Source organism: Streptomyces yatensis, from assembly GCF_018069625.1.
In the GTDB taxonomy this organism is placed as follows: Bacteria; Actinomycetota; Actinomycetes; order Streptomycetales; family Streptomycetaceae; genus Streptomyces; species Streptomyces yatensis.
The window spans coordinates 6,293,686-6,405,232 of the sequence record NZ_CP072941.1 but is presented as its reverse complement, the minus strand read 5'-3'; the positions used below and the strand labels follow the sequence as shown (position 1 = coordinate 6,405,232).

Annotated in this window: 109 protein-coding genes, 3 tRNA genes and 2 pseudogenes (1 of these 114 cut by a window edge); 37 read left to right on the top strand and 77 right to left on the bottom strand. The window is 71.2% G+C overall.

The features are described 5' to 3' along the window. The 3 genes from J8403_RS26995 to J8403_RS26985 form a co-directional block, all read right to left on the bottom strand. Window positions 1-232: the 5' end (the start) of a GlxA family transcriptional regulator gene (locus tag J8403_RS26995; RefSeq protein ID WP_211125427.1), read on the bottom strand. Its footprint begins 719 nt before the window's first position; the window shows 232 of its 951 coding nt (coding positions 1-232); its start codon is at window positions 230-232; its stop codon lies beyond the left edge, outside the window. Window positions 233-326: 94 nt separating this feature from the next. Beyond that, entirely contained in the window at window positions 327-1,562 is a 1,236-nt protein-coding gene (locus J8403_RS26990) for an FAD-dependent monooxygenase (protein ID WP_211125426.1), read from the bottom strand. A gap of 287 nt (window positions 1,563-1,849) precedes the next feature. Next, window positions 1,850-2,674: an AfsR/SARP family transcriptional regulator gene (locus tag J8403_RS26985; RefSeq protein ID WP_037953152.1), complete on the bottom strand. Its 825-nt coding sequence runs from the start codon at window positions 2,672-2,674 to the stop codon at window positions 1,850-1,852. Between the two features lie 181 nt (window positions 2,675-2,855). Between J8403_RS26985 and J8403_RS26980 the strand changes: the two genes are divergently transcribed. From J8403_RS26980 to J8403_RS26970, 3 genes are all read left to right on the top strand, one after another. After that, window positions 2,856-3,122 carry a hypothetical protein gene (locus tag J8403_RS26980; protein WP_211125425.1) on the top strand — a complete coding sequence of 89 codons (267 nt, stop codon included), beginning with the start codon at window positions 2,856-2,858 and terminating at the stop codon, window positions 3,120-3,122. Between the two features lie 7 nt (window positions 3,123-3,129). Beyond that, complete coding sequence (locus J8403_RS26975; protein WP_211125424.1) at window positions 3,130-5,538, top strand: TOMM precursor leader peptide-binding protein; 2,409 nt, start codon at window positions 3,130-3,132, stop codon at window positions 5,536-5,538. A 138-nt stretch (window positions 5,539-5,676) separates the two neighbouring features. After that, entirely contained in the window at window positions 5,677-6,960 is a 1,284-nt protein-coding gene (locus J8403_RS26970) for a sensor histidine kinase (RefSeq protein WP_246586006.1), read from the top strand. Window positions 6,961-6,970: 10 nt separating this feature from the next. Here J8403_RS26970 and J8403_RS26965 read toward each other — a convergent pair whose 3' ends face one another. The 3 genes from J8403_RS26965 to J8403_RS26955 all read right to left on the bottom strand — a co-directional run bounded on the left by J8403_RS26965 (window position 6,971) and on the right by J8403_RS26955 (window position 10,818). After that, a complete protein-coding gene (locus tag J8403_RS26965) occupies window positions 6,971-7,576 on the bottom strand; it encodes a response regulator transcription factor (protein ID WP_211125422.1) in 606 nt (201 codons plus the stop codon). Window positions 7,577-7,719: 143 nt separating this feature from the next. Continuing rightward, complete coding sequence (locus J8403_RS26960; RefSeq protein WP_211125421.1) at window positions 7,720-9,363, bottom strand: AMP-binding protein; 1,644 nt, start codon at window positions 9,361-9,363, stop codon at window positions 7,720-7,722. A gap of 189 nt (window positions 9,364-9,552) precedes the next feature. Beyond that, window positions 9,553-10,818, bottom strand: a complete 1,266-nt coding sequence (locus J8403_RS26955) for a M6 family metalloprotease domain-containing protein (RefSeq protein WP_211125420.1) — start codon at window positions 10,816-10,818, stop codon at window positions 9,553-9,555. A 318-nt stretch (window positions 10,819-11,136) separates the two neighbouring features. Between J8403_RS26955 and J8403_RS26950 the strand changes: the two genes are divergently transcribed. Beyond that, window positions 11,137-13,089 (top strand): putative bifunctional diguanylate cyclase/phosphodiesterase, encoded by a 1,953-nt coding sequence (locus J8403_RS26950; RefSeq protein ID WP_211125419.1) that lies wholly within the window; start codon window positions 11,137-11,139, stop codon window positions 13,087-13,089. A gap of 107 nt (window positions 13,090-13,196) precedes the next feature. Here the strand turns inward: J8403_RS26950 and J8403_RS26945 are convergent, their stop codons facing one another. From J8403_RS26945 to J8403_RS26920, 6 genes are all read right to left on the bottom strand, one after another. Next, window positions 13,197-14,324 carry an LLM class flavin-dependent oxidoreductase gene (locus tag J8403_RS26945; protein WP_211125418.1) on the bottom strand — a complete coding sequence of 376 codons (1,128 nt, stop codon included), beginning with the start codon at window positions 14,322-14,324 and terminating at the stop codon, window positions 13,197-13,199. 225 nt (window positions 14,325-14,549) lie between these two features. After that, window positions 14,550-16,424 carry a phospholipase C gene (locus J8403_RS26940; RefSeq protein WP_211125417.1) on the bottom strand — a complete coding sequence of 625 codons (1,875 nt, stop codon included), beginning with the start codon at window positions 16,422-16,424 and terminating at the stop codon, window positions 14,550-14,552. A gap of 156 nt (window positions 16,425-16,580) precedes the next feature. Next, the gene (gene efeB, locus J8403_RS26935) at window positions 16,581-17,801 is read right to left on the bottom strand and encodes an iron uptake transporter deferrochelatase/peroxidase subunit (RefSeq protein WP_211125416.1); all 1,221 of its coding nucleotides are present in this window, start codon (window positions 17,799-17,801) and stop codon (window positions 16,581-16,583) included. Then, a complete protein-coding gene (locus J8403_RS26930; RefSeq protein ID WP_211125415.1) occupies window positions 17,798-19,045 on the bottom strand; it encodes an EfeM/EfeO family lipoprotein in 1,248 nt (415 codons plus the stop codon). The genes efeB and J8403_RS26930 overlap by 4 nt, the downstream gene beginning before the upstream one ends. A gap of 138 nt (window positions 19,046-19,183) precedes the next feature. Continuing rightward, window positions 19,184-19,939: a maleate cis-trans isomerase family protein gene (locus tag J8403_RS26925; RefSeq protein ID WP_211125414.1), complete on the bottom strand. Its 756-nt coding sequence runs from the start codon at window positions 19,937-19,939 to the stop codon at window positions 19,184-19,186. Window positions 19,940-20,162: 223 nt separating this feature from the next. Continuing rightward, window positions 20,163-21,149, bottom strand: a complete 987-nt coding sequence (locus tag J8403_RS26920; RefSeq protein ID WP_211125413.1) for a maleate cis-trans isomerase family protein — start codon at window positions 21,147-21,149, stop codon at window positions 20,163-20,165. Window positions 21,150-21,357: 208 nt separating this feature from the next. Here J8403_RS26920 and J8403_RS26915 point away from each other — a divergent pair, with 208 nt between their 5' ends. Together J8403_RS26915 and J8403_RS26910 are read left to right on the top strand one after the other, a co-directional pair. Beyond that, window positions 21,358-22,305: a D-2-hydroxyacid dehydrogenase gene (locus J8403_RS26915; protein WP_211125412.1), complete on the top strand. Its 948-nt coding sequence runs from the start codon at window positions 21,358-21,360 to the stop codon at window positions 22,303-22,305. A gap of 25 nt (window positions 22,306-22,330) precedes the next feature. Next, a complete protein-coding gene (locus J8403_RS26910; RefSeq protein ID WP_211125411.1) occupies window positions 22,331-23,746 on the top strand; it encodes an amidase in 1,416 nt (471 codons plus the stop codon). 412 nt (window positions 23,747-24,158) lie between these two features. Here the strand turns inward: J8403_RS26910 and J8403_RS26905 are convergent, their stop codons facing one another. Continuing rightward, window positions 24,159-24,668 (bottom strand): DUF3830 family protein, encoded by a 510-nt coding sequence (locus J8403_RS26905; protein ID WP_211125410.1) that lies wholly within the window; start codon window positions 24,666-24,668, stop codon window positions 24,159-24,161. 121 nt (window positions 24,669-24,789) lie between these two features. On the opposite strand from J8403_RS26905, the gene ehuB reads away from it, so the two are divergent. The 6 genes from ehuB to J8403_RS26875 all read left to right on the top strand — a co-directional run bounded on the left by ehuB (window position 24,790) and on the right by J8403_RS26875 (window position 29,046). Next, the gene (ehuB, locus tag J8403_RS26900; protein ID WP_211125409.1) at window positions 24,790-25,713 is read left to right on the top strand and encodes an ectoine/hydroxyectoine ABC transporter substrate-binding protein EhuB; all 924 of its coding nucleotides are present in this window, start codon (window positions 24,790-24,792) and stop codon (window positions 25,711-25,713) included. Next, on the top strand, window positions 25,710-26,459 hold the full coding sequence (ehuC, locus tag J8403_RS26895) for an ectoine/hydroxyectoine ABC transporter permease subunit EhuC (protein ID WP_211125408.1): 750 nt from the start codon (window positions 25,710-25,712) through the stop codon (window positions 26,457-26,459). Before ehuB ends, ehuC begins: the two co-directional genes overlap by 4 nt. Then, window positions 26,456-27,106 (top strand): ectoine/hydroxyectoine ABC transporter permease subunit EhuD, encoded by a 651-nt coding sequence (gene ehuD / locus J8403_RS26890; protein WP_137965930.1) that lies wholly within the window; start codon window positions 26,456-26,458, stop codon window positions 27,104-27,106. The genes ehuC and ehuD overlap by 4 nt, the downstream gene beginning before the upstream one ends. Window positions 27,107-27,128: 22 nt before the next feature. Further along, complete coding sequence (gene ehuA / locus J8403_RS26885; protein ID WP_059142026.1) at window positions 27,129-27,899, top strand: ectoine/hydroxyectoine ABC transporter ATP-binding protein EhuA; 771 nt, start codon at window positions 27,129-27,131, stop codon at window positions 27,897-27,899. 212 nt (window positions 27,900-28,111) lie between these two features. Beyond that, window positions 28,112-28,873, top strand: coding sequence for an IclR family transcriptional regulator domain-containing protein (locus tag J8403_RS26880; RefSeq protein ID WP_211125407.1), 762 nt, complete (start codon window positions 28,112-28,114; stop codon window positions 28,871-28,873). A gap of 99 nt (window positions 28,874-28,972) precedes the next feature. Further along, window positions 28,973-29,046: transfer RNA gene (locus tag J8403_RS26875), tRNA-Lys, on the top strand. Window positions 29,047-29,092: 46 nt separating this feature from the next. On the opposite strand, the gene J8403_RS26870 is transcribed toward J8403_RS26875, so the two are convergent. The 3 genes from J8403_RS26870 to J8403_RS26860 are packed head-to-tail and all read right to left on the bottom strand — an operon-like array spanning window position 29,093 to window position 31,055. After that, window positions 29,093-29,311, bottom strand: a complete 219-nt coding sequence (locus J8403_RS26870; protein WP_211125406.1) for a DUF2277 domain-containing protein — start codon at window positions 29,309-29,311, stop codon at window positions 29,093-29,095. A gap of 47 nt (window positions 29,312-29,358) precedes the next feature. Continuing rightward, entirely contained in the window at window positions 29,359-30,213 is an 855-nt protein-coding gene (locus J8403_RS26865; protein WP_211125405.1) for an alpha/beta fold hydrolase, read from the bottom strand. Window positions 30,214-30,236: 23 nt separating this feature from the next. Continuing rightward, window positions 30,237-31,055: a 4'-phosphopantetheinyl transferase family protein gene (locus J8403_RS26860; RefSeq protein WP_211125404.1), complete on the bottom strand. Its 819-nt coding sequence runs from the start codon at window positions 31,053-31,055 to the stop codon at window positions 30,237-30,239. A 276-nt stretch (window positions 31,056-31,331) separates the two neighbouring features. Between J8403_RS26860 and J8403_RS26855 the strand changes: the two genes are divergently transcribed. Then, the gene (locus J8403_RS26855) at window positions 31,332-32,243 is read left to right on the top strand and encodes an alpha/beta hydrolase (protein ID WP_211125403.1); all 912 of its coding nucleotides are present in this window, start codon (window positions 31,332-31,334) and stop codon (window positions 32,241-32,243) included. A 69-nt stretch (window positions 32,244-32,312) separates the two neighbouring features. Here J8403_RS26855 and J8403_RS26850 read toward each other — a convergent pair whose 3' ends face one another. From J8403_RS26850 to J8403_RS26750, 21 genes and pseudogenes are all read right to left on the bottom strand, one after another. After that, entirely contained in the window at window positions 32,313-34,067 is a 1,755-nt protein-coding gene (locus tag J8403_RS26850; protein ID WP_211125402.1) for an acetyl/propionyl/methylcrotonyl-CoA carboxylase subunit alpha, read from the bottom strand. 55 nt (window positions 34,068-34,122) lie between these two features. After that, window positions 34,123-35,052, bottom strand: coding sequence for an alpha/beta hydrolase (locus J8403_RS26845; RefSeq protein WP_211125401.1), 930 nt, complete (start codon window positions 35,050-35,052; stop codon window positions 34,123-34,125). A gap of 183 nt (window positions 35,053-35,235) precedes the next feature. Next, on the bottom strand, window positions 35,236-36,033 hold the full coding sequence (locus J8403_RS26840) for a 2-hydroxychromene-2-carboxylate isomerase (protein ID WP_211125400.1): 798 nt from the start codon (window positions 36,031-36,033) through the stop codon (window positions 35,236-35,238). Between the two features lie 54 nt (window positions 36,034-36,087). Then, window positions 36,088-36,873: a 3-oxoacyl-ACP reductase FabG gene (fabG, locus tag J8403_RS26835; protein ID WP_211125399.1), complete on the bottom strand. Its 786-nt coding sequence runs from the start codon at window positions 36,871-36,873 to the stop codon at window positions 36,088-36,090. A gap of 33 nt (window positions 36,874-36,906) precedes the next feature. Then, window positions 36,907-37,473 (bottom strand): 3-hydroxyacyl-ACP dehydratase FabZ family protein, encoded by a 567-nt coding sequence (locus tag J8403_RS26830; protein ID WP_211125398.1) that lies wholly within the window; start codon window positions 37,471-37,473, stop codon window positions 36,907-36,909. Further along, entirely contained in the window at window positions 37,470-37,931 is a 462-nt protein-coding gene (locus J8403_RS26825; protein ID WP_211125397.1) for an ApeI family dehydratase, read from the bottom strand. Before J8403_RS26825 ends, J8403_RS26830 begins: the two co-directional genes overlap by 4 nt. A gap of 1 nt (window position 37,932) precedes the next feature. Further along, the gene (locus J8403_RS26820) at window positions 37,933-38,187 is read right to left on the bottom strand and encodes an acyl carrier protein (protein ID WP_211125396.1); all 255 of its coding nucleotides are present in this window, start codon (window positions 38,185-38,187) and stop codon (window positions 37,933-37,935) included. A gap of 34 nt (window positions 38,188-38,221) precedes the next feature. Next, window positions 38,222-39,274 (bottom strand): ACP S-malonyltransferase, encoded by a 1,053-nt coding sequence (locus J8403_RS26815; protein WP_211125395.1) that lies wholly within the window; start codon window positions 39,272-39,274, stop codon window positions 38,222-38,224. 38 nt (window positions 39,275-39,312) lie between these two features. Continuing rightward, the gene (locus J8403_RS26810) at window positions 39,313-40,509 is read right to left on the bottom strand and encodes a beta-ketoacyl synthase N-terminal-like domain-containing protein (RefSeq protein ID WP_211125394.1); all 1,197 of its coding nucleotides are present in this window, start codon (window positions 40,507-40,509) and stop codon (window positions 39,313-39,315) included. Between the two features lie 50 nt (window positions 40,510-40,559). Further along, on the bottom strand, window positions 40,560-40,955 hold the full coding sequence (locus J8403_RS26805; RefSeq protein WP_211125393.1) for a hypothetical protein: 396 nt from the start codon (window positions 40,953-40,955) through the stop codon (window positions 40,560-40,562). 3 nt (window positions 40,956-40,958) lie between these two features. Beyond that, window positions 40,959-41,366: a DsrE family protein gene (locus J8403_RS26800; RefSeq protein WP_086710683.1), complete on the bottom strand. Its 408-nt coding sequence runs from the start codon at window positions 41,364-41,366 to the stop codon at window positions 40,959-40,961. Beyond that, window positions 41,366-41,692: a hypothetical protein gene (locus tag J8403_RS26795; protein WP_211125392.1), complete on the bottom strand. Its 327-nt coding sequence runs from the start codon at window positions 41,690-41,692 to the stop codon at window positions 41,366-41,368. The genes J8403_RS26800 and J8403_RS26795 overlap by 1 nt, the downstream gene beginning before the upstream one ends. Then, on the bottom strand, window positions 41,689-42,480 hold the full coding sequence (locus J8403_RS26790; RefSeq protein ID WP_211125391.1) for an SDR family oxidoreductase: 792 nt from the start codon (window positions 42,478-42,480) through the stop codon (window positions 41,689-41,691). Before J8403_RS26790 ends, J8403_RS26795 begins: the two co-directional genes overlap by 4 nt. A 25-nt stretch (window positions 42,481-42,505) precedes the next feature. Then, window positions 42,506-43,624: a beta-ketoacyl synthase N-terminal-like domain-containing protein gene (locus J8403_RS26785; protein ID WP_211125390.1), complete on the bottom strand. Its 1,119-nt coding sequence runs from the start codon at window positions 43,622-43,624 to the stop codon at window positions 42,506-42,508. Next, window positions 43,621-44,892 (bottom strand): beta-ketoacyl-[acyl-carrier-protein] synthase family protein, encoded by a 1,272-nt coding sequence (locus tag J8403_RS26780; protein ID WP_211125389.1) that lies wholly within the window; start codon window positions 44,890-44,892, stop codon window positions 43,621-43,623. Before J8403_RS26780 ends, J8403_RS26785 begins: the two co-directional genes overlap by 4 nt. Next, complete coding sequence (locus J8403_RS26775; RefSeq protein WP_211128443.1) at window positions 44,892-45,884, bottom strand: acyl-CoA thioesterase family protein; 993 nt, start codon at window positions 45,882-45,884, stop codon at window positions 44,892-44,894. The genes J8403_RS26780 and J8403_RS26775 overlap by 1 nt, the downstream gene beginning before the upstream one ends. Window positions 45,885-46,730: 846 nt before the next feature. After that, window positions 46,731-47,222: pseudogene (locus J8403_RS43805) on the bottom strand (beta-ketoacyl synthase N-terminal-like domain-containing protein); the annotation flags it as partial. Then, the gene (locus J8403_RS26765) at window positions 47,219-48,364 is read right to left on the bottom strand and encodes a beta-ketoacyl synthase N-terminal-like domain-containing protein (protein WP_211125388.1); all 1,146 of its coding nucleotides are present in this window, start codon (window positions 48,362-48,364) and stop codon (window positions 47,219-47,221) included. The pseudogene J8403_RS43805 and the gene J8403_RS26765, both read right to left, overlap by 4 nt. Further along, the gene (locus tag J8403_RS26760) at window positions 48,361-49,602 is read right to left on the bottom strand and encodes a beta-ketoacyl-[acyl-carrier-protein] synthase family protein (protein WP_211125387.1); all 1,242 of its coding nucleotides are present in this window, start codon (window positions 49,600-49,602) and stop codon (window positions 48,361-48,363) included. The genes J8403_RS26765 and J8403_RS26760 overlap by 4 nt, the downstream gene beginning before the upstream one ends. Window positions 49,603-49,640: 38 nt before the next feature. Next, entirely contained in the window at window positions 49,641-49,892 is a 252-nt protein-coding gene (locus tag J8403_RS26755) for an acyl carrier protein (RefSeq protein ID WP_211125386.1), read from the bottom strand. A 286-nt stretch (window positions 49,893-50,178) separates the two neighbouring features. Continuing rightward, window positions 50,179-50,928, bottom strand: coding sequence for a helix-turn-helix transcriptional regulator (locus J8403_RS26750; protein WP_211125385.1), 750 nt, complete (start codon window positions 50,926-50,928; stop codon window positions 50,179-50,181). 345 nt (window positions 50,929-51,273) lie between these two features. On the opposite strand from J8403_RS26750, the gene J8403_RS26745 reads away from it, so the two are divergent. The 4 genes from J8403_RS26745 (at window position 51,274) to J8403_RS26730 (ending at window position 56,174) form a co-directional block, all read left to right on the top strand. After that, window positions 51,274-52,839 (top strand): MFS transporter, encoded by a 1,566-nt coding sequence (locus tag J8403_RS26745; protein WP_211125384.1) that lies wholly within the window; start codon window positions 51,274-51,276, stop codon window positions 52,837-52,839. A gap of 75 nt (window positions 52,840-52,914) precedes the next feature. After that, the gene (locus J8403_RS26740; protein WP_211125383.1) at window positions 52,915-53,931 is read left to right on the top strand and encodes a zinc-dependent alcohol dehydrogenase; all 1,017 of its coding nucleotides are present in this window, start codon (window positions 52,915-52,917) and stop codon (window positions 53,929-53,931) included. Between the two features lie 69 nt (window positions 53,932-54,000). Further along, a complete protein-coding gene (locus J8403_RS26735) occupies window positions 54,001-54,783 on the top strand; it encodes an LLM class F420-dependent oxidoreductase (RefSeq protein WP_211125382.1) in 783 nt (260 codons plus the stop codon). Then, entirely contained in the window at window positions 54,780-56,174 is a 1,395-nt protein-coding gene (locus J8403_RS26730; RefSeq protein ID WP_211125381.1) for an MFS transporter, read from the top strand. Before J8403_RS26735 ends, J8403_RS26730 begins: the two co-directional genes overlap by 4 nt. Window positions 56,175-56,204: 30 nt before the next feature. On the opposite strand, the gene J8403_RS26725 is transcribed toward J8403_RS26730, so the two are convergent. The 6 genes from J8403_RS26725 to J8403_RS26700 all read right to left on the bottom strand — a co-directional run bounded on the left by J8403_RS26725 (window position 56,205) and on the right by J8403_RS26700 (window position 61,320). Then, window positions 56,205-57,206: an ABC transporter substrate-binding protein gene (locus J8403_RS26725; RefSeq protein ID WP_237512618.1), complete on the bottom strand. Its 1,002-nt coding sequence runs from the start codon at window positions 57,204-57,206 to the stop codon at window positions 56,205-56,207. A 74-nt stretch (window positions 57,207-57,280) separates the two neighbouring features. Beyond that, entirely contained in the window at window positions 57,281-57,844 is a 564-nt protein-coding gene (locus J8403_RS43800) for an ABC transporter permease (protein ID WP_237299897.1), read from the bottom strand. A 488-nt stretch (window positions 57,845-58,332) separates the two neighbouring features. Then, window positions 58,333-59,238, bottom strand: a complete 906-nt coding sequence (locus J8403_RS26715) for a helix-turn-helix transcriptional regulator (RefSeq protein WP_211125378.1) — start codon at window positions 59,236-59,238, stop codon at window positions 58,333-58,335. A 53-nt stretch (window positions 59,239-59,291) separates the two neighbouring features. After that, on the bottom strand, window positions 59,292-60,095 hold the full coding sequence (locus J8403_RS26710) for a helix-turn-helix transcriptional regulator (RefSeq protein ID WP_246586004.1): 804 nt from the start codon (window positions 60,093-60,095) through the stop codon (window positions 59,292-59,294). 384 nt (window positions 60,096-60,479) lie between these two features. Beyond that, window positions 60,480-60,869 (bottom strand): hypothetical protein, encoded by a 390-nt coding sequence (locus J8403_RS26705; RefSeq protein ID WP_211125376.1) that lies wholly within the window; start codon window positions 60,867-60,869, stop codon window positions 60,480-60,482. 49 nt (window positions 60,870-60,918) lie between these two features. After that, on the bottom strand, window positions 60,919-61,320 hold the full coding sequence (locus J8403_RS26700; RefSeq protein ID WP_211125375.1) for an ATP-binding protein: 402 nt from the start codon (window positions 61,318-61,320) through the stop codon (window positions 60,919-60,921). 154 nt (window positions 61,321-61,474) lie between these two features. Between J8403_RS26700 and J8403_RS26695 the strand changes: the two genes are divergently transcribed. Then, window positions 61,475-62,359 carry a helix-turn-helix domain-containing protein gene (locus J8403_RS26695; protein WP_211125374.1) on the top strand — a complete coding sequence of 295 codons (885 nt, stop codon included), beginning with the start codon at window positions 61,475-61,477 and terminating at the stop codon, window positions 62,357-62,359. Between the two features lie 17 nt (window positions 62,360-62,376). Further along, window positions 62,377-62,586, top strand: a complete 210-nt coding sequence (locus J8403_RS26690) for a DUF397 domain-containing protein (protein WP_211125373.1) — start codon at window positions 62,377-62,379, stop codon at window positions 62,584-62,586. 73 nt (window positions 62,587-62,659) lie between these two features. Here J8403_RS26690 and J8403_RS26685 read toward each other — a convergent pair whose 3' ends face one another. Beyond that, on the bottom strand, window positions 62,660-63,253 hold the full coding sequence (locus tag J8403_RS26685) for a lytic polysaccharide monooxygenase auxiliary activity family 9 protein (protein WP_211125372.1): 594 nt from the start codon (window positions 63,251-63,253) through the stop codon (window positions 62,660-62,662). A gap of 173 nt (window positions 63,254-63,426) precedes the next feature. Here J8403_RS26685 and J8403_RS26680 point away from each other — a divergent pair. From J8403_RS26680 to J8403_RS26660, 5 genes are all read left to right on the top strand, one after another. Then, window positions 63,427-63,500: transfer RNA gene (locus J8403_RS26680), tRNA-Lys, on the top strand. 412 nt (window positions 63,501-63,912) lie between these two features. Further along, window positions 63,913-64,440: a hypothetical protein gene (locus tag J8403_RS26675; protein WP_211125371.1), complete on the top strand. Its 528-nt coding sequence runs from the start codon at window positions 63,913-63,915 to the stop codon at window positions 64,438-64,440. A 30-nt stretch (window positions 64,441-64,470) separates the two neighbouring features. After that, complete coding sequence (locus tag J8403_RS26670; protein ID WP_211125370.1) at window positions 64,471-66,714, top strand: glycoside hydrolase domain-containing protein; 2,244 nt, start codon at window positions 64,471-64,473, stop codon at window positions 66,712-66,714. Next, a complete protein-coding gene (locus J8403_RS26665; RefSeq protein WP_211125369.1) occupies window positions 66,711-67,220 on the top strand; it encodes a hypothetical protein in 510 nt (169 codons plus the stop codon). Before J8403_RS26670 ends, J8403_RS26665 begins: the two co-directional genes overlap by 4 nt. Next, on the top strand, window positions 67,221-67,997 hold the full coding sequence (locus J8403_RS26660; protein WP_211125368.1) for a hypothetical protein: 777 nt from the start codon (window positions 67,221-67,223) through the stop codon (window positions 67,995-67,997). A 134-nt stretch (window positions 67,998-68,131) separates the two neighbouring features. On the opposite strand, the gene J8403_RS26655 is transcribed toward J8403_RS26660, so the two are convergent. Continuing rightward, on the bottom strand, window positions 68,132-68,722 hold the full coding sequence (locus J8403_RS26655; RefSeq protein ID WP_211125367.1) for a choice-of-anchor C family protein: 591 nt from the start codon (window positions 68,720-68,722) through the stop codon (window positions 68,132-68,134). 741 nt (window positions 68,723-69,463) lie between these two features. Here J8403_RS26655 and J8403_RS26650 point away from each other — a divergent pair. Continuing rightward, window positions 69,464-70,144 carry a FadR/GntR family transcriptional regulator gene (locus J8403_RS26650; protein ID WP_211125366.1) on the top strand — a complete coding sequence of 227 codons (681 nt, stop codon included), beginning with the start codon at window positions 69,464-69,466 and terminating at the stop codon, window positions 70,142-70,144. Window positions 70,145-70,282: 138 nt separating this feature from the next. Here J8403_RS26650 and J8403_RS26645 read toward each other — a convergent pair whose 3' ends face one another. From J8403_RS26645 to J8403_RS43795, 3 genes are read right to left on the bottom strand one after another with little or no spacing between them, the layout of a single operon-like run. Further along, on the bottom strand, window positions 70,283-70,969 hold the full coding sequence (locus J8403_RS26645) for a response regulator (RefSeq protein WP_211125365.1): 687 nt from the start codon (window positions 70,967-70,969) through the stop codon (window positions 70,283-70,285). Further along, entirely contained in the window at window positions 70,966-72,204 is a 1,239-nt protein-coding gene (locus tag J8403_RS26640) for a sensor histidine kinase (RefSeq protein WP_211125364.1), read from the bottom strand. Before J8403_RS26640 ends, J8403_RS26645 begins: the two co-directional genes overlap by 4 nt. A 23-nt stretch (window positions 72,205-72,227) precedes the next feature. Further along, on the bottom strand, window positions 72,228-72,962 hold the full coding sequence (locus tag J8403_RS43795; RefSeq protein WP_246586003.1) for a hypothetical protein: 735 nt from the start codon (window positions 72,960-72,962) through the stop codon (window positions 72,228-72,230). 493 nt (window positions 72,963-73,455) lie between these two features. Between J8403_RS43795 and J8403_RS26630 the strand changes: the two genes are divergently transcribed. Further along, window positions 73,456-75,294, top strand: a complete 1,839-nt coding sequence (locus J8403_RS26630; protein WP_211125363.1) for a glycosyltransferase family 2 protein — start codon at window positions 73,456-73,458, stop codon at window positions 75,292-75,294. Window positions 75,295-75,297: 3 nt separating this feature from the next. Beyond that, entirely contained in the window at window positions 75,298-77,253 is a 1,956-nt protein-coding gene (gene glxA / locus J8403_RS26625; protein WP_211125362.1) for a radical copper oxidase GlxA, read from the top strand. An 18-nt stretch (window positions 77,254-77,271) separates the two neighbouring features. Here glxA and J8403_RS26620 read toward each other — a convergent pair whose 3' ends face one another. The 4 genes from J8403_RS26620 to J8403_RS26605 form a co-directional block, all read right to left on the bottom strand. Further along, a complete protein-coding gene (locus tag J8403_RS26620) occupies window positions 77,272-78,360 on the bottom strand; it encodes a glycoside hydrolase family 6 protein (protein ID WP_246586002.1) in 1,089 nt (362 codons plus the stop codon). 361 nt (window positions 78,361-78,721) lie between these two features. Beyond that, entirely contained in the window at window positions 78,722-79,450 is a 729-nt protein-coding gene (locus J8403_RS26615; protein ID WP_211125361.1) for a class F sortase, read from the bottom strand. 5 nt (window positions 79,451-79,455) lie between these two features. Then, window positions 79,456-80,031 (bottom strand): hypothetical protein, encoded by a 576-nt coding sequence (locus tag J8403_RS26610; protein WP_211125360.1) that lies wholly within the window; start codon window positions 80,029-80,031, stop codon window positions 79,456-79,458. A 178-nt stretch (window positions 80,032-80,209) separates the two neighbouring features. Continuing rightward, a complete protein-coding gene (locus tag J8403_RS26605; RefSeq protein ID WP_093462138.1) occupies window positions 80,210-80,992 on the bottom strand; it encodes an HAD-IIA family hydrolase in 783 nt (260 codons plus the stop codon). Window positions 80,993-81,203: 211 nt separating this feature from the next. Between J8403_RS26605 and J8403_RS26600 the strand changes: the two genes are divergently transcribed. After that, window positions 81,204-81,392: an antitoxin gene (locus J8403_RS26600; RefSeq protein WP_211125359.1), complete on the top strand. Its 189-nt coding sequence runs from the start codon at window positions 81,204-81,206 to the stop codon at window positions 81,390-81,392. A gap of 33 nt (window positions 81,393-81,425) precedes the next feature. On the opposite strand, the gene J8403_RS26595 is transcribed toward J8403_RS26600, so the two are convergent. Next, a complete protein-coding gene (locus J8403_RS26595) occupies window positions 81,426-83,021 on the bottom strand; it encodes a hypothetical protein (RefSeq protein WP_211125358.1) in 1,596 nt (531 codons plus the stop codon). A 116-nt stretch (window positions 83,022-83,137) separates the two neighbouring features. Next, a complete protein-coding gene (locus J8403_RS26590) occupies window positions 83,138-84,355 on the bottom strand; it encodes an ROK family transcriptional regulator (RefSeq protein ID WP_211128440.1) in 1,218 nt (405 codons plus the stop codon). Between the two features lie 68 nt (window positions 84,356-84,423). Between J8403_RS26590 and J8403_RS26585 the strand changes: the two genes are divergently transcribed. Continuing rightward, entirely contained in the window at window positions 84,424-85,524 is a 1,101-nt protein-coding gene (locus J8403_RS26585) for a Gfo/Idh/MocA family protein (RefSeq protein ID WP_211125357.1), read from the top strand. Then, window positions 85,521-85,997, top strand: a complete 477-nt coding sequence (locus J8403_RS26580; RefSeq protein ID WP_211125356.1) for a heme-degrading domain-containing protein — start codon at window positions 85,521-85,523, stop codon at window positions 85,995-85,997. Before J8403_RS26585 ends, J8403_RS26580 begins: the two co-directional genes overlap by 4 nt. A gap of 116 nt (window positions 85,998-86,113) precedes the next feature. On the opposite strand, the gene J8403_RS26575 is transcribed toward J8403_RS26580, so the two are convergent. The 5 genes from J8403_RS26575 to J8403_RS26555 all read right to left on the bottom strand — a co-directional run bounded on the left by J8403_RS26575 (window position 86,114) and on the right by J8403_RS26555 (window position 90,454). Beyond that, window positions 86,114-86,980: a fumarylacetoacetate hydrolase family protein gene (locus J8403_RS26575; protein ID WP_211125355.1), complete on the bottom strand. Its 867-nt coding sequence runs from the start codon at window positions 86,978-86,980 to the stop codon at window positions 86,114-86,116. Between the two features lie 184 nt (window positions 86,981-87,164). Beyond that, entirely contained in the window at window positions 87,165-87,827 is a 663-nt protein-coding gene (locus tag J8403_RS26570) for a YidC/Oxa1 family membrane protein insertase (RefSeq protein ID WP_211125354.1), read from the bottom strand. A 121-nt stretch (window positions 87,828-87,948) separates the two neighbouring features. After that, entirely contained in the window at window positions 87,949-88,269 is a 321-nt protein-coding gene (locus tag J8403_RS26565) for a DUF6412 domain-containing protein (protein ID WP_388593263.1), read from the bottom strand. Between the two features lie 48 nt (window positions 88,270-88,317). Beyond that, window positions 88,318-89,082 (bottom strand): class E sortase, encoded by a 765-nt coding sequence (locus J8403_RS26560; protein ID WP_211125353.1) that lies wholly within the window; start codon window positions 89,080-89,082, stop codon window positions 88,318-88,320. A gap of 49 nt (window positions 89,083-89,131) precedes the next feature. Beyond that, a complete protein-coding gene (locus J8403_RS26555) occupies window positions 89,132-90,454 on the bottom strand; it encodes a DUF445 domain-containing protein (protein WP_246586001.1) in 1,323 nt (440 codons plus the stop codon). Between the two features lie 277 nt (window positions 90,455-90,731). On the opposite strand from J8403_RS26555, the gene J8403_RS26550 reads away from it, so the two are divergent. Next, the gene (locus tag J8403_RS26550) at window positions 90,732-92,039 is read left to right on the top strand and encodes an SGNH/GDSL hydrolase family protein (protein ID WP_211125351.1); all 1,308 of its coding nucleotides are present in this window, start codon (window positions 90,732-90,734) and stop codon (window positions 92,037-92,039) included. A gap of 99 nt (window positions 92,040-92,138) precedes the next feature. Here the strand turns inward: J8403_RS26550 and J8403_RS26545 are convergent, their stop codons facing one another. The 4 genes from J8403_RS26545 to J8403_RS26530 form a co-directional block, all read right to left on the bottom strand. Further along, complete coding sequence (locus J8403_RS26545) at window positions 92,139-92,942, bottom strand: DUF1707 SHOCT-like domain-containing protein (RefSeq protein ID WP_246586000.1); 804 nt, start codon at window positions 92,940-92,942, stop codon at window positions 92,139-92,141. A 124-nt stretch (window positions 92,943-93,066) separates the two neighbouring features. Then, window positions 93,067-94,038 (bottom strand): ABC transporter ATP-binding protein, encoded by a 972-nt coding sequence (locus tag J8403_RS26540; protein ID WP_211125350.1) that lies wholly within the window; start codon window positions 94,036-94,038, stop codon window positions 93,067-93,069. A 25-nt stretch (window positions 94,039-94,063) separates the two neighbouring features. Next, window positions 94,064-94,828, bottom strand: a complete 765-nt coding sequence (locus J8403_RS26535; protein WP_246586377.1) for an ABC transporter permease — start codon at window positions 94,826-94,828, stop codon at window positions 94,064-94,066. Window positions 94,829-94,874: 46 nt separating this feature from the next. After that, complete coding sequence (locus J8403_RS26530) at window positions 94,875-95,675, bottom strand: ABC transporter permease (protein WP_211125348.1); 801 nt, start codon at window positions 95,673-95,675, stop codon at window positions 94,875-94,877. A 279-nt stretch (window positions 95,676-95,954) separates the two neighbouring features. On the opposite strand from J8403_RS26530, the gene J8403_RS26525 reads away from it, so the two are divergent. Continuing rightward, the gene (locus J8403_RS26525; RefSeq protein ID WP_211125347.1) at window positions 95,955-98,306 is read left to right on the top strand and encodes a transglycosylase domain-containing protein; all 2,352 of its coding nucleotides are present in this window, start codon (window positions 95,955-95,957) and stop codon (window positions 98,304-98,306) included. Window positions 98,307-98,417: 111 nt separating this feature from the next. Here J8403_RS26525 and J8403_RS26520 read toward each other — a convergent pair whose 3' ends face one another. Together J8403_RS26520 and J8403_RS26515 are read right to left on the bottom strand one after the other, a co-directional pair. Further along, the gene (locus tag J8403_RS26520; protein WP_052393151.1) at window positions 98,418-98,720 is read right to left on the bottom strand and encodes a GroES family chaperonin; all 303 of its coding nucleotides are present in this window, start codon (window positions 98,718-98,720) and stop codon (window positions 98,418-98,420) included. Window positions 98,721-98,844: 124 nt separating this feature from the next. Further along, entirely contained in the window at window positions 98,845-99,207 is a 363-nt protein-coding gene (locus J8403_RS26515) for a DUF3618 domain-containing protein (RefSeq protein ID WP_211125346.1), read from the bottom strand. A gap of 138 nt (window positions 99,208-99,345) precedes the next feature. On the opposite strand from J8403_RS26515, the gene bcp reads away from it, so the two are divergent. Further along, window positions 99,346-99,813 carry a thioredoxin-dependent thiol peroxidase gene (bcp, locus tag J8403_RS26510; protein WP_211125345.1) on the top strand — a complete coding sequence of 156 codons (468 nt, stop codon included), beginning with the start codon at window positions 99,346-99,348 and terminating at the stop codon, window positions 99,811-99,813. 77 nt (window positions 99,814-99,890) lie between these two features. Continuing rightward, a tRNA-Leu gene (locus J8403_RS26505) sits at window positions 99,891-99,974 on the top strand. 63 nt (window positions 99,975-100,037) lie between these two features. On the opposite strand, the gene rdgB is transcribed toward J8403_RS26505, so the two are convergent. From rdgB to J8403_RS26485, 4 genes and pseudogenes are all read right to left on the bottom strand, one after another. Continuing rightward, window positions 100,038-100,673: an RdgB/HAM1 family non-canonical purine NTP pyrophosphatase gene (gene rdgB / locus J8403_RS26500; RefSeq protein ID WP_211125344.1), complete on the bottom strand. Its 636-nt coding sequence runs from the start codon at window positions 100,671-100,673 to the stop codon at window positions 100,038-100,040. 23 nt (window positions 100,674-100,696) lie between these two features. Beyond that, window positions 100,697-101,092 carry a hypothetical protein gene (locus J8403_RS26495; protein WP_211125343.1) on the bottom strand — a complete coding sequence of 132 codons (396 nt, stop codon included), beginning with the start codon at window positions 101,090-101,092 and terminating at the stop codon, window positions 100,697-100,699. 79 nt (window positions 101,093-101,171) lie between these two features. Then, window positions 101,172-101,903, bottom strand: a complete 732-nt coding sequence (gene rph, locus J8403_RS26490) for a ribonuclease PH (protein ID WP_211125342.1) — start codon at window positions 101,901-101,903, stop codon at window positions 101,172-101,174. Window positions 101,904-102,035: 132 nt separating this feature from the next. Further along, window positions 102,036-102,284: pseudogene (locus J8403_RS26485) on the bottom strand (PTS sugar transporter subunit IIB); the annotation flags it as partial. Between the two features lie 206 nt (window positions 102,285-102,490). On the opposite strand from J8403_RS26485, the gene J8403_RS26480 reads away from it, so the two are divergent. Beyond that, window positions 102,491-103,723 carry a PTS transporter subunit EIIC gene (locus tag J8403_RS26480; RefSeq protein ID WP_211125341.1) on the top strand — a complete coding sequence of 411 codons (1,233 nt, stop codon included), beginning with the start codon at window positions 102,491-102,493 and terminating at the stop codon, window positions 103,721-103,723. A gap of 70 nt (window positions 103,724-103,793) precedes the next feature. Here J8403_RS26480 and J8403_RS26475 read toward each other — a convergent pair whose 3' ends face one another. From J8403_RS26475 to clpS, 8 genes are all read right to left on the bottom strand, one after another. Then, window positions 103,794-104,546: an MBL fold metallo-hydrolase gene (locus tag J8403_RS26475; protein WP_014061044.1), complete on the bottom strand. Its 753-nt coding sequence runs from the start codon at window positions 104,544-104,546 to the stop codon at window positions 103,794-103,796. Window positions 104,547-104,736: 190 nt separating this feature from the next. Next, window positions 104,737-105,687, bottom strand: coding sequence for a PLP-dependent cysteine synthase family protein (locus J8403_RS26470; protein ID WP_211125340.1), 951 nt, complete (start codon window positions 105,685-105,687; stop codon window positions 104,737-104,739). Next, window positions 105,687-105,965: a MoaD/ThiS family protein gene (locus J8403_RS26465; RefSeq protein WP_211125339.1), complete on the bottom strand. Its 279-nt coding sequence runs from the start codon at window positions 105,963-105,965 to the stop codon at window positions 105,687-105,689. The genes J8403_RS26470 and J8403_RS26465 overlap by 1 nt, the downstream gene beginning before the upstream one ends. A gap of 93 nt (window positions 105,966-106,058) precedes the next feature. Further along, entirely contained in the window at window positions 106,059-106,175 is a 117-nt protein-coding gene (locus tag J8403_RS44605) for a putative leader peptide (RefSeq protein WP_014061047.1), read from the bottom strand. Window positions 106,176-106,266: 91 nt separating this feature from the next. After that, entirely contained in the window at window positions 106,267-106,692 is a 426-nt protein-coding gene (locus tag J8403_RS26460; RefSeq protein WP_211125338.1) for a M67 family metallopeptidase, read from the bottom strand. Window positions 106,693-106,772: 80 nt separating this feature from the next. Next, a complete protein-coding gene (locus J8403_RS26455) occupies window positions 106,773-108,188 on the bottom strand; it encodes an amino acid permease (protein ID WP_211125337.1) in 1,416 nt (471 codons plus the stop codon). A gap of 212 nt (window positions 108,189-108,400) precedes the next feature. Beyond that, window positions 108,401-109,012, bottom strand: a complete 612-nt coding sequence (locus J8403_RS26450; protein WP_211125336.1) for a DUF2017 domain-containing protein — start codon at window positions 109,010-109,012, stop codon at window positions 108,401-108,403. After that, the gene (gene clpS / locus J8403_RS26445) at window positions 109,012-109,323 is read right to left on the bottom strand and encodes an ATP-dependent Clp protease adapter ClpS (protein WP_211125335.1); all 312 of its coding nucleotides are present in this window, start codon (window positions 109,321-109,323) and stop codon (window positions 109,012-109,014) included. The genes J8403_RS26450 and clpS overlap by 1 nt, the downstream gene beginning before the upstream one ends. A gap of 83 nt (window positions 109,324-109,406) precedes the next feature. Between clpS and J8403_RS26440 the strand changes: the two genes are divergently transcribed. Both J8403_RS26440 and J8403_RS26435 read left to right on the top strand, forming a co-directional pair. Further along, window positions 109,407-110,741 carry a nicotinate phosphoribosyltransferase gene (locus J8403_RS26440; RefSeq protein WP_211125334.1) on the top strand — a complete coding sequence of 445 codons (1,335 nt, stop codon included), beginning with the start codon at window positions 109,407-109,409 and terminating at the stop codon, window positions 110,739-110,741. A 71-nt stretch (window positions 110,742-110,812) separates the two neighbouring features. Next, a complete protein-coding gene (locus tag J8403_RS26435) occupies window positions 110,813-111,397 on the top strand; it encodes a nicotinamidase (protein ID WP_211125333.1) in 585 nt (194 codons plus the stop codon). Window positions 111,398-111,547 lie beyond the last annotated feature (150 nt).

The window sequence follows — 111,547 nt, the reverse complement described above, 5'->3', positions numbered from 1 at the left end:
GGGCGTCGCCGCGGCCGGGCACGACGATCGTGTCGGCCTCGGCGAGCGCCTCGAGCCCGTACGGGGCCTGGAGGGCGAACACCCCGGCGTCGACGCTGGGGGCGGGGCCGCAGACCCGGACCCGGTAGGGCTCCCGGCCGTCGGGCAGCCGGGTGCGGCTGAACACCTCGATCGGGGTGGCCAGATCAAAGGGGACCACCTGGTCCAGCGCCAGGATCACGACAGTGTGCATGGCCTCAACCTAGGCGGTGCGGCATGGAGGGTCGAAGTCGGGGTGGCGAGAAGTGGGCGCAGAGGTGGTTTCCGGCCATCGCGCTCCGGGGGTGTCATATCCGGCCGCACACTCCGGCGTCGGCGATGCGGATCGACGGGTTGCCGTAGGCCATGCGCCGCAGGATCTTGCGATAGAGCGGCGTACGACGCAGCGCCCGCGCGATTCGGGGGCGCACCCGGGTGGTGAAGGCGCCCTGCGAGAGGATCGCCCGGCTCTGCAGGGTCTGCATCCGCATCACCGCCGCGATATCGGGCCCTCGGCGCCGCTCGAACTCCGCCAGCCGCTCGGCGCTGGTGTCGCCCTCGGCCAGGGCGCGGGCCAGCAGGGGGTGCAGCACCACCGCGTCCTGCACCGCGAGGTTGATGCCCTGGGCGCCGATCGGGCTGTGGGTGTGGGCGGCGTCGCCGATCAGCACCAGCCCATCGGCGACCCAGCGCTCGGCGCGTGCCGAGAAGACCTCGAGCGCGCCGAGGTCGGCCGGGGTGCGGAGCTGATCGCGGATCAGCGTGGCGTACCCCGGCACGGCGCGCTCCAGGCGCTCCTTGACGTGGTCGAGGCCGAGGGCGGCGAGATGGCCGTGGCTCCGCTGCGGCAGGGTCCAGCCGATCTGGATCCGGTTCGGCCAGGAGCCGTAGACCAGCACCGGGCCGCCGCCGGTGCGGAACACCCGCACATCGCGGAGCGGCGGCTCTTCGCGGGGCGCGATGAGCGTGCACCACAGCACGTCCTGGGCGAACGCGTCGGCGCGGCCCGCCCCGATGCCCGCCAGCCGCCGGATCCGCGAGAACCGGCCGTCCGCGCCGACGACGACCCGGGCCCGTACGGCGCAGCGGCCCGGCGGCCCCTCGGCGACGACCCCGGCGATCCGCCGCTCGCGCCACAGCAGGGCCCCGGCCCGTCGTCCGGGCAGATAACGGAAGCCGGGCGAGCGGCGGCAGCGGGCGAGGAGCTCATCGAGCAGATGGGGGCGCGGGACGCTCAACAGGTGGTCGTACGGGGCCGCGAGCAGCCGGTAGTCGGCCTCCAGCAGCACTCGCTCGCCCTCGATCACCAGGAATCGGTCGTGCTCATGGGCGCCTCGGGCGCGGGCGCCGGCGAGCACATCCAGCGCGTCCAGCAGCGCCATCGCGCCGGGTTGGAGGATTTCGCCGCGGAACACGCGCTGATGTGCGCGGGCGCACTCCACCACGGTCACCCGGGCCCCCGACCGCAGCATCAGCAGCGCCAGCACCAGACCGGCCGGGCCGCCGCCGACGACGCACACATCGGTGTCGATCTCGCGCGTCATCGCGCCTCCTGCTGGTCGAGCTCCAGGGCATGGGCATCGGGCGCCTGTGACCTCCCCTGGACGCACTACGGCTCCGCTTGCCCGCGCGGGGGGATCGGGCAGCGGAGCCGTAGCAAGCCCGGCTGAAGGGCGGCGCCGGGCGTTCTTGGGGGGATGGTTCGCCGGACGGGGACGGCTGGTCGGGGAACTTACGGGGCTCCGGACGAGGGGCGGTGTCGGGGCTGTGGGGCTATCGGCTGTGGGGCTGTGGACTGTTGGCTGTTTGCTGCTGGCTATTGGCTGTTGGTCTACGCGGCGAACAGGTCGAGCACCGGGCGGCGCCAGTGACCGTCCAGGTCCAGATCGAGCGCCGGGTCGGAGGCGAGCACCGCCTGCTGGAGCTTCTGCAGCCGCGGCGACGGCTCCAGCCCGAGGTCCTCGACCAGTCTGGCGCGCAGCCCCTGGTAGACCTCCAGCGCCTGCCAGGGGCGGCCCGCGCGGTAGAGCGCGGCCATGCACTGGGCGTGCAACCCCTCGTGCAGCGGATGGCGGGCGGTCAGCTCGGTGAGCTCCGTGAGCAGCTCGGCATGGCGGCCCAGCCGCAGATCGGCCTCGATACGGCGCTCCAGGACGCCGAGCCGGCTCTCCTCCAGACGGGCCAGCTCGATCTCCAGGACCGGCCCGACCTTCACATCCACCAGCGCCGGGCCACGCCAGACGGCCAGCGCCTCGCGCAGCAGCAGGGACGCCTGGACATCGTCGCCGGCGTCCAGCGCGTCCCGCCCCGCGGCCACCAGCCGGTCGTACTCATGGATGTCCACCGCGCCCGGCTGCGCCTCCAGCACATATCCGCCGTAGCGCGTGGCGAGGACGTCCTTGGAAGCCTGCGGGGCCTGCGGGCCATAGGCCGCGGCCAGCCTGCGGCGCAACTGCAGGATGTAGGTCTGCAAAGTGGTGAGCGCGCTGCGCGGCATCTGCGTGCCCCAGATTTCCTCCATAAGAGTGGGCACCGGCAGCATCTGGTTGGCGTAGACGGAAAGCAGTGCAAGGATCTGGCGCGGCTTGCCCGCGCTGGGCACGATCGACTGACCGCACGCCTCGACGCTCAGCGGCCCCAACACCTTGATGTCCATGGTCGTGTACCTCCGTCAACGGTCCGTCAAGTGCCTCCTGGCCGCGCGGCCTGCCACCGAGGCATTTAAGAGCCTCGCTTGTGGGCGACCTGTGCGGCCAGTGCTGGAGTAACGAGCTCGATATGAGTTCCAGAGCGCCGCACCATGACAAATTCACACCCTGGCGATGAGAGAGTCCGCGATGACCGATACGCCCGTCCCCCATGAGTCCACGAGCCCCGCCGTCCTGGCTCATTCCGCCGAGAACACCGAGGTCACCCGGGTCACCGGGGTCGTCGAGATCGCCGAGCGCGCCAGGGTCGCCCAGCGCGCCGGGGCCGCCGGGACCGCCGCCGAGGCCGTTCAGCCGCCCGCCGAGGACGACGACCTGGTCATCGAGGACCTCTCCGACGCCGCCTGGCCCCTCGGCGCGCCCGCCATCTGCATCTGCACCGTCGGCGCCGAATGACCGGCCGATGACCGGCGAACTGGGCTTCACACCACATCTGCGGGTCGAGCCGGTGCCGGGCGAGGCCGTGTATCTGGTCTCCGAGCACGGGGTCACGGCGCTGCACGGACGGGCCATCGCCGCGCTCGCGCCGCTGCTCGACGGGTCGCGGGACCTCGCCCACATCCTCACCGAGGCCGCCGCGCCCGCCGGCGCCGCGGGTCCGCCCGGCGCGGTCCCGGCCGGGCAGGCCGAGCGCGTGATCGCCCGCCTCCGCGCGGCCGGGCTGGTCTCCGAGCGGGACCACGCCTGGACCCCCGAGGAGGCGTACTGGGAGCTGGCCGGGCTGCACACCGCGGGCGGCTCCGCCCCGGCCCCCGGACCCCCGCCGTCCCGCCCCGCCGTGGCCCCGCTGGTCCTCGGCTCGGCCGACCCGGGCGAGGTGGTCGGGGCGCTGCGGGCCGCGGGGCTGAGGATCGCGGACCTGAGGACCGTGGACGGGAAGGCGGCGCAAGGCGAGGCGGCGGGTGGCGAGGCGGTGAACGGCAAGACGGCGGACGGCGATCCGACGGCTTCCGGGGCCACTAGCCCTCGGCGAGAGATATGTCAAATCGCTCCCCGTCAACATGGCGACGCAGAACTCACCCTTGTGGCGTGCGATGACTACCTCGATCCGCGGCTCGCCGCCGTGGACGCCGCCCACCGCGCCGCCGGCCGTCGCTGGCTGCCCGTCAAACCGGTGGGCACCCAGGCGTGGCTGGGCCCGTTCCTCGGCGCCCCCGACGACCCGTGCTGGGTCTGTCTGGCCGACCGGCTGTGGCGCGGACGGCAGGCCGAGGCGTATCTCCAGCACCGGCTGGGCCGCCCCGGACCGGTGCCGCGCCCACCCGCCTCACTGCCCGCGAGCCGCGCCGCCGCGCTCCAGCTCGCCGCCCTGGAGGCCGCCAAGTGGCTGGCCGGGCACCGGCATCCGGGTCAGCGGGAGCTGCGCACCCTGGACAGCCTCACCGCCACCGTGGACCGCCATCCGCTCTCCCGCCGCCCGCAGTGCGCCGGCTGCGGCGATCCGGCGCTGGTCGCGGCCCGGATACGGGCGCCCCTGGCGCTGCCGTCGCCACGGGAGCCGCTGGCCGAACCCGGCACCGACACCTCCCCGCGCCGGATCATGGAGCGCTACGGACATCTGGTGGACCCGGTCACCGGGCTGGTCACCGAGATCCGGCGCGATCCGCGCGGCCCCGCCGTCCTCAACTGCTTCCACGCCCGCCACCCTTCGTACGCGGGAGCGGGTCCCCACAGCGGCCTGGACTCCGTAAGGGCCGGGCTGCGGGCTGCCGCCCACGGTAAGGGCCGCACCGCCGAACAGGCACGGGCGAGCGCGCTGTGCGAGGCCCTGGAGCACTACAGCGGCCATTTCCAGGGGGACGAGCCACGGCAGCGCGCCCGCTACCGCGATCTGCACCCGGACGACGCGGTGCACCCGGACACCGTCCAGCTCTTCGACCCGCGCCAGTTCCGCGACCCCGCCCTGCCCGCGCGCCACCGGATCCACGATCCGTTCGACGAGGACGCGGAGCTGGACTGGACCCCGGTGTGGTCGCTCACCGCCGAACGCCACCGGCTGCTGCCCACCGCGCTGCTGTACTACGGCGCCCCGCAGCCCCCGGGCCGCCGCTGCTGCCGGGCGGACTCCAACGGCGCGGCGGCGGGCGGCACACTGGCCGACGCCGTCGTACGGGGCTTCCTGGAGCTGGTGGAGCGGGACGCGGTCGCCCTGTGGTGGTACAACCGCACCCGGCAGCCCGCCGTGGCCCTGGACGCCTTCGACGACCCGTGGCCGGCCGAAGTGCGCGCCGTACACCGGGGGTTGCGGCGCGAGGTGTGGGCCCTGGACCTCACCACGGACTTCGGCATCCCGGTGGTCGCCGCGCTCTCCCGGCGCCTGGACAAGCCCGCCGAGGACATCACCCTCGGTTTCGGTGCCCACTTCGACCGGCACACCGCGCTGTGCCACGCCCTCGCCGAGCTGAACCAGATGCTCCCGGCGGTGGTCGAGGCCCGCGCCGACGGCGGGGGCTACGGCACCGCCGAGCCCGAGGCGCTGCGCTGGTTCCGTACCGCGACCCCGGCCGACCACCCGTATCTGACGCCCGATCCGGCCGCCGCCGTACCGCCCCGGGCGATATCCGGCCCCCCGGAGGGCGGCGCCCTGGCCGCCGTGAGGGAGGTGGTGCGGCGGCGCGGGATGGAGTTGCTGGTGCTGGACCAGACCCGGCCGGATGTGGGGCTGCCGGTGGCCAAGGTGCTGGTGCCCGGAATGCGCCCGCACTGGGCCCGGTTCGCACCCGGCCGGCTCTTCGACGTCCCGGTCGCGCTCGGACGGCTGCCGGGGCCCACGCCCTACGCGGATCTCAACCCGATTCCGTTTTTCCTGTGATCCCCCGTGATAACGCGTAACTCTGCGTACACCATGAGCCTTCCACGTGGCCTCTCCACCCCGAGTAAAGATCGGATACTCTCGGGCAAGCCACCCAATCCGGCCCGACCATCCGGAGGACGAGTGCAGGGGAGCCTCTTGCCCGACGATGCCGGGAACCACCCACCGCGCCACCACGACAATCTGGCGCCGCGCCTGGCCGTCGTCATCACGGTCCTGGTGCTGGTGGGCTACTTCGCCGTGGCCGTCACCTATGTGGTCGACGGCAATCGTTCGGGCAGGACGATCGACGCGGCGATGCTCGGGCTGGCGCTGCTGCCGATGACCATGCTGCTCTGCCTCCAGATGCTGCACTCCTTCCCCGGTCTCGCGCCCCGGCTCAGCGGCGCACGGCGCCGGACGCTGGCGCTCCAGGCGGTGCTGACCTTCGCCCCCTTCGCGGTCTTCAAACACGCCTGGCTGGGCATGCCGGGTTTTCTGGCCGGCTCCTCGCTGCTGGTGCTGGCACCGGCGCTGGCGTGGCCCGCGTTCGCGGCCATCCTGCTGTGCACGGATGTGCTGCTGTTCCAGGTGGGCTTCGGCTGGGGCCAGGTCGCGTACACCTCGGTTTCCACCGCGCTGACCGGGCTGGTGGTCTTCGGGCTCTCGCGGCTGTCCGGGCTGGTCTCCGAGGTGTCCCGGTCCCGGGCGGAGCTGGCCCGGCTGGCGGTAGCCCAGGAGCGGCTGCGGTTCTCCCGGGATGTGCACGATCTGCTCGGGTACAGCCTGTCCACGATCACCCTCAAATGCGAGCTGGTGCACCGGCTGGTGCCCCGCCAGAACTCCCGGGCCCAGCAGGAGCTTTCGGAGATCCTGCAGACCTCCCGTCAGGCCCTCGCCGACGTACGGGCCGTGGCCAGCGGCTACCGCAAGATGTCGCTGTCGGCGGAGTCGGCGACGGCCCGCTCGATGCTGGCCGCGGCGGGCATCAGCACCACCTCCGAGATCGACTGCGGACCGCTGCCGGAGCTGGTGGACACGGTGCTGGCGAGCGTCTTGCGCGAGGGACTGACCAATGTGCTGCGCCACAGCAAGGCCGACCACTGCGCGATCGAGGCGCGGCGCAGCGGACGCCAGGTGTGGCTGACCCTGGTCAACGACGGGGTCGGCCGGCCGTCCACGATCCTGCGCACCGACAGCACGGACGGCGGCAGCGGAATCGGCAACCTCCGGGTCCGGGTGGAGAACCTCGGCGGGCGGCTGCGCGCGGGCGTGCGGTCGGACGGCTGGTTCGAGTTACGGGCGGAGCTGGATGTGTCCGTGGACGCGCCGCCGCGGAGCGGCCGGGAGCGCCGTTCGAAGGACGCGAAGGACTCCAGGGAATCCAAGGACTCCAAGGACTCGAAGGAGGAGTACGGCCCGGGGCCGACCGTGACGGCGTGAGGGTGTGCTCCTACAGCCAGCCCGCCTCGCGGGCGATCCGGATGGCGTCGACGCGGTTGCGGGCGTCCAGCTTGGTCACGGCGGACGTCAGGTAGTTGCGCACCGTGCCCACCGACAGAAACAGCTTGGCCGCGATCTGCGCGGACTCCTCCCCCTTCGCGGCGAACCGCAGGACCTCCAGCTCACGCGGGGTCAGCGGCTGCGGACCGTCGTCCAGGGCGGCCAGCGCCAGCTGCGGATCGATCACCCGCTCGCCCCGGGCGACGGCGCGGATGGCGTCGCTCAGCTTGTCCGGGCTGCTGTCCTTGAGCAGAAAGCCGGAGACATGGGCGGCCAGCGCCCGGCGCAGATTTCCGGGGCGGCCGAGGCTGGTGAGCATCATGGTGCGGCATTCGGGAACGGCGGTGCTCAACTCGGCCGCGGCGGTGAGCCCGTCCATACCCGGCAGATCGATGTCGAGGACGGCGACATCCGGGCGGAGTTCACGGGCGCGCGGCAGGATATCGGCGCCGCTGGAGAATTCGGCCACCACCTCGATGTCCGGTTCGAATTCCAGCAGGGCGACCAGGGCCTTGCGCAACATATGCATGTCTTCCGCGATCAGCACCCTGACCATCCCGCCCCCTGCCTTCCCCGCCCCGTTATCCCCCGCATGCCGATTATTCCCCCACCCTCCCGGGCTCTTCCATGGATTCGCGGGCAAATGCGCCCGTCGAACACATATCTCGTCGCGCGCGAGCGCGACCGTGCGCCCCCTTGTCATGCCGCACCACCCCGGCAGGGCTCACCCACCTCCGGCCCGAACTCGGCGTGCAGGGCCCGCACTTCACCCCGCAAGTAGCGCTCGCGCAGCAGGGCGCGCCGCACCTTGGCGGCTCCCGCCCCGCGCACGGTGCCGGGGCGTACCAGCAGCAGCGCGCCGGTCACGACACCGAACTCCTCCGCGATCAGGGCGCGGATCCGCGCCGCCAGCCGGGGCAGCCCGGTGCGCGTCCCGCCCGCCGTACGGACGACCTCCTGGACGACCACCAGCGCCCCCGCACCGGGCCCCGCGCAGAACACCCGGGCCGACCCCAGCGCCCGCGCGCAGCGCAGCAGTTCGCGCTCCACGTCCTGTGGATGCAGGGTGTGGCCGTCCACCAGGAGGGCGTCACGGAGCCGGCCGGTCATCCGGAGCTGGCCGTTCACCGTAAGGCCGAGATCGCCGGTGCGCAGAAAGCCGCCCGGCCCCTCGGCGACGCGGGCGGCGAACAGCGGCGCGGTGTCCGGCGGACCGCCCCAGTGGCCGGTGGCGACGGCGGGGCCGCGCACCCAGATCTCCCCCGGCGCCCCGTCCGGCAGCCGGCGCCCGGTCAGCGGGTCCACGACGGCGAAGTCCGCGCCCGGCACCGGTGCGCGCCCCGTGGCCAGCGCCACCGGGGACCCCTCGGCCGGGACGTATCCGGCCACCAGGGCGCCCGGGCGCAGCCCCAGGGGCGCGCAGCGGTGGGGGAAGGCGGCCATGGTCCCGGCCGAGACGGGCTCCCCGGCGTTCAGCGCGGTCCGCCAGCGGGAGAGGTCGAGCCCGGCCGGTGGCTCGTCGCCGAGGAGGGCGGCGCAGCGGGCGTGGAGGATGTCGGGCGCGACGGTTTCGGTGATGCCGTGGCGGCTGATGGCCCGCAGCCAGCCGAGCGGATCGGTGCGGAACGGCTCCGCCGGAAGCGTCACGGCGGTGGCGCCCAGCCACAGCGGATGCAGCACCTGCCCGATCAGCCCGGGGGTGTGGCGGCGGGGCAGCCAGCCGCCGATCCGGGAGTGGCGGTCGGTGCCGAGCGTCCGCCGCAGTCCCGCCATGGCCGCCGTAAGGCTGCCATGGGTGAGCAGGGCACCACGTGGGGCGGTGGCGGGCCCGGAGTCGTAGGCGAGCAGCGCGAGGCTGTCGCCGGTGGTGCGGACGGGTTGCCGGGGCGCGCCGTCGTACCCGTCGCGGCGGAGTCCGTCGACGGCGAGGCAGGTCAGACCGGCGCGGCCGACCCGGGAGAGCCTGCGGGAGGTCTCGGTGGCGTGGGCGGTCTCGGTGAGGACGAGGTCCACGGCGGCGTCACGGACGATCGAGGCGGTGCGCTCGGCATCGGTCCGGGAGGCGGACGGCGCGGCGACGGGCACCGCGACGGCGCCCGCGTACAGACAGCCGAGCAGCGCCACCGCGGCGTGCGGACCGGGGTCCATGGCGAGCAGCACCCGGCGGCCTGCCGCGTCCCGGGCGCGCAGCCAGGCGGCCACGGCGTCGGCGCGGGCGTCGAGCGCGGCGTAGGACACGCGGTGTTCGGTGCCGTCGTCGGCGGGGTGGGCGAGCGCCGTACCGTCGGCGCACCGGAGGGCGCGTTCCTTCAGGGCCTCGGCCAGATTCGCGTGTCGCGGCATTCTCAACTCCCGGGCGCCCGACGTCGAAAAGGGGCCCACAGTCTCGAAGCGGCACCTCGAAGCCGACTTGATCACCGGTTATGCACGCGCCCCGGCCATCGGCGCGGCTCCGTCAGCCGCCCGACCTGGTCATCCGCGCGGCGTCGTCAGCGGGCCGAGGAGTGGTGGAAGACCGGCGCGGCACCGTCATCACCGCGCCCGGCGGTTGACCCGGACGGTCCAGCCCCCGTCGGCGGTGCGGCCGGCCACCGTGATCCGTACGGCGTCCTCCTTGACCGACAGGCTGTCGCCGACGCCGAGCGGTGCGTCGGCGAGTTCGGGGTAGACCGACTCGTTCCAGCAGGCGGAGGTGGCCGGGTGGCCGTCCAGCACCTGGACGGGGCCGTCGCCCGACGCCTTGTCGTTGTGGACGCGGTAGACCAGTACGCCCTCGGTGCAGGTGCCCGCGTCGTTGCCGCGGCCGCCGCGCGCCTCGATGGCCAGCGCCGTGGTGGGTCCGGTGCGGACGACGACCAGCCGGGTGCGGGTGTCGGCGCCGGGTCTGCCCCGCCCCATGGGGGCGGCGAGCGGCTGGAGGGTGTAGCGGCGCGGACCGATGGCGCGGTCGCAGGCCACCTGGCGCGCGCCGAGCCAGCCCAGCTTCCACTTGTGCCAGCCGAACGGATCGGGTGCCATGCCGAACTGGCTTCCCATCAGGTCCCAGTCGCCGACGTAGGTGTCCCATTCGGCGCTGGCGTCGGTGTCCTTCGGCCGGTGGTAGAGGTCGGGCAGGTCGAAGACATGGCCGGTCTCATGGGCCAGGACATTGCGGTCCGGCGGATGGTGTTCGAAAACGGTCACCAGACGGCGCAGATCAACACCGTCGGCGCGCAGCGGCTTTTCGAAGTTGACCACTTTCGTCGCGTCGGCGTCCACACCGGGGGCATCGGGGTCGGCGACCAGATAGACGAGGTCATAGCGGCCGAAATCGAGGTGCGGATCGGCGGACGCGATGGCGTCGCGCAGATACGCGGCCCGCCGCTTGGCGTTCCAGTCGCGCTGTATGGCGTACGCGGTGGAGCGCTGGGGCATGGTGAGCCAGCGCCGCAGCGGATGCACCCGCAGCGCGAACTTCCCGTAGGACGCCCGCTTGAAGAAGTCGGGGGTCGCCGGGACATGGTCGGCGGCCAGCCGGGCCGGCGTTACTCTGGGCTTGGCGTCCGGGAACGACAGGAAGACCATCGCCGCGTCCAGCCGGCGCACCGGGCGCGGGTAGCGGGAGTTCCAGGTGTCCAGGCCCTCCGAGTGGTGGGCGTCGGTACGTTCCAGGTCACAGGGTCCGCCGGGGCCGGCCGCGACAGCGGGGCCCGCCACCACGGTGGTCGCGATGAGCGCGCTCAACGAGGTCAGCAGGGCCCCGGTCCGACGCAGCCGAGGCTGCCGGTGCACCCCCTCGGGTACCTGAGGACGCACCATGTCGACCTCCCGGGCGTAGTCCGAACACCCACTCCACCCTGAGGTGAATTGGCGGGGTACGCCCTGTTGGGATGGGCTGGTCGAGTGAAGAGGCCGCGATCCGGGTACGTAACAGACGGTCACAATCGGTCAGAGCGGCTGTTGGCCCGCGCAGAGTCGAACAGATACGACCAAACACATTGTCAAGGCGGCGGTGAGCGCGATGACGTCGAGGAAACGCCCGGAGTACGAGCCCCTATGATCGGCACATGTCCAGCGGGGAATCCCCCTTCAGGCAGGAAATTACGGTCTGCCCGGCACCCGGTGTGAGACAACAAGATGCGTACGAACAACCTGGACACAACGAACGCCACGCGGGAGCGAGCGGTGAGCGGAATCCCTGACGGGCAGGGCCGCGCCCTGGGCGCGACGCTGCCGACGATCACAGAGCGTGATGCTGCCCCCAGCGTCCTCCCTGTTGCGGAGGACGCCGGCGCACCTCGCCCGGCCATCGACGCGCCGTCGCCCCCGGGCGCGCCCCCAGCGCCCGGGGCGCCCTCGGCGTCAGGCGCGCCCCCGGGCGCCGGCCCGGCCCCGGGCCCCGCGCCCGGCGACTACCGCGCCGCCTTCAATGTGGCGCGCCTCGCCATGGCCGTCGTCGACCGCGAGGGCAGAGTGCGTGACGCCAACCCCGCGCTCGGCGCCCTGCTGGGCACCGATCCGGCCGTACTGACCACCCGCAGCGCGGCGGATCTGGCCAATCTGCGCGAGGATCCGCGCACCTGGAAGGAGTACCGGGACGTCCTGGGCGGCCGTCTCGCCCGGCTGCGCCGCACCCGGCGGCTGCTGCGCGCCGACGGCCATGCCCTGTGGGCCGAGATCACCATCGAGCCCGCGCCGGACAGCTGCAGCCTGCTGCTGTCGATGGCCGACATCAGCGACCAGCGGGATCTCCAGGGGCGGCTGCGCCATCTGCAGATGCACGATCCGGTCACCCGGCTGCCCAACCGGAGCCTGTTCTTCGAGCGGATGACCTCGGCGCTGGAGGCGGCCACCTACGACCACGGGGGCACCGGCCGGATCGGGCTCTGCTATCTCGACCTGGACGGTTTCAAGGCGGTCAACGACACCCTCGGCCACCGGGTCGGTGACCGGCTGCTCGGCGCGGTCGCCCAGCGGCTCACCGAATGCGCCGCGCCCGGCGGCCATCTGGTGGCGCGGCTCGGCGGGGACGAGTTCGCCCTGCTGGTCCGCAACTCCACCGGCACCGAGCAGCTGTGCGACCTCGCCCGGTCGCTGCTGGCCGCCCTGCAGGAACCGTTCGACGTGGGCGGTCAGCGGCTGTCGGTGTCGGCGAGCATCGGCGTGGTGGAGCGGCCCGCGGCCGGCACCCACACCACCTGGCTGATGCAGGCCGCGGACACCACGCTGTACTGGGCGAAGGAGGACGGCAAGGCGCGCTGGACGCTCTTCGACCCGGAGCGCAACGCCCATCGGATGACCCGGCAGGCGCTGTCCAGCACTCTGCGCCCGGCGGTCGAGCGCGAGGAGTTCGTGCTCGACTACCAGCCGCTGGTGGGGCTGGGCGACGGGGTCGTCCGGGGGGTGGAGGCGCTGGTGCGCTGGGACCATCCGCAGTTCGGGCGGCTGTCGCCGAACCGGTTCATCCCGCTGGCCGAGGAGAACGGCGCGATCGTGCCGCTGGGCCGATGGGTGCTGCGCACCGCCTGCCGCCAGGCCCGCGCCTGGCAGCTGGCCAATCCGACCCATCCGCTGGTGGTCAGCGTCAATGTGGCGGTCCGCCAGGTGTGGGACTCCGACCTGGTCGCCGATGTCGGCACGATCCTGGCGGAGACCGGGCTGCCGCCGCATCTGCTGCAGCTGGAGCTGACCGAGTCGGCGGTGATGGGGTCGACGGGGCGTCCGCTGCAGGCGCTGCAGCGGCTCAGCGACATGGGGGTGCCCATCGCGATCGACGACTTCGGGACGGGCTACTCCAACCTCGCCTATCTCAGCCGGCTGCCGGTCTCCACGCTCAAGCTGGACGGCTCGTTCGTCCAGGGGTTCCGGGCCGAGGAGCATCCGAATCCGGCCGACGAGACCATCGTCGAGGCGCTGGTGCAGCTCGCGCACCGGCTGGGCCTGACCGTGACGGCCGAATGCGTGGAGAGCGCCGAGCAGGCGGAGCGGCTGAGGCGAATCGGCTGCGATACCGGACAGGGGTGGTTCTACTCCCGTCCGGTGCCGCCGGACCGCATACAGACGATGATCACCTGCCCGGCGTCCGGGTAGGGCTACGTCGGTCAGGGCTGGGCCGGGCCGGTGAGGGCTGCGCCGGTGAGGGCCCGATGAGGGCTGGGCCGGTGAGGGCCGGGTCGTGAGGACTGGGCCGATGAGGGCTACGCCTCCGTCTGCGCCGTCGGGAGATCGTAGGCATCCGCGATCAGCTCGTACGAGCGCAGACGGGCCTCACGGCCGTGCGCATTGGCCGTGATCTTGATTTCGTCCACTCCGGTGCGCTTGATCAGCCCGTCGAGCCCCTCGCGGACCTGGTCCGGGGTGCCGTACTCGACGTTGGCGAGCCAGCTGTTGATGAAGTCGCGCTCGATCTCGTTGAACTCGTACGCCTCGGCCTCCTCGGGCGTCGGCACCAGGCCGGGGCGTCCGGTGCGCAGCCGGATCATGGCCAGGGCGCCGGTGAGCACCTGCCGGTGGGCCTCCTTCTCGTCCTCGGCGGCGAAGGCCGAGACGCCGATCGAGGCGTACGGCCGGTCCAGCGCGGCGGACGGCCGGAAGGTCTCGCGGTAGAGATCGAGCGCGGGGACCGTATTGGCCGCGGAGAAGTGGTGGGCGAAGGAGAACGGCAGGCCGAGCATCCCGGCGAGCCGGGCGCTGAATCCGCTGGAGCCCAGCAGCCAGATCGAGGGCCGGTCGGCGGACTGGACCCCGCCGGGCACGGTGCCCTGCACCGGCCCCGGCACCGCGTGGATACGGGCGTAGCGGTGGCCGTCGGGGAAGTCGTCGTCGAGGAAGCGGGTCAGCTCGGCGAGCTGCTGGGGGAAGTCGTCGGCGCCCTCGCGCAGCCGGTCGGTGCGGCGCAGGGCGGCGGCCGTGGCCCCGTCGGTGCCGAGCGCGCGGCCGAGGCCGAGGTCCACCCGGCCGGGGGCGAGCGCCTCCAGGGTGCCGAACTGCTCGGCGATGACCAGCGGGGCGTGGTTGGGGAGCATCACTCCGCCGGAGCCCAGCCGGATCCGCTCGGTGTGCGCGGCGAGGTGGGCGAGGATCACCGCCGGGGAGGTGCTGGCGACTCCGGGCATCGAGTGGTGCTCGGCCACCCAGAAGCGGTGGAAGCCCCGGCGCTCGGTGAGCCGGGCGAGCTCGGTGGTGGTCCGCAGCGCCTCGGCGGCCGTCACCCCGCTGCCGACGGTCGCCAGGTCCAGCACCGACAGGGGCACCGGTGCGCTGCCGAGGGCCCGGGCCCGGATGGGGTCCTGCTGGTCGTCTCGCCGGTCCTGCTCATCGGCCACGGTGGCCCGCCTCCCTGGTCGCACTGCGGTGCGCGTACGTCGGTCTCGGTACGCCTCTACGTCTACCGCCCGCATTCAACCGGAGAAAGGCTCCGCTTTATTCCCCGCCGCTGTTTCCCCACCCCGGCCGCTCCGCCCCACGCCAAACGGCCGGGTCCGCCGCCACCTGGGGAGGAGGTGTGGCGGCGGACCCGACGGCGGTGTGCCGTGCGCGCGCGGACGGGCCTAGCCCGCGGTCCGCACGGTGCGGCGACGGTGGAGGGCCAGCGCCGTACCGGCGCCGCCGAGCACCAGCACACCCGCCGCGAGGCCGATGGGCAGGGCGACGGAGGTGCCCCGGCCGTCGGCGAGACGCCGGGTGGTCAGCGCGTTGGGGGCCGCCGCGTTCACGATCGGGGCGTGGGCGGCCAGTGCGGTGGTCGTGTAGTGACCGGCCTTGTGCACCGACGCGACCGAACCGTCGGACTTCAGCAGCACCTGGGTGTTGTTGGGGTGGCGGAAGTCGAACAGCCCGGAGAGGGAGTTCGCCCGGCTGTCGAAGGAGGCGTCACCGATCCGGCCGGTGTGCCAGTTGTCCTCGATGAAGCGGGTGATCGACGTCTGCTCGGTCTGGGTGTGGTCGACCTTGTTGGCCTTGCTGAAGGGGGAGATCACCAGCAGCGGCTGCCGGGGGCCGGGGCCGCAGCGGTCCTGGTAGCCGGCGGCGGGCTCGGGGCCGGACTGGCAGGCGGGGCTGTCGGTGGCCTTGCCGTTGGAGCCGGCGGTCTTGTCCTTCGACCCGTTGAGCGGCTTGGCGTAGGCGTGGTCGTACCAGCCGTCGCTGTCGTCGTACGCGACGACGACCGCGGTGTCCTTCCACTGCGGCGACTTCTGGATCGCGTTGATCTGCTTGACCAGGAAGTGCTGCTCGTCGATCGGGTCGGAGTAGGCGGCGTGGCCGTCCTGGTACTCGGCGGCCTTCAGGAAGCTGACGGCCGGCAGATGGCCCGTCTTGAGCGCCGCGTCGAAGTCGGTGAGGTCGTAGTTGTGGTTGGCCTGACCGCTCCGGCCGATCTCCCGCACGTTCTTCGGCGGGAGGTGATGCGGGTTGGCCGTGGACTTGTAGTACTGGAACGGGGCGTGGTGGGGGCTGTAGTCCACCGACTCGGCGCCGCCGACGTTCTTATGGGTGGTGCCGGAGCACTTGGCGTAGTGGTCCTGCTCGCCGTTCCAGGCGGTGCTGGGGCGGAAGCCGCCCTGGAACCAGCCCCAGGTCACCCCCTTGGCGTTGAGCAGATCGCCGAGGTTCCGGCCCTGCATGCGGGCCAGGGCGTTCGCGCTGGTGTGGTCCTTGTTGGAGCAGTCGTCGAAGGCGGGATCCGGGTCATTGATCACCGTGCCGACGCCCTTGGCATCCGGCGAGGCCACCGTGTACGCGTCCGGCTTGTCGGTCTGCCGGGGGTCCTCGGTGGAGGACTTGGGGTCGGTGGAGATCACGCCGTGGGTCTGGCCCGAGACCAGTTCCAGCGCCCCGGGGGTGGAGGGGCCGTAGGCCGAGCTGAAGGAACGGTCGCTCATCGCGTAGTGCTGGGCGTAGTTCCACAGGCCGGTGACGGTGTTGCCGTCGTAGTAGTCCATCACCAGGCCGGGCTCGCCGAACAGCCCGGTGCACTTGCTGACCTCGGTGTTCTCCACGAACTTATCGGCCTTGCCGCCATTGGCCGCGTACTGCTCGGGTCCGTAGGAGTGGTTCTGGTCGCAGGTCATGGCCTGGTCACTGGCCAGCCGCTTGGGCTTGTAGAGATTGGGGTTCTTCTTCAGCAGCCCGGCGTGCGCCAGGGTGTCGATGTTCTTGGGCGTGTGCTTGGAGGGCGTGAACTTCGTGCCGTCCGTGTTCGCCGCCTTCGGGTACGTGCCGAAGTAGTGGTCGAACGAGATGTTCTCGTCGAAGATCACCACCACATGCTTCACCGGGGTCGCGGTGTCGCCGCCCTTCGAGGGCGCGGCCCATGCGGGGGCCACCCCGCCCACGGTCGCCAGGGCCGCGGCGCCGGCCAGGGCACCCCAGCGCGCTACCCGGCCACGCCGTCGGCCGCCTTCGGATCCTGCCGTGCCGCCCATCCCATGCCTCCACATGTTTCGCGATTCACGCCTGCGCCTGATCCTGTGCCGCGGGCAGGACTCTCCGATGGAATCCATGGAGGCGGCCGAGTGAATAGAGGGTCAGGAGAATCCAAGGAACTCTTGAGATGTTCTTGACCGGATGGTGGGGCGGTGTCAGGACAGAAGGGTCCGTCCCAGCCAGTCGGAGCGGTCCTTCACACCGGGAAGCGCGAAGAAATAGCCGCCGCCGAAGGGGGTGATGTAGTCCACCAGCGGCTCCCCCGCCAGACGCTTCTGCACGGTTTCGAACTGGCGCGCGAGATCCTGCTGATAGCAGCAGAACAGCAGCCCCATGTCCAAGTTGCCGTTGGCGTCCATGCCCCGGTCGTAGTTGTAGGCACGGCGGAGTATGCGCTGGTCCTCGGTCCGGGCGGTGCGCGGATTGGCCATCCGTATATGGCTGTCCAGCGGAATGATGTCGCCCTTGGGGTCCTGTGCGTAGCGCGGGGTGTCGAACTCGTGCTGACCGTCCAGCGGGGCGCCCGAGTCCCGGTTGCGGCCGAGCATGCGCTCCTGCTCGCTGATCGAGACCCGGTCCCAGAACTCCACCAGCATCCGGATCAGCCGGACCACCTGATAGCTGCCGCCGGCTGCCCAGGCCGGCTCCCCGGAGTGGGCGCCCACCCACACCAGACGGTCCATCGCACGGGCGTCATCGGTGTCCGGATTGGCGGTGCCGTCCTTGAACCCCATGTGGTTGCGCGGGGTGCCGGACGGGCGCGGCGGGCTGACGAAGCCGTCGACGCGCCAGCGGATCTGCAGCGCGCCCCGGGTGTGGCGGGCGATGTCGCGCAGCGCGTGCAGCACCGCGTCCGTGCTGTCGGCGCACAGCTGGAGGCTCAGATCGCCGTGGCACCAGTCGGGGTCGAGATCGTCGTCGGGGAAGGACCGCATCGCGGTGAGCCGCCGGGGCTTGCGGTCCCGCAGCCCGTACCGCTCGTCGAAGAGCGAGGCGCCCACGCCGACCGTGGCGGTCAGCCGGTCGGCGGCCACCTGGGGGCCCAGGGTGCCGGAGTCGGCGGGCGGCGCGGTGATCCCGACCGGGTCGGGGGTGCCTCCGGTGGTGAGGAAGCGGCACCGCTCGGTGAGCGTACGGAAGGCGTCGGCCAGCTCCTCGCGCCCCTCGGCCATGGTGTCGAAGGCGATGAGCGCGGTGGCCCGCTGGGGCGGGGTGAGGATGCCGGCCTGATGGGTGCCGTGGAAGGGGACGTGGGTGGGCTTCTTCTCCCGCTCCTCCTCGTTCGCGGCCGCCGTGCCCCCGGCCACGCCCGCCACCGCGCCGACCGTACCGGCGGCCGCGCCCAGCAGAAAGCCCCTGCGCAGCACCTCGCTCACCGGGTCCTCCGCACATCCATCAGCGCCGCCACCTGCGCCAGCCGCTCCACCAGCGCCCCCGCGTCCGCGTTGAGCCGCTGGTGGCCGGTGCGGCTCAGCCGGTCCAGCGGGGTCCAGCGGTCCCCGTGGTGCGAGCGCTCCAGGGTCCGCTCGGTGCGGTCGAGGTCGCTCTTCAGCTCGGGCAGCCACGGGGCACGGGGCTTGAGCAGCGGCTCCAGCCGGGTCAGCACGGCCCGGGTGCCGTCGAGGTTGGCCCGCGCGGTGGCCAGGTTGGTGCCGCTGCCGTAGTCGGTGCGGCCGGTCAGCTCGAACTGCACGGTGTTCTCCATGATTTCGTGCGCCCGCAGGCCCAGGTCGGCCGGGTCCATCCGTTCCTGCGGCCAGTCGTCCCGCAGCCCCCGGACATCCTTGACCAGCCGGTCGGCGACCGGGCGCAGGGAGCTCGCGGACTGGCCGTGCCACAGGCCGTACTCGAGGCGGTGGAATCCGGTGAAGTCCGGGTCCTGGACCCCGCCGGACAACCCCGCCGTGGTGCCGTTGATGGCCCCGTCGGCATCGCCGAAGGCACCATAGGCGGCGCCCATCCGCTCGTACACCAGATGGGCGGGCAGCCAGGCCGCACGGGCCGTGGCCAGATCACCGCAGCGGATGGCCGAGCGCAGCGCGTCCGTGCGCCGCACCAGCTCGTCCATCCGGCTCGTCACCCACTTCTGGTAGGCGATGGTGGGCGGGATCAGATCCTGCTGGCCGACCGGAACCGCGGCCGGTCCACCGCCCCGCGCCGGTCCGGGGACGGTGATGGTGGGTCCGGTGACGGCGTCCGCGTCATCGGGCAGGCAGACGAAGGCGTAGGAGCCGCCGCCGAGCGTGACGCTCAGCGGTCTGCTGGTGCCGGGGCCCAGGCCCTCCACCTCTCCGTAGACCGCGCCGTTCGCCGGATCGGTGAGATAGACCTCGGCCGGTCTGCTGGAGGTGTTCCGCAGCTCGAAGACCTGCTTGCCACGGGTGGGGTCGGTCCAGCCACGGCCGCAGCCGCCCTCGGACACCTCGACGGAGGTGTGCCGAAGCCCGTCCGATGCCTTCGCGGGCGCGCTTCCGCTCGTGGAGGGGTTCGCACCAGGGCCGTCCGAGGAGTCCCCGCCGACCGCCAGCACGCCGATTCCGACCGCCGTGGCCACTGTCACCGCACCGGCGACCAGCAGATAACGTGCCGGCGGGACCGGGGAGAGATGTTGGCGACGCACGGCTGCATGCTAGGCGCAGTCCGATAAGCGGAATGCCCCGATGGCGAAAGAGCGACATGGAATTCCGCCGGGGTTCAGCTCCCCGTCACCGCCTCTCGGCCACCGTGCCGCGCCCCTGCGCGGCCGGACCAGCCGCCGCTATCCGCCGCTCCGGGCGAAGAGCGTGCCCAGCCGGTCATGGACCGGATCGCGGCCCAGCAGCCGCAGCCCCTCCCAGACCGTGACCTGGTTGGCCGTGAGCACCGGCTTGCCCAGCTCCGCCTCCAGATCCGGAATCCAGGCGGCGGTGTGCAGGGCGGTGTCGGGAAGGAGCACCGCCTGGGCCTCGGAGTGGTCCCCGGCGCGGGCCAGCTCCAGCACCTCTTCCCGGCCCCAGGTGCCGACCTCCGCGGCCGTGATGATCCCGCTGCCGCGCATCGAGACCACCTCGGCGCCCGCCGCCTTCAAAAATGCCCTGAAGTAGTCGGCGACATCCTCCGGATAGGTGGCGGCGATGGCCACCCGCTCGGCGCCGAGCGCCTGCACCGCGTGGGCGAAGGCGAAGGAGGTGCTGGAGGCGGGCAATCCGGCCGTCTCGCCCAGCTCGCGCACCTGCTCATGGGCGCCCTCCCAGCCGAAGACGAAGCTGGCGCTGGTGCAGGCCCAGACCACGGCCCGGGCACCGCGCTCGGCCAGCTCGGCGACCCCGGCCGCGAGGCGGGCCGCGGACCCCATCTCCAGCAGGGCGTCCACCCGGTGGGCGTCCTCCCCGATGTCGGTATGGACCAGGGGGAGCCGGACATCGCCGCTGTCGCCGCCGAGCATGCCTTCCAGGCGGGGGTATTCGTCCTCGGCGGAGTATCCGGGGTAGAGAAAGCCGACCGTGTCCGGGGCCGGGCGCGTCGAGTCCACCATGACTGCCTCCTTACTGGCGGCCCCCGCGAGCGCCGCCCCCTGCACTGCTCTTACTTCTCCTACACCGCGCAGGCCCGGCGGGTTCCCACCCGCCGGACAACTCCCCTCGCGCAGGTGACGGGCCCGCCTCCGCACCGGCGACGGACCTGCCCGCCACACCGGCGACAGACCTGCCGGCCGCACCAGCGACAGACCTGCCCGCCACACCGGCGACGATCGGCCGTCACAACGGCGACGGGCCGCCCGAATCATCGAGGTAGGGGCCCTCGCCGAGGCCGGTTCCAAAACCCGGGTCGAGCCCGTCGGCCGGATCGCCGTCCAGCCCGGGCGACGCCGCCCCGGCCAGCGCCGCCTCCGGCTCGTCCACCGCGGCCTCGACCGCCTCCACGGCCTCGATCACCGATTCGACGACGGGGTCCGTCACCGGGAGCGGGCGGCTCATCGGCGACACCGACATCCCCGCCGGACCGGATCGGGCGGCCGGGTCCATCAGCGCCTGGTACGGCCCGACGGCCTCGGCGCCGATCGCCCGCAGCGCCGCCCACATGGTGACCTGGTTGGCGGACAGCACGGGCATCCGCAGCTCCGCCTCCAGCTGCGGAATCACGTCGTAGGTCGGCAGATTGGTGCAGCTGATGAAGAGCGCGTCGGTCGCTCCGACCACCGCCTGCCGGGCCATGTCGACCACGTCGCGGTACGGCACCTTCCAGATGTGCCGGGTCAGGCCGAGGTACGCCCGTCCGGTGACGGTCATGCCGCCCTCGGCGAGATACTCCTCGAGCGAGTCGGTGACCGACCGGGTGTACGGCGTCACCACCGCGATCCGCCGGGCGCCGATCTCCCGCAGCGCCTCCAGCAGTGCGCCCGAGGTGGTCAGCGACGGGATCTCACCCGCCTGGGACATGGCCGCGCACATCGCGCGCTCACCGGCCACGCCGCCGACGAAGCTGCCCGAGGTGCAGGCGTACGCCACCACTTCCGGTGCGACGGCCGCCAGCGCCTGCACGGCGTCGTGCAAGGTCTCGTGTTCGCTCACGAGCCGGGCCAGGTCGAGGCTGACCTCGACGGGTACGAACGGGGTACGGGTGAGGTGCAGGGAGACCTCGTCGGGTACCCAGCGCCATAGTTCACGATCGAGTGCGAAGTCGAACGGTGCCACCACACCCACGCCGCGCTGCGGCTGTGGGCCACCCAGAAAAGAGACGTCCAAAGCGAGCCCCAATACGGAACGGAGGGACTGGACCATTGGCCAGAGGTTGCGATGGAGAGGGACCGGCCTACTGCCGGGGACGCCGGGACAGATGCCGTTGTTGACGACGGTAGTTTCCGCTGCCTAGCGTGGTCAATCCTCAAACTGAGGCGCCTGCCCCCTCCTTCTTCAGGCAAACCCATCCACGTTTCGAAACGGTTTCCCGCCTATGTCCGAAAGCACAGTTGTCGTCTTCGGCGACCAGCCGCCGGTCCGCCTGGACCGGGTGGCCGACCGGGCGAAGGTACTTGTCTGCGACGAGAATTCGCTCCCCCAGGCGCTCCCCGCCGCGGATGTGCTCCTGGTCTGGGACTTCACCTCCGACGCGGTCCGCGACGCCTGGCCCGGCGAGGGCCCCCGGCCGGCCTGGGTCCATACCGCGAGCGCGGGGGTCGACCGGCTGCTCTGCCCCGAACTCATCACCTCCGACACGGTGTTGACCAATGCCCGAGGGGTCTTCGAGCAGCCGATCGCCGAGTATGTGGCCGGCCTGGTGATCTCCATGGCCAAGGACTTCCACGGCACCTGGGAGCTGCAGCGGCAGCGCCGCTGGCAGCACCGGGAGACGATGCGGCTGGCCGGGACGCGCGCCGTGGTCGTGGGCGCGGGCCCCATCGGCCGGGCGATCGACTCCACCCTGGCCTCGCTCGGCGTGGTGGTCGACCTGGTCGGCCGCACCGCGCGGCCGGGCGTGCGCGGCGGCGACGAGCTGCCCGAGCTGCTTCCCTCGGCCGACTGGGTGGTGTGCGCGGCGCCGCTCACCGACGCCACCCGCGGCATGTTCGACCGGACGATCTTCGACCGGATGAAGTCCACCGCCCGGTTCATCAACGTCGGCCGCGGCCCCCTGGTCGTCGAGAAGGACCTTACGGCGGCCCTGGTGGCCCGGCGGATCGGCGGCGCGGCCCTGGATGTCTTCGAACACGAGCCGCTGACCTCGGACGATCCCCTGTGGGACGTCCCGGGGCTGTTCATCTCGCCCCATATGAGCGGCGACACGGTCGGGTGGCGCGACCATCTGGCCGAGCAGTTCCAGGACAACTACGAGCGCTGGTGCGCGGGCGAGCCACTGCTCAACATCGTCGACAAACGCCTCGGGTACGTACCGGTGGACTGATCGCAGGACCTGAACGGAGAGCCGGATGACGGACATTCACAACCTGACAGCCGTTCAACTCATCGAGCGCTATGCCTCCGGCGAGCTCTCCCCGGTCGAGGCGACCCGTGCCGTCCTCCACCGGATCGAGCAGATACAGCCGGAGGTGAACGCCTTCAGCCGGGTGGACGCCGAGGGCGCGCTGCGGCAGGCGGAGGAGTCCGCCGAGCGGTGGCGGCGCGGGGCCCCCGCGGGGCTGGTGGACGGCGTTCCGGTGTCGGTGAAGGACATCCTGCTGCTGCGTGGCGCGCCCACGCTGCGCGGTTCGCGGACCGTACGGCCCGAGGGCCAGGCGTGGGACGAGGACGCGCCCTCGGTGGCGCGGCTGCGCGAGCACGGCGCGGTGTTCGTGGGAAAGACCACGACCCCGGAGTTCGGCTGGAAGGGTGTCACCGACAGTCCGGTCTACGGGGTCACCGGCAATCCGTACGACCCCCAGCGGACCGCGGGCGGCTCCAGTGGCGGCAGCGCGGCCGCGGTCGCGCTGGGCGCGGGTCCGCTGAGCCTGGGGACGGACGGCGGGGGTTCGGTCCGTATCCCGGCGTCCTTCTGCGGCATCTTCGCGTTGAAACCCACCTATGGGCGGGTTCCGCTCTATCCGGCGAGCGCGTTCGGCACCCTGGCCCATGTGGGGCCGATGACCCGGGACGCGGCGGACGCGGCGCTGCTGATGGATGTGATCTCCGGTCCGGACTGGCGCGACTGGTCCCAGCTGGCGCCCTCCGGGGGCGGCTTCCAGGAGGCGCTCGCCTCCGGCGGGGGCGGGGTGGACGGGCTGCGGGTGGCCTACAGCCCCTCGCTCGGCGGTGCGGCCGTGGTCGACCCGGAGGTGGCCGCGTCGGTGCGGCGGGCGGTGGATCTGCTGGCGGAGCTGGGCGCCGTGGTCGAGGAGATCGACCCGGGGTTCGAGGATCCGGTGGAGGCGTTCCACACGCTGTGGTTCAGCGGCGCGGCCCGGGTGGTGCAGCCGCTGGGCGCGGAGGCCTGGGAGCTGCTGGATCCGGGGCTGCGCGAGATCTGCGCCCAGGGGGCGTCGTACAGCGCGCTGGACTATCTGGCGGCCGTGGATGTGCGGATGGCCCTCGGCCATGCGATGGGGCGGTTCCACTCCGCGTACGACCTGCTGGTCACCCCGACGCTGCCGATCACCGCGTTCGAGGCGGGGGTCGAGGTGCCCAAGGGCTCGGAGCACACCCGGTGGACGGGCTGGACGCCGTTCACCTACCCGTTCAACCTGACCCAGCAGCCCGCGGCTTCGGTGCCGTGCGGCCTGAGTGGGGCGGGTCTGCCGATCGGGGTGCAACTGGTGGGCGCGCGCCACGCGGACGCGCTGGTGCTGCGGGCGGCGCACGCGCTGTTCGAGGCCGGGCTGGCGGACGGGGTGCGACCCGCGGCTGCCTGAGGCGACCTGGGCGCCTGACACGGGCGGCCGGGCCCGGGGCGCAGCCGCCCCGGGCCGGGTCCGTGCGCTACGCCGGGCGCAGGCGGCCGAGGACCGCCGCCCGGCGAACGCTGAAGCTCTCCGACCGGCGGAAGCCGAGGGCCGCCGCCCGGCGGAAACCAACGGCCCCCGCCCGGCGGGCCCCACCGGGCGGAAGCCAAGGGCCCCTGCCCGGCGGGAACCGAGGTCTACGCCCGGCGGAAACCAACGGCCCCACCGGGCGACAGCCAACGGCCCCCGCCCGGCGAACGCCAAGGCCCCCGCCCCGCGGACGCCAAGGCCCCCGCCCCGCGGACGCCAAGGCCCCCGCCCGGCGAACGCCAAGGCCCCCGCCCCGCGGAAGCCGAGAGCTACGCCCGGCGAACGCCGAGGGCTACGCCCGGCGGAAGCTGAGGGTCTCCCCCAGCGCCCCGGCGCGCCACAGGTCCTGGCAGGCGTCGGCCATCCGGTCGAGGCCGTCGACCACCGAGCCCCAGACGATCCCGGGCACCCAGCCCGCGTCGCCGTTGATCAGCAGGTTGTTCCGCTCGTAGAAGAGCGCCAGATCGACGACCTGCCGTCGTCCCTGGTGCTTGGCGTCGGTCTCGTATCCGTACGACTTGGTCCCGAGCTGGGTGTCCGTGAAGGTGAAGTAACACAGGTCACCGGGGATCGGGGTGATCGTCGGGTTCTCCAGGGGCGGCTCCTCGGGCGCGAAGGGGGGCAGTAGCGCATAGATCTCATTGCGCGCGTACTTCGCGTGATATACGTCACCCCCCAGCGGCAGTGCGTTCCACACCGCCTCGCAGGTGATCGGCGCACGCTCGTCAAGGAGCTTGGCCGTGCAGCTCACCCCACGCTTCTCGAGCGAGACCTCGATGAACCGGTCGGCTCGGTCAACCATCGACTTTCCTCCAGGTCGCTTCGGAACCAGTCCTGCCGTAGGGGGCCTACCCAGGCATCGGCTGTATCAAGGGCCGGAAACAGCCTGCATACATTTGCCGGAGTCGGGTAGCCGCGCGCCCATGGCTCCACCACGTGAGAAAGACACCGATAGCAGAGAAATAGCGAAAATGGGACCCAGCCGCCGCTCTCTTCTCGCCGGCGGCGCGGCCCTGGGTCTGCTGGGCGCGGTCGGCTGCAGCCGGGTGTCCGGCTCCGGCGCCAAGGACGGGGGCAATCTGCTGGAGCGGCTGCGGTCGCAGGGCACGGTCCGACTGGGAATAGCGGGGGAGATCCCATTCGGCTATATCGACAAAAACGGCGAGTTCACCGGCGAGGCGCCGGAGATCGCGAAGATCATCTTCAAGCGGCTGGGAGTGCCCAAGGTCCAGCCGGTGCCGACCGAGTTCGGCTCGCTCATCCCCGGCCTTCGCTCGCAGCAGTTCGACGTGGTCTCGGCGGGGATGTACATCAATCCCGACCGCTGCGCCCAGGTGATCTTCTCCGACCCCGACTACCGCATGCGTGACGCGTTCATCGTGCGCAAGGGGAATCCCAAGAACATCCACAATTACCAGGACATCGTCAAACAGAAGGCCAAAATGGCTACTGGCACCGCATATGCCCAGATCGGGTACGCGGAGGCCGTCGGGATCAAGCAGAGCGACATGCTGATCCTCCCCGACCAGCTCGCCGGGCTGCTGGCCGTGGAACAGGGCCGGGCCGATGTCTTCGCGGGCACGACCGTGACCGTCCACAACGTGGTGAAGCAGCGGAACAGCCGACAGGCCGAGGCCACCGAGCCGTTCCAGGCCTACGTCGACGGCAAACCGGACATCGGCGCCGGCGGTTTCGCCTTCCGGCCGGAGGAGACCAAGCTCCGGGACGCCTTCAATGTCGAGTTGCACAAGATGAAGAAGAGCGGCGAGCTGTTGCGCATCGTGCGGCCCTTTGGCTTCACCAAGGAAGAGATGACCGATCTGACCGCCAAGGAGCTGTGCTCATGACGGCCGGACTGTGGGAAAACTGGCTTCTTCCGGGCGTCTGGATCACCATCCAGCTGACCCTGTTCAGCGCGGTCTTCGCGGCCGTCGTGGCGTTCGGCATCGGGATCGCGCGCACCTCACGGCTGTGGATCGTCCGCTTTCTGACCGGCTTCTATGTGGAGATCTTCCGCGGCACCTCGGCCCTGGTGCTGATGTTCTGGCTGTTCTTCGTGATGCCGCTGGCCTTCGGGTACCAACTGGTGTCGATGTGGGCGGCGGTGCTGGCGCTGGGCCTCACCTACGGGGCGTACGGCTCGGAGATCGTGCGCGGCGCGATCGCCTCGGTGGCCCCGGCGCAGCGTGAGGCGGCCATCGCGCTCAGCTTCACCCCCGCACAGCGGATGCGCCGGGTGATCCTGCCGCAGGCGATCCCGGAGATGATCCCGCCCTTCAACAATCTGCTGATCGAGCTGTTGAAGGCGACCGCCCTGGTCTCCGCGGTGAGCGTCGCCGACATCACCTTCGCCGCCCAGCTCTCGCGGCTGGCGACCGGCGACAGCCTGGAGATCTACGCGATCATCCTGGTCCTCTACTTCGTGTTGGCCTTCGTCCTCACCCGGCTGATGCGGCTGCTGGAGCGGCGCGCCAAGGCGGGCATCGGCCAGGCTCCGGTGAAGTCCGACAAGGGCCCGCTGGTCACCCGGAAGCTGTCCGCGCGCCAGGAGTCCGAGCAGTCGTCCAACATCATCACGGGAGGTGCCCAGTGACCTGGAACTGGGATGTGGCCAAGGACTTCCTCCCCGAGCTGGGCCGCGGACTGCTGATCACCCTGGAGGCGACCGCGCTGGGCTCGATCCTGGCGTTCGCGCTCGGCCTGGTGTGGGCGATGGCCTTCCGCTCGCCGACCCGCTTTGTGCGTTGGCCGGTGGCCGCGGTCGTGGAGTTCATCCGCAACACCCCGCTGCTGGTGCAGCTGTTCTTCTTCTACTACGTGCTGCCGACCTGGGACATCAAGTTCTCGGCGCTCACCACCGGCGTGATCGCGCTCGGCCTGCACTACTCGACGTACACCGCCGAGGTCTACCGGGCCGGTATCGACGGTGTGCCCAAGGGGCAGTGGGAGGCGGCGACCGCGCTCAGCCTCTCCCGCGGCCGTACCTGGACCGCGGTGATCCTGCCGCAGGCCATCCGCCGGGTGGTGCCCGCCCTGGGCAACTACGTCATCGCGATGCTGAAGGACTCCCCGATGCTCGCGCTGATCGGCGTCGTCGACATGCTGCAGAAGGCGCGCGCCGAAGGCGCGTCGTCCTTCCAGTACATCGAGCCCTACACGATGGTCGGCATCGCCTTCATCGTCATCGCCTATCCGGCTTCCCTTCTGATGCGAGCCCTGGAGCGTCGTCTTGGCCACTGAAACCGACCACACGAATCCTGCCGTGGACGGCAGTGAACTGATCCGCTTCGACCAGGTGACCAAGCGCTTCGGCAGCAATACGGTCCTGGACAACCTCGACTTCTCGGTGTCCTCCGGCAAGCACGTCACCCTGATCGGCCCCTCGGGATCGGGCAAGACCACGATCCTGCGGCTGCTGATGACGCTGATCAAGCCGGACGAGGGCACGATCAAGGTCGACGGCGACTACCTCACCCATGAGGACAGAGGCGGCTCGCTGGTCCCGGCGGGCGAGAAGCACACCCGTGAGGTGCGCAAGAAGATCGGGATGGTCTTTCAGCAGTTCAACCTCTTCCCCAATATGCGGGTGCTGCGGAACATCACCGAGGCCCCGGTGCATGTGCTCGGCCTGAGCAAGGACGAGGCCGAGACCCGCGCCCGGGAGCTGCTCGACCTGGTCGGGCTCGGCGACAAGTGCGACGCGTACCCGACGCAGCTCTCCGGCGGGCAGCAGCAGCGGGTGGCGATCGCCCGGGCGCTGGCGATGCGGCCGCAGGTGATGCTGCTGGACGAGGTCACCTCGGCGCTGGACCCGGAGCTGGTGGCCGGGGTGCTGGATGTGCTGCGCGACATCGCTCATACGACGGACATCACCATGCTGTGCGTGACGCATGAGATGAACTTCGCCCGGGACATCTCCGACGATGTGCTGATGTTCGACGCGGGCCGGGTGATCGAGTCCGGGCCGCCGGAGAAGATCTTCACCGAGCCGGAGCACGAGCGGACGAGGGAGTTCCTGAGCGCGGTTCTCTAGATCATCCGCCGCCTGCCAGGTAGATCACCCGGCCCCTGTCGGCACTGCCCCCGCGACCCATCCGCGGGGGCATGCCTATGTCATATGCCATGGATATACGCCCCGGCTGGCCGGGGTGCGGCGGCTCGGCAATATCCTCAACAGCCGATCCGGATAAGCCCCTTGGCGGTTATCGTGATACAAAGCCACGCCAACCTGCGAGGGGGGAAATCGTGGCGCTCAGGCCCGAGCCGACCGCACCGTTCCACTCGGTGCAGCACGCCCTCCGGATCCTGGAGGTCGTCGCCAAACACTCGTCCGGCGTCAGCGACATCATGATCGCCCGGGAGACCCGGCTGCCGGCCCACCAGCTCGCCGATCTGCTGCTGATGCTGCGCCGCGAGGGCTATGTGGAGCAGATCGCCGACGGCGCCTATGTCGGCGGGATCTCCCTGGCCCTGCTGGGCTCCGCAGGCCCCGGCCGCGGCCACGCCGTCCAGGACAAGCTCCAGAGCTCCCTGACCGCACTGCGCGACTCGGTGGGCGCGGCGGTCTACCTCAGCCGCTATGTGGACGGCGAAATCAAGATCACGCAGTATGCGGACGGCCCGCGGACGCCCAAGGTCAACGAGTGGGTGGACTTCCGCTCCGCCGCCCATGCCATGGCGCTCGGCAAATGCCTGCTCACCCAGCTCGACCACGACAGCCGCCGCGATCACCTCTCCCGCCACAAGACGGTGCGGCTCACCTCCCGGACCACCACCAACGAGAAGGTGCTGTTCCGCAAGCTGGACAGCCAGCCCGCCACCGTCCCCGTCCTTGACCTGCAGGAATACGCGATCGGCACGGTCTGTGCGGCGGTTCCGGTCAGCGCAGGCCGCTCGGTGGGCTGTCTGGCCCTCTCCCTCCCCCTGGCCCATGCCCACCGGCTGCGCCAGGCCGCCGACGCCCTCAACCGTGAGGCGGCCCCGATGCTGCTCTCCCTCTCGATCTGAGCTCGGAGGGCTCCGGCCGCCCGGAGGGCTCCGCTATGCCCTGGCGAGCGGTGGTCAAAACCACCCTCCCGGACCAGGTAGTATTTACTTCGTCAGCAGGCGCCGCTAGCTCAGTTGGTTAGAGCAGCTGACTCTTAATCAGCGGGTCCGGGGTTCGAGTCCCTGGCGGCGCACAACTGATCAAGCGAATGGCCCGGGTGCTCAAGAGCCTCGGGCCATTCAGCGTGCGGCCCCGCCCCGCACCTCGAGCGAGTCCAGCAGCTCGCCCGTGGCGGCGGCGATCGCCTCCACGGCCTTGTCGAACGCCTCCGCGTTATGCGCGGCCGGCCGGCGGAAGCCGGAGATCTTGCGGACGTACTGCAGCGCCGCGGCGCGCATATCGTCGTCGGTGACCGCTTCGGCGTACGGCGGGCGGAGTGTCTTGATGGATCTGCACATACTGACGACGGTACGCCGGGGGTCCGACAGTCCCCAGCCCGTAATCCCTAGGCCGTGGCCGCGCCGCCCAGGATGAACGCGCGGATCAGCTCGGCCAGCGGCCCCGGCTGGTCCTCGGGGATCAGGGTGTAGCTGTCGGGGATCTCCACCAGGCTGCCGTGGGGCAGCAGACCGGCCAGCCGCAGACCGTGCTCGGGGGGCATGACGCGGTCCTCGGAGGCCCAGGCCACCAGGGCGGGGCGGTCGAAGGTGCGCAGCGCGTCGGCCCAGCGGAGCAGCTCGTCCACCGGTGGCACCCCGAGAACGTACTTCCGCAGGTCACGGCGGATCTCCGGGGAGGTCCACAGCGGCTGGAACCAGGCGTCCATCACCTTCCGGTCCACCGGGCGCTTGGTCATCCACCCCCAGGTGATCGGAAGCCGCCGCAGGGGCTCTATCTTCAGCAGCTTGAAGGCCACGTTGAGCCCGCCCGGCAGCTTCGCGGCCAGCACCAGGTTCCGGCCGGGCAGCCCGGGCGGGAAGTTCTCGAACGCCTCGCAGGAGGTGATCACCAGGCGGCCGATGCGCTGGGCGCGGCCGTCGGCGATCAGCGCCTGGGCACCGCCCCAGTCGTTCATGGCCAGCGTGACGTCCGTAAGGTCGAGCCGTTCCAGGAACTCGGCGACCAGCCGGGCCACCCCGAGCACCGACAGATCCGCGTCGGGCCGCATCGCACGGCGGTGTCCGCCCAGCGGGAGGGTGGGGACGACACAGCGGATGCCGGGGCCCAGCGCGGCGACCACATCGCGCCACAGCGAGCCGTTCATGGCGACCCCGTGCAACAGGACCGCGACGGGCCCCTCGCCTCCCGTGTCCTCGTACTCGACCGTGCCTGCCGAGAGTTCCACCTCGAGATGCGGCATGGCGCCGACTGTACCCGGGACGATCAGCCCAGGGGCAGACCGGCCACGGTCACCACCGGCCGCGCCGGGCCACCGCTCGCGGCCTCGTCCCGTACGGCGATCGCCGCGTGGTAGCCGGGCGGTGCCTCGATGTCGGCGAAGGCCCAGCCGCCGGGGCCGGACGGCGCGTCGGCGGGGGCCAGCCCCTCGGCGAGACCCACATGGTGGGCGCTGATCCCGCCCGGCAGCCCGGTGCCGATCCCCTTGAGGTACGCCTCCTTACGGACCCAGCAGCCCAGGAACGCCTCCGCCCGCAGCTCCTCCGGAAGCGCGTCGATCGCCGCCCGCTCCTGCGGGTGCAGCTGCCCGATCAGCCCCGTCAGCCGGGTCCCGGTGCGCTCGGGGTCCCGCTCCTCGACATCGGCGCCCACGGGCACCCCGGCGACGGCGCACAGGGCGGCGTCCCCGGAGTGGGAGAGGGAGAAGTGCAGCGAGTCCTCGCCCGCCAGGGCCGGGCGGCCGTGCGGCTTGTCGCAGTCCGGCATTCCGCAGGTCTCCCGGACGAACTCGACCGCGCCCGGGGCGATGCCGAGATAGCCCCCGAGCAGCGTCCGCAGCCCCACGTGGGAGGTCACATAGCGCTCGCGCAGCAGGTCGGTCCGCAGCCTCCCCGCGCGCTCCCGCTCCCGCTCGTCCAGCACGGACTCCGCGACGGCGGTGGCAGCGGCGGCATGGGGCGGTATCCGCAGCAGCCATACGGCCACCTCGCCGGGGCCGGGACGGCTCCCCGGAGTGGGCAGGGCGCCGACCGGGGCCCATCGCCGGGGTTCTTGTGCGGGCTGAACCGGGCTGGTGAAGGACACTGTTCGCTTCCCCCGTGCTATCGGCCGATGATGCGCTCGCTGTGGACGTACCGACGGTACAGCGGCGCGCGCGGCACGCCGTGGGCACCCCACCGTCCGCACGCGCCGCCGCGACCCGTTCCCGCGCCCCCAACGCCCTTGCCGCGCGGCGGCGTTGCCGATCGCGGACCCCCGGTGACTTCGGCCACGTTCGCCTCCCGGCCGACGCGGTCACCTGCCCGTCCGCACTACGATCGCGCACGTCCGGGCACGAGCGGTGATAGGGGTTTGACGACCATGGCGACGGGATTCCTGGCCAAGGCGGCCTCGGCGGTGACCCTCCCGGTGGCACCGTTGTACGGCGCCTTCCTCTCGTACATGATCTACCACCCGCCCCGCAGGCCGCATCACAAGAAGCCCGCCGACCTGGGGCTGACCAGCACGGATGTCAACGTTCCGCTGAACGGTCAGCAGGGGCGCGGACTGCATGTCTGGCTCATCCCCGGCGACACCGAGCGTGTCGTGGTCCTCGGACACGGCCTGGGGCTGAGCAAGTCCGCGAGCCTGGCGCAGGCGCGGCTGCTCAGCGAGGCCGGCTATACGGTCGCGATGTTCGACCACCGCAACCACGGTAAGAGCGTCGCGGACCGGGCGGGCTGGGGCATGAGCGACCGTCACACCGACGATGTGGTCGCCGTGGTGCGGCACATGCGGTCGATGGACGAGTACGCCACGGCGCGCATCGCGATCTACGGCTTCTCCATCTCGACCTTCCCCTCCTTCTACATGCTCAAGAGGGAGGACTGCCCGGTCGACGCGGTGATCTTCGACAGCGGTCCGGCGCTGGAGCTGGCCCCGCTGTTCCGGAACTTCGTCGCGGCCGGCGGCGTGCCGATCCCCGGCCCGCTGGGCGCCGGGCCCTCCCGCGCGGTCGTGGAGACGGTCGCCTCGTCGGCCGCGGTGGCGATGCTGCGGGTGCAGTGGCCGCCGCCGCTCGGGGGCGCGTACGAGCGCACCCCGATGCTCTTTCTGGCCGGTGATCTCGACACCATGATCCCCGCGTCCGGGGTGCGGGCGCTGGCCGAGCGCTATCCGCTGGCCGAGGTGCACACCCTGCCGGACACCGAACATCTGCAGGGGATCAAGACCCAGCCGGAGATGTACGCGGAGACGGTCCTGGGCTTCCTGGAGCGGACGCTCAAGGACTGACCTCACATTGCCGGTCCTTGAACGGCGGGCCCCGCTCGGAGCCCGCCGTAAGGGTGTCATCGCGGCGGGTCAGTCCTTGAGTTCGCAGATCACGGCGCCCGCGCTGACCGAGGCGCCGACGTTCGCGTTCAGGCTCTTGACGATGCCGCCGCGGTGGGCGTTGAGGGGCTGTTCCATCTTCATGGCCTCCAGGACGACGATGAGGTCGCCCTCGGCCACGGTGTCGCCCTCATTGACGGCGACCTTGACGATGGTGCCCTGCATCGGGGAGGCCAGGGCGTCGCCGGAGGCGGCGGAGCCGGACTTCTTGACCGCCTTGCGCTTCGGCTTCTTGGTCCCCGCGACCTCCCCGGGCGACACCGCCAGGCCGAGGACTGCCGGAAGCGAGATCTCCAGCCGCTTGCCGCCGACCTCGACCACGACGGTCTCCCGGGCGGTGGGCTCGTCGACCTCGTCCATCCCGGTCGGGGCGAAGGGGGCGATGGTGTTGTTGAACTCGGTCTCGATCCAGCGGGTGTGGATCGTGAACGGCTCGCTGGTGAACGCCGGGTCCACCACCACGGCCTGGTGGAACGGGATCGCGGTGGCCATGCCCTCGACCTGGAACTCCGCCAGGGCACGGGCGGCGCGCTGGAGGGCCTGGGTGCGGGTGGCGCCGGTGACGATCAGTTTGGCCAGCAGCGAGTCCCACGCCGGGCCGATGACGCTGCCCGACTCCACGCCCGCGTCCAGCCGGACACCGGGGCCGGCGGGCGGGACGAAGGAGGTCACGGTGCCGGGGGCGGGCAGGAAGTTACGGCCCGGGTCCTCACCATTGATCCGGAACTCGAACGAGTGCCCCCGCATCGGCGGATCGTCGTACCCCAGCTTCTCCCCGTCCGCGATGCGGAACATCTCGCGGACCAGGTCGATGCCGGTGACCTCCTCGGTGACCGGGTGCTCCACCTGGAGACGGGTGTTGACCTCCAGGAACGAGATCGTGCCGTCGTTGCCCACGAGGAACTCGACGGTACCGGCGCCCACATAGCCGGCTTCCTTGAGGATGGCCTTGGAGGCGGCGTAGAGCTGGTCGTTCTGCTCCGGGGTCAGGAACGGGGCCGGGGCCTCTTCGACGAGCTTTTGGTGGCGGCGCTGGAGGGAGCAGTCACGGGTGGAGACGACCACGACGTTGCCGTGGGTGTCGGCCAGGCACTGGGTCTCCACGTGGCGGGGCTTGTCGAGGTAGCGCTCGACGAAGCACTCCCCGCGGCCGAACGCCGCCACGGCCTCGCGGACCGCGGAGTCGTAGAGCTCGGGGACTTCCTCCATGGTGCGGGCGACCTTCAGGCCGCGGCCGCCGCCGCCGAAGGCGGCCTTGATGGCGATCGGCAGGCCGTGCTCTTCGGCGAAGGCCACGACCTCCTCCGCGCCGGAGACCGGGTCGGGGGTGCCGGCGACCAGGGGGGCGCCGGCGCGCTGGGCGATGTGGCGGGCGGCGACCTTGTCGCCCAGGTCGCGGATGGCGTGCGGCGGGGGGCCGATCCAGGTCAGGCCCGCGTCGAGGACGGCCTGGGCGAATTCGGCGTTCTCGGAGAGGAATCCGTAGCCGGGGTGGACGGCGTCGGCGCCGGATTCGGCGGCCGCGGCCAGGACCTTGGCCTGGTCGAGATAGCTGGCCGCCGGGGTGTCACCGCCCAGCGCATAGGCTTCATCGGCCGCGCGCACATGACATGCGTCCCGGTCCGGATCGGCGTAGACGGCTACGCTCGCGATCCCGGCATCCCGGCAGGCACGGGCAACACGGACAGCGATCTCGCCACGGTTGGCGATGAGCACCTTTTGCATGCTCTCTCTTCCCTCTTCCCGAAAAGTTCCGTCCCGGGAGGGACGGTCAAGGTTGCTACCCCAGGGCCCGCTCAAGGAAATCCAGCACCACGCTCGCGTAGCCTTCAGGATCGGTCTCCAGCCCGAGCAGATGCTCGGCTCCCGGCAGGACGTGCGTCTCGGCCTGGGCATAGCGCTCGGCCAGCGCGTCCACCGAGGAAGGCGGCACGATCGCATCGTGCTCGCCCGACATGAACAACAGGGGGATCTTGGCGAACTTGCCCGTCGCGGGCGGGGGCCACTGGGCCCGGAGCATGGCCGGGCCCACCGCGCACAGCGTCCGCGCCACCACCGAACGGGCCGGCTCGCCCTTCAGCACGGCGGGCAGCGGCAGCGCCTCGGCCTCCAGGAACTTGCGCAGCAGCGGCGGGACGTCGTGCCCCGGCCCGCTGTCGCACACCAGCGCGTCAAGTTCGAACCCGTCGTGCGTCAGCGCCCACATGGACGAGAAGCACGAGAACGAGAAGCCGTAGAAGGCTATCCGCGCCGTGCCGTACCCCCGCCGGCCGCGCAGATGGGACACCACGGCGGTGACATCGCTCGCGAACCGGTCGCCCAGCCCGAACAGCGCCCAGTCGTCGCTGCTGGCCCCGTGGTTGCGGTGGTCGAACAGACAGACGGTGTACCCGGCGTCGTGCAGGAACTTGGCGTGGCGCAGGCTGTGGTCCTTCGCCGTGGCCATGCTGTGCCCGAGCACCACCACCTTCTCCGGGGACGCCGGGCACAGCCAGGTGTCCAGGTGCTTGCGCGCCGCGAAGGGCACCTTCAGCTCCGTGCAGGGCAGCCCGTGGTCCCGTGGGTGCTCCCGCTGTTCCCGGCGCCGCGGATGGAAGGCCAGATACGCCAGCGAGGCCCCGTACAGCGGGGCGATCGGCAGGGCCGCGGCCGAGAGGGCGCGGGCTCCCAGGGAGGGGGAGCGCGCCGACGTCTGGCGTGGCTCGGGCATCTGCGTCCTCCAGGAGGGGGAGTGTCCGTCGGCGGTCAGGGCGTTCTCGTCTCGGTCGCGGCGGGCGGTGGACGGGGCGGTCGGGACGGGCAGTTGGACGGGCGGTCGAACGGGCAGTTGGACGGGCGGTCGGACGGGCAGTTGGACGGGCGACAACGTGTGAACGAGCGGGCGGGCGAAGAGTCAGCCACAGCCTCCGGCATGGCCCGGATCGGCCGACCGGGCGGCGGCGAAGTCGGTGTCCGACGGCACGGCGGCGGGCGTGTCCCGGGAGCGGGGCCCGGACCGGTCACCGGAGCCCGGGCGCGGCCCGGAGCCGGAGCGGACCGCGTCGACGAAGGCCGGCAGCCGGTCCACGCCCCAGAACTTGTCATAGCCATGGGTGAAGAACGGCACGCCGAACGCCCCGGCGTCGCTGAGCGCGAGCAGGGCCTGGAGTCCCCGGCCGCCGCGCAGCTCCTCGTCATCGGCGGCCGCCGCCGCCCGGTCGGCCGGAAGCCCCAGCTCACCGGCGATGGCCGCGATGGTCGTACGGTCGCAGATGTCGCGGCCCTCCTGCCAGCGCGCCCGGTAGACGCGCTCGATGTAGGCGGGGCCGAGCCCCGCGTCCAGCGCCAGGAAGTACGGCAGATGCGGCACCTCCCAGACCGGGTCGAGATCCACCGGCCAGTGGACCGCGAGGCCGCGGTCGGTCGTCAGCCGGCGCACATCCTGGAGGATATAGAGATGCTTCTCCCGGGACATCGCCGTATACGGAAAGTGATGGCGTTGTTCGGCCATACGGCGCTCACCATCCGCGTCCGGCTCCCACCACGGGTGCCATTCCACCGCCTGTGCGACATCCGGATAGCGGTCCATCAGATCACGGTAGGCGATCCAGCTGTACGGGCTGCGGAAATTGAAATAGAAGCGCGGTACTTTGCTGCGCTTGGCTGCCACGTCCGTACCCCCTCGCTCGTCCGTCTCGTGCGTGACGCTCATGGAGCGGCCCTCAGCCGGCGACCACCGTTCGAACAAAGGTGCCGACGGCGCCCGTCAGAGGACGATGCCGCCGTCGACCTGGAACACCGCTCCGGTCACATACTCCGCTCCGACCAGGTACGCGACCATGTCGGCGACCTCCTCCGGACGGCCGAAGCGGCGCAGCGGGATGCTCTGCTCCGCCTCCTTGCGCACCCGGTCGGAAAGCTCCGCCGTCATATCGGTCTCGACGAAGCCGGGCGCCACCACATTGGCCCGTATGCCATACCGTCCGACCTCCTTGGCGAGCGACTTGGTGAAGCCGATGATCCCCGCTTTGGACGCCGCGTAATTGCTCTGGGTCGCATTGCCGTGGACCCCGGCGACCGACGAGATGTTGATGACGCATCCGGACTTGCGTTTCATCATTCCGAACACCACGGAACGGCACAGGTGATAGGTGCCGTCCAGGTTGACCTCCAGAACGTCCCGCCACTCCTCGTCCTTCATCAGCAGCAGCGGATTGTCCCGGGTGATCCCCGCGCTGGTGACCGCGACATCGACCGGGCCGAGCGACTCCTCGGCGAAGGCGACCAGTTCGCGCACCGCGCCCGCGTCGCGGACGTCCGTCTGCCGGCCGATCACCCGCCCGCCGCCGTGCCGCGCCGCCTCCTCCTCCAGCTCACGGGCGGCATCGGGGCTGGAGTGATGGCAGAACGCCACGTCGAAGCCGTCCCGGGCCAGCCGCAGCACGGTGGACCGGCCGATGCCGCGGGAGCCGCCGGAGACCAGCGCGACGCGCGGCGTCGGCTCGTTGTCACCGGATGCGCGGCCCGTGTCGTCGGATATTCGGTCGGACATACGGTGAGGTCCTTCTCCCGGAGGTGATGTCGGTCAGAGGGGGTCGGGCACAGGGGGGTCGGGCACGGGCGGCGCGGCCGCCGGCGGGGCGGTCACGGGCGGGGCGGTCACGGGCGGGGCGGTCACGGGCGGGGCCTCCAGGTCGGAGGCCGGGCGCATGGTCATCGTCAGCCGCCCGATGGTGAGGACGGTCTCCTTCCCGACCAGGCTCTCGCCCTCGAAGACGAAGGTCTCGCCGACCTGGCGGGCCAATCGCACATGATGCTCCACCACATCGCCCGGCACCACCGGGCGGTGGAACTCGGCGTCGGTGATCCCGCCGAGCAGCATCGCCTTGCCCTTGCGTACATCGGGGTTGGGCCGGTCCCAGGCCACCAGCACCCCGGCCACATGGCACCAGGACTCGATGAGCACCGTCCACGGATAGTGGTAGTCCTCCGCGGACGCGGTGTCCGGCATCCCCTCGTACCAGGGCTCATTGCAGGTGACCGCCTTCAGCCCGCGCGCCCGCTCGCCCGGCACCAGCTCGGTGACCCGGTCGACCAGCAGCATGGGGTAGCGGTGCGGCAGCACCCGCTTGATCTCATCGACAGTGATCATCCGGCGTCCGCTCCTCGGCCCTGGTCGCTCCGCTCCCCCGCCCCGGCCTCCGCGCCCCGGGCGTCCCGGTTCTCGAAGCGCAGCCTTATCTGCGCGGCGGGTCCGCGCCCGGTGGCCGCCGAGGCCCGGCAGCGCACCGCGCCGTCCTTGCGCGACCAGACGTATTCGCTGGTCAGCTCGTCCCCGGGGTAGACCGGGCTGAGGAACCGGGAGGACTCGACGGCCGCCAGGACCCAGCGCCCGCCCGGTTCGCGCTCCGGCAGTGTGGCGAGGGCGCCGCGCTGGACGTACTCCACGACACATACGCCGGGGAAGATGGCGAACCCCGGGAAGTGCCCGGCGAACACCTTCTCCGACGCGCCGACCACGGCCACGCACCGGGCGGGCCGCTCACCGGGGACGCCGGGGTCCACGACCTCCACGGTGCCGTCGACCGGTCCGCAGGCGGCCGCCGTCATCTCACTTCCCCAGCTTCGAGGCGAGCAGATCGTGCACCTTGCGGAGCGTGGTGATGTCCTTCATCTCCCGCTCCTCCAGCTTCACCGAGTACTTCTTCTCCAGGACGACCATGACCTCGAGGGCCATGAGGGAGTCCACGCCCAGCGTCTTGACGAAGTCGGCGTCGTCGGTGACGTCCTCCTCGTCCACATCGAGCACATCCGCGACGAAGGTGCGCAGTTCGTCCATGTCAAGGGCGGCGGTGGCGTCGGCCATGCGGGGGTCTCCTTCCGCTCTCAAAGGGTGAGGCTCAGCGGGGTACGGGGGTTCCGGACGCTCCGGAAGTTCCAGCGGTTTCAGGGGTTTCGGGGGTTTCAGAGGCTTCAGGGACTTCGGGGGCCGTGAGCTTGGCGAGGGCGGCGGACGACTCGACCGGGACGGTGAGCGCGCCCTTCGCGATCCGGCGGATCATGCCGGTCAGCTGGCGCCCGGGGCCCAGCTCCACGAACCGCGTGCAGCCGAGTTCATCGGCCAGCGTGCGGACGCTCTCCTCCCAGCGCACCGGGCTGGTGAGCTGGTTCAGTTCGAGCTCCCGCCAGCGTTCGCCGCTCGCGTACGGGCGGGCGTCCACGTTGGCGACGACCGGAAGGTGCTCGGGGGCGAACCGCACGGCGGCCAGGGCCTCGCGCACGTCGTCGGCGGCCGGGGCCATCAGCGGGCTGTGGAAGGCGCCGCCGACGGCGAGCCGGATCACCTTGCCCTCGTTCTCGACGGCCAGTTCGGCGAGCCGGTCCACGGCCTCGGCGGTGCCCGAGAGCACGATGGCGCCGGGTGCGTTGACATTGGCGATCCAGACCTGGCCGCCGTCCTCCTGGACCTGGGCGACCAGCGCCGCCACGGTCTCGGGGCCGAGCCGCACCACGGCGGCCATGGTGCCGGGCGACCGCTCGGCGCACGCGCGCATGGCCCGGCCGCGGGCGGCGACGAGGCGGGCGGTGTCGGCGAGCGGCAGGGCCCCGGCGGCGTGGAGCGCGGTGTACTCGCCCAGGCTGTGCCCGGCGCAGGCCACCACATCGCCCAGCAGCCCGGCGGCCTCCGCCTCGCGGTGGGCGAGCACCTCCGTGGTGAAGACGGCGATCTGGGCGAGATCGGTGCGGCGCAGCGTCTCGTCGTCGGCCTTCAGCAGGAGTTCCTCGACGTCGATACCGGTGTACTCCGATACCTCGGCCACCAGCGCCCAGGAGGGGGTGTCCCGCCAGGCCTCGCCCATGCCCGCCTTCTGGGCGCCCTGCCCGGGGAAGACCAGTGCCGTACGGGGCGCCTCTCCGCCGGGCGCGCCGCCCGTCGTCTCTCGGTCCGTCATCTCAACCAGCTCCTTCAGCTCAGGGGGCGGCCGGCCCGTCACCGGATCCGCAGCAGGGCCGCACCGACCACGCCGTCCCGGTCCACGGTGGTGACCAGGGCGAGGTCGCCATTTTTCAGAGGCTCGGTTCGCCTCCGGGACGCTTCACTGTCCCCCAGCTGCCGCTGGGAGGTGCCCCCCGTCGACGGTCGACCGTGCTCGGCCATCGCCAGCACGGCGGCGATCTGGAAGGCCGCCGCGGCGGCGCAGGTGTCCCCGACGGTGTCGGCTGCCGTGATTCGCGGCGGCTCCGCACCCCCGAGGGCGTCGGCGAGGGCGCCGCGCTCGGCCTCCCCCTCGGCGCCGGGGGCGCCGGAGTCGGCGACGGCGCTCAGCTCGCCGGGGGTCACGCCGGTGCGGTCCAGCAGCCGGCCGAGCGCCTCGGCGAGCACCGTACGGGCCCGCTTCGCGTCCGCCGCGCAGCCGAACTCCAGGCCCAGGACCTCGGCGAGCGGCTTACGGCCGTGTTCGCGCGCCGCGGCGTCGGGCTCCAGCAGCCACACGGCCGCGCCCTCGCCGAGCACGGCGGCGCTGTCGGCGCTCTCCTCATCCGTGCGGGCGTGCCACTCCAGCCAGGCGCGGGCGGAGGAGAACTCCTCGACCGCCCCGCACAGCACGGCCTTGGCCCGTCCGGCGCGCTGCAGCCGCAGCGCGTACCGGAGGGCGAGCAGTCCGGTGGCGCGGCCGCCCGCGATGGTGGTGTTGGGGCCCCTGAGCCCGTGCCAGATGGCGGACTGGCCGGCCGCGCAGTTCATCACGGTGTTGGGGAACCGGGCCGGGTCCACGTAGAAGGGCTTCTCCCCCACCAGCGAGTCCCGGGTGAAGTCCATGATGCTCTGCGCGGAGCCGGTGCTGGTGCCGAGCGCCAGTCCGGTGTCCTCGCCCACCCCCGGCAGCCGCTCGGCCTCGTCGTGCTCCCGCTCCCCGGTCAGCAGGTGGCGGATCGCGGTGACGGCCAGTCCGGTGGCCCGGTCCATCGAGCGGGTGCCCTTGCGGCCGAGGATCTGCCGGATGTGGAAGTCGGGCACGAGGCTCGCCTCGCGGAACGGCACCGACCACTCCTCGGGGTCCAGCGGACGGCCGGCCGCCCGGCCGGACCGCAGGGCCGCGGTGAAGTCGGCCCCGCGCAGTCCCAGGGGCGATACGGCGGTCCAGGCCGAGATGACCGGGACTGCCCCGCCGGGGGCGTTGACCATGGGTTCGGGTACTCCTTCGGTAGCGGCCCGGGGGCCGTGGGAGGGGCGGGTCACAGGAACCACACCTGTTCGTAGGAGGGCCAGCGGGCCGCGAGGTCGTCGCCCTCGATGACGCGTACGCCGGGCAGCAGCCGCTCGGCGGCCGTGCGGCCGAGCGCGGCCAGACCGTCCTGCTCGACCAGCACGGTCACCCCGGCGGCCAGCAGCTTCGCCACGGAGGCCGGGGGGTGGGGCAGGGTGTCCAGGGTGCGGTTGCCCAGGCGCAGCGTGGGCCGCGGGCCCGTGTCGAGGGCGTAGCCGACGGCGGGGCCGCGCAGCGCCACATCGCAGCCGCCGCTCTGCCGGTGCAGATCGGGCACGCAGTACAGCACGTCGGCGTACTGGGTCTCGATCGAGCCCCGGTACGCCTTCTCCACGATCAGCAGCCAGCGCGCCTGGTCGCCCATGGCTCAGCACACCCCCATGAGCAGGCTCTTGTCCGCCGCGTTCACATGCTCGGCGAAGACGAAGGGGGCCCGCGTGCGCACCTGCGGAATCTGGTCCGCGGCGCCCCGCTCCTCGGCGCAGAAGCGGCACACGTACCAGTACAGCCGGTCGGGGTGATCCTCGATCAGCTCGCGGACGACGCGGGCGGTGGACGGATGCTCGCGCCCCAGGTCGGTGTAGTCGCGCGGTTTGGTGTCGCCGAGGGCCGCGCCGGTCAGCCGGGTGGCGTCGCCGCAGGTCCAGATCTGCACCCTGGCCCCCCGGGCGAGCAGCGCGGACGCCAGCCGCAGCGCCGAGGTGACCAGGTCGCTCTGGTGAGGCGCGCCGAAGAGGTTGAGCAGCACATCGGTACGGGGAACGGGCCTGGGCATCAGTGCCACACCGCCCTGACCCGCGGTTCCAGCAGCTTGGCGGCCACGTCGTCCATCTCCACCAGCCGCGCCCGGGGCGTCAGATCGGCGGCGGGCAGGGCGCGCTGGGCGGCGGAGAAGGAGTCCACCCACAGCTCGCCGCCGTCGCCGAGGAACGTCTCGATGCCCGGCGCGGTGCCGGGGACGGCGGCGGTCACGCCGTTCTCGACGAGGAACAGCACCACCTGGTGGCCGTCCCTGGCCAGCCGCGCGGCGTCGCCGAGGAAACGCTCGCAAGCGGGTCCGGCCTGCGGCCCGCCGCTCTCGATCAGCAGATGGGCCGTCATGTCAGCAGCTCACCCCCGTCCACGCCGATCACATTGCCGGTGATCCAGGAGGAGTCGGTGCGCGAGAGCAGCGAGACGGCTTCGGCGACGTCCTCGGGGCGGGTCAGCCGCCGGTGCGGATTGAGGTCCCGCGCGTGGACGGCGAGCCGGTCGCTGCCGGGGATGCGCTCCATGGACGGGGTCGGGGTCACCCCGGCGCGCAGCGCGTTGACGGCGATACCGGAGGGGGCGAGCTCCAGCGCGAGCTGGCGTACGTGGGACTCCAGGGCGGCCTTGGCCGCGGAGACGGCGCCGTAGTGGGGCATCACCCGGGTGCCCCCGGCGCTGGTCATCGCGTACACCTTGGCGCCCTCGCGCAGCAGCCCCGCGGTGAACAGGTCCTGGGTCCAGTAGACGAGGGAGTGCGCCATCACGTCGAGCGTCATGTTCATCTGGCGGGAGGTCAGGCTGTCCTCGCCCTCCGCGCCGACGTACGGCAGCAGGGTGCCGAAGGCCAGGGAGTGCACCACGATCCGGATGCCCGTGCCGCCGGTCAGCTCCTCGAACCGGGGCAGCAGCTCCTCGCGGGTGCGGGCGGAGGCCGCGTTGGCGTTGAAGAAGTGGGCCTCGACGCCGTGGCCGCGCATCTCCTCGCGGGCGACGGCGGCCTTCTCCTGGCCGTCGGTGGTGTCGAAGTGGACGCCCAGGATGTGGACGCCCTCACGGGCCAGTTCATGGGCGATGGCCAGGCCCATTCCGCTGGAGGCGCCCAGGACCAGGCACCAGGAACCTTCGAGTCGGGTGATCATCGGCCGCTCGCCCTCCGTCGTCCGCTCATCGGCTGCTCGCTTCCGCGCCGCCGGCTTCCGCTCCGGCGGTGCTGCCCGGGGTGACGCCGCCCGGGATGACCAGGCAGACCGCGGCGTTCCCCTCGGCCGCCGCGGTGACGACGGCGTGGACATGGCCCGCCGGTGCGCCGAGGGCGGCGGCCACGCGCGCCACCGGCTCCAGGGCGCCCGCGCCGGCCAGGACCCGCTCGGGCTTCCCGGCGGCCGTCCGCCCGCCCGGCGCCCGCTCGTCGAGCACCTTCTCCTCCAGCGCTGCCGCCACCGCCTCGCCGACCGGGGAGCCGTCCAGGACGGCGGTGACGGCCAGGGGCTGGTCCGGCCGGTGGCCGAGGGCGTCCAGCGCGTCCCGCAGCAGCGCCGCGGCCCGCTCGACCCCCTCGGCGGAGGCGGCCGACCGCGGCGGCAGGAAGAACGAGCGGACGTCCACCCGGCCCAGCGCCGCCGCTCCCCGGCTCCGGGCGGCCGCCTCGGGTTCCAGCACCAGCGCGACGGCTCCGGCCTCCGAGGTCTCCGCCCCCGGTTCGCCCTCGGGCAGCGCCTCCTCGGTGGCCCCGGCCAGCAGCCACCGGGCCCGGCCGGTGACGAGGGCGCGCCGGCCGTTCTGCAGCGCTTCGAGGCCCGCGACACGGGGGCTGGTGAAGGTGAGGTTGAAGCCCTTGAGGTCGTGTTCGGTGGCCAGCCGGCTGCCGAAGAGGTTGATGGAGAAGTAGGGCGCGGTGACCGGGGACAGGTTTCCGGCCCCGGTGGCGGTGACCGTACGGTCCATCGTGTGGTGCAGGGCGACGGCCGCGCTGTTGGTGCCCACCGCGGCGCCCCGCTCCTCGGGCCCCACCGCGTCCAGGGCGTCCGGGCCCGCCTGTGCCAGCGCGCGCTTGGCCGCGGCGAGGAAGTACTGGGAGGCGGTGGGCAGGTACTTGTAGCCGTGCCGGCCGAGCGCCGTACGGAAGTCGAAGCCGTCCGCGCCCACGGTGCCGATGCCCGTCACCACCAGGCCGACGGCCGGTTCGCCGCGCGCGGCCTCCTCGTTCGCTCCTCCGCCCACGCGGCGCAAAGGCGCGGCGTTCGTCGCCATCCGCGGCCCGGCGGCCGCATGTGCGTCGCTCACGCGGCGGCCTCCCCGAAGACGAGCGAGATGTTGTTGCCCCCGAACGCGTAGGCGTTGACCAGCCCGTACGCCCCTGTCATGGGCGCGGAGCCGGACGGCAGCGGCACCGCGCACTCCGGGTCCGGCGTGCCGACCGGCACATTCGGCGGCAGCGTCTTGTGGTGCAGCACCAACGTGGCGGCCAGCGCGGCGAACGCGCCCGCCGCACCGCCGGTGTGCCCGATGAGCGCCTTGACACTGTAGAGCGGCGTCCGGGGGGTCAGCGCGTCCAGCACCTGGCTCTCGACCACGTCGTTGAGCGCGGTGCCGGTGCCGTGCGGGATCACGAACCCCAGCCCGCCCGAACCGGATTCCGTCCCGGGCCCCGAGCCTGTCCCGGCCCCCGCCTCCCGCAGCGCCACGCGCATCGCGCGCTCGATCTGCTCGCCGGAGGGCTCGGGGGCGGTCGGGTGGTAGGCGTCGCAGCTCCAACCTGCGCCCGCCAGACGGCCGTAGACGGTGCGCGCGCCGCGCGCGCGGGCGTGCGCGGCGGACTCCAGGACGAGCACGGCGGCACCCTCGCCGAAGAGAGTGCCGCGCCGCTCGGCGGCGAACGGGCGGCAGCGCTCCGGGTCGATGGCGCCCAGCCGGTTGAAGCAGGCGAGGGCGACCCGGGAGTACGCCTCGGCGCCGCCCGCGATGACCACGTCGGCCTCGCCGGAGCGGATCAGATCGGCGGCCATCGAGAGCGCGTAGCCGCTGGCGGCGCACGCGTTGCTGACACAGGTGTTGACGCCCTGTGCGCCGAACCACCCGCCGACCACCGAGGCCAGCGGAAAGGCGGGCGCCCAGCGGCCGGACGCGGGGGCCCCGCCGGTCCACCAGCCCTCGTGCAGATCCGTGTCGCCCATACCGGTGCTGAGGGCGACGGCCACCCGGCGCGGGTCGAGCCCGGCGCGCGTGGTGCCCGAGGCGTCCGTGGCCTCCGAGGCGGCGTCCGAGGCGTCAGGCCCCGGCAGCGCGGCGAGCCCCGCGTCGGCGACCGCCTCGCGCGCCGCCGCGAGCGCGAACTGGGAGCCGCGTCCCAGCGGCAGCCCGTCCTGCTCCTCGGGACCGTCCGGAAGGTCGGCCTCCGGCACCAGGTACATCAGCGGATGGTCCATCCGCGCGAGCGGATCGGGGACCCGCACCGGCGCGGTGTCCGCCGCGTGCATCCCCCGCCAGAAGGCGTCCACGCCCGTGCCCAGCGGGGACAGCGCGCCGAGTCCGGTGACCAGTACGTCGTCCATCAGGTGGCGCTCTGCTTTCCCGCCAGGGCGTCCAGCACCCGCTGGTCGAAGGGGACCAGCCGCCAGTCGCTGCGGTTCTCGATCACCGCGTAGCCATGGGTGATCCGGCCGGTGGCCGTGAGGGTGAGCGCGCCGTCGCGGACGACGAAGCAGTCCATCCCGGCGGTGTAGGTGAGGTCCTTGAAGATCTCCTCCACCGTGTAGACGGTGTAGAGGTCCTCCTCCATCACCGCCTCGTCGATGACGCGCACCGAGGACTGGGGGACCACCGGTATCCACCTGCGGTCGTCCAGCAGGGTCTTGATGGAGATGCCGCGGTCCAGGACGAAGCGGTCCTTGGCCTCCTCCATCAGCCGCAGATAGCCGGACATCTGCAGCCGCTCGGTGAAGTGGCAGTACGGATAGGGGATGTTCCACTTCCAGGCGTAGGCGTTGCGGCCCTCGGTCAGCGAGGCCAGGACGGCGTCCTCGCCGCCGTCCGGCAGCGACACCCGGATCCGCGCGAGCTCGCCGGCGGACCCCTCCGCCCCCAGCCGGTCCACCACGAACGGCGCGAATTCGGCGGGGGCTTCGGTGGGCTCCGGCAGATAGCTGTCGGCACGCAGCGAGACCCGCACCTTGGCGGCGACGGCCTTGAGGACCGAGCCGCCGCGCTCCACGCGGAGGGTCACCAGGAAGCCGAGGGTGCGGTCGTCGTCGGCGGTGTCCGGCGTCACCTCGGCCTCGGCCACGTCGTCCATGTGGAAGGCGTGCAGGATACGGGTCTCCAGGGCGACGATGTCCAGCCCGAGACCGTGCTCCTCGTACAGCCGGCGGGCCGGCGCCCCGGAGTCCGCGAAGTGCACCAGCACGGCTTCCTCGACGAGGTAGTTGACGTGTTTGAAGCCGATCCAGGTGCAGATGTTCGAGCCCTCGTAGCGCGGGCGCAGCCGGACGGTGGTGACGTCCGTCAGCAGGGCTTTGGTCGACATCGGCGGGGCGGCGGCGGTCATCGGGAACACTCCATGGAGATAAGGGGGGCACGTGGGGGGGTGCGGGTGGCACCGGTCGGGCGCGGGGCGCAGCAGCAGTCCGGCCACGGCGTCCGCGGTGTCGTCACCGCTGGTGATCAGCGCCTGGCGGGACGCGGGCACGGGCACCTGACCCGGCGCGGCCCCGGGACCGGCGTCGAAGGCGGTACCGCTCCCGGCTACCGCTTCCGGCCCGACGGCTTGCGGCCCGACGGCTTGCCGCCCGGCGTTTTGCCGCCCGGCGGCTTGCGGCCCAGCGTCTTGCGGTCCCGCGTCTTGCGGCCGCGCGGCTTGCGGCCCGGCGCCGGTCTCGGCGTCCGTCCCGGCCTCGGCGCGGGCCAGCCAGCCGATGGCCGCCACGCACTGCAGCACCCCGAGGGCCCCGGAGGCCCGGCCCACCGCGCTGGTGACGTCGTAGCGCGGCACGGCCTCCGGCACCGGTACGGCCCCGGCCGACCCATCGGCCCCGGGCTCGGCCCCGACCCCGACGGGCCCATCGGCCCCGGGCTCGGCCCCGGCCGACCCATCGGCCCCGGCGGGCCCCTCGGCGTAACGCTCGGGGGTGAACCAGACGCCGGGCGCGGCGCCGCCGGGCAGCAGGGCCGCCACACAGCCGCTGAGCCCGGCCCGCCGTTCGTACGGGCCGAGGGTGGCGGCGGCCCGCGCCCCCCGGTCCTCGGCCCACCGGGCGCCCTCGACCACGAGGGCGGCCGCGCCGTCCAGCAGCTCATCGGCGGACCGGCCGAGCAGGTCCTCCACGACGGCGTTGTGCGTCTCCACGCCGATCACCACCGCACGCCGGACCCGGCCCGCCGCGACCAGCGCGGCGCCCCAGTGGACGGCGTCCAGGCCGGATGTCGCCCCGTTGCACAGCATCAGGTTGGGGCCGCGCAGTCCGTGGCGGATGGCGACCCAGGAGGCGATCACATTGCTGGAGGCGTTCGGCAGGCTCATGGGGCTGAGGTCCACGGCCGAACGCTCGGCAATGGCGGCGGCGGTGAGGCAGGCGGTGTCGAGGTTGCCCAGGTTGGAGCTGGCGACCACGCCGACGGTGTCGCCGGGCACCGTCACCTCCTCGCCGTCGGAGGGGATCAGACGGGCGTCCCGCAGCGCGTCGAGCGCGGCGCACAGCGCCAGCCGGGTGGCCCGGTCCTTGTAGCGGTGGCCGCGGCGGCCGATCCGGGCGGCGGTGTCGAACGGTGCGGCGGCGGGTCCGCTGACGGGGCGGGCGGCGCGGCGCAGCAGCGCGTCGGGGGTGTCGGCACCCGGGAGGGCCAGGCCGACGCCGGTGACGACGACTTCGCCGGGGCCTCGCGTCATCGGCCGGCCCTCTCCACGATGGCGACCGCGTTGACACCGCCGAAGCCGAACGCGTCGATCTGCGCGACCCGCAGATCCCCGCCGTCCCGCGCCTCCTCCCGGACGAACCGGAACGCCTCGGCCTCGGGCAGCGGTTCGGCCAGGCCCAGGGTGGGCGGCACCCGGCCCGACGCCAGGGACTCCAGCGCGACGATCAGGCTGAGCAGACCGGAGCCGCCCGAGGTGTGGCCGGTCATGGACTTGATGGCGGTCATCAGGGGCCCGCGCACCTCGTGGCCGAAGACCTCGGCGATGGCGGCGGCCTCGGCGGCGTCGTTCAGCTGGGTGCCGGTGCCGTGCAGCAGCACCAGATCGATGTCGCCCGGTTTGACGCCCGCCCGCCACTGCGCCTCGTGCACCGCCCGCGCGATGCCGCGGGGGTCGGGGGCGGTCACATGGCGCGCGTCGCAGTTCATGCTGACGGCGCGCACCCGGCCGAGCGCGCCACCCCCCGCGCCGGGCTCCTCCCGGCGCAGCACCACGGCCGCCGCGCCGTCGCCCATCAGCACCCCGCGCCGGTCCCGGTCGAACGGCCGGACACGGTCGGGGGGTTCGCTGTTGACCCGGTCCAGCAGCCCGTACATCGACTCGGTGAGGGTGTCCACACCGGCCACCACCACGGTGTCCTCGGCCCCCGTGGTCAGCAGGTCGGCGGCGAGTGCGAGCGCGTAGAGGGAGGCCGAACAGGCCCCGGAGAAGGTGTGGGTGCGGACGGCGCCGAAACGTCTCCGCAGTGCGGTGCCGAAGTGCAGCCGGCCGATGTCGAAGGGCGCGCCGTCGCGCCAGGCGAGTTCGGCGGAGCGCAGTTCCCGCAGCCCGGTGCCGACGAGGACGGGCACCTCGCTCAGGTCCTCGCCGAGCCCCGCCTGGGCCGCGGCCTCGCCGACCGCGCGCAGCAGCCAGTCGGTGGCGCGGCCCGGGAGGTCGGCGCCGGGCGCGGGGCGGTCGTCGATCTCGTACGCGTGGCGGGTCCGGTACCGCTCCCGGTCGAAGCCGCGCAGTTCCCCGAGTCCGCTGATGCCGGCGCACAGAGCCTGGAAGACCTCGTCGACGCCCTCGCCCACGCTCGCCACGGCTCCGGCGCCGGTCACCAGCTGACTCATGCCCAGTCCGCTCGGCTCTTGCCGAAGATGACGACGGCGTTGTTGCCGCCGAAGGCCAGGCCGTTGTTCTGGACCACCTTCAGATCGGCGTCCACGGCCTGGTTGGGCACACAGTCCAGACCGCATTCCGGGTCGGTCTCTTGGTGGTTGATGGTCGGCGGGATGAACCCCTCGGTGAGCGCGAGGGCGCAGGCGATCGAGGCCAGTGCCCCGGCGGCGCCCATGGAATGGCCGATCATCGACTTGATGGAGACCGTGCGCGGCGGGGCGGCGTCCCCGAACACCTGGCGGATGGCGCGGGCCTCGGTGATGTCATTGGCCTTGGTGCCGGTGCCGTGCGCGGAGATGAAGTCGACTTCTTCCGGCTTGACCTGGGCGTTGTCCAGGGCCAGCCGCATACAGCGGGCCACGCTGTCCTGGTTGGGGGCCACGGGGTGGTCCGCGTCGCAGTTGAGTCCGTAGCCGAGGACCTCGGCGTAGATACGGGCGCCCCGGGCCAGCGCCGACTCCAGGCTCTCCAGCACCAGGATGCCCGCGCCCTCGCCGGTGAGGATGCCCTTGCGATCCTTGTCGAAGGGCTGGCAGCGCTCGGGGGCGATGGTGCCGAGGCGGTAGAAGCCGGTGAAGGTCTTACGGCACAGGGCGTCGGCCCCGCCGCACAGCGCGAGGTCCACGTCCCCGGCGCGGATGGCGTCGAAGCCGTAGCCGATCGCGTAGTTCCCGGCAGCGCATGCGGTGGGGAGGGTGACCGCCTCGGCCCGGGTGAGGCCGAACTCCTGGGCGATCGCGCTCGAAAGCCGTCCGGCGGGCACCCGCCGGGCGACCGTGGGATCCATCCGCTCGGGCCCCAGGTCCACTTCCTCCTCGACCAGATGGTCCAGGTCCCTGGACTCGCCGTCGGTCGTGCCGACGGAGATCAGACAGGGGATGTCGCGCAGCGCGCTCTCCGACTCGGCGAATCCGGCGTCGGCCACCGCCATACGGGCCGCCGCGACCGAGAACCGGCTCGCCCGGCCCAGGGTCCGCACATCGAGATTTCGAATCCACCGGTCCGGCTCGAAATCCTTGACCTCACACGCCGTAGAGCGGTCGAAGCCCTCCGTGTCGAACGCGGTGATGGGGCCCGCCGCGCTCTTCCCGGCGCGCAGTCCGGCGAGGAATTCCGCCGCGCCGATGCCGATCCCGGACACCGCACCGAGGCCGGTGACGACGACCCTGCGACCCGGCTCACCACGCATTTCGCCCTGCCTTCCGAGAGACCGCCTGGACCCGGCGGTCACCAGCCCGCCGCGTCGGAGACAACCTCGTAGACGCCTCGGAGGTTCACCATCCGGCTGAGTTCGGACTGCTCTATGACGATATTGAAGGTCCTCTCCAAAGCCGCGAGTATTTCAATGGCACGCAGTGAATCCGCGTCATGCTCTTCTTTGAAGAGACTGGTCTCAGTGACCTCGTCGGGGTCGATCTCAAGAATATCGGTGACGATTTCCTTGATGGTTTCACGACGCTCTTCGACGATGGCGGTCATTACCGCGCACCTCCATTTTCGGGCATGGGCAAAGCGACGAAGCTCCCGCTGACGCTAGGCGCCGGTCCGGGAGGGGACAACCCCAGAGTCCACTAGCTGTCACGCGCCGGGTGAACACCAGCATGCGACTGGTCCGGGTGTCATAAAGCTGCAGACGGCAGCCGGTTACCCCGCGGTCAGAAGTTGGATTCTGCAGGAAGCTGCCAGGTCGTCAGCGGACAGAAACGTGCCAATAACGTTCAAACCACCAACAACCCGGCTGCTGCCCGGGTGTGCGGTCGCGCCCCTATTCGGGGTCGGACTCCATCAGCCCGGCGCGCACGGCGCGCACTCCTGCCTGGAACCGCGATTCGACCTGCAAGTCCCGCATGATGTCAGCCACATAGCGACGGTAGGTACGCACCGAAAGACCGAGTTTGCGGGCCGCGGCGTCGTCCTTGTAGCCCTCGGCCATCAGCTTCAGCACCTCGCGCAGCACCCGGCCGCGCGCGCCGCCCTCGAACGACAGGGGCCGCATCGGGCGCTGGGCCGTGTCCCACATGCCGCTCAGCAGCTGGTGCAGCATATCGGCCACGGTCGAGTTCTGGATCATCGAGGCGCGGGAGCCGCCGGGCTCGCCCGGCGAGGCGTCGGGCGCGATGACCGCCGCGCCGTCCACGACCACCAGCTCCTGCCGCACCCCCTCGCAGACGCGCACCTCGAGCCGCGCCACGGTCCCCACCGAGCGCTGCCAGGCCGCGCCCCGGATGACGCCCGGCGGGCAGAGCATCCGGGTCCTGACCCCCTTGCCCGCCAGCTGGGCGAGCGTCTGTCCGACCAGCCGGGCGTGGTCATCGCCCGTCACCTCGGGCAGGCTCCAGATCACATCCCGCTCGGCGCGCAGCACCAGCCGCGCCACCCACCCGGCCACGGCCTCCCCGTCCACCGGCAGTTCGGCCGACGCCGAGGCCAGCGCGGAGCGGCGGTGGTGGTGCACTGCGGACTCCAGCAGGCGTAACGCCTGGCCCAGAGTCTCCTCCAGGTTGTCCGACCCCATGTCCGGCTCCGTTCGAACCGCTCTCCCCGCACCCACCTCCGCGTCAAATCCGTCAATAGGCACTCGCCCATTTGGTTGAATTCCGAAATGGCTCAAAGGACACCCCCGTTCCCTTTCCGGGAACAGTAACGAGCCCCCTGGCACACGGCAAGGAAGATCGTTCCTTATGGGACACTTCCCGCCGGGAAATACCCTCGCGTTCCGGCCACGACACCTCCCCGTGTCGGCAAGGGGCTGCGCCCCCGCTCGGCGGATTGGTAACTTCCTCTAGAGCCAGCACGCCATCCCTTGCCATACGACGCGGACCCCCCCACCTTCCCCCGGGTCCCGAAAGGCGCCGCCCCCATGGCTGCACAGAACACCGCGACCACCGATGCCGCGCAGGCCGGTTCCGCGCACTCCCCCACCGGCCGCCAATGGCTCGCGCTCTCGGTGCTCGTCCTGTCCCAACTCGCGGTGTGGCTGGACAACACCGTGCTCAATGTGGCCCTCAAGACCCTCGCCGATCCCGACGAAGGGCTCGGCGCGAGCCCCAATCAGCTGCAGTGGAGCATCAGTTCCTACACCCTGGTCTTCGCGGTGCTGCTGTTCACCGGTGGTGTGCTCGCCGACCGCTACGGCCACCGCCGCTTACTGCTGACCGGCATGGTGCTCTTCGGCGCGGCCTCCGCCTGGGCCGCCTACTCCGGCTCCGCCACCGAACTCATCGTGGCCCGCGGCGCGATGGGCATCGGCAGTGCCCTGATCATGCCCGCGACCCTGGCCCTGATCGCCCAGGTCTTCGACGAGCGGCACCGGGCCACCGCCATCGCGATCTGGTCGGGTTCCAGTGGAATCGCGATCGCCACCGGGCCGATGCTCAGTGGAGCGCTGCTCGACCACTTCTGGTGGGGGTCGGTCTTCCTGGTCAATGTGCCGATCGTGGTGCTGTGCGTGGCCGGTTCGTTCGTCTTCCTGCCCGGTGTGGTCACCCGGGTGCGGCAGAAGTTCGACCCGCTGGGCGTGGTGCTCTCCACCGCCGGGCTCTTCGCCATCGTCTGGGGCGTCATCGAGGGCGGCCACCGCAACGACTGGACCGATCCGGCCATCGTCGCCTCGCTGGCCGGGGGCGTGCTGCTGGTCGTGGTCTTCGTCCTGGTCGAACTGCGCGTCGCCAACCCCAGCTTCGACGTCCGGCTCTTCCGTGACATCCGCTTCACCGGCGCCAGCGTCGCCGTCATGCTCACGTTCTTCGGGCTCAACGGCTCGATGTACTACACCAGCTTCTATCTGCAGGGCGTCCAGGGACAGACACCGCTGGAGTGCGGGCTGTCCATCGCCCCGGTCGCCCTCGGCGTGCTGCTGGGTGCCCCGCTCTCGGCCAAGCTGGTACGCAACCACGGGGTGCGCCCGGTGGTCACCGCGGCCATGCTGATCGCCACCACCGGTTTCGTCGCCTACGTCTTCCTGGACGAGAACAGCGGACTGCCGCTGTTCTGGGTCTTCCTCATCCTCCAGGGCCTGGGGATGGGCGCCGCCGTCGCGCCCACCACCGAGGCGATCATGGCCATCCTGCCCGCCGACCGGACCGGCGCCGGCTCCGCCGTCAACAACTCGCTGCGCCAGATCGGCGGGGTCCTCGGGGTGGCGGTCCTCGGCTCCGTGCTGGTCAGCGTCTACCGCGACCGGGTCACCCCCCGGCTGAGCGGACTGCCCTCCGGTACCGCCGACGCCGCCGGGGAGTCGCCCGAGGCCACCCGGCTGCTCGGCGCGAAGATGCGGCTGCCCCGGCTGTCGGACATCGCCGACGAGGGGTTCGTCCACGCCATGCATGTGGCCTCCATCGTCGGCGCGGCCGCCGCCGCGGCCGGAGCAGTGATCATCTGGTGGGCGTTCCGCAGGACGTCTTCCGGCGCGCGATCCAGCATGTGATCGTTCTTCCTTGCCACCCCTGTCGCCCCGGCATAGCCTCCCGGCACAACATCCGTAATCCGGAAGGCAGTTCACATGCGTTCAGCTGTCATCACGGCGGCAGGCCAGGTGGAGACCAGAGAGATACCTGTCCCCGACATCGGTGACTCCGAGGTGCTGGTACGCATCGCGGCCTGCGGTATCTGCACCATGGAGGCCAATCTCTACGCGGGCCGGATGACGGTCTATCCGGCCGCCGCCGGGCATGAGATCTCCGGCTGGGTCGAGCGGATCGGCGCCAAGGCCGCCGCGCTGGAGGACATGCCCGCCGTCGGCTCCCTCGTCACCCTCGACGGACTGCCGCGCTGCGGGGCCTGCCGCAGTTGCCGGCGCGGGCAGACCGCCATCTGCGTCGCGCTCCAGGGACACCAGCGCGAGGACGGCGCGATCACCATGGGCGCCGGACTCGCCGAATACATCGCGCTGCCCGCCTCACGGGTGTGGTCGGCCGGCGACACCGACCCCGCCGTCGCCGCCATGGGCGAACCGCTGGCCTGTGTGGTCCACTCGCTGCGCCGCGGCGGCTTCCGCGCCGGGGACCGGGTCACCGTCATCGGCGCCGGCTATATGGGCCATCTCCACCTCGCCGTCGCCGCGCAGCTGCAGGCCCGCGGCGTCGCGGTGGTCGAACGCGACGAGCAGCGGCTGGCCGCCGTCGCGGCGGCGGGCGCCGACGCGGCCGTCACCCCCGAGGACGTCGGCCAACTGCCCCCGGCGGACGTGGTCGTCGTGACCATCGCGTCCAAGGAGGCCATCGCCGCCGCCCTCGCCGCGGTCGCCGACGGCGGCACGATCGTCCTCTACGGCGGCGGCCCCGGCGGCCCGCCCGCCGAGCTGCCCGGCTACGAGGTGCACCGCCGCCAGCTCACCGTCACCGGCTCCTTCAGCCATGAGCCGGACGACTGGCGCGCCGCCGCCGAACTGCTGCGCGGCGGCGCGCTCTCCGCACGGCTGGAGACGCTGGTCACGGCGCGCTACCCGCTGGACGAGGTCGAGAAGGCGCTCAAGCAGGCCGCCGAGACCCCCGTCTACCGCGTCGTCGTCACGCCGTAACGGCCCCGCTTCGGGCGCGGCGCCGGCAGAACCACCAGCACAGTCCCCCCACAGAAAGGATTCACCTCCGTGTCCCTGCGCGTAGGCGTGCAACTCCACCCCCAGCACACCGGAATCGCCGAGCTGCGCACCGCGTGGCGCGAGGCCGACGCCCTCGGGGTCGACTCGCTGTGGACCTGGGACCACTTCCTGCCGCACACCGGCGACCCCGCCGGGCGCCACTACGAGTGCTGGTCGCTGCTGTCCGCGATGGCGGTCGAGACCCGGCGGGCCACCATCGGGCCGCTGGTGAGCTGCACCGCGTTCCGCAATCCGGATCTGCTGGCGGACATGGCCCGCACCGTCGACCAGCTCAGCGGCGGGCGGCTGGTGCTGGGGCTGGGCGCGGGCTGGTTCGAGGCCGAGCACACCGAGTACGGGCTGCCCTTCCCCGGACCGGCCGGGCGCATGGACGCCTTCGCCGCGTCCGTCACCGCCGTCAAGGAGCGGCTGGCCAAGCTCAACCCCGGCCCCGCGGGCCCGCTTCCGCTGCTGATCGGCGGCGCCGGGCGGCGGCGCACCCTGGAGCTGGTGGCCCGCGAGGCCGACTGGTGGAACTGGTACGGCTGGGCCTCCGAGGACCCCGTCGCCGACTTCCGCGAGCTCAGCGGCGTCCTGGACCAGTGGTGCGAGCGGGTCGGCCGGGACCCGGGACAGGTCGCCCGCACGGTGATGGTCAACCCGGACCAGCTGCCGCTGGTCGAGGGGTTCGCCGAGGCCGGGGCGGTCCATGTGGTGCTCTCCCTCCCGGCCCCGTACGACTTGCGCAAGGCCGAGGAGCTGCTCAAGGTGCGCGCCGCGCTCACCTCGTGACGGCCCCGCGCGCGACGGCGCCCCGCACGCCCCTGGGGCGCCGCTTCGGCCTGCTCATGGGCGCGCTGCTGCTGTCCAGCCTGGGCAATGGGCTGTGCTTCCCGTTCACCTCGATCTACATCAGCCGGCTGCTGGGGCTCGGCGGCCGGGCGGCGGGCGGCTACTTCATCGCGATGGCCGCGGCCAGCCTCGCCGCCGCCCTGGCCGGTGGGCCGCTGGCCGACCGGGGCAGCCCGCACCGGGTGGGCGCGCTGGGCGCCGCGGCGCTCGCGGCCGGATACGCCCTGCTGGCGCCGGCCGGCTCGGTGCCGCTGGTGCTCGCCTCGGGGGTGTGCGTCGGGGTCGGCTTCGGGCTCTTCTACGCCTCGATCGTGGGCATCGTGGACACGGCCGTCCCCGAGAGCGGCCGCCGCTCGGCCTTCGCCATCCGGCACATCGTCAACAACGCCGGGATCGGGCTGGGTTCGGTGGCGGCGGGGCTCGCGCTGCACGGCGCGCACACCCCGGCGGGGACGCTGCGCTGGCTGTACCTGGCCAACGGGCTGGCGGCGCTGCCGCTGATCGCGGTGATCCTGGGCGTACGGCCCCGGGTCGCGCCCGAGCCCGCTACGGGGGGTCCGGCGGACCACGCGGCGGAGCCGCATATCGATGCTTCCCCCTCTCCGCCCCTTCCCGAAACTGGGGCTTCCCCCCAGACCCCGGGGTCCAGGGGCGAAGCCCCTGGTAGCGGGAAGGGGCGGAGAGGGGATCCGACGCCACCTGAGCCGTCCGGGAGCGGGCCGACCTATCGCTCGCTGCTGCGCGCCCGCCCCATGGCCCTGCTGATCCTGGCCCAGGCGCTCTTCGCGATCGTCGGCTTCACCCAGATCGAGGCCACCGTACCGCTGCTGCTGCATGACCGGATGGCGGTCACGCTGGGCTGGGTGAGCGTGGTGGTCGCGGCCAACTCCTTCGCCCTGATCGCCCTGCAGCCGCTGCTGCGCGGCCGGCTGGAGCAGCTGCCGGAGACCGTGGTCCTGGCGGGCGGTCCGGTGCTGTGGGCCGTGGCGTTCGGCTGCGGTCTGGGCGCGGCGCTGGCCGGGGAGGCGGCCCCGGCCGCCGTGCGGTACGGGCTGCTGCTGGCCTTCGCGGTGGTCTTCGCGGCGGGCGAGCTGATGTACTCCTCCGCGTTCTATCCGCTGCTGCTGCGCTGGTCGGGCGAGGAGGCGGTGGGCCGGGCGAGCGCGCTGGCGTCGCTGGCCTGGAACCTGGGCACGGCCTCCGGGCCACCGATCGGGCTGTTCATCGTCGCCCACGCCTCGGCGACGGGCAGCTGGCTGGCGCTCGCGCTGGGCGCGGCGGCCGCGTTCGCCGTGACCGCCGCGCTGCGCGGCCGGACGGCGGACACCTGATCGACCGCCGCCCGAACTGCTTTGGAGAGCTTACGACTTGGGCAGGTACGACGTGTCGTAGGCGTCCTCCGGCGTGACCGTCTTCTCCAGGAGCCCCTGGTCGTACATGAAGTCGGCCATCCGGGTCCAGGTCTGCGGGTCGATCGCGCCCAGCTCGCCCTGGTCGTTCTTCATCAGCGGCGCGGTGGCCTTGAGCACGGCGCGGGCGTTGTTCCGCTGCTTCTCGCCGCGCAGCCCGGGTACGTACTTCTCGCTGAGCTCGATGGCCTCGTCCTGGTGGTCGATCGCATAGCGCAATCCACGCAAAGAGGCGTCGACGAACTTCCCGATGTCGTCACCGCGCTTGTCGAGCGTCTTCTTCTTGGCGCCCAGACCCACGCCCACCAGCTGATCTCCGGCCGCGCCCGAGTCGAGGGTAATCGACCGGACGTCCTTGCCGGCCTCCTTGAACGAGACGGCGTCATTGTTGAGATAGCCCATCACCCCCTCCACCTTGTTTCCGGTGAGGGCCGCCTGCTGGGTGAAGCCGATGTTCTGCACCTTGGCGTCCTTGGCGGAAAGTCCGCCCTCCTTGAGGAGCGCCAGCAAACCGAAATAGGTCTCGCCGAAGGGACCGGGTGTGCCGATCTTCCGGCCCTTGAGGTCGGCGGGGGTGCGGATGTCGGAATCCTTGGGCACGATCAGCCCCACCGGATATTTCTGGTAGAAGGTGGCGATGTCCACGACGGGCACATTTTTGGCGCGCGCCTGGAGCATCTCGTCACCGCCCGCGTAGATCACATCTTCCTTGCCCGAGGAGAGGGCCCCGAAGAGATCTTCGGCCGCGCCGTGGTGGCGCAGCGTCACATTGAGTCCGGCGTCCTTGTAGTAGCCCTTTTCGGCGGCCACATAGAACGGGGAGAACTGGATGTTGGGGGTGTAGGTGAGCCCCACCGTGATGCTCGCCCCGCCCTTGCCCCCCGCGTCCTTCGGCTCCTCGGCGCATGAGGTCAAGGTGGCCAGGGCCACCATGGACGCGAGGGCCGCGCCCATGACCCGGTGTCTGCGAGCACGCCTCATGGACGTCTGCACGAAACGCACGTACTTCTCCTCTGGGATGAAAGTTGTCAGTCGCGCTGAACGAGCCGCTCGACCAGGCGGACCACTCCGTACAGGACGGCGGCGAGAAGGCCGAGCATGACGAGCGTCGAGAACAGTCCGATGGTGTCGGCCTCCTGGCGCTGCACCGACAGCAGCTGTCCCAGTCCGTCGCCGCCCATCACGAATTCGCCGACGACCGCGCCGGTGATGGAGAGCGTGAGGCCGTTGCGCACCCCCGCGAGAACGCTGGGCAGGGCGAGCGGAAGCTCGATGTACCAGAGCATCCCCCACCACCCCACCCCGTCCACCCGCGCCGCCCCCATCACATCGGGGTCCAGCGAACGCAGTCCCAGCACGGTGTTGACGAGGATGGGGAAGAAGACCAGCAGCGCGCAGAGGACCGCGATGGGCAGCAGTCCGTAGCCGATCCACAGGGCCAGCAGGGGGGCCAGCGCCACCGCGGGCATGGCCTGCGAGGCGGCCACATACGGCTGGAGCGCGGCCGCCGCGAGCTCACTGCGGGCGATCAGATAGCCGAGCGGCAGCGCCACTCCGATCCCGATACCGCTGCCCGCCAGCGCCTCCCACACCGTCTCCTTGGTGTAGTCGACGAGATCACCGTGGAACACGTCGTCGAGGAAATGCCGCGCGAGGTCGAGCGGAGCCGGAAGATAGAACTCCGCAACGGCGCCGGTCCGGGTCACGATGTCCCAGACGACAACCAGCAACAGCCCGAATACCAGCGGCGGCAGCACACCCCGGAACAGCGTTCTCCGTCGGTCGGCGGAGGCCGCGCCGGATGCCGGTCCGGTCATTTTCCGGCGGTCACCGGCCCATGACTTCTCACCATTTCCGCCGCTGTCGCCGGTCTTTCGCGCATGTCCCGGTCGGGGTGAATGCGGCTCGTCCGTACTCGGCTCGCCGTCCGCGCCCGCCGTGGCGGTCGCGCCCCTTCCGTGCCCTTCGGTCATCCCCAAATCCCCTTGCATTACCGGCTGTTGCCAGATCTCGGCACGCCCGCAGGCAACCTATCGCCAGCACGCTCCCGATCACAATGTCGATGGGGAAAACGAAATAATCATGTTGATGTATTTCCGAGGATGCCGAGCTCAGTGGCGCGCACCCCCGCCTGGAAACGGGAGTTGGCCGCCAGCAGCTCCAGGATCCCGGTGACATAGCGGCGGTACGTACGCACCGAGATCGCCAGGTCGCGGGCGGCGGCCTCGTCGGTGACCCCGTCGCGCAGCCGGGCCAGCACCCGGCGCACCATTTCGGTACGGGCGCGGTTGCCGAAGTCGAGCGGACGGGCGGCGGGCACCGCGCCGCCCCAGATGGAGCCGAACATGCCGTACAGGGTGGCGACCACCACCGGGTCCTCGATGACCGAGGTCTGCCGCCCCTCCTCGGCCTCGGTGCACACCAGGGCGGTCCGGCCGTCCGCGATCACCGCGGTGGGCAGCGCGACCGCCGCGATCCGCACCTGCACGGGGCGCGCGGCCGAGCCGGCGCCGGGTGCCTCGGCGGGCGGCGCGGGCCCGGGGATGGGCCGCGGCACGGGCCCGGGCGACGTTCCGGGGCCCGTCGTGGAAGCGGCAGTCCCGGGGCCCGTGCCGGAAGCGGCGGCCCCGGATCCGGCGGTGCCGGCACCGGCAGCGGATCTGCCGCGCAGCACCCGCACCCCGACCGGGTCGCCGAGGTCCTCCACCAGCGCGCCGAGCGCGGCCTGCACCGGCGCCATCCGGGCCGAGCACTCGGGGAAGACGGCGTCCACGCTCCGCCCCGCCTGGCCGATCACCTCCTCGGCGGCGGCGAGGAACGCGGCGTCCTCCACCCCCACCTCGGTGAACCGCGCGTCCCGGCTCCGCCGGGCGCGGTGCTGGATCACCGTGGACTCGATGAGGTCCCGTACCTCCCGTAGCGTCCCCTCCAGCAGGTCCCCCGCGAGCGCGGCCTCCGGTCCAGGATCGCGTCCGCGGTCCTTCATGTCGACATTCCCGTACTTCCCGCCTCGTGACGTGGTCAAGGTCTCGAGCGCCGTCAGTGACGGCCGGGCAGCAGCCCCAGTTCCACCGCCCGCACCCCCGCCTGGAAGCGGGAGTTGGCCCCCAGCTCCCGCATGATCTCCGCGACGTACCGGCGGTAGGTGCGCAAGGAGACCTGCATCGTGCGCGCCGCCACCTCATCGGTGTGGCCGGTGCGCAGACACTCCAGGATCCGCCGTACGGAGTCCGGGCACAACCGCCCGCCCAGCCGCGGATGGTCCGCGAGCGCCACGGCGTTCCCCCAGGTCCCGGCGAACATCATCTCCAGGGCCCGCACCGTGGCGGGGTCCTCCACCAGCGACGCCTGCCCCGGGCCCCGCCCCGGCTCCGACGGTCCCCGTCTGAGGTAGACCACCTCGCCGTCGATGAGCAGCGCCTCGGGTAACGGCGGCAGGCCGCCGTCGCAGATCCGGATCTCGCACCGCGGATCGGTGCGCGCCAGCGCCCGGACCGCGCCCGAGGCCAGCACCGGCTCCTCGCACAACAGCCGTACGACGACGGCGCGCCGGCTTCCCCTGGCCGGGCGGGCGAGCGCGGCGCAGACGGCCCGCGTCTGCTCCTCGTTCCCCGACAGCACCACGCCGACCGTCCGCTCGGCGCAGTCGACCAGCGTGTCGACGACCTCGGCGAGCGGCACCTTCCCCAGAGCCGTCCCCGCCCAGGAGTCCTGGGCCAGCTCCCTGCGGTGCCGGGTGACCGTCGACTCGATCAGATCACGGGCGGCCAGCAGCGCGTGCTCGACATAGTCGACGGCGCCTGACGAGGGAGTCTCCGCGCTCAGCGGCGAAGGCTCGGACACCCTCACAAGACCAACCATGACTTCCCCTGCCGGGCGACAGTGACCTGGTTATGCGAATACCGGCCTGATTCTCGTCAATTTCGCCGCCCCGAATTGCGGAGGCAGCATTGTGCGAAATCCATGACGACACTAATTCGCGCACAGCGACCACGTCAACGCGGGGCGTGAGGTAAAGAGTTGACCAAACCGGGTGCGCCGGCTCGTATTCTACGGTCGCGCCGCCGATACGCCGGGGGCGCATGTCCACAAGTTACCGGCGAGTCCGCCTTCCGGACGCGGCGGGACTACGGACCGCAGCGATTCGGCTCCGTTCGACGACACGGAGTGGGGGACGGTGTCCGGTTGCTGCCAGCTCGGCACCCCGCCCCGGGACGGCCGCCGGGATCAGCCGAAGTTGATCGGCCCGTGGAAGTCCCGCCCCTGGACGACCGGGCCGGTGATGCGGGCGTTGCCCGAGACGGTGTTGTGCACGGCGCCCGCCTCCCCGCCCCGCGGGCCGTGCTCCCGCATCCAGGAGGCCAGGGCACGGCCGAACTCCGGGTCCTGCCGGGCCCGTTCGACCAGCAGCTCGGCCAACTGGCGCAGCCGCTCGCCGTCGTCGTACGGAATCGCCACCGGCTCCGGCTCACCGGCCGGTTCGCCCTCGCCCCGCCGCACCACCCGGCGGACCAGCGTGCCGAAGGACTCCAGGGCCCGCCGCCCGGCCTCGCCGCCGGCGCCCGACACCGCCGCGTTCACCGCCGTGACCAGCGCTCCCGCCGTCACCGGGTCCATGGCCCACCCCCCGCCCTCGATCGCGGCTCCACGCTACCGGCGCCGCGGGTCACGGTTCCACCGATTCCGCGCGCAGGGTGAACCAGACGGTCTTGCCCGTCGGGGTGAGGTCCGTGCCCCATTCATGGGCGGTCTTGCTGAGCAGGAACATCCCCCGGCCGCTCTCGGAGAGGAAGTCCGGCTCCTTGACCACCGGCAGCGCGGATTCGAAGTCGCTGACCGCCGCGCGGATCCCGTGCGGAAGCCTCTCCAGGACGAGGACGCATTCGGGAGAGGCGGCGTGCTTGTGGACATTGGACAGCAGCTCGGTGACGCACATCCCCGCCGCGCTGATCAGCTCCTCGCGCCCCCACAGCCGCAGGCGCGCACCGACGGCACGGCGAATGTCGGCAAGCATCCGCGGATGAGCGCGAAGGCGCAGTTCGTATCGCTGCGAGATGTTCTCAGCCATATGATCCGGGGCCCCTCCACACCACGGCGCGCTGCCGTGTCCCCTAGCGATCCTGGCCTATGGAACGTCCCACTCGCAATGTTTCGACCCAGTCGCACAAGACTGGCATATGCCCGGCTGGTAGGCGTAGTTGGCAATACGACAGACTGGCGACATGTCCTACCAGCCAGTGCCCACCGTTCGGCGCAGGCGCCTGGGCTCCACGCTGCGACAGCTGCGCACCGAAGCGGGGATGACACTGGACGCGGCGGCCGCGGCACTCAATGCGGCCGCGAACGGATCGGCCGACGCCCGCCGCTGGACCGCGCCGAAACTCTCCCGGATCGAGAACGCCAACGCCACCATCCGCGCCGCCGAGGTCGAAACGCTGCTGAGGGCCTACGCCGTCACCGACCCCACCACCCGTATCGCCTTGGAGGGACTGGCCAAGGACGCGGGCAAACGCGGCTGGTGGCAGACCTACCGTGGCGTCGTCGCCCCCGCCTATGCCGACTACATCTCGCTGGAGAGCGACGCGGAGAGCGTCCGCGACTACGCCCCGCTGGTCGTCCCCGGTCTGCTGCAGACGGCCGACTACGCCCGCGAGACCATCGCGGCGAACGCCGTGGCCCGCACCGCCACCGAGGTCGACGCCCTCGCCGAGGTGCGCCTGGCCCGCCAGGCCGTCCTCACCCGCTCCTGCCATCCGCTGCGGCTGTGGGCCGTCATCCATGAGGCGGCGCTGCGCCGCCGGTTCACCGGGCAGCCCGGCATCATGACCGCTCAGCTGCGGCGGCTGCTGGAGGTGGCGGAGTGGCCCACGGTCACGCTGCAGGTGATGCCGATCGACGCGGCGCCCAATCCGGGGGACGCGGGCGCGTTCACACTTGTGGCCTTCCCAGGTCCGATGCCGGATGTGGTCACCCAGGAGAACCTGCGCGGCCCCTCGTACGTCGAAGGAGTCGACGACGTCAATGTCTTCGCCGACGCCTTCGGCCATATCGTGGACTGCGCGCTGTCCACGGATGAGACGAAGGCCCTCATCGCTGGTCTGGTATGAGAAAGAGGGCCCCACATATGAACACCTCTGAAACGGCCACGCACCACCGCCCCCACTGGCGCAAGTCCTCGTTCTCCGCGGGCGAGGGCCAGTGCGTCGAGGTCGCCGTCACCGGCGGCCGCGTCCAACTGCGGGAGAGCGACGCCCCCGGCACCGTCCTGACCACCGTGCCACCGGTCCTGGCCGCCTTCGTCCGCAGCGCCAAGGCGGGCGCGTTCGACGCCTGATCGTCACGTCGGTGCGGTGCCGTCCCGGGACGGCACCGCACCCACCCGCACTACCGGATCGACCGGACGACGATCAGAACTGGACGTCCGAGCAGGCGTAGAAGGCGTTCGAGGTGTCCGCGATGGTCCACACGGCGAGAATCACATGTCTGCCGCTCTTACCGCTCGGGATGGTGCCCGAGTGGGAGAGCGTGGACGGCGGCCGCTGGCCGTTGTACGGCACGGTCAGGAAGGGCTGGGACTCCAGGCTCGCACGGGTGAGCTTCTGGCTGGGGTTCCAGCCGTTCTTGGTGATGTAGTACTTGAAGTCCGTGGTCGCGTGGGAGGCCGTGAACCGCCAGTTGAAGGTGTAGCTCCGGCCGGCGGTCATCCTGGTCGCGGGCCAGTTGCCGCCCCGCGGGTCGTCGAGCTGGGAGAACCGGCTGTTGCCACCCGCACAGATCGTGCCGTCCGCGGGACCGCCGGACGGGAAGCCCTTCGGGCCCTCGACGCTCTGGGGCTCGTACTGGATGTCACCGCAGCCCGTCACCGTGCCGTTGGCGCACAGCTTCTGGCGGCTGATGGGTGAGTCGGTGTAGCCGTGGCTGGAGGCGCTGCCGCCGGTCGCGAGGACGGAAATCGCCGCGAGACCGATGCCGATGACGGCGGCGCTGATCTTCTTGCGCATGCTTCGCTCCTGAAGACGTGGGGAGTGCTTCGATGAGCCGTGCACGGCGGTCTAGACCAAGTTGAGAGTATCCAGGGCCAATAGTCATGTCCATACCAATGGAGCAAGGCCGCGGCGGGGCTCACGGCGTCCTGACCACCGTCCGAGGTCGGGTAGAATTTCCACGTCAGCAGGCGCCGCTAGCTCAGTTGGTTAGAGCAGCTGACTCTTAATCAGCGGGTCCGGGGTTCGAGTCCCTGGCGGCGCACCGTGGCTTCGCCACTGACCTGGGGCTTCTCGGTTCTCCGAGGGGCCCCTTGCGCATGGTGACGGGACGTCACGGGCCGCCGGACGGCCTGCCCGCAGAGTCCAGAGATAGTGACCAGCAACACATCTCAACCCTCTGTATACCGAGCTCGTTGCACATGAGTCGCTTTATCCCCTCATAGGGGATGCACCGCGACGCACCCCATACCGCCTCCGTGACCACCCGCAGGCGGAGGCTCGGACTCCGCTCCCCAGGCCCGTTCAGACCTCTTGTCCAAGGCCATGACCAGTGCATATGTTCCGTGCGACCACAGCGCGGCAAGCGCTTGTTCCCACGTCCGGGCCTTGGGGAGAGGCCCCGGCGATCTCCGCATTCACCAGGTTCCAGCAGCCTTTACGGGAGGGGTACGTCCATGTCCAGAATCCTCAGATCCACCGTCGGTGCCACCCTCGCCTCCGCCGCGGCGGCCGTGCTCACCCTCACCGCGCCCCAGGCGTCGGCCGCCGAGCGCCCCGCGGCGCCCAGCGTCAAGGTGGCGCCGACCGCCTCCGCCGAGACCAAGGCGTTCGCCAAGGCCAACCCGGCGCCCACCGCCGCCGCCGCGACCGTGTGCGGCACCGGCTACACGCTGAACAAGGCCATTCCGCTGCCCGTCGGCACCGACCCGAGCCAGCGCCTGGCCACGCTGTTCAGCTACACCAACGGCGGCAAGGGCTGCGCGATCCTCGACAACAACTACGGCGCCTCGCAGTACATGTACCTCAAGGTCTGCAAGGTGGACGGCACCGGCTGCGACACCGACTCGGGCAACTTCAGCGAGTACGCGGGCCCGGTCTACGTCTCCAGCATCGCCTGCGCCCCGGTGACCGCCAAGATGGGCAAGACCTCCAGCAGTCTCTACATCGACTACAAGTCCGACTACGTCTTCCCGTGCAACTGACCCCCGTCACCCGGCACTGAAGGAGACGTCATGGCCGACGCCATGGTCATGCGGGCGCAGCAGTTCATCAACGACACATACGGCGGGAAGCTCGGCATCCCGGCACTCGAGGTCGACGGGAAGACCAGCTGGACCGTGATGTACGCGCTCACCCGGGCGCTCCAGTACGAACTGGGCATCACCAGCCTCTCCGACAGCTTCGGCCCCACCACCCTGAGCACGCTGCAGTCGAAGTACCCCAAGGTCAACGCCAGTACGACGCCCTCGGCCAAGTTCACGAAGATCGTGCAGTCGGGGCTGTACTGCAAGGGGTACAACGGCGGTGGAATCGACGGGGTGTTCAGCTCCACGGTGGCGGGCTCGATCACCGAGCTGATGACCGACATGGGTGTGGCGGGCGTCTTCGAGGCGGGCAGCCTCGCCCCCAAGGTCTTCAAGGGGCTGCTCACCATGGACGCCTATGTCGTCACCGGTGACGGCGGCGCCGACATCCGCACGGTGCAGCAGTATCTGAACGCGAACTACGTGAAGCGCCAGGACTACTTCGTCATCCCGTGCGACGGACACCACTCGCGGACCGTCGCCAAGTCCATGCTGCTGGCCGTGCAGTACGAACTCGGCATGGCCGACGGGGTGGCGAACGGAAACTTCGGCCCCGGCACCCAGTCCGGGCTCAAGCAGCACCCCGTCTCCTCGGGCGAGACCAGCACCTGGGTGCGGCTGTTCTCCGGGGCGATGATCCTGAACCAGCGGCCCAATGTGCCGTTCAGCTCCTCGTTCGGATCGGCGCTCGGCTCCGCGGTGAACAGCTTCCAGGGCTTCGCCAAGCTGCCGGTCACCGGCAGGGGCGACTACTCCACCTGGGCATCGCTGCTGGTCTCCTACGGTGACCAGGACCGCCAGGGCCAGGCCTGCGACGGCGTCACCAAGATCACCCAGGCCCGTGCCAACACCCTCAAGGCCGCCGGGTACACGTACATCGGCCGCTATCTCACCAACCCCAGCACCACCGATCTCCCCGAGAAGGCCATCCAGATCGGCGAGCTCCAGACCCTCGCCGACAACGGGCTCCGCTGCTTCCCCATCTATCAGACCTTCGGCCGCGACGCCTCGGGCTTCAACTACGCCGCCGGCAACGCGGCGGCCATCGCGGCGGCGAACGCGGCCGATGACCACGGCTTCAAGGACGGCAGCCGGATCTACTTCGCCGTGGACTTCGACGCCTACGACTACGAAGTCACCGACAATGTCCTGCCCCACTTCAAGGGCATCGTGGACGGCATGGCCATCGCCGGGAACCGCTACAAGATCGGGGTCTACGGACCGCGCAATGTGTGCATCCGGGTCTCCGAGGCGGGCCATGCCACGGCGAGCTTCGTCTCCGACATGTCCAGCGGCTTCTCCGGGAACTACGGCTATCCCCTGCCGCCCAACTGGGCCTTCGACCAGATCGTCACCAAGACCATCGGCTCCGGCGACGGCTCGATCAACATCGACAACAACATCGCCTCCGGCCTGGACACCGGACAGGGGTCCTTCAACCCGCCGGTGGCGTCGATGCCGGACAGCCTCTTCAACCAGGCCTATTACCCGGGGCTGCTGGCCGACGTCCGGTCGTATATGCAATCCATCGGCTTCGCCGAGGACGACGGCAAGATCTACACCACCGGCCAGTGCCTGGAGACCATCATCGCCGGGGATGTCGCCGTGACCAATACGGCACGGGCCTACGGCATGCGCAAGGCCCTCATCCAGACCACGGCGTTCTGGGAGTTCCGGCACTACGGCAATGAGGACCTGGTCAAGGACGCGGGAGTGTGGCTCTACCACAACGGCTATGTGCCGGACTGGGCCAAGGACTTCCCCAAGGTCGACGCGTTCCGGGACAGCAGCACCGGCGTGGGCCAGATGTTCGGCCGGGCGGGCGTTCTCTGCTGGAACAACTCCATCAGAAGCGGCCTGGTGACCGGCACCCCGAAGGACCCGGACAAGGACTCCGACATCTTCTCGGTGTGGGACAAGCTCCGTACGGACAACGACTTCGCCCTCACCTCCGTCGGCCACGCGCATATCTGGGGAGCCGACGGCAAGCCGGGTGGCACCGCCGCGGAGCAGGAAACCGGGATCCGCCGCCCCTCGCTGGACTACAAGGAGTCCGAGATCTACGAGGTGCTGCGCCGCTACCAGGGATATGAGGAGCCCGCGTTCACCGACGCCAGGAAGCGCATGCCCCTCTACTACATCTTCGAGAAGTACAACAGGATGATGCGGTGAGCGAAGAACCTTCCCTGCTGGCGGCCGATTCGGCGGGCGGGCACGATTCGATCCTGCTGCTCTTCATCTGCCTGATCGGCGTCATCGTCATCTTCACCCTGATCGGCATACTCGGCTCCGGCGTCTCCAAGCGCACCGGCCGCCGGAAGACCCGGGCCGACTGGCTCGGCGGAATCGCCCTGCTGTCCGTCTGCGCCACCATCGCCCTGTACATCTGGGGCGCACTCCACGTGATGTTCATGGAGAACGCCAATATGCGCGAGGAGTGCGCCCAGGCGGGCGGGGCGGCGAAGGCGGCTCAGGTCGACCGCTATGAAGCGCACTACCTTCCCCTTCGCTTCACCTGCCATCTCGACGAGGGCGGAAGTTACGACGCCGCGGTCCCCGGATACGTCAACCCGGCCATGGCCATCGCCTTCATCCTGGCCATCGCCACGGGCGCGGTATCCGTAGTGGCCCGCGACCAGGACCGGTCCACCAGCCCTACCGTCACGAGGGGACGATGAATGAGCGTGTTCGACCCATCCCGTAGGCAGCTGCTCATCCGCTCCGGTGCGCTGGCCGGCGCGGCGGCGCTGGCCTCCCTTCCCGGTTCGGCCCTGCTGGCGACGCCCGCGTACGCCGCGTCCTCGCATTCCAAGACGCCCACCGGCGAGGAGATCCGGAAGGCATACCGCCGTTTCCAGGCCAACCAGGCCCGGGTGCTGACGGGCAGACCGAGCCCCAACGGCTGGGAGATGGAGAAGGTCACCGACGGCGGCGGCACCATCTGGTCCCGTCCGGTGCCCGGCACCCCGCTGGTGGGCGTCACCGTCCGCATCGGCGCACCGGAGGCCGTACTGGTCCATGTGATCCGCCGCTTCCACTACGAGATCGACGAACTGCGCAAGGGCGATGTGGTGGGCTGGCGCAGCCCCGGCACGGTTCGCAAGGGGCTGCCGGAGGGCAACCTGGCGTCCGGTACGGCGGTCCGGATCCGCCCCGGCCACTACCCGCCGGGCGTCAAGGGCGGCTTCTTCCCCCAGCAGGAGGTCGTGCTCCGCGACATCCTCGCCGAGCTCGACGGCGTGGTCCGCTGGGGCGGGGACGACCGGAAGCCGGACGAGTCGCTCTTCTACCTCGCCGTGAAACCCGGCGATCGGCGGCTGGCCGAGGTCGTGGCCAAGCTGGGCCGGTGGCGCGAGACGCCGGGCAGCGGGGCGGGCGCCCCCGTGGACGTCCTCGCGCCGGGGCGCCGTAAGGCGGCGGCGTCCTTGGCACACCGCCAGCGCGCGGCCGCCTGAGCGGCGGGCCGCGGGGCACCCCTGAGGTGCGCGCCTGGTCGGCGCGGGCCGACAGGGCGCGGGCTGACCAGGCGCGCGCTCAGAGAGAACGGGGAGCCCCCGGCGCGTGGGGCGCCGGGGGCTCCCTTTGGCGATCAGCCGCAGGAGGGACAGGGCGTGCAGTCCCGGACCATGACGTCGTCGATGACCGGCCCGTAGGCGGTGTTGTTCGTGCTGGCGAAGGCCAGCGTCGTGGAGGTGCCACGCGCCACGAAGGTCACCTCCTGGGTCACATAGCCCATGTTCCCGAAGGACTTTCCGGTGATGTCGAAGCTGAAGTTCCGGAAGTTCTGGCCGTCGACCAGCACCGATCCGGTCTTCACGGTGGGACCGCCCGCCGGGTTTCCGGCCAGGGAGTACGTGACCGTGTACCGCTTCCCCGGCACCGTCGTGAAGGTCTGGGCCACCGTGCCGGCGCCCGTACCGTTGAGGTCCACGGACTGGCCCCCCTCGGCCGCCTGCCAGAAGCCGTCCCCGATGTGGTCCACGTTTCCGGATGTGACCTTCCACGGCCCGATGGTCCCTCCGGCCGCCACGGTCCCGAACGTGTTGGCCCCCACCGCGGGCGTCTCGAAGCTGCCGTCGTCGAAACGGCTGATGGCGGCGGCCGACGCGGTGCCGGTCCCCATACCGGCGAGCACCCCGGCGACGGCGACCGATAAGACAAAGATGCGAATAGGCGACATGTTCCCCTCCAGTGCGACACATTCGGCAATGCACCGAATTATTGGCGCCGCTGAATCTTCCGTACCGGAGGATCACACGCCAGAGCCGGACCCCCGGCGCACCGTGGTGCGGACCGGATCGATCGCGGCCGATGCGCCGGTCCATCGCCCCAGCCGCCCCTCGGGAAGGGGGTGTTGGGTTGCGCGGCTCGGGCGAGTGCGGCGCCGCCTCGCGCCTTCGGCGCATTTGAGCAGCGGGGCAGGGGATGGGGGGCGCGGCCGCGTCGCCGGGCGCCGGGCGGCCGGGTGTGGCCGCCGGTGGCGGCAACGGCCTTCCGAGGCGGGGCCGTTGCCGGGCCGCCTGCCGGGGTGGGGGTACCCCTCTCGAAACTGTTTGACAAATTAGTTGCTTCAGATCAAGCGTTTTTTAGGGGGTACCCGGAGGGGACCGGCAGCCCGGATCGGTCCGAGCCCCCACACCGCCGAGCCGCCACGGCATCGGCCCCACCGGCCCGGCGGCCGGCGGCGAGGCCCCGGCCCCCATCCCCCGGACCCATGCTCAAAGTCACCTCGCCTCCATACGGTCTTGCCCGGACTCCGGAACCCCCTGGGGGGTCGGCTCACCGTCTCCCCCGAAGCCTGGGCCGCTTCATCGCGCACATCTGACCCGCTCGCGCCGCCGCCGCTAAGCTGTTCGGATCGGAGGTGGCGGTGGCGGCGCACTCACATTCGCATTCCCGTACGCGGGGGGTTTCGCGGGGGATGACGAACGACATCCAGGAACGCATCAAGCGGCTGATCATCGACCAGCGGCTTCCCTCGGGCGCTCCGCTGCCCACCGAGACCGAGCTGATGGAGCTACTCGGCGTCAGCCGCAACTCCGTGCGCGAGGCGCTCAAGGCGTTGCAGGCGATGGGGATCGTGGAGATCCGGCACGGCTTCGGGACGTACGTCGGGCCCATGTCGATGGCGCCGATGATCGAGGGGTTGATCTTCCGTACCGTCGCCGGGCACTACCGGGGCGAGGACAGCCTGCTGGAGCTGCTGGAGCTGCGCGAGGCCGTCGAGACCGGGCTGATCGCGCGGCTGGCCGGGCGCATCCCGGAGGCGGACCTCGCCGAGCTGGACGCGGTCGTACGGCGGATGGAGGCGGAGGCGGCGGAGGGTGCGGTGCGGGCCGAGACGGACCGGGCGTTTCACGCCGCGCTCTACGGGAGCCTGGACAACACGCTGCTGAGCGAGGTGCTGGAGGCGTTCTGGGACGCCTTCCACCGGGTGCGCACCGATCTCGTGGACGTCCCCACGGATCCGAGGGTCACCTGCAAGCAGCACCGGGAGATCCTGGAGTCGGTGCGCTCGGGGGACGCCCTGCGGGCCGAGGGCGCGATCCGCGATCACTTCGGGAACATCCGCATCCGACTGCGTTCGGCGCATCGCGACTAAGGGGCTGCACCGGCATGCGGTGGCGGCCTGCCGGGGGAGTTGGGGTTCGGCTCGGGCCCATGCTGGTGACGCCTGACCCCGCTTTATGGGCATGATCCGGCGTGGAGCGGGCCGCGGACCGCCGCTTGTCGATCTCGCTCATCCATCGGTCGATTGATGAGCGGCGCTGACGAGCCCTGACTCGTAGGCGCTGATCACCAGCTGCGCGCGGTCCCGCGCACGCAGCTTGCTCAGCAGCCGACCGATGTGCGTCTTGACGGTGCCGTGGCTGAGATGGAGGTACTCGGAGATGTCGGCGTTGGAGAGGCCACGCGCCACGAGCACCAGGACCTCACGCTCGCGCTCCGTGAGGTTCGCCAGCGAGGAACCCGGCGCATGGTGGGCATGCGGAAGACGGGCGAACTCGGCGATCAGGCGTCGGGTCACCGAAGGGGCGAGAAGGGACTCTCCGGCGGCGACAGTGCGGATGCCGGCCAGCAGCGCCTCGGGAGATGTGTCCTTCAGGAGGAACCCCGCCGCCCCGGCACGCAATGCGCCGTACACGTACTCGTCGAGGTCGAAGGTGGTGAGAATGAGAACGCGTGTCCCGGCTGTCTCAGGAGACCCGACTATGCGACGCGTCGCCTCGATGCCGTCCATGCCGGGCATCCTGATGTCCATCAGCGTCACGTCCGGGCAGAGCCGCTGTGCGCTCTCGACAGCTTCGTCCCCGGTGCCCGCCTCGCCCACCGCTGTCAGACCGGGGGCGGTGTCGATGAGCACCCGGAAGCTGCCTCGGAGCAGGGGCTGGTCATCGGCGACAAGTACCCGGATCGGTTCGGTCACGCGGTCCCCTCCTTCCGGCTCGTAGCCGTGCCGTGAGCGGGCTCGGACGGGAGGCGAGCCGACACAGCGAACCCGCCGCCGGGCCGTGGCCCGGCGGCGAACGTCCCGCCATATACCATCACGCGTTCGCGCATTCCCACGAGTCCGTGCCCACCATTGAGTTCCGCCCGGTCGGTCGCGACCGCGTTCCCGGCCCCGTCGTCCACCACCTCTATCCGCACATCTCCTTGCGAGTCGACTGTGATCTTCACCTGGCAGTGAGTTCCGCCGCCGGCGTGCTTGACCACGTTCGTCAGGGCCTCCTGCACGATCCGGTAGACGGCCAGCGCCGCCCCCGCTGGGATGCCGACGGCCAGTTGGGTGCTGAGCTCGGTGCGAACTCCCGCCCGCTCGGCACGCTGGACGAGTCCCGGCAGGTCGTCCAGCCCGGGAGGGGGAGCCGTCTCCGCCGATCCGGGTTCTCGCATGCGCCGTCCAGCGGTGTCGCCGCGTAGCACCCCCAGGGCACGGCGCATCTCGGTGAGCGCCTCCCGGCCGGTCTGCTCGATCACCTGGATGGCCTCGTGCGTTTCTTCGGGGCGTGCCTCAGCCACATGATTGGCGACCGCCGCCTTGACGACGATCACGCTGAGGCTGTGCGAGACGATGTCGTGCAGTTCTCTGGCGATGCGCAGGCGTTCTTCGGCCAGTGCCTCCTCCGCAAGGCGACGCTCCCTTCGGTCCGCTCGGGATCTCCGCTCTCGCACGACACGGCCTGCTGCCCCCGCGGCCCCGATGACCAGCCAGACCAGGGCGGACGTTCCGGCGGCTTCCGCCCACGGGCCGGAGGGCGTCAGGGCCGCTTCACCCGTGATGACCGCGGCTGCCGAGACAATCAGCGTCAGGGCGAGCGTCGCCGAAGCCCGGCGTGTCGGCTCGACGAGCGCCACCACGTAAACGGCCAGGGCCGCGGAGATGTAGGGGTCACGGGTGATGTCGAGCAGTGTCGCCGTCACCGAACCACCCAGAATTACCGCCAGGGCAGGCAGGGGCCACAGGCGCCGAACGGCCAGCGGCACTCCGACACAGACGGCCACCAGCCAGCCCAGCCACCATGGGCCGGAAAACCGGGGCAGACCGTCTGTGGCACCCCGGTCGGCCAGCGTCACGTACCCGGCTGTCACGACGGCCGCCAGGCAGGCGTCGATCGCCAGCAGATGCGCGCCGGTCCGCAGGGGCCGCCCCATTCCGTGCATCGTTGGACGATACCGATGGCCGCTCATCCGGCCTGTCCGAAGAGGAACATCGCGGTACCCACGGCGACCAGCACGAGAAGCCTTCCCGCGACCGTGGCCGCCCGCGGGGTCGGCCCATCGCGCAAGACGGCCACGCCCAGGGGTACGAGCGCGAGGCACAGTCCCGTGGCGGCGGCGACCGATAGAGGGGTCGTTCCCTTCAACACCCCCAGCGGCATCGCCGATGCCAATGCCAGGGCCGCCGCGCGCAGGGGGCCCAGCACTCGGGACCGGTATGCGCCGATGGCCAGCAGGAGCCAGCCGCCCATGATCGCGGCGTTCAGTGTGCTGAAGATGTGGAACGCGCCGTAGGTCTCGCTCACCGTTCGCGTCGCCGATGCCGCCCCCTGGACGGCCACCAACTGGAAGCCCAGGTGGTCCATACCGGCGTGAAACGCGCGGGCGAAGAGGCCGAGGACTGTGAGTGCGCCACCCCAGACAGCGAGGTCCCGGAACCTCTCGCCGATCCTGGCGGCGAGGAGCATGACTCCCGGCCAGAGCAGCACCCACCCGGCGGACACAAAGCTGTATGAGGCCGTCATGAGGTCCGGATGGTGCTCGTACGCGCTCAGTTGCGCAGGGAAGAAGAAGTCGAAGCGCAGGCGTAGCAGTACGCCGGTGAGTAGCAGCAGGGGGCCGAGGACGAGGGAGGCACCGCCTGTCCAGCGTCCCGGAATGGGAGGGGCAGGAACGGCGCTTGACGGAGTCGTGACGGTCATGGGGCAACGATGCTGCCGTCGCACGTACCGCGTCGTCGGAGCATGGACCACACTTTCGGATCGGACCGTGGTCGTACTGCTTGCCTCGTGTTCATCTCCTCGCACGCGACATGCTCGGCGAGCCAGGCAACGGCGTGTCAGGGCACTCCCGGCGGAGCGCTTGGACCGATTTCAAGCCGGGAGTCGTCGCCCTTCCCTTGACCATGTTTGTCCGATAAACAGACCGTTCACACTTGCGATCGCCGACGCCCGTTCGATACCCGACGGTGAGGCGCATCGGCGTCAACTCCGCCTGATCAACGGGCGGTTGGAGCGCAGCCCGACGGCTGCCGACCAAGCAAGTTCGTTTACTGCGCAAACATCCGGAACGTAGCCATTCCATGTCCGTAAGGTCGGCTGCCTCCACTATCGTTCCCCTGCGGCCGAAGGGGGGCCGGGGGGCCGACAGAACGTGACGGCACGCACTCAGTCATGCGTGCGGGGGGATTAACTCATGACGTCGACGCCGACCGGCGCCCGCCATCCGTCGTACGGCGGGTACGACTCGTCCAGGACGACACGCCTGCGCATCCCGCGGCAGCACCAGACCGCACCGGACCGGCAGCGGCACCGGCCCCGGCGGCGGCCGCTGCCGAAGTACGACTACGAGCACTACAGCAGGCTCGCCGGACCGCTGACCCGGCCCGAGCCCGGCACGCCCTACCGGGTGCGCTACCGCAGCCTCCTCGCCGAGGAGCCGCACCGGATCCGCGCGGCGCTGCTGCTCGGCGCCGCGCCGCTGGTCTCGCTGGGGCTGCTGATCTGGCTGATGCAGCCCGCGCACTGGACCAGCCGGGAGGGCACCAGCCCGGTCCTGGCCGTCATGGACGTGGTGATGCTGGCCTCGATAGGGCTGATCGAGTTATTCCGGACGATGAACGTCGCGTCCAACGCGCACGCCACGCTCGTCGCCCGCGACCCCGTCCCCGTCGTGCCCGAGACCGGCACCAAGGTCGCCTTCATCACCACCTATGTCCCCGGCAAGGAACCGCTGGAGATGGTGCGCAGGACCCTGGAGGCCGCGATCCGCGTCCGGCACCGCGGGGTGATGCATGTCTGGCTGCTGGACGAGGGGGACGATCCGGAGGTCAAGGAGGTCTGCCGGCGGCTGAACGTCTACCACTTCACCCGTAAGGGCGTCGAGAAGTGGAACCAGCCCAAGGGTCCGCACCGCGCCAGGACCAAACACGGCAACTACAACGCCTGGCTGGACGCGCACGGCGAGGAGTACGACTTCTTCGCCTCCGTCGACACCGACCATGTGCCGCTGCCCAACTATCTGGAGCGGATGCTCGGCTACTTCCGCGATCCGGACATCGCCTTCGTGGTCGGCCCACAGGTCTACGGCAACTACGACGCGGCCGTCACCAAGGCCGCAGAGAGCCAGCAGTTCCTCTTCCACGCACTGATCCAGCGGGCCGGGAACGCCTATCGGGCGCCGATGTTCGTGGGCACCAACAACGCGGTGCGGATCAGCGCCATCAAGGGGATCGGCGGGCTGTACGACTCGATCACCGAGGACATGGCCACCGGATTCGAGCTGCACCGCCACCGCAATCCGGCGACCGGCCGCGCCTGGGGGTCGGTCTACACCCCCGATGTCCTGGCGGTCGGAGAGGGGCCGAACGCCTGGACGGATTTCTTCACCCAGCAGCTGCGCTGGTCACGGGGGACCTACGAGACGATCGTCCAGCAGTTCTGGAAGGCGCCGTTCTCGCTGCCGCCCGGCAGGCTCTTCAACTACTCCCTGCTGGTGATCTTCTATCCGATGTCGGCGCTCAACTGGATCCTGGCCGCGCTGAGCTGCGCGCTGTTCCTGGGCTTCGGCGCCTCCGGCGTCGAGATCGACCCCGCCATCTGGATGATGCTCTACGGCAATGCCTCCGCCCTCCAGATCGGTCTCTACGTCTGGAACCGGCGCCACAACGTTTCTCCCCATGAGCCGGAGGGTTCCGGCGGGGTAGCCGGAATGGTGATGTCGGCGCTGGCCGCGCCCATTTACGCCCGCTCGCTGCTCGACACCGTGCTGCGCCGCAAGAGCCGCTTCGTGGTGACGCCGAAGGGCGACTCCGCGAGCCCCGACACCCTCTTCGGCACCTTCCGGACCCATCTTTTCTTCCTGGCGGTCTTCGGCGGGTCGCTCGCCTCTTCCTTCTACTTCGGCCACAGTCATCCAGCGATGACCGTTTGGGCATCTATTGCCCTGGCTGTCACAGCCGCGCCGATCATCGCCTGGCGGTGGACCGTCCGCCAGGAGAAACGGAATCCGCAGCCCGCTCTTGGGGGACGATAAGAAGTGAAGTACCGACCGAGTCGCCGCACCCGTCGCTTCGGGATCGGTGCGGCGGCGATCACCGTACTGGCCGGGATGAACGGCCCGGCTCTCTACCGTTTCAGCTCGGACAAGTACCACGCGTACAAAATCAACCAACCGGAGTACAAGGCGGAGAACGGCCACTGGGATGTGGTCGACGTCCCCGAGCAATACCGGATCAATACGATCCACGCCGCCCTGCTGCATACGGGCAAGGTGCTGCTGGTGGCCGGCTCCGGGAACAACGCCAAGAACTTCGCCGCCAAATCCTTCCGCAGTGTCCTGTGGGATCCGGAGAAGAACACCTTCACCAACATCCCGACCCCCAGGGACCTCTTCTGCTCCGGGCACTCCCAGCTCCCGGACGGAAAGCTGCTGGTGGCGGGCGGCACCCAGCGCTACGAGAAGCTCAAGGGCGATGTCGAGAAGGCGGGCGGACTGATGTTCGTCCACAACGAGGACCCCGACAAGCCCAAAACCCTCCCCGCCGGAACCCGCTTCACCGGCAAGGAGAGCGGCAAGACCTTCGTGTCCAAGGACCCGCTGCTCGTTCCGCGCGCGACGAAGAAGACGAACCCCAAGACCAAGAAGGTCACGGTCAGCGCGAGCACGGCACGGGTCTATGTGGAGGCGCTGCGCAAGGGCAGGAAGTACCAGACCGGCACCGAGGACAATTACCGGATCGCCGGACTGAAGGGCAAGGACCGGCGGAACTTCTACGGCATCGCGCAGAAGCTGTCGTTCGACAAGAAGGACTTCCAGGGCATCAAGCAGGCATATGAGTTCGACCCGGTGGCCGAGCGGTACATCCCGGTCGATCCGATGAACGAGGCCCGCTGGTACCCGACCCTGACCGGCCTCCAGGACGGCAAGGTGCTCGCGGTCTCCGGACTGGACGAGATCGGCCAGGTGGTCCCGGGGAAGAACGAGATCTACGACCCCAAGACCAAGAAGTGGAAGTACCTGCCCAAGAAGCGCTTCTTCCCGACGTATCCCGCGCTGTTCCTGACCGGCAAGGGCCGGATCTTCTACACCGGCTCGAATGCCGGATACGGCCCCGACGACAAGGGCCGTACCCCCGGCATCTGGGACCTGAAGAGCAATCGGTTCGACGTGGTCCCGGGCATCAGCGATCCGGACGCCCTGGAGACCTCGATGTCCGTGCTGCTGCCGCCCGCACAGGACCAGCGGTACATGGTGCTGGGCGGGGGCGGGGTCGGCGAGGACGTCAAGTCCACGGCGAAGACCCGGATCGCCGATCTGCGTGCGGACAAGCCGCGCTTCGAGAACGGGCCGGATCTCTATGCGAAGGCGCGCTATCCGAGCAGTGTGATCCTGCCCGACGACACCGTCCTGACCACCAACGGCTCGGGCGACTACCGGGGCCGCGGCGACACCAATGTGCTCAAGGCCGAGCTGTACACCCCCAAGACCAACACCGCGCGGCAGGTGGCCGATCCGCTGGTGGGCCGCAACTACCACTCGGGGGCGCTACTCCTGCCGGACGGCCGGGTCATGACCTTCGGCTCGGACTCGCTCTTCGGCGACAAGGCCAACACCAAGCCGGGTACGTTCCAGCAGCAGATCGACCTCTACACCCCGCCGTATCTCTTCCGCGACTCCCGCCCGAAGCTCACCGACACCGCGCCCAGGACGGTCAAGCCGGGCGCGAAGACCACGTACCGGACCGCGCACGCATCGGCGATCACCAGGATGCGGCTGATCCGGCCCGGGTCCTTCACCCATGTGACCAATGTCGAGCAGCGGTCGATCGCGCTCGACTTCACGCGGACGAAGGACGGGGTGACGGTGACGCTGCCGAAGAACGCGTCACTGATGCCGCCGGGGTGGTACATGCTCAACGCGGTGGACGACCAGGGCACACCGTCGAAGGCGGTGTGGGTCAAGGTGCCCGCGCCGGCGCCCCCGAAGAAGTAACGGCCTTCGGGCCGGCCTTCAGCTGTCCTTACGGTTGGCGTTACGGGCGAGATCGAGCGCGTACCGGGGCCACCACCGACCCGCGGTGGGACCGCCCTTGCAGGTGCCGTCCGACTCGCCCGGACGCTTGATCCACAGATAGGCGTCGACCAGCTTGTCCCCGGTGTCGGTGGTCGGCCGCTCGCCCAGCGCCCGGCCCTTCGGATTGCACCACGCCTGCGGGTCGTTCTTACCGGGGGCCGGACCGTTGCCATTACGGCTGGTGTCGATCACGAAGGGCTTGCCACCGGTGAGCGCGGACAGCCTCCTGCCGTACGCCCTGTTCTCCTGGGTCGTCTGGTAGTTGGAGGTGTTCAGCGCGAAGCCGTCGGCCTTACGGATACCGGCCCGCTTCAGCGGCTCGACCATCCGGCGCGGGTCCTTGATCCAGTGGGGGTTCCCGGCGTCCAGATAGACCTTGGTGCGCGGCAGCCCCTTGAGCTTGTCCACAGCACCGGTCAGTAAGTCGTACCGCTCCTCGTGGAACTGCTTGGGCGTACAGCCGTCCACCACGTGCGGCAGCGCGTCGGGCTCCAGGATGACCGTCGCCCGGCGGCCGCCGATCCCCCGGACCACCTTGTCCAGCCAGGTGCGATAGGCGTTGCCGTCGGCGGCGCCGCCCTTGGAGTACTGCCCGCAGTCGCGGTGCGGGATGTTGTAGAAGACCAGCAGCGCGTCCCGGTTGACGTGATCCGCGGCCGCGGTGAACCCCCGCGCCTGCCCCTCCGGATCGTCCACCCCGAGCCACTCCGCGACGGGCTGCTCCGCGATCTTCTGTATCAGCCTGGCCTCGCCGTCCGCCCCCTTCTTGCGATACGCCGCCACCTGCCGCGCCGCGCTGCCGTCCGGATTCACCCAGTAGGGAATCGTGGACTTGGGCCGCTGCTTCGCCTGCCCGGCGAGGGAGGCATGGTCGCTGTCCCCCTTCGAGGCCCCGAAACACCCGGAGAGGACGACGCACGACAGCAGCGCCCCGGCCGCGGAGAGCGCGCGGATACGGGTACGCGTACGAGTACGAGTACGAGTGCGGGCAACGTGACGCGAACGGCCGGTGCAACTGCCGTACATCCACTCCCCCTTGGGTGCACGCTCCGGGGAACAGGCGGTGATCCCCCGGCGGGACAAGACCGGTCGAATCAATCCTTACACACCACCCCGAACCACCGTGCCCTCATCCACAACCCACCCCGTTTTTCGCCCGTACGCCATGACGCGATGCGCTGCGCGGCGGGGACGGGACTCCGGGGCGGAACCCCGGGAGGGGGTGCGGGCAGGGCCCCGAGCGGGGGTGCAGCGGGCGGGCCCCGAGCAGGGCGGTCTGGGGCGCAGCCCCGGGTGGGGGTGCAGGGGGCGTAGCCCCCTGGTTTCGGGGAGGGGCGGGGTGGGGGCTTTGCCCGCCGCAGGCGCCCGCACCCGCACCCGCACCGGACTAGTGCGCACTGCGGCTCCCGGCCGACATGTTGTGGGCGGAGCCCGTCGTGCCGGTCAGGTACGCCGAGACGACGACGTTCGCCGTATACGTCCGGGTCGAGCGGTTGAACTTCCCTCCGCAGGTGATCAGCCGCAGCTCCGCGCGGTCATGGGACCGCGCCCCGTACACCCGTCGCGCGTCGAAGTGCTTCTCCGGCACCACCTCGACGTCCTCGACCGTGAACTCCGCCGTCGTACCGTCCGATCGCGCGACCCGCACCCGCTCGCCCCGCTTGAGGTCGCTCAGCCCGTGGAAGACCGCCGGTTTGCTCTTCGTGTCCAGGTGGCCCACCAGCAGCGCCGCGCCCGGGGAGCCGGGCTCGGGGCCGGCCCGGTACCAGCCGACCGTGCCGGGGCGGCTGACGGACGGCGGCTTCACGGCTCCGTCGCGGTCGAGGCCGCTCGCGACGATGGGGGCGCGGACCCCCGCCGCCTCGATCACGACCCGCTTCGGCCGGGCGGACGCCAGCGGCGCGTGCGCCGGGGGCAGCGGATGGGCGGGCGGTCGGCCGACCGCGGCCACGTCCCCGGTCATCGGCGCCGGACCGCCCGTTCCCTCCGTGGTGTCCCGGCCCCACATCCACAGGCCGAGCAGCAACGCGACCCAGGCCACCCCCGTGGCCAGCCGTCCGAGGCCGGAGAAGCGATTCCCGTCCACGTTCCCGTCCATCTCGGTGTCCAGGTCCATGGCGATCAGCCCGCCGTACCGGAGGGATGGCGGCGGCGGTGGACCGCGAGGCCGCCGACGGCCAGGGCCGTACCGCCCGAGAGCACCAGGCCGTACGCCTCCGCACCGCCGATGTCATCGCGTGCCCGGGTCTCGTCGGATGCCGTGCCGCCGCCGCCCGCGCGGACGGGGGCGACGGGCGAGGGCGGGCGTTCCACGGCGAGGGAGACCCCGCTCATGCCGCCCTTACCGTCCTCACGTGCCTCACGGTCCTCACGCGAAAGGCCGTCCGCGCAGTCCACGGTGACCCGGTGCGCCCCCTTGGTCGCCGTCGAGCGGATCGTCGCCTCGCTGAAGAGCGCGTTCCCCTCGGGCGTCAGCTCCGCGTCGTCCACGAACACCGGTGACGAGGCCGTGCCCTCCCGGTCGGGGCAGCCGAAGGCCCAGACCTCGACCTCGGCGCCGGGGGCGAGGGCGTGCGGACTGATCCGGATCGTGGTGGTGGCGGAGTGGTGCTGGTCGGCGAGGGCCGGTGCAGCGGCCGTCACCGCCGCGACGGCGGCGCATGCTGCGGTACAGAGAGTGAGTGCGACGATGCGCATGGTGAGAACCTCCCGATACCAAGAGGCTCACGCGCCCGGCAGGGGCCCGCATCCGCTGCGGGCGCCTACTGCGCCATCCGGGGCACAAGGGCGGCATCTCGTCGCCGGTGGGTCAGGCACGGGTCCCCGGCGGATCAGGCAGAGCTCCCCGGCGGATCAGGCAGAGGCCGCCGGCGGGTCAGGCGATGCGTTCCACGAGATTCGCGATGGAGTCGACGACCGTGGACGGGCGGTACGGATACCGGTCCACCTCCCCCGCCTTGGTCACCCCGGTGAGCACCAGGAAGGTCTCCATACCGGCCTCGAGCCCGGCCCGGACATCGGTGTCCATCCGGTCGCCGATCATCGCGCTGGTCTCGGAGTGGGCACCGATCGCGTTCAGCCCCGAGCGCATCATCAGCGGATTGGGCTTGCCGACGAAGTACGGCTTCTGGCCGGTCGCCTTGGTGATCAGTGCGGCCACGGAGCCGGTGGCGGGCAGCGCGCCCTCCGCGGAGGGGCCGATCTCATCGGGGTTGGTGGCGATGAACCGCGCACCGTCGTTGATCAGCCGGATGGCCTTGGTGAGCGCCTCGAAGCTGTACGTACGGGTCTCGCCGAGCACCACATAGTCCGGCTCGACATCCGTAAGGACGTAGCCGATGTCGTGCAGTGCGGTGGTCAGCCCCGCCTCCCCGATCACATACGCGGTGCCGCCGGGCCGCTGCTCGTCCAGGAACTGGGCGCTGGCCAGCGCCGATGTCCAGATGTTGGCCACCGGGACGTCCAGCCCGATCCGGGACAGCCGGGCGTGGAGGTCGCGCGGGGTGTAGATGGAGTTGTTGGTGAGCACCAGGAAGGGCGTGCCGGACTCGCGCAGCCGCTTGACGAAGGCATCGGCACCCGGCACCGGTATGCCCTCGTGCATCAGGACACCGTCCATGTCGGTGAGCCATGACTCGATCGGCTTGCGCTCTGCCACTGGTTGCTCTCCGCTCGGAATCGACCTCTGGCGACGACCTCAGCCTAACCGGGGAAAGTCCCGGGGAGACCGCCCCGTGTCCGGGAGCACTATGCGTTCGCCGTCCGTTCGCGCCCCGTCCCAGCGCGACAGATCCGCACAGGTGTCTGATCCTGAGGGAGGGGCGGGTTCCACCCCTCCCTGGAACGAGCCGGACCGTAAGGAGGCCGCGATGGGCATGATGGACAAGCTCAAGGGCGCGATCAGCAAGAACCCGGACAAGGCTCGGAAGGGCACTCGCAAGGGGGCCGAGGCCGCTGACAAGAAGACGGGCGGCAAGTACTCGGAGCAGATCCAGTCCGGCTCGGACAAGATCGACGACGAGCTGCGCCGCCGGGGCGAGGGGCCCCGGGGCCAGTAGCTCGGAGTTGAGGGCGTCGGGGACGTCGGGGCTTCAGGTCCCCGAACGCCGGGATTTCACCACGAGGACGGTGCCGCAGGTCACGAGCGCGGCGCTGATGACGCCGAGCCCCGCGAGCAGCGCGGTGTGACGACCCGTCGCGGCGAGTTCGGGCACCCGCTCGCGCTCGTGGCCGCCGTCCTCCTCATGACGTCCATCCGTGCCGGTGCCGGTGCCGGTGCTGGGGTCGGCTTGGGGGTCCCGTCCGGGGTCGGTTTCGGCTCCGGGGTCGGTCTCCGCTCCGGGGTCGGTCTCCGCTCCGGGGTCGGTTTCGGCGCCCGGATCGGTCTCGGCTCCGGGGTCGGTGCCCAGGTCCGTCTCGGTGCCCAGGTCGGATTCGGCGCTGGGGTCGTCGGTCTCCGTGCCCAGCTCGGTGTCGGTGCCCAGGTCGGTGTCCGTACCGAGATCGGTGTCCGCGTCGAGGCCCTCGTCGAGGTCGGTACCCGCGTCGGCGTCCGCGTCCGAGCCGAGGTCCGCGTCCGCGTCGGCATCCGCACCCACCTCGGTATCGGTACCCGCATCGGTACCCGTATCCGTATCCTTCTCGGCATCCACTCCGGTCCCCGTGTCCGTCTCGGCACTGGGATCGGTATCGGCGTCGGCCTCCGCGCCGACGTCGGCGTCCGCCTCCGCGTCGGCATCAGCGTCGCTGTCGGCACGGGGCGGCACCGTGGCCGGATGGCTCTCCTCATGGCTTGCGCCGGCGCTCGGCGTCCGGCTCGGCGCGGCGGAGGGCCGGGTCTTCTCGGGCGTTCGCGTCGGAACGGCCGTGGGGCTCTTGGAGCGGGTGGTCGGCCGCGGCGCGGGCTTGGTCTCGGCTCCGTCGGTGGCGGCACCGGCGTCGGCACCGGCGTCCGTCTCCCTGTCCCTGACGGCGCCCGTAGCCGCCCTCGTCCGCGTTCCGGTACCGGTCAGGGCCTCCGTACCCGCCCCGGCCTCCGTACCCGCGCCGGTATCCGAAGCCGTGCCCGAACCGGTGCCCGCGGCCGCCCCCGTCGCCGCCGGGCCGATGCGGAACGCGTAGTCGTTCGACTGCCCCACCCAGTCGCCGTCGTCCGCGCGCCGCTGTACGGCGATGGCGTTGGCCGTCACCGGCCCCTCGGGCGCGTCCTCGGTGAAGCGCGTACGCACCTGCACGTCGACGGTCTTGTGCGCGGGCACGGTGAAACCCTTGAAATGGCTGTTGTCGAAGACGCCGATGTTCTCGTCCTCGTCCGTCGTCTGGAAGGAGACGGCCCGCCAGGTGGCGCCGCCCTCCGCGGCCGGGTCCAGGAACTCGAAACCAATATGGCGGGGCCGCAGTTCACGGGCCTCGTCGATCAGGACGGCGATGGGGTGGATGGCGCGGCAGCCGGTGTCCGTGGCATTGCGCAGTTCGAGGTGCCAGCCGCGCCAGCCGCCGCCCCGGGCGTACTGATCCGGCCCATCGCGCAGATGGGCTTCGATCGGGAAGTCGGAGGCGTTCCGGCCCCCGCAGGCGGCGGACTCGGCCTCGGCGGCGTGCACCGGGATTCCATAGAGGGCGGGGGCGACCGCGAGCGCGGCCGCCGGAAGGACAGCTCGTAGGGACAGTGCGGTGGGCAAGCGCATGAGTGACCTCTGCTGTGCGGGGTTTCCCCGAGCACTGCGCTACATTCCGCGTCCGCACGCCGACACACCGCACCAGCCCCGGATTGCCCCCGACTGGCGGTCAGGATCCCCCTCGATCAGCCCAGTGCGAACAGCGGTGCGAGGACGAGCCGGGCGGCGCCCTCGACGACGGCCCGCCCGCCCCGCTCCACGACATCCACGGGCACGGTGAGGCGGCTGGCGCGGGCGGAGTCCTCGGCGATCATCGTGGCCACACCGCGAACGTAGGGCTCGGGGTCGGCCAGCACCACCCGGCCGCCCAGCAGCACCCGGTCGATGTCGAGGAGCCGTACGAGGTTGGCCGCGCCGACGCCGAGCAGCCGCGCCGCGTCCGTATGGTCGTCGCGTGCGACGGCGGCCAGGCACAGCGCCTCCAGGCAGCCGCGATTGCCGCATTCGCAGGGCGGCCCGTCGAGCTGGATCACCTGATGCCCGAACTCGCCCGCGTCGGTCCGCGCCCCGCGGTACACCTCCCCGCCGAGCATCAGACCGGCGCCGAGGCCGGTGCCCAGATGGAGATACGCGGCCGATGGGGCGGTCCCGGCGGTCACCAGCCCGAGCGCCGCGGCATTGGTGTCCTTGTCGAGGACGACGGGCAGGCCGAGCCGCTCGGCGAGCGCGTCGCGCAGCGGGAAGCCGTCCCACTGGGGGAAGCCGGTGACGCGGTGCAGCACGCCCGAGCCGTGGTCGAGCGGTCCGGGCGCGGCGACGCCGACGCCGAGCAGCCCGCCCGCCAACCCGCCCGCCAGCCCGCCGCCCGCCGCGCCGCCGATCGCGCCACCCGTCTCCGCGCCGGTCTCCGTAAGGCCGGTCCCGGCGGCAAGGCCGGTCCCCGTGTCAAGGCCGGTCCCAGCCGCAAGGTCGGTGCAGGCGTCCGCGAGGAGCGCCCTGACCTCGGCGGTGGCCGCCGTGAGCGCTTCCTCCGCCCCCGCGCCGAAGTCGAAGGGGGCGGTGCGGGCGGCGACCGGTGTGCCCGCGAGGTCGACGAGAACGGCCGTCAGCTCATCGCGGTCCAGGTGCAGCCCGATCGCATGGCGGGCGCCCGGGACCAGGCGGAGCACGGCGGGCGGTTTGCCGCCGGTCGAGGCGCGCTGACCGGCCTCCACCGCCAGCCCCTCCGTCCTCAGCCGCGCCGTGATCTTGCTGACGGCCTGGGGGGTGAGGCCGGTGTGGCCGGCCAGCTCCGGTCGGCTGACGCCGTCCTCGCCCGCGTCGCGCAGCAGACGCAGGACGAGCGCGGCGTTATGGCTGCGCAGGGCGGTCAGATTGGCTCCGGGCCCGGCCGCCCCCGACATGGTGCTGTTCACCCCTCCATTGTGGCCACCGCTTGCACTTTGGCAACACTGTTGCCAAAGTGGCCTTCATGGATGCCATGGATGACAGCAGCACCGTCCGCGTGGGACTGATCGGCTACGGCCTGGCCGGATCCGTCTTCCACGCCCCCTTGATCGCGGCCACCGAGGGACTGGTGCTGGACACCATCGTCACCTCCAGCCCGGAGCGGCAGCGGCAGGCACGCGCCGAGTTCCCCGAGGTTCGTTTCGCGGACTCCGCCGATGAGCTGTGGGGCCGGGCGGATGAGCTGGACCTGATCGTCATCGCCTCCCCGAACCGCACCCATGTGCCGCTCGCCCGCACCGCCCTCGAGGCGGGGCTGCCGGTCGTCGTGGACAAGCCGCTGGCCGCCACCGCCGCCGAGGCCGAGGAGCTGGCCGCGCTCGCCGAGGCCCGCGGGCTGCTGCTGAGCGTCTTCCAGAACCGCCGCTGGGACAACGACTTCCTCACCCTCCGCAAGCTGCTCGCCGAGGGCGCGCTCGGCGACGTGCAGCGCTTCGAGTCCCGCTTCGAGCGGTGGCGGCCGCAGCTCAAGGGCGGCTGGCGGGAGTCCGGCGACCCGGCCGAGGTCGGCGGACTGCTGTACGACCTGGGCAGCCACCTCGTCGACCAGGCGCTCACCCTCTTCGGCCCCGTCGAGTCCGTCTACGCCGAGGTCGATGTGCGCCGCCCCGGGGCGCAGACCGACGACGACACCTTCATCGCCCTCACCCACACCAGCGGGGTCCGCTCCCATCTGTGGATGAGCGCGATCACCGCCCAGCTCGGCCCGCGCTTCCGGGTGCTGGGCAGCGGTTCGGGCTATGTGAAGTACGGCCTCGACCCGCAGGAGGCCGCCCTGCGCGAGGGGCTGCGCCCCGGCGACCCGTCCGCCGCATGGGGCGTCGAGCCGGAGAGCGAATGGGGCCGGCTGGGCGCCGGGGAGTCCCCGCTGACCGGCGGCGGGGTCCCGGTGCCGACCCTCCAGGGCGACTACCCCGCGTACTACGCCGCCGTCGCCGCCGCCCTCCGCGACGGCACCCCGCCGCCGGTCACCGCCGCCGAGGCCGCGGCCGCCCTGCATGTGCTGGAGGCGGCCCGGGTGTCGGCCGCGGAGCGCCGTACCGTCCGGATCGAGGTCCCCGCATGAGCGAGCACGCCGAGCTGATATCCCGCATCGAGGAGCAGGAGCGCCGGCTGCGCCTGCCCCGCTTCGACAACGACGACGCCTGGCGTCTGGGCTGTCTCATCGCCGACCTGGCCCAGGAGCGCGGCGCCGCCGTCACGATCGGCATCCACCGGGCCGGTCAGCGGCTCTTCCACCGCGCCCTGCCGGGCACCTCCCCCGACAACGACGCCTGGCTGGAGCGCAAGTGCCGGGTCGTGGAGCGCTACGGGGCGAGCTCGTACCTGGTCGGCGCCCGCTTCCGCGCCAAGGGCGCGAGCTTCGAGGAGTCCTCCCGCCTCGACCCCGACCGGTACGCCGCGCACGGCGGCGCCTTCCCCCTCCACGTGACGGGCACGGGTGTCATCGGCGCGGTCGCCGTCTCGGGGCTGCCGCAGGCCGAGGACCACGCGCTGGTGGTGGAGGCGCTGGAGCGCTATCTGGCGGCGACGGCCTGAGGCGGGCATGCGGAGGGGCGGCCCCGACCGGGCCGCCCGACCGGTATCCGGGCCCGGCGTCCGGGCCCGGCGTCCGGGCCCGGCGTCCGGGCCCGGCGTCCGGGCCCGGCATCCGGCTACGCGTCCTTGAACTCCTGGCGCTGGCGCCCCAGCCCGTCGATCTCGAGCTCGACGACATCGCCGGAGCGGAGGTACGGCTTGGGCTCGGGGCGGCCCATGGCCACGCCCGCCGGGGTGCCGGTGCTGATGACATCGCCGGGGTAGAGGGTCATGAACTGGCTGAGGTAGCGGACCACATGGGCCACCCCGAAGATCTGGTCCGCGGTGGTGCCGTCCTGCTTGACCTCGCCGTTGACCCACAGGCGCAGGCCCAGGGCCTGCGGGTCGGGGATCTCGTCGGCGGTCACCAGCCAGGGGCCCAGGGGGTTGAACGTCTCGCAGTTCTTGCCCTTGTCCCACTGGCCGCCGCGCTCGATCTGGAAGGCGCGCTCGGAGACGTCGTGGGCGATCGCATAGCCCGCGACCGAGGCGAGGGCGGCCTCGTCGGAGTCGAGGTAGCGGGCGGTGCGGCCGATGACGACGGCGAGTTCGACCTCCCAGTCGGTCTTCACGCTGCCGCGCGGCACGAGGACCGTGTCATCGGGGCCGACGACCGTGTCCGGGGCCTTCATGAAGATGATGGGCTCTTCGGGGGCGCTGGCCCCGGTCTCGGCGGCGTGGTCGTGGTAGTTCAGCCCGATGCACACGATCTTGCCGATCCGGCCGAGCGGCGGGCCGATCCGCACCCCGCCGTCCTCGATCACCGGCAGCGCGTCGTCGCCCTCGGCGGCCGCCGCCGCGCGCAGCCGCGCGAGGGCGACCTCGTCGGCGAGGAGCGCGCCGTCGATGTCCGGGACCAGGGCGGACAGATCGCGCAAGGTGCCGTTCTGATCGAGCAGCGCGGGGCGTTCCGCGCCCGTCGGTCCGACTCGCAGCAGTTTCATCCCAAGACTCCCGAGGTCACAGGCCGGTGCGAGGCGCCTACCGGCTGATCGATCCTCCCTTCAGGGGCGTCCAGCCCGCAAGACCTCATTCACGGACTGGGACGGCGGTTTCACTCATGACTTCGACGGGCGCCGTTGCGGGCGCCCGTCGCGGGCCCCGCCACGGCCCCGCCATGGGTGCCCGTCATCCGCGGTGCAGCAGGGCCCGCTCCACCGCCGTCCAGGTGGTGCTGGTCGCCAGGTACAGCGCCGCCGCCAGCGGGACCACGGCGGCGGTGACGAGGGTCCCGAACGACAGCAGCGGCAGCGCCCGGGCCACTCCGGGCGCCCCGGGGGCGGTCGTCCTGCGGGCGCGGAGGTACGTCCAGGTCGCCACGGCCGCGATCAGTGCGAAGAGCCCGAGGTAGACCAGACCCGGCGCACCGCTGAGCGCCCCGCCCCACCGGTCGCCGAGCGGGGCCCCGGCGAGCGTGTGGTCGAGGAGGTCTCCGGCGCCGCTGCCGGTGGAGAACACGTGGTACATCACGAAGAAGACGGGAAGCTGGGCGAGCGCCGGGAGACAGCCCGCCAGCGGTGACGCGCCCTCCTTCGCCCGCAGCTCCGTCATGGCGCGCCGCAGCCGCTCGGGGTCGCCCTTGTGCTTGCGGCTCAGCTCGGTGAGCTTCGGCGCGAGCGCGGCCCGCGCCTTCTCACCGCGCACCGCGGCCCGGGCGAGGGGATGCAGCGCCGCGCGGACGCACAGCGTGAACAGGACGATGGCGGCCGCCGCCGCGGACGCGCCGAAGAGCGGGTCGAGGCCGCCCGCCATGGTGGTCAGCAGGGAGCCGAGGGAAGAGAAAAGGGACATGGGAGCCCTCCGCGGGTCTCGTCGTGCCGGAGTGAGGAAGACATCGGCGTGACGAGCCGCGTGGCGCGGCGGTACGAATGCCGGAGCGGCTGGGGTCCGCCGTACGGCGAAGTGGTTGCGCCTACGCGGCCGTCGGCAGACGACGGCCCGGCGCTCGCGGCCTCGGGCGTCCGGAGGCGTCGGGATCCCGCTGGGGCAGGAACGCCGTACGGCGCTCGCGGTCCCGTATCGCGGTGCGAATCCGCCCGGCGGGGGCGGGTATTCGGCCGCGGGAGGCGAGGATCGCGCAGGTGAGCAGCGCCGTGGCGACGGCGGCCGTGGTCGCCACCGTGGCGGCGAGGGCGACGGCGCTGACGGCCCCGCTCTGCGCCAGCAGCACCCCGGTCAGCAGAAACAGGCAGACGCCCAGCTGCATGCGCAGCGCTTCCAGTCGTCGCGACACCGTCACACCCCCTCTCCCGGCCGGTCTCCCCACCTGGCTCCCGCCAGTCTAGTCGCCCCCGCCGACAGCGCGTGGGGCGGCGGCCCGCAGCCGGGCCCAGACCACCAGGCGGTAGCGGGAGGTGAATTCGGGGGTGCAGGTCGTCAGCGTGAGGTAGTAGCCCGGTTCGGTGTAGCGGTGGCGGGGGTGGGCGGAGCTGTACGGCACCCGGGCGATCACCGTGCCGTCGGCGGGCGAGGTGCGCGGCAGGGTGCGCTCGACCGTGTACGTGAAGCGGGCGTCGGCGGTGTCGATGCGCACCGTGTCGCCCGGGCGCACCTCGTCCAGTTGCCGGAAGGGCTCGCCGTGGGTGTTGCGGTGGCCCGCGAGGGCGACATTGCCCGCCTGGCCCGGCTGGGCGGTCCGCGGATAGTGGCCCACATACCCCTTGTTGAGCACCGCCGCCCGGCCGATGCCCTCGGCGATGGGCACCGTAAGGCCGATGCGCGGGATCCGGAGCACGGCGTACGCCTGGTCCCGGCGCGGCCCGCGGCCCCCGCCTCCGGCCGCCCGGTCACGGTCGCGTCCGTCCCCCCGGGGGGATGCGGAGGAGCGCGGCGCCCCCGGCGCCGGCGTCGCGGATTCTGCGGCGCCGTCGCGCCATTGCCGCTCCAGTACGCCCACCTCGTGCCGTGCGCCCGCCCTCGCCTGCCGGTTGGTCCACCACAGCTGGTGGACGACCAGGAGCAGCACCACGACCCCGAGGGTGACGGCGAGTTCACCGGCCGTCCACAGCCCCCGGGCGAGCACGGCCCGCCCTCCACGACGTCGCACGCGCGCACCATAGGCCAGGCCGCGCACACCTGCCAGAGACGGGGCGCGGCTATCCGCCCAGCGCCCGCGAGACCGTATAGATCACCAGCCCGGCCAGGGCGCCCACCACCGTGCCGTTGATCCGGATGAACTGCAGATCCCGGCCGATATGGGCCTCGATCTTCCGCGAGGTGTGCTCGGCGTCCCAGCCCGCCACCGTCTCGGTGATCAGCGAGGTGATCTCGTCCCGATACGTCGTCACCACATAGACGGCGGCGTCCTCCAGCCAGCCGTCGACCTTGTCCCGCAGCCGTTGGTCCGTCACCATCCGCCTGCCCAGCGACAGAATCGCCGCCCGCGCCCGCTGCCGCAGCTCGCTGCGCTCGTCCTCGGCCGCCGTGACGATCATCGCCCGCACCGAGGCCCAGGCCGTGGCGATGATGTCCTGGACGTCGCCGCGCCCCAGCACCTCGCTCTTCACCCGCTCCACCCGCGCCCGGGTGTCGGTGTCGGACTGCAGATCCCCGGCGAAGTCGGTGAGGAAGCGGTCCAGGGCGCCGCGCGCCGGATGGGCGGGCATATCGCGCATCTCGGTGACGAAGCGCAGCAGTTCCTTGTAGACGCGGTCGCCGACCTTGCGGTCCACGAACCGCGGCGTCCAGCCGGGGGCGCCGCCGGTCACGGCCTGCATCACCGAGTCGTTGTGCTCCACCAGCCAATCGTGGGCCCGCAGGCACACCAGGTCCACGGCGCGCCGGTGGCCGCCCTCCGCGACCACGCGCTCCAGCAGCTTGCCGAGGCCCGGCGCGACCTCCTGGGCGTCCGCCCGGCGGGTGATCGCCTCGCCCACCACCGCCTGCACATCGGAGTCGCGCAGCACCGTGAGCGCGCCGCGCAGCGCGGTCGCCAGCTCGGCCGTCACCCGCTCGGCATGCTCGGGCTGGACGAGCCAGGTGCCGAGCCGGCCGCCGATGCCGACCGCGCGCAGCCGCATCCGTACGACGTCGCCGGAGAGGAAGTTCTCCCCGACGAACTCCCCGAGGCTGGCCCCGAGCTGGTCCTTCTTGGTGGGGATGATCGCCGTATGGGGAATCGGCAGCCCCATGGGCCGACGGAAGAGCGCGGTGACCGCGAACCAGTCGGCCAGGGCGCCCACCATGCCCGCCTCGGCGGCCGCGGCGACATAGCCGGGCCAGCCGTCGACACCGGAGGAGCGCGCCCAGGTGGCGAGCACGTACACCAGTGCGACGCCGAGCAGCATGCCGGTGGCGAGCGCCTTCATCCGGCGCACTCCGCGCCGCCGCTCCACGTCCAGCGGGCTGTCCGTGACGAAGGGCACAGCCGCGCCCCGATGCGGCGGGGCCGCCGTCTCACCAGTCGTTCTTCGCTCCATACGCTCCACCCGGTCGACCCGTCCCCTCATGCATTGTCTCTTTCCGGTCTCAGTCGCCCATGGGTGGAACGTACGGTGAGTTCCCGTCGTCTGTCTGGGGGAGCGACCCAGCACATTGGGGGCAGGCCGACAGGCGGAGCCGGGTCCCACCATGGGATCATGAGTCACCGACCGGACCGCATCGGCGCTGCCGGACACCACCCGCCGTTCCCGTCCACTTCCGGAGCCTCGGGCTCCGTCCGCCCGAGGAGACAACCCGCTCATGAGCATGCCCCCAATGCCCAGACGCACGGGGTATGCCGTGCTCGCTGCGCTGGCGGCTGTGGTGATCCTCGTCTCCACCGCGATATTCATCGGGCTCGGTGGTGACAAGGGCGGTACGGACTCCCGTGCGCAGGGGGCCCGCGGCTCGGCCGACCCGGCCTCGGCCGGGTCCTGGGTGGGCACCTGGTCCACCTCGGCGGCGGCCGCCGAGCCGCGGACGCTGCGCGGCCTGTCGGGCATGTCGATACGGAACGTGGTGCACACCACCATCGGCGGCACCAGTGCCCGGATCCAGCTCTCCAACTTCTACAGCAGCCGTCCGCTGACGATCACGCATGCCTCGGTGGCGCTGGCCGCCGCGCCCAGCAACCCCACCGCGGCGACCGGCACCATGCGCCGCCTCACCTTCAACAACCGCTCCTGGGTGACGATCCCGCCCGGTAAGGCCGTCACCAGCGACCCGGCGCGGCTCGCCGTCCCGGACGCGGCCGATCTGCTGGTCACCACCTACACCCCGCAGGCGTCCGGCTCCGTCACCTACCATCCGCACGCCCGCCAGACGTCGTACATGGCGCGTGGCGACCGTACGGAGGACACGGCGGGCGCCGCCTACACCCAGCAGAGCCCGTACTGGCGCTATCTGACCGGCGTGGACGTGTGGTCCAAGCAGGCCGAGGGCGCGGTCGCGGTGCTGGGCGACTCGATCACCGACGGCATCACCTCCACCGCCGGGGCCAACCACCGGTGGACCGACTTCCTCTCCCAGCGGCTGCGCAGCGAGCCCGGCGCGCCCCGCTTCGGCGTGCTCAACCAGGGCATCAGCGGCAACCGCGTGCTGAGCGACGGCACGCAGTACCCGCCCAACAACCCCAGCGGGCTCTCCCGCTTCGACCGCGACGTACTGTCCCGTACGGGCGTCAAGGCCGTGATCGTCGAACTGGGCGTCAACGACATACTGCGCATCCCCCACGAGACCGACCCCAACCGGATCGTGTGGGGCCTGAAGCGGCTGACCGAACAGGCCCACGCCCGCGGCCTGCGGGTCATCGGAGCCACCCTGACGCCCTTCTACGGGCACCGCGGCTACACCCCCCAGCTCGACGCCGTACGCGAGCGGGTCAACGCGCAGATCCGCGCCGGGAGGGTCTTCGACGAGGTCGTGGACTTCGACAAGGCGCTGCGCGACCCGATCAGCCCGCTGCGGCTGCGCCCGATGTACGACTCGGGCGACCATCTGCACCCGAGCGACGACGGCTACCGGGCGATGGCGCGGGCGCTGGACCTGGACCACCTGCGGGGCCGCACGGCGGCCGAGCTCTAGCCGCAGGCTCAGGCCGAGCTCTCGCCGCAGGCTCAGCCGGTCAGCCCGGAGCCCTCAGCCGGATCAGCCCCGGGCCTCTCCAGAAGCCCGGCAAGAGCCCTAGTAGTCGTCGCGGCGGCGTTCCTTCTCCAGGGACAGCCGGCGCTCCTCCCGCTCCTCACGCCGCCCATCGCGCCGTGCGCCCCGCAGCTCCCGGCGCTCGGTGCGCAGCTCCTCCCGGCGCTCGGCCTTCAGCCGGCGGCGCTCCTCCTTCATGCGCTTGTGCTCCTCCTTGCGGAGCTTGCGCTCGACGCTGACCCCGCCGAAGAGCGCGAGGCCGGTGACGGTCACCCGAGGACCGGTGGGGTCCCCATCGGCGGACCCGGTGTGGTCGAAACCACCCATCAGCCCGATGCCGCTGACATGCGTCTCCAGGTCCGGCGGGACGATGATCTGCACCCCGCCCATGAGCGCGAAGCAGCGGATCACCACATCGCGGTCCTCGAAGCGGGCCTCGCGCAGATCGATCTCGCCGCCGCCCATGAGGGTGAACGCGGTGAAGCGGCGCGGCACGGTCCAGGTGCCCTTGCGCTGGAAGCCGCCCATGATCGCGATCCCCATGCGGGACGTCGGGGTGCCGCCGATGCGCTCCCGCCAGCCGGTGGGATCGGCCGGGGTCGCCGGGGCGGGCGCGGCGCTGCCGGGCACCGGGAGGTCCCGTACCAGCGGCTCCAACTCGCCATGGGTGCGCGCCGTGTAGGCCGCGTTCAGCCGCTCGTCGAACTCCTCCATGTCCAGGCGGCCTTCGGCGACGGCCTCGCGGAGGACCTCCGCGATCCGCTCGCGCTCGGCGTCGGAAGCCCGCATCGCGGCCGGGTCCGGGAGGTCGGGGCTCGCCCCCTGGGAAGAACCAGCGCTCGTCATACGGACAGACTAACGGCGGGCACCGGCCGTGGCCCGTATCTCGTACGGGGGCGCCGCCCCCGATCCGTCGTGCGCGCGTACCGGCCCCAGCGCCCCGCTCACGCTCCGCGCCCGGCCGCCCCGCTCACGCTCCGCGCCCCGGCGCCCCGCCGTGCAGCATCCTCGCGATCACGTCCTCGATCTCGGGCTCGCGCACCGAGAGGTCCACCAGCGGATAGCCGTCGGCGACCGCCGAGACGATCGGCGCCGCGCTGCTGGTCGCCGGGAAGGCCAGCCACTGCCGGGGCCCCTCGACCCGCACCGTCCGGGAGCCGGGGATCTCGATGGGCGGCAGCTCCTGCTCCAGGTCGACCACGAGGGTGCGTTCGCTCTCCCCGACCGCGTGCAGTCCGTCGAGCCCGCCGTCGTAGACCAGCCGGCCGTGGTCGATGACCATCACCCGCTTGCACAGCAGTTCGATATCGGTCAGATCGTGGGTGGTGAGCAGCACGGTGGTGCCCTGCTCGGCGTTCACATCGCGCAGGAACTCCCGCACCTTCGCCTTGCTGACCACATCGAGCCCGATGGTCGGCTCGTCGAGATAGAGCACCTCGGGGTCGTGCAGCAGGGCGGCCGCGATATCGCCGCGCATCCGCTGGCCGAGCGAGAGCTGACGCACCGGCACGTCCAACAGCTCGCTCAGGTTGAGCAGTTCCACACAGCGGTCCAGGTTCTCCCGGTAGCGGTCGTCGGGGATCCGGTACATCCGCCGCACCAGCGCGTACGAATCGCGCAGCGGCAGATCCCACCACAGGGTGGTCCGCTGCCCGAAGACCACCCCGATCCGGCGCGCGAGCCGGGTCCGCTCCCTGGAGGGATCGATCCCGGCGACCCGCAGCCGTCCGCCGCTGGGCACCAGGATCCCGGTCAGCATCTTGATCGTGGTGGACTTCCCGGCGCCGTTCGGGCCGATGTAGCCCACCATCTCGCCGCGCGGCACCCGGAAGCTGATGCCGTCCACGGCGCGCACCTCGCGCCGCTCACGGCGCATCAGCCCGGCTCTGCGCCGCACCTGGAACACCTTCTCGACACCGTCGAGCTCGATCAGATCGTCCATGGCCGTCCTCCCCTCAACTCCCCGTTCAGCTCCCCGTGCTCTGATACGCCCGCAGCCCCGCCCGCCAGGCCAGTCCCGCCACCGCACAGCAGCCGCAGGCGACCAGCGGCGCCGCGAAGCCGATCCGGGCCGGGAGCCCCAGCGGATCGGGGCGGCCCAGGATGTACAGCGCCGGCAGCCAGTTGACGAAGGCCAGCGGGATGACGAAGGTGACGCCCCGCAGCAGCTCCTTGCCGAAGACCGTCGGTGGGTACTCCAGCAGCGTGGTCCCGCCGAAGGTGAAGGCGTTCTGCACCTCGGAGGCGTCCTTGGCCCAGAACTGGAAGGCTCCGCCGAGCACGAACAGCGCCCCGAAGATGGCACCCCCGCTCAGCAGCATCACCGGCATCAGCAGCGCCCGGTCCACCGTCCAGTCGATGTCCAGCCGGCTCAGCGACCAGCCGAGCAGCACCGCCCCCTGAGTGATCCGGCCCAGCCGGCGCAGCGCGAAGCGGTCGGCGGCGACCTGGGCGAGTATCGGCACCGGCCGCACCAGCAGGGTGTCCATCGTGCCGTCGCGCACCCGCCGGCCCAGCCGGCCCATGCTGCCCAGCGTGAGATCGGCGAGGCCGAAGGCGACGCTGGTGGTGCCGTAGAGGAAGGCCACCTCGTCAAGGGTGAAGCCGCCCAGTTGCCCGATGTGGGTGAACATCAGCGCGATCGCGACGAAGTCCAGGCCGGTCGCGAGGAGGTTCCCCAGCGTCATGATCAGGAACGAGGTGCGGTACGCCATCGTGGAGCGCACCCACATCCCGACGATCAGGACGTAGGCCCGCAGCCCGGCGGACACGGCCGACTCAGCCACCCTGGACCACCACCTTCCGGGTCGCCACCGACTGCAGCACCCGCCCGGCCGCCAGCAGCACCACCATCCACCCCGCCTGGAAGACGAAGGCCGCCAGCAGCCCCGCCCCCCGGTGCTCCTCCAGGAAGACATCCGCGGGCACCTGGAGCATCGCCGCCCAGGGCAGCGCGCGGGCGATCTCGCCCAGCTGCCCGGGGAAGACATTGAGCGGCAGGATCATCCCGGAGAAGAACAGGCACAGCAGCCCGCTCAGCATCGACAGCCCCGTCCCGTCCAGCAGCCAGAAGGAGGCGAGCGAGACCACATAGCGCACCGCGAAGCCGACGCACACCGCGAGCGCCACCGACAGCAGGAACCACAGCCAGGTCAAGGGCGAGGCGGGCATGCGGAGTTCGAAGACCAGCGCCCCGACCGCCATCGGCACCACGCCGCGCCCCAGCAGCTGGAACAGCGCCCGGCCGAGCTCGGCGGCCAGCCACCAGGTCTGGAGGTCGACGGGGCGGTAGAGGTCCACGGCGATGTCACCGGAGCGGATGCGCTCCTGCAGCTCCTCCTCGAAGCCGCCGCCCAGCAGCCCGACGGCCGCCAGCAGCGCCTGGCCGAGCCAGACGAAGGTCAGCGCCTGGGCGAGGTCGTAGCCGCCGAGGTGCGGCCGCTCGTCCCACAGCGCGGTGTAGGTGTAGGCGAGGATGAAGCCGAAAACGGTATTGGTGAAGACCCCGGCCACGGTGGCGACCCGATACGTCGCGTAGCGTTTGAAGCCGCTGACCGCGACAGCCGCGTACAGCCGCATCCGCCCCGCCCCTCCCTCCCCCGACCGCGGCGCCCGGCCGGCGCCAAAATCCGGAGCCTAGTGGGGTGACCGGAGGGACGGCCAGGCAATATTCACCGGATGGTGTGAGCGGAATCATCCATATGGCCGGTCACAGACCAGTCACGGGTGCGCGCCACGTCCTCGGCCCGGAACGGATGATGCGACAGTGTTTTATCGGGCGTACGACGCGAATCGCCCGACCGTGCACGATCCTGCCGCCGCGCAACCCTCGACGGCGGCCGAGGAGTCTCAGGAGACATGAGCGACGAGCCCCAGTTGATCGACGGTGGCGCGGCCGGAACGGGTGCCCGGCCCGGCATCGACGATGGCAACCACGACACGCCGCACCACGCGGACGGCCTCCCCGCGGGCAAACCGGCCAAGGGCAGAAAGGGCCGTCCCCAGCGCACCGGATGGCGCCGGCTGCTGCCCACCTGGCGCATGGTCCTCGGCGGCTTCCTCCTGATCGTCCTGCTGATCGCGGGCGGGCTCGTCACCGGCTATCTGCTCGTCGACATCCCCCCGGCGAACAGAGCCGCGATCGCCCAGAGCAATGTCTACCTCTACTCCGACGGCTCCCAGCTGGCCCGCGAGGGCAAGGTCAACCGGGAGAACGTCCAGCTCAGCCAGGTGCCCAAGCGGATCCAGCACGCGGTGCTCGCGGCCGAGGACCGGGACTTCTACTCGGAGTCGGCCATCAACCCCGAGGCGATGGTCCGGGCCGCCTGGAACACCGCCACCGGCAAGGGCAAGCAGTCCGGCTCCACCATCACCCAGCAGTACGTGAAGAACTACTACCTGGACCAGGAACAGACGGTTACCCGCAAGGCCAAGGAGTTCTTCATCGCGATCAAGCTGGACCGGGAGGTGAGCAAGGACAAGATCCTCGAGGGCTACCTCAACACCAGCTACTTCGGGCGCAACGCCTACGGCATCCAGGCCGCCGCCCAGGCGTACTACGGCAAGGACATCGGCGAGCTCGACACCGCCCAGGGCGCGTATCTGGCGACCCTGCTGAACGCCCCCAGCTCCTACGACATCGTCGCCCATCCCCAGAACAAGGGTCGGGCCACGGCCCGCTGGCACTACGTCCTGGACGGCATGGTGAAGAAGGGCTGGCTGACCAGGGCCGACCGGCAGAAGATGACCTTCCCCGCGCCCTCCGAGGCCAGGGCCCCCTCCGGCATGTCCGGCCAGCGCGGCTATCTCGTCGAGGCCGTCGAGGACTACCTCACCAGCAACGGGATCATCGACGAGCAGACCCTGGCGCGCGGCGGCTACCGCATCACCACCACGATCGACAAGAAGAAGCAGGACGCCTTCGCCGAGGCCGTGCGCGACCGGCTGATGAGCAAGCTCAGCCCGGAGGACCGCAAGGTCGACCGCTATGTCCGCGCGGGCGGCGCCTCGATCGACCCGAAGACCGGGAAGGTGGTCGCGCTCTACGGCGGGATCGACTACACCAAGCAGTTCGTCAACAACGCGACCCGCCGTGACTACCAGGTGGGATCCACGTTCAAGCCATTCGTCTTCACCTCGGCGGTGCGCTACGGGTCCACCACCCAGGACGGTCAGACGATCACCCCGGACACCCTCTACAACGGCGACAACAAGCGCGAGGTCATCGGCCCGGAGGGGCCCACCGGCTACTCTCCCGCCAACGAGGACGACGTCGACTACGGCGACATCGACGTCACCACGGCCACCGACAACTCCGTGAACTCGGTGTACGCGCAGATGGCCCAGGACGTCGGCCCCGCCAAGGTCAAGCAGACCGCCATCGACCTGGGCGTCCCCAGGAACACCCCCGATCTGCACGCCTCCCCCTCCATCGCGCTCGGCCCCGCCACCGCGAGCGTGCTGGACATGACCGAGGCGTACGCGACCCTCGCCAACCACGGCGAGCACGGCAGGTACAGCCTGGTCGAGGAGGTCACCAAGGACGGGGCGCGGGTCGATCTCCCGGACCGGGAGAACCGGCAGGCCATCCCGCGCAGCGCCGCCGACACCACCACCTCGATACTGCAGAGCGTGGTCGACGGCGGCACCGGCACCGCCGCCCAGGCCGCCGAGCGCCCCGCGGCGGGCAAGACGGGCACCGCCGAGGAGGACAAGGCCGCCTGGTTCGCGGGCTACACCCCGGATCTGGCGACCGTGGTCGCGGTGATGGGCCAGGACTCCAATACCGGCGTACAGAAGCCGCTGTACGGGGCGACGGGCCTGGAGCGGATCAACGGCGGCGGCTATCCCGCCGAGATCTGGGCGCAGTACACCTCGGGCGCGCTGGACGGCAAGCCACCGGCCGAGTTCGATCTGCGGCTGGAGGACGGGGCGAGCGCCCCCGACGGCTCCCAGACCGGCCAGCAGCCGCCGGGCTCCCTGCCGCCGGTGGTCACCACTCGCCCGACCGGCGCACCGCCGGACACCTCGGTCCCCACGGCGCCGACCGACACCCCGCCGACGCCGCCCACCACGCCCCCGACCATCCCCACCCCGCCGACGGACATCCCCACCGGCGGGCCGACGACCGAGCCGGGGCCGGGCGGTCCTGGCGGGCCGGGTGATCCGGGTGGCGATCCGGGCGGCCCAGGGGGGCCGGTGGGCGGCTGAGGCCGCGGGCCACGAACGGCGGAGGGTGGTGACGGAGACCGTCACCACCCTCTGTCATGTCCGATCCCGCGGTGTCCCTACGGGTAGAGCATGTCCGATCCCGCGGTGTCCCTACAGGTAGAGCCCCGTGGAGTCCTCCGCGCCCTCCAGCCGCTCGGCGGCCACCGCGTGCAGATCTCGCTCCCGCATCAGGACGTAGGCGACCCCGCGGACCTCGACCTCGGCCCGGTCCTCCGGGTCGTAGAGCACCCGGTCACCGGGCTCCACGGTCCGTACGCTCTGCCCGACCGCGACCACCTCGGCCCAGGCCAGCCGCCTGCCGACCGCCGCGGTGGCGGGGATGACGATGCCGCCGGACGACCGGCGCTCGCCCTCCGGAATGTCGGTGCGGACCAGCACACGGTCGTGCAGCATCCGGATGGGCAGCTTGTCATGGGTCGTGTTCGCACTCACGCCATGACCGTACCTGGCCGGACGGCGCGATGACGCCTCAGGGCCGGTGCGGGCCGCCTTCTCGGCGGCGCCGGCCGCCGTTCGTTCAGCGGTGCCGCTTGGAGCACCACGAGGAGCGGGACGCCTTGGCGGACCGGGAGGACCGCGCCGAGAGCGCGAGCAGCCCGGCCAGCCCGGCCACGGCGAGCGCGACCGGCACGATCCGCTCCATGCGGGGCCGGCCCTCCTCCGACACCAACTGGCCCCGCACGCCCGCCACCACGCGGTTGGCGGACACATAGGCCCGTCCGGCGGTCCGGTCCACGGCCGACGCCGCCTTCGCCTTCGCGTCCCCGATGATCGTCTTCGGGTGCACCCGCACCCCGATCTCGTCGAGCGTCACGGCGAGCTCCTGCCGCCTGCGGGCGATGTCCGCCTCGATCTGCGCAGGGGTCCTGGCATCCGACACCGCGCTGCCTCCGTCAGTCTCGATGATTCGTGATGGACAGTCTGTCAGCTCGTCCTCCTCCCCGCCCCACGGCACCCCCGGACGGGAAGCTGGCTAATGTCGGGTACGTACCCCCGATGCCACGAGGAGCACCAGACCATGAGCGAGCGACTGCAGCCCGGCGACACCGCCCCCGCCTTCACCCTCCCCGACGCGGACGGCAGGGAGGTCTCGCTCGCCGACCACGCCGGCCGCAAGGTGATCGTCTACTTCTACCCCGCCGCGCTCACCCCCGGTTGCACCAAGCAGGCGTGCGACTTCACCGACAACCTCGCCTTCCTGTCCGGTCACGGCTACGACGTCATCGGCATCTCGCCCGACAAGCCCGAGAAGCTGGCCAAGTTCCGGGACCAGGAGGACCTGAAGGTCACGCTGCTCGCCGACCCCGCCAAGGAGACCCTCGAGGCGTACGGCGCCTTCGGCGAGAAGAAGCTCTACGGCAAGACGGTCCTCGGCGTGATCCGCTCCACCGTCATCGTCGACGAGCAGGGCAAGGTCGAGCGCGCCCTGTACAACGTCAAGGCCACCGGCCACGTAGCCAAGATCATCAAAGACCTGGGGCTGTGACGGGGACCTGGAGCTGTGACGGGCCCGGGGCTGCCGCCCCGGCCCCCGTTCACCAGGCAGTACCATGACCGTGCCGAGCGGCCGTGATGGAATTGGCAGTCATGCTGGGTTTAGGTCCCAGTGGGGTAACTCCCGTGAGGGTTCGAGTCCCTCCGGCCGCACGCCGCGCGAACGCGGGCCCGGCCCGCCTCAGCGCGGGCCGGGCCCGCGGCGTCCTACGGGGCTCACCCCAGGAGTTCGCGGACGATCGGGGCGATGGCGCGGAACGCCTTGCCGCGGTGGCTGATGGCGTTCTTCTCCTCCGGGTCCAGCTCGGCACAGGTGCGGGTCTCGCCGTGGGGCTGGAGGATCGGGTCGTAGCCGAACCCCCCGCCGCCCACGGGCTCATGACGGAGCGTGCCGGAGAGCCGGCCGGAGACCACGCGCTCGGTGCCGTCGGGGAGGGCGAGGGCGGCGGCGCATTCGAAGTGGGCGCCGCGGTGTTCGTCGGGGACGTCGGAGAGCTGGGCGAGCAGCAGGTCGAGATTGGCGCGGTCGTCGCCGTGCCGGCCCGACCAGCGGGCCGAGAAGATGCCGGGGGCGCCGCCGAGGACGTCCACGCAGAGGCCGGAGTCGTCGGCGATGGCGGGGTGACCGGTGGCCTGGGCGAGGGCGTGGGCCTTGAGGAGGGCGTTCTCCGCGAAGGTCACGCCGGTCTCCTTGACGTCCGGGACCTCCGGATAGGCGTCGGCGCCGACGAGTTCGGCGTCGAGGCCGGCCTCGCCCAGGATGGAGCGCAGTTCGGTGATCTTGTAGGCGTTGCGGGTCGCGAGGACCAGACGGCGGGGGTGCGGGCGGTGTCCCTCAGTGTGTTGCTGCATAGCTCTCGATTATCGAGGGGAGATCAGGGCGAGCAGACACCGGTCAGCTCGCCCGCCGCGTCCCTGACCGGAGTCATATCGGGGTGCTTGCCGCTGTCCACGGACTTCTGGACATTGTCCAGCGCCTTCTGGAGGTCGTCCACGGCCTTGCCGACGTCCGCGCTGTCGGTGCGGTCGCCCACCTTGTCGACGTCCTTGTCGAGGGCGTCCAGGATCTTGTCGGCGTCCTGCGGATCGGCCGCGGCACCGCTCAGGGCGTCCTGGAGGTCGTCCACGTCGTTGGTTATCTCGACCGCGAGCTGGGCGCAGTCGAGGGCCTTCTCCACCGCGCTGCACCCGACGCCGACCGGCACGATGAGCGCGACGGCGGCGAGTGCGGTGACGGCGGTGGTACGGCGGTGACGGTGGCGCGGCGCCATGGAGTGGGTCCTTCCCCGGGAACGGTGCTGGTACCTGACTAAACGCCGGGCGCCGCGCGACGGTTGCTTCGTGCCGCCGTCACATCTCCTGGGCCAGGGCCGCGCGCTGGATTCCCGCCAGGGTGTCGCAGCCGGCCACGGCGAGGTCCAGCAGTCCGTTCAGCTCCTCGCGGGCGAAGGGCTCGCCCTCCGCCGTGCCCTGCACCTCGACGAAGCGTCCGTCACCGGTACAGACCACGTTCATGTCGGTCTCGGCGCGCACGTCCTCCTCGTAGCAGAGGTCGAGCAGCGGGACGCCGCCGACGATGCCGACGCTCACGGCGGAGACGGTGCCGGTCAGCGGCTGCCGGGTGGCCTTGATGAGCTTCTTGCCCCGGGCCCAGCCGATGGCGTCGGCCAGGGCCACATAGGCGCCGGTGATGGCGGCGGTGCGGGTGCCGCCGTCGGCCTGGAGGACATCGCAGTCCAGGACGACGGTGTTCTCGCCGAGCGCCTTGTAGTCGATCACCGCGCGCAGCGAGCGGCCGATGAGACGGGAGATCTCATGCGTACGGCCGCCGATCTTGCCGCGGACGGACTCGCGGTCGCCCCGGGTGTTGGTGGAGCGCGGCAGCATCGCGTACTCCGCGGTGACCCAGCCCTCGCCGCTGCCCTTGCGCCAGCGCGGCACGCCCTCGGTGACGCTCGCGGTGCACAGGACCCGCGTATCGCCGAAGGAGACGAGGACCGAGCCCTCGGCATGCTTGCTCCATCCGCGCTCGATGGTCACGGGTCGGAGCTGGTCAGGGGTGCGGCCGTCGATACGAGACATGAGATGAGCCTATCGGCATCGCGGAGGCCCCCGGTCCGCGTCCGGCGAGGGCCCCGCCCCCGGGGGACGGCGCTCCGGGCCGGGAGGTCGCCTCGGGTCCCGGCCGGGAAGGTCACCTCAGGTCCCGGAAGGTCACATCAGGTCTTCGATCTCCGCGGCGACCGGGTCCGCGTCGGCGCCGATGACCACCTGGATCGCGGTGCCCATCTTCACCACGCCATGCGCGCCCGCGGCCTTCAGCAGGGCCTCGTCGACCAGGGCGGCGTCCTTGACCTCGGTACGCAGGCGGGTGATGCAGCCCTCGATCTCGACGATGTTGTCGATCCCGCCGAGCCCCTCGACGATCTTGTCAGCCTTGGTGGCCATGTTCGCTCCTGTCGTCCTGCTGTCCGCGTGGTGTCCGCGTGCTGTCCGCGTTGCGGCAAGTGGTCTACACCATTATGCGGGTGAGGAAGTCACTCGTCACTTGGAACGATAGATTCCTTTAGCGGATCCCTACGTGCTACAACAGGTCTACACCACATGTGGTTTAGACCATAGCGCGGGCCGCCCTTCCCCTGAGAGCCCGCCTCACCAGGAGGAATCCGATGAGTACGGCCACCGCGCCGGCCGCGCCCGCCCAGAAGCGGGGTGCCGGTCTGATCAAGGGTATGCAGAAGATCGGGCGCAGCCTCCAGCTGCCCGTCGCCGCTCTGCCCGCCGCGGGCATCCTGAGCCGGCTCGGCCAGGACGACGTCTTCGGCAAGACGGGACTGGGCTGGAACAAGCTCGCGGAGATCTTCGCCCACGCGGGCGGCGCGCTCTTCGACAACCTGGCCCTGCTCTTCTGCATCGGCGTGGCCATCGGCTTCGCGAAGAAGTCGGACGGCACCACGGCCTTCGCGGCCCTGGTCGGCTTCCTCGTCTACAAGAACGTCCTGACCGGCTTCGTCAGCGAGGTGACCGGCAAGCCGGAGGACCCGGGCGTCCTCGGCGGCATCGTGGTCGGCCTGACCGCCGCGGTGCTGTGGGAGAAGTACCACCGCACCCGGCTGCCGGACTGGCTGGGCTTCTTCAGCGGCCGCCGCTTCATCCCGATCCTGATGTCCTTCGCGGGCGTGATCTACGGCGTGCTCTTCGGCTACCTCTGGGGCCCGATAGGCGACGGCCTCAACAACTTCTCCGAGTGGCTGTCGTCCAATGGCGCGGTCGGCTCGGGGATCTTCGGCGTGGTCAACCGACTGCTGATCCCGGTCGGCATGCACATGCTGCTGAACTCCTTCGCCTGGTTCCAGTTCGGCGACTTCAGCTCCGGCGGCCAGACCTGGCACGGCGACATCGCGCGCTACTTCCACGACGACCCGTCGGCCGGAATGTTCATGACCGGCTTCTTCCCGATCATGATGTTCGCGCTGCCCGCCGCCGGTCTGGCGATCGCGCACTGCGCCCGTCCCGAGCGGCGCAAGGCCGTGATGGGCATGATGATCTCGGTCTCGCTGACGGCGTTCGTCTGCGGTGTCACCGAGCCGATCGAGTTCTCGTTCATGTTCATCGCGCCGCTGCTGTACGGCATCCACGCGGTGCTGACGGGCCTGTCCATGGCGCTGACCTGGGCACTCGGCATCCGCAGCGGCTTCACCTTCTCCGGCGGGCTGTTCGACTATCTGCTGGGGTGGTCGCACAGCGAGAAGGCCTGGATGCTGATCCCGATCGGGCTGGCGTTCAGCGTCGTCTACTACGTGGTCTTCCGCTTCGTGATCACGAAGTTCAACATCCCGACGCCGGGACGAGAACCGGAGGACTCCCTGGACGACGCCGCGGTGGCGGACGGCAAGAAGTAGCCACCGGGCGTACGAAACGGCGAAGCGCCGGGCTGGTCCGCCAGCCCGGCGCTTCCGCGTTCACCGCCCGTTACACCTCGTAGACCGCACCCGCCTTGGCCAGCTCCACCGGGCCGCCGAAGACCGCCTGGGCGTCGCGCTGGTTGATCTGGGGGTCCGTCCACGGCGGGATGTGGGTGAGCACCATGCTCCCGACCCCCGCCCGCAGCGCGTGTTCACCCGCCTGGCGGCCGTTCAGATGCAGCTCCGGGATGTCCTCCTTGCCGTGCGTGAAGGCCGCCTCGCACAGGAAGAGGTCGCCGCCCCGGGCCAGGTCCACCAGGGCCTCGCAGGGGCCCGTGTCGCCCGAGTAGACCAGCGAGCGGCCGCCGTACTCGATCCGGAAGCCGAACGCCTCCACGGGGTGGCAGACGCGCTCGGCGCGGATGGTGAAGGGGCCGATGTCGAAGCTGCCGGGCGTCAGGGTGCGGAAGTCGAAGACCTCACGCATCGACTTCTCGTCGGGCAGGTCGTCGTACGCCTGGACCAGCCGCCGCTCGGTGTCCTCGGGGCCGTAGACGGGGATCGCCTCGGCCCGGCCACCGTCGTGCCGGTAGTAGCGCGCGACGAAGTATCCGCACATGTCGATGAAGTGATCGGGGTGGAGATGGGACAGCAGTACGGCGTCGAGGTCGTAGAGACCGCAGTGGCGCTGCAACTCGCCAAGGGCGCCATTGCCCATGTCGAGGAGCAGCCGGAAGCCGTCGGCCTCTACGAGGTAGCTCGAGCAGGCCGATTCCGCGGACGGGAACGACCCTGAGCATCCGACGACGGTGAGCTTCATGAAGCAGGAACCTCCTTGAGGGGTCCCCATGCCGAAGGCCATGGGCGGTGCGGGGGGTCATGCGGTGCCCACGAGCGTAAGGCGCAAAAGCCCAGGCAGCTCCTCCACGGGGCCGCGTTGTGGGCGGAATCACCAGGACGGAGCCGGGCGTGCCCGGCCCTGCCCCCCGCCGGCCGATCGGCCCGGACCACTACGCCCAGAGCTGCCCGTGCAGCGTCGCGATCGCCTCCTCGGTGGTGGCCGCCGTGTAGACACCGGTGGACAGGTACTTCCAGCCACCGTCGGCGACGACGAAGACCACATCGGCACTCTGCCCGGCCTTGACCGCCTTACCGGCGACACCGAGGGCGGCGTGCAGGGCCGCGCCGGTCGACACGCCCGCGAAAATGCCTTCCTGGGCCAGGAGTTCCCGGGTGCGGGCCACCGCGTCCTCGGAGCCGACGGAGAAGCGGGTGGTCAGCACGGACTCGTCGTACAGCTCGGGGACGAACCCCTCGTCCAGGTTGCGGAGTCCGTAGACGACGTCGTCGTAGCGCGGTTCGGCCGCGACGATCTGGACGTCCGGCTTGTTCTCGCGCAGGAAGCGGCCGACGCCCATCAGGGTGCCGGTGGTGCCGAGACCCGCGACGAAGTGGGTGAGGGAGGGCAGGTCAGCAAGGATCTCGGGGCCGGTGGTGGCGTAGTGGGCACCGGCGTTGTCCGGGTTTCCGTACTGGTAGAGCATCACCCAGTCCGGGTGCTCCGCCGCCAGCTCCTTGGCCACCCGGACGGCGGTGTTGGAACCGCCGGCGGCGGGCGAGGAGATGATCTCCGCGCCCCACATGGCGAGCAGCTGGCGCCGCTCCTCGCTGGTGTTCTCCGGCATCACGCAGACGATGCGGTAGCCCTTGAGCTTGGCCGCCATCGCGAGCGAGATCCCGGTGTTGCCGGAAGTGGGCTCGAGGATGGTGCAGCCGGGGGTCAACCGGCCGTCCTTCTCGGCCTGTTCGATCATATGGAGCGCGGGGCGGTCCTTGATCGAGCCGGTCGGGTTGCGGTCCTCCAGCTTGGCCCAGATCCGTACGTCGGAGGAGGGCGAGAGCCGCGGCAGCCGGACGAGCGGCGTATTGCCGACCGCGGCCAAGGGGCTGTCGTACCGCATCAGACCATTCCGCCTGCGACCGCCGGGAGGATCGTCACATTGTCGCCGTCCGAGAGCTTGGTGGAGATGCCGTCGAGGAAGCGGACGTCCTCGTCGTTCAGATAGACGTTGACGAAGCGGCGCAGCTCACCGCCGTCGACCAGGCGCTCCTGGATGCCGGAGTGCCGGCTCTCCAGGTCGGCGAAGAGCTCGGCGAGCGTGGTCCCGCTGCCCTCGACCGCCTTCTGGCCGTCGGTGTAGGTGCGGAGGATGGTCGGGATGCGGACCTCGATGGCCATTCTTAAGCTCCTGTCGGAGGGCGGGGTGGACTCCCGGGCCGGAGCGGCCGGGAGGGCGTCGTCGAAGGGCGTCGGGGCGTCTCGGGCGCGCGCTCAGGCGGCCACGGCGCGGCGCGGACACATCGCGCTGGCGAGCCGGCACAGGTCGACGTGGAGCCGCGCCACGAGCAGCATGCCCGGCGTCTTCTCGCTCACGTCATCGAAAACCATGGACTCATCGTATCGATTCCCGGTCCGGGCTCCGGTAGGTCATCCCATGATACGGACGGGTAACGACCATGACGCGAGATACGCAGGCCATTCAGCCGCCCGGGACGATCTCGACCTCTTCCTCGGCGACCTCGCCGTCCACGATCCGGAAGGACCGGAACTGGACGGGTCCCTCGTCATTGCCGCATTCGGCGGTGGAGACCAGCACGTAGTGGGCACCGGGCTCATTGGCGTAGGAGATATCGGTACGGGAGGGGTAGGCCTCGGTGGCGGTGTGCGAGTGGTAGATGACCACCGGCTCCTCGTCCCGGTCATCCATCTCGCGGTAGAGCTTGAGCAGGTCACCCGAGTCGAACTCGTAGAAGGTGGGCGAGCGGGCCGCGTTCAGCATCGGGATGAACCGCTCGGGGCGGCCGCTTCCGGCCGGGCCCGCGATCACGCCGCATGCCTCGTCGGGGTGGTCGGCGCGGGCGTGCGCGACGATCTTGTCGTGGAGCGCCTGGGTGATGGTCAGCATGACAGAAGAATAGGAGGCGGGCTCCGGACAGTGGTCCGGAGCCCGCCTGCTGAGATACGGCGCCCAATGGGCGATACGGCTTACTTGCGCGCGTACTCCGGCTCCACCGTGTCCGCCTGGCCGAGCGGCTGGGCACCGCCGCGGGCCTTGAGGACGTACCAGCCGATCACCAGGCATACGGCCCACCCGGCGCCGACGTACAGGGAGACCCGGGCGTCCTTGTCGTAGGCGACCATGCCGGTCACGATCAGCAGGAAGACCACGGCCACCCAGCTGAAGACCGAGCCGCCGGGAGCCGGGAAGGACGAGGCGGGCAGCCGGCCCGCGCGGACCGCGCGGCGGTACTGGATGTGCGCGAAGAGGATCATCAGCCAGGACCAGATACCCGCGGCCGTGGCCACCGAGGTGACGTAGGTGAACGCCTTCTCGGGGACCACATAGTTGAGGACCACGCCGATCCCCATGAGCAGGACGGAGAAGGTGATGCCGATGGCCGGGGACTTACGGGCGTTGAGCCGGGCGAAGACACTCGGGGCCTCGCCGCTCGTCGCCAGGTCACGCAGCATCCGGCCGGTGGAGTACATGCCGGAGTTGCAGGAGGACAGGGCCGCGGTCAGGACGACGAAGTTGACGATACCGGCGGCGAAGGGGATGCCGATCTTGGAGAAGCCGTGCACGAAGGGGCTCTCACCGGCCGAGAACTCGGTCCACTTGACGACGGCGAGCAGCACCACCAGGGCGCCGACGTAGAAGATGATGATGCGCCACGGCAGGGTGTTGATCGCCTTGGGCAGGGTCTTCTCGGGGTCCTCGGACTCGCTCGCGGTGACGCCGACCAGCTCGACGGCGATGTAGGCGAACATCACGCCCTGGAGGGTCATCAGGCTGTCGCCGATGCCGTGGGGGAAGAACCCGCCGTGCGACCAGAGGTTGGAGGCGGCCGCCGTGTCACCGGCGTCGGAGAAGCCGAGGGTGAGCACGCCGAGGCCGATCACGATCATGCCGATGATCGCGGTGACCTTGACCATCGAGAACCAGAACTCGACCTCACCGAAGATCTTGACCGAGATCAGGTTGACCCCGAAGAGCACCACCAGGAAGACCAGGGCGCTGACCCACTGCGGGATCGAGGGGAACCAGTAGTTGATGTAGATGGCGGCGGCCGTCAGCTCGGCCATACCGGTCACCACCCACAGCAGCCAGTAGGTCCAACCGGTCGCATAACCGAAGAACGGCCCCAGGAACTCGCGGATGTACTCCGCGAAGGAACCCGTGGAGCGCCGGTACAGGAGCAGCTCACCGAGCGCTCTCATGATGAAGAAGATGACCACACCCGCGAGGGCGTACATCAGGATGATGCTCGGGCCGGCCTTGGCGATGTTCGCACCGGCGCCCATGAACAGGCCGACGCCGATGGCGCCACCGATTGCGATCATCTGTACCTGGCGACTGCCCAGGCCGCGCTCATAGTCCTCTTCAGGAGCCGCTGAGGTCATTTTGCTGCGCCTTTCTCCCTGTGGCGGCTGGCTGGCGATCGTGAAGATTTACCACGACCGCAACACTGATCGACTGAGCCGCGTGTGGTGCACGCCACAGGAAGAAGCGGACAAAAGTTATTCAGGGCAACAAAGTTCACAACCGCAGTGATGCGATCGTTATCCGGAGTTGAGCATCCTCTAAACGAACGCTCAGTAATCGCCGGAGGGAGTTATTCCGGCATCAGGGTCTCGACCAGGGTCTCCTGCAGCCCACCGAGCCAGAAGTAGGCCATCACCATCGGCTTGCGCGGATCGGAGTCGGGCAGCCGCAGCAGGTCACCGCCGTCGTCCTCGTCGGTGACCTCCAGCCGGGTCCCGATGGCCAGCCGCAGATCGTTCAGGGCGGTCAGCCAGTGCCGGGCCTTCTCCGGCGCCAGCTCCAGCACCCCCGGGGCCCCGGCGGAGGCTCCGGAGGCCAGCGAGTCCAGGTCGCGCACCACCGTCAGGGCGTCGTCGCGCTTGCGCGCCCGCAGGTCGTTCTCGGTGAAGCGGCGGAACTCCGCGGACGCCTCCCGCGCCTCCTTATCCTCCCGCGCCCCCAGCTCCCGGTCCGGGGGGCTGTAGGCGTCCGGGAACAGCCGGGCCAGCGCCGGATCGGCCGGCGGCTTGCTGGGGCCGTCGGCGAAGAGCGCGTCCAGGGGGTCACCGCCCCCGGCGGGCTGGTCGCCCGGGCCGATCAGCTCGGCGAGCTGCATGGCCAGGCTGCGCAGAATGGAGATCTCGACCTCGTCCAGCGCGAGGGAGGCACCGCCACCGGGCAGCGGCTCGAACCGTCCCGACATCAGCGCTCCTGCTGGAGGGTCGCCCACAGGCCGTAGCCGTGCATCGCCTGCACGTCGCGCTCCATCTCCTCGCGGCTGCCGCTCGAGACGATCGCGCGGCCTTTGTGGTGGACGTCGAGCATCAAACGGTGCGCCTTGTCCTTGGGATAGCCGAAATAGCTCTGGAAGACGTAGGTCACGTAGCTCATGAGATTGACGGGGTCGTTGTGCACCACCGTCACCCAGGGAACGTCGGGCTCGGGCACCGACATCGGTGCTTCACGGGATTCGGGACGTTCGGTCTCCACGGGCGTGACACTCACACGTCCCATGCTGCCACCCGGCACTGGCCGTCGCATAAACCGGCACCCAGATCTCGTCAGTCTGACGAGTACGGGAGGTAGCATCGTCAACCATGGACACTGCGGACTTGGGACTGCCGGTGGACGTGCCGTCGACCGCACTCTTCACCGACCGGTACGAACTCACCATGCTGCAGGCCGCGCTGCGGGCGGGCACCGCCGACCGCCGCTCGGTCTTCGAGGTATTCACCAGGCGCCTCCCCGAGGGCCGCCGCTACGGTGTCGTCGCCGGCACCGGGCGGGTGCTGGACGCCGTCGAGAACTTCCGCTTCGACGGCGCCGTCCTGGACTTCCTCGCCCAGCAGCGGATCGTGGACGAGCCGACGCTCGCCTGGCTCGCCGACTACCGCTTCCGCGGCGACATCTGGGGCTACCCCGAGGGCGAGGTCTACTTCCCCGGCTCGCCGATCATGCGGGTGGAGGGCACCTTCGCCGAGGCGGTGCTGCTGGAGACGGTCATCCTCTCCATCGTCAACCACGACTCCGCGGTGGCCGCCGCCGCGTCCCGGATGTCCACCGCCGCCGGCGGCCGGCCGCTCATCGAGATGGGCGCCCGCCGCACCCATGAACTGGCCGCCGTCGCCGCCGCCCGCGCCGCCTATGTCGGCGGCTTCGCCACCACCTCCGACCTCGCGGCCGGATTCCGCTACAACATTCCCACCGTGGGCACCAGCGCCCACGCCTTCACCCTGCTGCACGACAGCGAGCGGGACGCCTTCACGGCGCAGGTCCAGGCGCACGGCAGCGGCACCACCCTGCTGGTGGACACCTATGACGTCGCCGAGGCGGTGCGCACCGCCGTGGAGGTGGCCGGCAAGGACCTGGGCGCCGTGCGGATCGACTCCGGCGATCTGCTGCTGCTCGCCCACCGGGTGCGCCAGCAGCTCGACGAACTGGGCGCCAAGAACACCAGGATCACGGTGACCAGCGATCTGGACGAGTACGCGATCGCCTCGCTGGCCGCGGCCCCCGTGGACGCGTACGGGGTCGGCACCCAGCTGGTCACCGGCAGCGGCCACCCCACCTGCTCGATGGTCTACAAGCTGGTCGCGCGCGCCGGTTCGGACACCCCGGACGCGCCGCTGCTGCCGGTGGCCAAGAAGTCCATGGGCGCGAAGTCCTCGGTGGGCGGCCGCAAATGGGCGGCGCGACGGGTGGACGAGCACGGTGTGGCCGAGGCCGAGGTGGTCGGCACCGGCGCGGTCCCCGAGGAGCTGGCGGACCATCAGCTGCTGGTGGAGCTGGTGCGCGGCGGCGAGATCGTGGCCCGGGAGCCGCTGGACGCGGCGCGGGACCGGCATATCGCGGCCCGGGCCGGACTGCCGCTCTCGGCGACCCAGCTCTCGCGCGGCGAGCCGGTCCTGCCCACCGAGTACCTGACGGCCTGAGGCGCGACATGAGGGGGAACGCGGGGCATGCCCACTGCCGCAATCGACGCGGAGTGTCTACCCTCGGTGACATGCACCGGGCACTGATCGTCGTCGACATCCAGAACGACTTCTGCGAGGGCGGAAGCCTCGCGGTGACGGGGGGCGCCGATGTCGCGGCCGCGATCACCGATCTGATCGGGGAGGCGACGCCCGGTTACCGCCATATCGTCGCCACGCGTGATCACCACATCGCCCCGGGCGATCACTTCTCGGACAACCCGGACTACGAGCACACCTGGCCGGTGCACTGCGTCGCGGGCACCGAGGGGGTCGGGTTCCACCCGAACTTCGCGCCCGCCGTCGCCTCCGGCGCGATCGAGGCGGTCTTCGACAAGGGCGCGTACAAGGCGGCGTACAGCGGTTTCGAGGGCATCGACGAGCACGGCGCCTCGCTCGCCCAGTGGCTGCGCGAGCGGGAGGTGACCGAGGTGGACGTGGTGGGCATCGCCACCGACCACTGTGTGCGGGCCACCGCGCTGGACGCGCGCCGCGAGGGGTTCGCCGCGCATGTCCTGCTGGACCTGACCGCGGGCGTCTCCCCGGACACGACCGAGCGCGCCCTGGGCGAGCTGCGGGCGGCCGGGGTCGAGCTCAGCGGCAAGCCGGTCGTCTGAGGGCGCCGGAGGCGCTCTGCGCGCCTCCCAGCCGCCCCGGCGGCCCGGCGCGGCCCGTGCTGCGGCCGCCCTCCGGGCCCCGGCGCCACGAGGGGTCGGCGCCACGAGGGGCCGGCGCCACGAGACACCGGCTACGAGGGCCCGGCCCCT

Excerpts from the sequence above, each read along its gene's own strand:
- J8403_RS44605 (WP_014061047.1), bottom strand. The coding sequence starts at position 106,175 with ATGGTTTTCGATGACGTGAGCGAGAAGACGCCGGGCATGCTGCTCGTG.
- clpS (WP_211125335.1), bottom strand. The coding sequence starts at position 109,323 with ATGGGACGTGTGAGTGTCACGCCCGTGGAGACCGAACGTCCCGAATCC.
- J8403_RS26845 (WP_211125401.1), bottom strand. The coding sequence starts at position 35,052 with ATGCCCGAGCCACGCCAGACGTCGGCGCGCTCCCCCTCCCTGGGAGCC.
- J8403_RS26750 (WP_211125385.1), bottom strand. The coding sequence starts at position 50,928 with ATGGGGTCGGACAACCTGGAGGAGACTCTGGGCCAGGCGTTACGCCTG.
- ehuB (WP_211125409.1), top strand. The coding sequence starts at position 24,790 with ATGGCTCCACCACGTGAGAAAGACACCGATAGCAGAGAAATAGCGAAA.
- J8403_RS26545 (WP_246586000.1), bottom strand. The coding sequence starts at position 92,942 with ATGACGAGCGCTGGTTCTTCCCAGGGGGCGAGCCCCGACCTCCCGGAC.
- J8403_RS26675 (WP_211125371.1), top strand. The coding sequence starts at position 63,913 with ATGTCCAGAATCCTCAGATCCACCGTCGGTGCCACCCTCGCCTCCGCC.
- J8403_RS26540 (WP_211125350.1), bottom strand. The coding sequence starts at position 94,038 with ATGGACGATCTGATCGAGCTCGACGGTGTCGAGAAGGTGTTCCAGGTG.
- J8403_RS26530 (WP_211125348.1), bottom strand. The coding sequence starts at position 95,675 with ATGCGGCTGTACGCGGCTGTCGCGGTCAGCGGCTTCAAACGCTACGCG.
- J8403_RS26435 (WP_211125333.1), top strand. The coding sequence starts at position 110,813 with ATGCACCGGGCACTGATCGTCGTCGACATCCAGAACGACTTCTGCGAG.
- J8403_RS26815 (WP_211125395.1), bottom strand. The coding sequence starts at position 39,274 with ATGACGGACCGAGAGACGACGGGCGGCGCGCCCGGCGGAGAGGCGCCC.
- J8403_RS26910 (WP_211125411.1), top strand. The coding sequence starts at position 22,331 with ATGACGGACATTCACAACCTGACAGCCGTTCAACTCATCGAGCGCTAT.
- J8403_RS26615 (WP_211125361.1), bottom strand. The coding sequence starts at position 79,450 with ATGGACCTGGACACCGAGATGGACGGGAACGTGGACGGGAATCGCTTC.
- J8403_RS26575 (WP_211125355.1), bottom strand. The coding sequence starts at position 86,980 with ATGAAACTGCTGCGAGTCGGACCGACGGGCGCGGAACGCCCCGCGCTG.
- J8403_RS26725 (WP_237512618.1), bottom strand. The coding sequence starts at position 57,206 with ATGGGCGCGGCCCTCGCGTCCATGGTGGCCCTGGCCACCTTGACCTCA.
- J8403_RS26590 (WP_211128440.1), bottom strand. The coding sequence starts at position 84,355 with ATGTCGGGGGCGGCCGGGCCCGGAGCCAATCTGACCGCCCTGCGCAGC.
- J8403_RS26475 (WP_014061044.1), bottom strand. The coding sequence starts at position 104,546 with ATGAAGCTCACCGTCGTCGGATGCTCAGGGTCGTTCCCGTCCGCGGAA.
- J8403_RS26480 (WP_211125341.1), top strand. The coding sequence starts at position 102,491 with ATGAGTACGGCCACCGCGCCGGCCGCGCCCGCCCAGAAGCGGGGTGCC.
- J8403_RS26670 (WP_211125370.1), top strand. The coding sequence starts at position 64,471 with ATGGCCGACGCCATGGTCATGCGGGCGCAGCAGTTCATCAACGACACA.
- fabG (WP_211125399.1), bottom strand. The coding sequence starts at position 36,873 with ATGTCCGACCGAATATCCGACGACACGGGCCGCGCATCCGGTGACAAC.
- J8403_RS26695 (WP_211125374.1), top strand. The coding sequence starts at position 61,475 with ATGTCCTACCAGCCAGTGCCCACCGTTCGGCGCAGGCGCCTGGGCTCC.
- J8403_RS26840 (WP_211125400.1), bottom strand. The coding sequence starts at position 36,033 with ATGAGCGTCACGCACGAGACGGACGAGCGAGGGGGTACGGACGTGGCA.
- J8403_RS26775 (WP_211128443.1), bottom strand. The coding sequence starts at position 45,884 with ATGACCGCCGCCGCCCCGCCGATGTCGACCAAAGCCCTGCTGACGGAC.
- J8403_RS26660 (WP_211125368.1), top strand. The coding sequence starts at position 67,221 with ATGAGCGTGTTCGACCCATCCCGTAGGCAGCTGCTCATCCGCTCCGGT.
- J8403_RS26705 (WP_211125376.1), bottom strand. The coding sequence starts at position 60,869 with ATGGACCCGGTGACGGCGGGAGCGCTGGTCACGGCGGTGAACGCGGCG.
- J8403_RS26865 (WP_211125405.1), bottom strand. The coding sequence starts at position 30,213 with ATGCCGCATCTCGAGGTGGAACTCTCGGCAGGCACGGTCGAGTACGAG.
- J8403_RS26925 (WP_211125414.1), bottom strand. The coding sequence starts at position 19,939 with ATGGTGGACTCGACGCGCCCGGCCCCGGACACGGTCGGCTTTCTCTAC.
- J8403_RS26765 (WP_211125388.1), bottom strand. The coding sequence starts at position 48,364 with ATGAGTCAGCTGGTGACCGGCGCCGGAGCCGTGGCGAGCGTGGGCGAG.
- J8403_RS26650 (WP_211125366.1), top strand. The coding sequence starts at position 69,464 with ATGACGAACGACATCCAGGAACGCATCAAGCGGCTGATCATCGACCAG.
- J8403_RS26685 (WP_211125372.1), bottom strand. The coding sequence starts at position 63,253 with ATGCGCAAGAAGATCAGCGCCGCCGTCATCGGCATCGGTCTCGCGGCG.
- J8403_RS26555 (WP_246586001.1), bottom strand. The coding sequence starts at position 90,454 with ATGGAGCGAAGAACGACTGGTGAGACGGCGGCCCCGCCGCATCGGGGC.
- J8403_RS26820 (WP_211125396.1), bottom strand. The coding sequence starts at position 38,187 with ATGGCCGACGCCACCGCCGCCCTTGACATGGACGAACTGCGCACCTTC.
- J8403_RS26620 (WP_246586002.1), bottom strand. The coding sequence starts at position 78,360 with ATGTACGGCAGTTGCACCGGCCGTTCGCGTCACGTTGCCCGCACTCGT.
- J8403_RS26980 (WP_211125425.1), top strand. The coding sequence starts at position 2,856 with ATGACCGATACGCCCGTCCCCCATGAGTCCACGAGCCCCGCCGTCCTG.
- J8403_RS26755 (WP_211125386.1), bottom strand. The coding sequence starts at position 49,892 with ATGACCGCCATCGTCGAAGAGCGTCGTGAAACCATCAAGGAAATCGTC.
- J8403_RS26800 (WP_086710683.1), bottom strand. The coding sequence starts at position 41,366 with ATGCCCAGGCCCGTTCCCCGTACCGATGTGCTGCTCAACCTCTTCGGC.
- rph (WP_211125342.1), bottom strand. The coding sequence starts at position 101,903 with ATGTCTCGTATCGACGGCCGCACCCCTGACCAGCTCCGACCCGTGACC.
- J8403_RS26450 (WP_211125336.1), bottom strand. The coding sequence starts at position 109,012 with ATGTCGGGACGGTTCGAGCCGCTGCCCGGTGGCGGTGCCTCCCTCGCG.
- J8403_RS26975 (WP_211125424.1), top strand. The coding sequence starts at position 3,130 with ATGACCGGCGAACTGGGCTTCACACCACATCTGCGGGTCGAGCCGGTG.
- rdgB (WP_211125344.1), bottom strand. The coding sequence starts at position 100,673 with ATGCAGCAACACACTGAGGGACACCGCCCGCACCCCCGCCGTCTGGTC.
- J8403_RS26965 (WP_211125422.1), bottom strand. The coding sequence starts at position 7,576 with ATGGTCAGGGTGCTGATCGCGGAAGACATGCATATGTTGCGCAAGGCC.
- J8403_RS26440 (WP_211125334.1), top strand. The coding sequence starts at position 109,407 with ATGGACACTGCGGACTTGGGACTGCCGGTGGACGTGCCGTCGACCGCA.
- J8403_RS26700 (WP_211125375.1), bottom strand. The coding sequence starts at position 61,320 with ATGGCTGAGAACATCTCGCAGCGATACGAACTGCGCCTTCGCGCTCAT.
- J8403_RS26495 (WP_211125343.1), bottom strand. The coding sequence starts at position 101,092 with ATGGCGCCGCGCCACCGTCACCGCCGTACCACCGCCGTCACCGCACTC.
- J8403_RS26745 (WP_211125384.1), top strand. The coding sequence starts at position 51,274 with ATGGCTGCACAGAACACCGCGACCACCGATGCCGCGCAGGCCGGTTCC.
- J8403_RS26805 (WP_211125393.1), bottom strand. The coding sequence starts at position 40,955 with ATGGGCGACCAGGCGCGCTGGCTGCTGATCGTGGAGAAGGCGTACCGG.
- J8403_RS26460 (WP_211125338.1), bottom strand. The coding sequence starts at position 106,692 with ATGCTGACCATCACCCAGGCGCTCCACGACAAGATCGTCGCGCACGCC.
- J8403_RS26640 (WP_211125364.1), bottom strand. The coding sequence starts at position 72,204 with ATGCACGGAATGGGGCGGCCCCTGCGGACCGGCGCGCATCTGCTGGCG.
- J8403_RS26600 (WP_211125359.1), top strand. The coding sequence starts at position 81,204 with ATGGGCATGATGGACAAGCTCAAGGGCGCGATCAGCAAGAACCCGGAC.
- J8403_RS26760 (WP_211125387.1), bottom strand. The coding sequence starts at position 49,602 with ATGCGTGGTGAGCCGGGTCGCAGGGTCGTCGTCACCGGCCTCGGTGCG.
- J8403_RS26525 (WP_211125347.1), top strand. The coding sequence starts at position 95,955 with ATGAGCGACGAGCCCCAGTTGATCGACGGTGGCGCGGCCGGAACGGGT.
- J8403_RS26985 (WP_037953152.1), bottom strand. The coding sequence starts at position 2,674 with ATGGACATCAAGGTGTTGGGGCCGCTGAGCGTCGAGGCGTGCGGTCAG.
- J8403_RS26610 (WP_211125360.1), bottom strand. The coding sequence starts at position 80,031 with ATGCGCATCGTCGCACTCACTCTCTGTACCGCAGCATGCGCCGCCGTC.
- J8403_RS26955 (WP_211125420.1), bottom strand. The coding sequence starts at position 10,818 with ATGGTGCGTCCTCAGGTACCCGAGGGGGTGCACCGGCAGCCTCGGCTG.
- J8403_RS43795 (WP_246586003.1), bottom strand. The coding sequence starts at position 72,962 with ATGACCGTCACGACTCCGTCAAGCGCCGTTCCTGCCCCTCCCATTCCG.
- J8403_RS26570 (WP_211125354.1), bottom strand. The coding sequence starts at position 87,827 with ATGTCCCTTTTCTCTTCCCTCGGCTCCCTGCTGACCACCATGGCGGGC.
- J8403_RS26790 (WP_211125391.1), bottom strand. The coding sequence starts at position 42,480 with ATGATCACCCGACTCGAAGGTTCCTGGTGCCTGGTCCTGGGCGCCTCC.
- J8403_RS26740 (WP_211125383.1), top strand. The coding sequence starts at position 52,915 with ATGCGTTCAGCTGTCATCACGGCGGCAGGCCAGGTGGAGACCAGAGAG.
- J8403_RS26580 (WP_211125356.1), top strand. The coding sequence starts at position 85,521 with ATGAGCGAGCACGCCGAGCTGATATCCCGCATCGAGGAGCAGGAGCGC.
- bcp (WP_211125345.1), top strand. The coding sequence starts at position 99,346 with ATGAGCGAGCGACTGCAGCCCGGCGACACCGCCCCCGCCTTCACCCTC.
- J8403_RS26715 (WP_211125378.1), bottom strand. The coding sequence starts at position 59,238 with ATGAAGGACCGCGGACGCGATCCTGGACCGGAGGCCGCGCTCGCGGGG.
- J8403_RS26520 (WP_052393151.1), bottom strand. The coding sequence starts at position 98,720 with ATGCTGCACGACCGTGTGCTGGTCCGCACCGACATTCCGGAGGGCGAG.
- J8403_RS26850 (WP_211125402.1), bottom strand. The coding sequence starts at position 34,067 with ATGCAAAAGGTGCTCATCGCCAACCGTGGCGAGATCGCTGTCCGTGTT.
- J8403_RS26465 (WP_211125339.1), bottom strand. The coding sequence starts at position 105,965 with ATGGCCATCGAGGTCCGCATCCCGACCATCCTCCGCACCTACACCGAC.
- J8403_RS26455 (WP_211125337.1), bottom strand. The coding sequence starts at position 108,188 with ATGACCTCAGCGGCTCCTGAAGAGGACTATGAGCGCGGCCTGGGCAGT.
- J8403_RS26905 (WP_211125410.1), bottom strand. The coding sequence starts at position 24,668 with ATGGTTGACCGAGCCGACCGGTTCATCGAGGTCTCGCTCGAGAAGCGT.
- J8403_RS26825 (WP_211125397.1), bottom strand. The coding sequence starts at position 37,931 with ATGACGGCGGCCGCCTGCGGACCGGTCGACGGCACCGTGGAGGTCGTG.
- J8403_RS26690 (WP_211125373.1), top strand. The coding sequence starts at position 62,377 with ATGAACACCTCTGAAACGGCCACGCACCACCGCCCCCACTGGCGCAAG.
- J8403_RS26915 (WP_211125412.1), top strand. The coding sequence starts at position 21,358 with ATGTCCGAAAGCACAGTTGTCGTCTTCGGCGACCAGCCGCCGGTCCGC.
- J8403_RS26960 (WP_211125421.1), bottom strand. The coding sequence starts at position 9,363 with ATGCCGCGACACGCGAATCTGGCCGAGGCCCTGAAGGAACGCGCCCTC.
- J8403_RS26795 (WP_211125392.1), bottom strand. The coding sequence starts at position 41,692 with ATGACGGCCCATCTGCTGATCGAGAGCGGCGGGCCGCAGGCCGGACCC.
- J8403_RS26990 (WP_211125426.1), bottom strand. The coding sequence starts at position 1,562 with ATGACGCGCGAGATCGACACCGATGTGTGCGTCGTCGGCGGCGGCCCG.
- J8403_RS26585 (WP_211125357.1), top strand. The coding sequence starts at position 84,424 with ATGGATGCCATGGATGACAGCAGCACCGTCCGCGTGGGACTGATCGGC.
- J8403_RS26810 (WP_211125394.1), bottom strand. The coding sequence starts at position 40,509 with ATGGTCAACGCCCCCGGCGGGGCAGTCCCGGTCATCTCGGCCTGGACC.
- J8403_RS26855 (WP_211125403.1), top strand. The coding sequence starts at position 31,332 with ATGGCGACGGGATTCCTGGCCAAGGCGGCCTCGGCGGTGACCCTCCCG.
- J8403_RS26830 (WP_211125398.1), bottom strand. The coding sequence starts at position 37,473 with ATGATCACTGTCGATGAGATCAAGCGGGTGCTGCCGCACCGCTACCCC.
- J8403_RS26780 (WP_211125389.1), bottom strand. The coding sequence starts at position 44,892 with ATGGACGACGTACTGGTCACCGGACTCGGCGCGCTGTCCCCGCTGGGC.
- ehuC (WP_211125408.1), top strand. The coding sequence starts at position 25,710 with ATGACGGCCGGACTGTGGGAAAACTGGCTTCTTCCGGGCGTCTGGATC.
- J8403_RS26940 (WP_211125417.1), bottom strand. The coding sequence starts at position 16,424 with ATGGGCGGCACGGCAGGATCCGAAGGCGGCCGACGGCGTGGCCGGGTA.
- J8403_RS26470 (WP_211125340.1), bottom strand. The coding sequence starts at position 105,687 with ATGCGGTACGACAGCCCCTTGGCCGCGGTCGGCAATACGCCGCTCGTC.
- J8403_RS26630 (WP_211125363.1), top strand. The coding sequence starts at position 73,456 with ATGACGTCGACGCCGACCGGCGCCCGCCATCCGTCGTACGGCGGGTAC.
- J8403_RS26550 (WP_211125351.1), top strand. The coding sequence starts at position 90,732 with ATGCCCAGACGCACGGGGTATGCCGTGCTCGCTGCGCTGGCGGCTGTG.
- J8403_RS26595 (WP_211125358.1), bottom strand. The coding sequence starts at position 83,021 with ATGCGCTTGCCCACCGCACTGTCCCTACGAGCTGTCCTTCCGGCGGCC.
- J8403_RS26535 (WP_246586377.1), bottom strand. The coding sequence starts at position 94,828 with ATGTGGGTGCGCTCCACGATGGCGTACCGCACCTCGTTCCTGATCATG.
- J8403_RS26950 (WP_211125419.1), top strand. The coding sequence starts at position 11,137 with ATGCGTACGAACAACCTGGACACAACGAACGCCACGCGGGAGCGAGCG.
- J8403_RS26655 (WP_211125367.1), bottom strand. The coding sequence starts at position 68,722 with ATGTCGCCTATTCGCATCTTTGTCTTATCGGTCGCCGTCGCCGGGGTG.
- J8403_RS26870 (WP_211125406.1), bottom strand. The coding sequence starts at position 29,311 with ATGTGCAGATCCATCAAGACACTCCGCCCGCCGTACGCCGAAGCGGTC.